Genomic DNA, 115,343 nt, shown 5'->3' with positions numbered 1-115,343 from the left:
TGGGCGCCCCCGCGCACGCTGCGCCAGTACCCCTCGGCCGCCGAGGTCGACGCCCTGCCCGTGCCGCCTCCCGGCGAGTGGCTGTACGCGTGGGCCTGGGAGGACGAGGCGGCGGGCCGGGTCCGCGCCCGGGCGTTCCCCGGACCCGACGACGGCATCGAGGAGGACGAGGCCACGGGCGCGGCTGCCCTCCTCCTCACCGACCGGCTGGCCCGGGCGCTCAACATCACCCAGGGCACCGGCTCGCAGATCCTCACGGCACCGCAGCCGGACGGCTGGGTGGAGGTGGGCGGCCGGGTACTCCTGGAGAGGTGAGCGCGCCGGGGCGGGTCGCCGGCGCCGCCCTACGGCAGCGTCAGGATGTCCGCCCCGGTGGCCGTGACCACCAGCGTGTGCTCGAACTGGGCCGTGCGTCTGCGGTCCTTCGTGACGACCGTCCAGCCGTCGTCCCACATGTCGTAGTCGTGCGTGCCGAGCGTGAGCATGGGCTCGATCGTGAAGGTCATGCCGGGCTGCATCACGGTGGTCGCGTGCGGGCTGTCGTAGTGCGGGACGATCAGCCCGGAGTGGAACGACGTGTTGATGCCGTGCCCGGTGAAGTCCCGTACGACGCCGTACCCGAACCGCTTCGCGTACGACTCGATGACCCGCCCGATGATGTTGATCTGGCGGCCGGGCCTGACCGCCTTGATCGCGCGGTTCAGCGACTCCCGGGTCCGCTCGACGAGCAGCCGGCTCTCCTCGTCCACGTCGCCGACGAGATAGGTGGCGTTGTTGTCGCCGTGCACCCCGCCGATGTACGCGGTCACGTCCAGGTTCACGATGTCGCCGTCCCGCAGGACCGTCGAGTCCGGGATGCCGTGGCAGATGACCTCGTTGACGGACGTGCACAGCGACTTGGGGTAGCCGCGGTAGCCGAGCGTGGAGGGGTAGGCGCCGTGGTCGCACATGTACTCGTGCGCGACGCGGTCCAGTTCGTCCGTCGTCACCCCGGGTGCGATCAGCTCGGCGGCCGCGGCCATCGCCCGCGCCGCGATCCGGCCGGCGGTCCGCATCGCCTCGACGGTCTCGGGCGTCTGCACCTCCGGTCCGGTGTACGGAGCGGGCGCGGGCTTGCCCACGTATTCGGGGCGCCTGATGTTTCCGGGCACGGAACGGGTGGGAGAGAGCTCCCCTGGTACGAGCAGCGACTGGCCAGACATGTCGGCGAGTCTATCCAGCGTCTTTCGGGGGACGATGTTCCCGACGGAAGGAGCCCATGTCATGGCCCTGTTCAAGAAGCGCACGGTCGCCAAACCCGGCGAGTGGTTCTACTGCCTCCAGCACAAGAAGGTCGAAGAGGGACCCGAGTGCCCGGCCAAGGACCGCTTCGGCCCGTACGCCACCCGCACCGAGGCCCAGCACGCGATGGACACCGCCCGCGAACGCAACCTCGAATGGGAGAACGACCCCAAGTGGCACGACGCCACGGCGCGGGACGCGGACGAGGACGGGAGCTGAGGACGGGAGCGGGCTACGGGAGCTGACGGGGGGCGGCCGACCACTTCCGGGAGTCCCGCGCTACCAGCGGGCCGGCGGCGGGGACGTCAGCCGGTCGGCCAGGCGGGAGAGCCGGTCGCGGAAGCGGCGGCGGCCCCGCGGGGCGGGGAGCGCGTTCTCCCCGGCGGCGGCGCTCACCAGGTGCTGCACCGTGTCCAGGTCGAGGTCCGGCTCCGCCGGGACCGCGAGCGCCTCGTGGGCCAGCGCCTGAAGGTCGCGGTCGCCGGTGTCGAGGGCCAGCACCGTCGCCCCGGCCCGCCGGGCGTCGTGGACCCGCTCCAGCAGCACCTCACCCGGCGCCGACGGGGACACCACGAGCAGGGTCTCCCCGCGCCGGGCCGCCTCCAGGCGGCCCAGGCCCACCGCCAGATGCGCCGGGTCCGAGGGCCGCGCCCCGTGCCGGACGAGCGTCGGCGACAGCTCCGGCGTCCCCGACCACGCCGCCTCGTCGACCAGATGCGCCGCCAGGTGCCACGGCTCGTACTCCGCCGTGCCCACCAGCAGCAGCCCGCCCCCGTACGACACGACCGACCCCCGCAGCGCGCCCGCGAAACGCCGCGTCGCCCCCAGCCACTCGGTCCCGGTGAGCACTTCGCGCAGCAGCGCGACCCGTACGGCGTCCATGCGCCCGCATCCTGCCGCACCCGGCCGCCCGCCGGGCCGGATTCCACCCGAATTCGCCCGTGCGGGGACCCCGCCGGGACAGGGGACCCCTGCCGAGGCGGGGACCCCCACCGCCACCCTCTCCACCCCCGGCCCGCCCTCGCCCCACCGGCGGGCGCCGCGCACGTAAAGTCGGCGCCATGACCAACAACTCCGCACAGGCACCCGCCGACGCCGCTCCCGCCAAGGCCCCGGCCAAGGACCCCTGGGACCTTCCTGACGTGTCCGGGCTCGTCGTCGGCGTGCTCGGCGGCACCGGGCCGCAGGGCAAGGGCCTCGCGTACCGGCTCGCCAGGGCAGGCCAGAAGGTGATCCTCGGTTCGCGTGCCGCGGACCGCGCGCGGACCGCCGCAGAGGAACTCGGACACGGCGTCGAGGGCACCGGCAACGCCGAGTGCGCCCGGCGCAGCGACATCGTGATCGTCGCCGTCCCCTGGGAGGGCCACGGCACGACCCTCGAAGCCCTGCGCGAGGACCTGGCCGGAAAGCTCGTCGTCGACTGCGTCAACCCGCTCGGCTTCGACAAGAAGGGCGCCTACGCGCTCAAGCCCGAGGAGGGCAGCGCCGCCGAGCAGGCCGCCGCCCTGCTGCCCGGCTCGCGGGTCACCGCCGCCTTCCACCACCTCTCCGCCGTACTCCTCCAGGACCCGGAGACCGACGAGATCGACACCGACGTCATGGTGCTCGGCGAGGAGCGGGCCGACGTGGAGACCGTGCAGGCGCTCGCGGGACGCATCCCCGGAATGCGCGGCATCTTCGCCGGCCGGCTGCGCAACGCCCACCAGGTCGAGTCGCTCGTCGCCAACCTGATCTCCGTGAACCGCCGCTACAAGGCCCACGCGGGCCTGCGGCTGACCGACGTGTAGGCGGCGGGACACGAGGAGGCCGGGGGGTGCGGGCGGCGCCCGCGCCGTGGGGGACACTGGGGGCACGCAGTGTCCCCCGACAGGAGCCCATCGCCATGCCCCGCCTCGCCGTGTACGCCCTCGCCGTCTGCCTCCTCGCCGTCGCCGCCGCCGTCGTCTCGTTCGTCCAGGGCAGCGTGCTGATGGGAGTCGTCTGGGTGCTGCTCGCGGGACTCTCGTCCAACATGACCTGGTACTACGCGCGCCGCGGCCGGACCCAGGGCACCCCGTCCGCCTGAGCCCGCCGCCCCGGCCGCCCGAGCGGCGCGGCCGGGACCGCCTACTGCCAGAAGCGGTACAGGTCCTGGCCCCGGTACGTCTCGTACGGGGCGACGCCCAGACCCCGCAGGACCGTGTCGATCACGTCGAAGAACACGCCGTTCACCGACGGGATCCACAGCACCGCGAAGACGAGCAGCAGACCGAACGGCGCCAGCGGCTCCACCTGGCGCCTGACCCCGTACGACAGCCAGGGCTCGATGATCCCGTAGCCGTCGAGGCCCGGCACCGGCAGGAAGTTCAGCAGGGCGGCCGTCACCTGGAGCAGCGCCAGGAACGCCAGCGCGTACCGGAAGGCGCCCGGTGTGCCGTCCAGGGCGTCCAGCCAGAACGGGGCCGTGCACGCCACCGCGAACAGCACGTTCGTCAGCGGGCCCGCCGCCGAGATCAGGCTGTGCCGCCAGCGGCCCCGGATGCGGCCCCGCTCGATGAACACGGCGCCGCCCGGCAGACCGATCCCGCCCATGATCACGAAGATCACCGGCAGCACGATGCTCAGCAGCGCGTGCGTGTACCGCAGCGGGTTGAGCGTCAGATAGCCCTTCTCGCCGACCGAGAGGTCACCGCTGTGCAGCGCCGTGCGGGCGTGCGCGTACTCGTGCAGGCACAGGGAGACCACCCAGGCGCCCGTCACGAACAGGAAGACGGCCACGCCCGGCTGCTCGGCGAAGCCCGTCCACACCGCCCAGCCCGTCACCGCCGTCACGGCCACGATGCCGAGGAAGACGGGACTGATCCTCCGGTCGCCGCGGCGGAAGGCGGTGGTGGTCATGGGGCTCCCTGGGCTGTGGCTCATGAGGTGGCACTGCCCGGCCTCACCGGGCTTCATGTCGAAAACGTCTCGCGGCCGCCCCCCGGTTCCGGAGAGGGTGGACCGGCTTCCCCGCCCCGGACCGGCCCGCTCGCCGGGGTCCGTCGCGGAGGCGCCCTGACACCACCGGACCGCCACCGGCAAGAATGGACCCCGTGCGCTACCGCATCCTAGGCACCACCCAGGCACTCCGCCCCGACGGCACCCCCGTCCCCGTCGGCGGGGCCCGGCTGCGCGCCCTGCTGACCGTGCTCGCGCTGCACACCGGCCGGACGGTGCCCGCCGCGCTCCTGGTCGACGGGGTCTGGGACGGCGACCCGCCCGCCGACGCGACCGGAGCGCTCCAGGCGCTCGTGGGCCGGCTGCGCAGGGCGCTCGGCCCCGAAGCCGTGGACTCGGCCGACGGCGGCTACCGCCTCGCCGCGCCCGCCGACGCCGTCGACCTGCACCGCTTCGAGCGGCTCGCCGACGAGGGGCTGCGCGCGTTCGCCGACGGCGACCCCGCGAAGGCGGCCGTCGTCCTCGACGACGCGCTCGCCCTCTGGCACGGACCCGCCCTCGCCGACCTCCCGGACCGCGCCGCCGAGTCCGCCCGCTGGGAGACCCGCCGGCTGGACGTGCGCCGCGCCCGCCTCACCGCCGCCCTCGCCCTGGGCCGCGCCGAGCAGGCCCTGCCCGAGCTCACCGCCCTGTGCGACGGCCACCCCCTCGACGAACCCCTCCAGGCCCTGCGCCTGCGCGCCCTGCGCGACACCGGCCGCTTCGCCGAAGCCCTGGCCGCCTACGACTCCGTACGGCACCTCCTGGCCGACCGCCTCGGCTCCGACCCCGGACCGGAGCTTCGCGCCCTGCACACGGAGCTGCTCAGCCCCGCCGGGTGTCCGGCCCCGGGTCCGGGCGCCGAGCCCGCGCCGCCCCCCGGCCCACCGCCCGCGCCCCCGGCCCACGGCAACCTCCGCGCCCGCCTCACCTCCTTCGTCGGACGCGAGAGCGACATCGGCGCCATCCGCGACGACCTGCGCACCGCCCGCCTCGTCACCCTGCTCGGGCCCGGCGGCGCCGGGAAGACCAGGCTGTCGCAGGAGGCGGGGGAGACCGTCGCCGAGCTGATGCCCGGCGGGGTGTGGCTGGCGGAGCTCGCCCCGGTCGACGACCCCGGGACCGTGCCCGAGGCGGTGCTCACCGCGCTCGGCGCCCGCGAGACCGTCCTGCGCGGCGCCGGCGCGGAGGAGCTGCGGGCCGCCGCCGACCGCCACGACGACCCCCTCGCCCGCCTCGTCGAGCACTGCGGCAGACGCCGGATGCTGATCGTCCTCGACAACTGCGAGCACGTCGTGGACGCCGCCGCCCGCCTCGCCGAGCACCTGCTGGAGCACTGCCCCGGCCTGACCGTGCTCGCCACCAGCCGCGAACCCCTGGGAGTGCCCGGGGAGTTGCTGCGCCCCGTGGAACCGCTGCCGGAGCCCGTCGCACTGCGGCTGTTCGCCGACCGGGGAGCGTCGGCGCGACCCGGTTTCCGCATCGACGCCGACGAGGAGACCGCCGCGGCCGCCGCCGAGATCTGCCGGCGCCTCGACGGACTGCCGCTCGCCATCGAACTGGCCGCCGCCCGGCTGCGGATGCTCACCGCGCGCCAGATCGCCGACCGGCTCGACGACCGCTTCCGGCTGCTCACCTCGGGCAGCCGCACCGTCCTGCCGCGCCAGCAGACCCTGCGGGCCGTCGTCGACTGGTCCTGGGACCTGCTCGACGAGGACGAACGCGCCACCCTGGAGCGGCTGTCGGTCTTCGCGGGCGGCTGCGACCTGGCCGCCGCCGAGTCCGTGTGCGGTCCGGCCGCGCTGGAGACCCTCGGCTCGCTCGTCGACAAGTCCCTCGTGGTGGCGGCCCCCTCGGCCGGCGGCGCGATGCGCTACCGGCTCCTGGAGACCGTCGCCGAGTACGCCGCCGAGCGGCTCGACGCGTCCGGCCGGCGTGCCGCCACCGAGCGCGCCCACCTCACGTACTACCGCGAACTCGCCCGCACCACCGACCCCGAACTGCGCGGCGCCGGGCAGCGGACCGCCCTCGAACGGCTGGAGCGCGAGTACGAGAACCTGCGCACCGCGCTGCGCCGCGCCGTCGTCGCACGCGACGAGCAGGAGGCGCTCTGCCTGGTCCTGTCGCTGTTCTGGTACTGGCAGACCCGCGACCAGCGCGTCGAGGCCCGCGTCTGGTCCCAGGAGGTCATGGCGCTCGGCCCCGACCCGTTCACGCCGCCCGCCCGGCCGGCCGAGCCGCTGTACGAGAGCTGCACGGACGCGCCGCCGCCGATGCGCCCCGAGATCCTCCAGGAGGCCCGGCGCGGTGTGCATCTCATCCACGTCGCCTGCATGGACATGGACCTGGCCGCCTGGGAGAGGCCCGAGGCGAAGGAGAAGCTGCGGGTCATCACCGAGACCTACCGGCCGGGGCAGCCGCAGACCTGCCGGCACCCCGGCGGCCTCTGGTTCTACGCGGTCCTGCTGACCGGCGACATCGACAGGACGCGGACCGTCGTCGACGCGACGGTCCGCACCTGCCGCGAACTCGGCTACACATGGGAGCTCGCCGCCGCGCTCCAGATGCGCGCCAACATCCTCGCCAACCGCGCCGACTGGGCCGGTGACGCCGCCCAGGACGCCGACGAGGCGCTGGCCATCTTCACCGGCCTCGGCGACGCCTGGGGAGCGGCCGAGGCCCTGTCCGCGCGCGGGGAGGCCCACGAACGCCTGGGCGAGTACACGAGCGCCGCCGACGACTACCGGGAGGCGATGACGTACGCCGAGCGGCTCGGCGCCCGGGCCCAGACGGCGGTGCTCGGCGCCCGTCTCGGCAGTGTGCTCATCGATTCGGGCGAGACCGAGCGGGGCGAGCGGATGCTGCGGGAGGTCCTGGCGGAGGGCCGGAGCACGCCCAACGAGGCGCTGCCCGCCTCCCGGCTGTTCCTCGCGGGCTGGCTCGGGCGCAGCGGCCGGATCGCCGAGGCGCGCGAGCAGATGCGCCTGCTGCGGGAGGACTTCGAGGCCGTCACCTTCGTGGTGTTCGACGGGTTCGTCATCGGCGTCGAGGCCTGGCTGGACGCGGTCGACGGGAAGTACGCCGACTCCTTGGAGAAGGTGCGGCTGGCGATGGAACGGTCCCAGGAGCCGCTGTCGCGGATGATCGCGCCGCAGATGACCTCCACCCACCTGGCCACCGCGGCGGTCGCCCTGGCGGGTCTGGACGGCGGCCGGTACGCCCGCGACGCGGCCCGCTGCGTCGGCGCGGCGGACGCCCTGCTGCCCCCGGAGCACGTCACCGGCCCGACGGAGGCGGAGCTGCGGACGAGGGCCGAGGCGGAGGTGCGGGCCGTGCTGGACGACGCGGCGTACGAGGCCGCGTACGCCGAGGGCGGCGGCCTCTCCTTCGAGGAGGCCGCCGCCCTGGTGCGACGCGGACCGGGGGGCTCGGACGCCCAGGGCGCCGAGGGGGCCGGGTGAACGTCAGGCCTTCTTGCGGAACTTGTGGATCGCCAGCGGCGCCATCACCAGCGTGATCAGCGCCGACCAGCCGAGGGTCAGCCACAGGTCGTGCGCGACGGGGCCGCCGATCATCAGGCCGCGCGACGCGTCCGCGAGGGCGGACAGCGGGTTGTAGTCGGTGAAGGCCTGCAGCCAGCCCGGCATGGACTGCGTCGGAGCGAAGATCGACGAACCGAACTGCAGGGGCATCAGCACCAGGAATCCCATCGCCTGGACGGACTGGGCGTTCTTCATCGAGACGCCGAGCACCAGGAAGATCCACATCAGGGACGAGGCGAAGACGACGGTCAGCCCGACGGCCGCGAGCAGCCCGCCCCAGTTCGTGATGTCGAAGCCGACGAGGACACCCACGATGATGAGGATCGACGTCGCGATGACCATCCGCATCAGCTCCACCGCGATCTTCGCGAAGAGCACGGAGCCCTGGCCGATCGGCAGGGTCCTGAAGCGGTCCATGACACCGGTCTGGAAGTCCTGGTTGAAGCCGGTGCCGACGGCGGTGGCGAGGTTCATCCCCGTCATCGCCATCAGACCGGGCACCACGTACTGCACGTACTGGTCCTGGCCGCCGCCCAGCGACTGGCCGATGGAGCCGCCGAAGACGTACACGAACAGCAGGGTGAAGATGACCGGCATCAGGACGGCGTCGAACATCGACTCCGGGTCCTGGCGGATCCACAGCAGATTGCGGCGGACGAGCGCCCCGATGTGCCGGGCGTGGGCGCGGGCGCCGATGCGGCCGTCGGCCTTGGTCTCGGCGCGGGGGGCGTCGATGACGGCGGTGCTCATACGGAGACCTCCTCGTGGGCGCGGTCCGGGGTCTCCTGCGGGGTGCTGGCCTTGTGGCCGGTGAGGGACAGGAACACCTCGTCCAGACTGGGCAGTTCGGTGGTGATGGAGCCGATGGTGATGCCCCGGGCGACGACCGCGCCGACCACGGCGGTCAGCTGTTCGTCGCTGAGCACCGGGACCAGTACGGTGCCGGTCTCGACGTCCACGGTCGACGTGGCGAGGCCGGTGAGGCCGAGCTCGTCGAGCATCGCGGCCAGCGGGCGCAGCTCCAGCGGGTCGAGCGGGCGGACCCGCAGCGTGCGGCCGCCGACCCTCGCCTTGAGCTCGTCGATCCGGCCGCCGGCGATGACCTTGCCGCGGTCTATGACGGTCAGTTCGGAGGCGAGCTGCTCGGCCTCCTCCATGTACTGGGTGGTCAGCAGCACGGTCACGCCGTCGCCGACCATCCGCTTGACCTCGCGCCACACCTCGTTGCGGGTGCGCGGGTCGAGACCGGTCGTCGGCTCGTCCAGGTACAGCACGGCCGGGCTGCCGATCATGGACGCGGCGAGGTCGAGCCTGCGCCGCATACCGCCGGAGTACGTCGACGCCGGGCGCTTGGCGGCCTCGCTGAGCGAGAAGCGCTCCAGGAGCTCGTCGGCACGCCGGCGGGCCTCCTTGCGGGACAGGTCCAGCAGCCGCCCGATCATGTACAGGTTCTCCCAGCCGGGGAGCTTCTCGTCCACGGAGGCGTACTGGCCGGTGAGGCCGATCACGCGGCGCAGCTGCCGGGGCTGCTTCAGGACGTCGTAGCCGGCGACGAAGGCGGAGCCGGCGTCGGGCCTGATGAGGGTGGACAGGACACGTACGAGGGTGGTCTTGCCGGCGCCGTTCGGGCCGAGTACACCGAGGACGGTGCCTTCGCGGACGTCCAGGTCCACGCCGTCCAGTGCCTTGGTCTCGCCGTAGTGCTTGACCAGCCCCCGCACGGTGACGGCGCTGGCGCCGCTGCCGGGGTTCTTGTCGATTCGCGTCATGCCCTCAAGGTGTCATCCGCCACCGACAGACCACCGACAGCGCAGGCCGGTCACCGGTACGTCGCCGACGGATCGCCGACGGACCGCCGACGGATCGCCGACAGGGAGGCTCCCCGCCCCGGGAAATGAGGCAACCCGCCGACGGGGGAAGATCGGCGGGTTGCCCGTGGTACCGCAGTGGCTCGGTGGCGCGCCCCCGCACGGCCGGCGGGGGCGGCGCCTCACGCGTGCGGGGCGTCAGTGCACGGAGTGCTCCTCCTGGGGAAACGTTCCGCCGACGACGTCCTCGGCGAACGCCTTCGCCGCGTCCCCGATGACGCCCCGCAGGTCCGCGTACTGCTTGACGAAGCGAGGCATCTTGCCCCCGGTGAGTCCCAGCATGTCGGTCCACACGAGCACCTGGGCGTCCGTCTCGGCACCCGCGCCGATCCCGACGGTCGGGATGTGCAGCACCCGGGTGACCTCGGCGGCGAGCTCCGCCGGGACCAGTTCGAGCACCACGGCGAACGCGCCGGCGTCCTGCACGGCCTTGGCGTCCCGCAGCATCTGCTGGGCGGCCTCCTCGCCCCGGCCCTGCACCCGGTAGCCCATCGCGTTCACGGACTGCGGGGTCAGGCCGATGTGCGCCATGACCGGGATGCCGGACTCGACGAGCAGCTCGATCTGCCGGTGCGAGCGCTCACCGCCCTCCAGCTTCACCGCGCCGACGCCGGCCTCCTTGACCAGCCGGGTGGCCGAGCGCAGCGCCTGCACCGGGCCCTCCTGGTAGGACCCGAAGGGGAGGTCGGCGACGATCAGGGCGCGCGAGGTGCCCCGTACGACGGCCGCCGAGAGCATCGCCATCTCGTCGAGGGTGACGGGCACGGTGGTGTCGTACCCCAGGTGGCAGTTGCCGGCCGAGTCGCCGACGAGCATGACCGGAATCCCGGCCTCGTCGAAGACGGACGCGGTCATCGCGTCGTAGGCGGTGAGCATGGGCCACTTCTCGCCGCGCTCCTTGGCGGTGGCGAGGTCGCGCACCGTGACGCGGCGGGACCCCTTGCCCCCGTAGAGCGTCCTGCCTCCGTCGGCGGGCTTCGGCGCACCGGTGTCGGGCTGCTTCTGGGCAGCGGAAGGCTGCGTCATCGCAACGGCTCCTTCTGTCATCTCGAGGCGCCCTGACGGCGTCCCCGGATCCCCTCCATGGTGGCACCCGCGAGCCCGCGACGGCTAGGGGCTGTCCGGCGGATCACGTCGCAGTGAATCAGCGGTGCCTGATCACCCCCCGTGTATGCGGCACGGTCCGCCGGACAGCCCCTGGACCGGGAGAAGGGACATGGCTCTCAACCCGGCTTCCGCTCTCCGCGTCCTGCCTCATGCGCGCCGGATCGTAAGTTCTGCGTAAAGTCTCGACAAGTCTTTACGATACGAGACGGTGTCGTATCGAATACCCCCTAGGCTCGTTCCCATGACTACTCCTGCTGACCCAGCTCCTCCCGCCGAGCGGCGGGTGCCCGAGGCGGTGCACCGGCGCCGCTGGGCGATCCTCGGCGCGCTCATGCTCAGCCTGCTGATCGTGGTGCTCGACAACTCGATCCTGAACGTGGCGATCAAGACGATCTCCACGCCTGAGCCCACCGGCCTCGGCGCCACCCAGAGCGAGCTGGAGTGGGCCATCAACGCCTACACGCTCGTCTTCGCCGGCCTGCTGTTCACCGCGGGCCTCCTCGGCGACCGGGTCGGCCGCAAGAAGGTGCTGCTCATCGGCCTCGCCGTCTTCGGTGTCGGGTCGGCGCTCGCCGCGGAGTCCGGCTCCCCCGTGCAGCTCATCGCGTTCCGCGCGGTGATGGGCCTGGGCGCCGCCTTCGTGATGCCCGCGACGCTCGCCGTCCTGATGAACGTCTTCGAGCGCGACGAGCAGCCCAAGGCCATCGGCATCTGGGCGGGGGGCGTCGGCCTGGCCATCGCCATCGGCCCGATCACCGGCGGCGTGCTCCTCGACCACTTCTGGTGGGGCTCCGTCTTCCTGGTCAACGTGCCCATCGTGGTGATCGCCCTCGCCCTGATGGTCTGGCTCGTCCCGGACTCGCGCGACCCGAACCCCGGCCGCATCGACCCGATCGGCGTGGTCATGTCGGTCATCGGCCTCGTGCTGCTCGTCTACGGCATCATCAAGGGCGGCCAGCTCGCCGACTTCACCGACGTCACGGTCCTGTCCACGAGCGGCGCCGGCCTCCTCGTCCTCGTCGCCTTCGTCGTGCACGAGAAGCGCAGCGACCACCCGTCGATCGACGTCACGTACTTCAAGAACAAGGTCTTCTCGGCGGCCATCGGCGCCATCGCGCTGGTCTTCTTCGCGCTGATGGGCGTCACCTTCTTCTCCGTCTTCTACACCCAGAGCGTCCGGGGCTACACGCCGCTGGAGACCGGCCTGCTGATGCTGCCGCTGGCCGCCGCCCAGCTCATCTTCGCGCCGCGCGCCCGGCTGGTCGTCGACCGCTTCGGCTACAAGGCCACGACCACCGGCGGCATGGCGATACTCGCTCTGATGCTCGCCGCGTTCGCGGGCCTCGAGGCGGACACCCCGATCTGGATCCTGGAGGTGCTCTTCTTCCTCATGGGCACGGGCATGGCCCACATCATGACGCCGACCAGCGTCGTGATCATGCAGGCGCTGCCCCGCGAGAAGGCGGGCTCCGCCTCCGCGCTCAGCAACACCTTCCGGCAGGTCGGCGGTGCCCTCGGCATCGCGGTCCTCGGCTCCGTGCTGTCCACGGCGTACCGCAACGGCATCGAGGACAAGCTGCCGCCCGCCGCCCGGCACGAGGCGGGCGAGTCCATCGAGGCGACGCTCGGCTTCGCCGCCAAGCTCGGCGCCCGCGGTGACGCCCTCGTCGGTCCCGCCAACGACGCCTTCCTGCACGCCATGCACGTCACGGCGTTCTGGGGAGCGGGCGTCGCGGCGATCGGCGCGGTGATCGTCGCCGTGTTCCTGCCCGGCCGGACCCCGGCGCCCGAGCGGGAGCCGAAGGACACCGAGCTGGTGTCGGCCGACCACTGAGGACGGCGGGGGCGCCGGAATCGCACCCGGCGCCCCGCACACCCGCCGGACCAGGGAGAATCGGCGCACCAGACGAAGGGACGGAATCGACGTGAGCCCCGCGGATCACCAGCACGGGCGGACGGGCACCGCACGGGGCCGACCCCGCAGCGAGGCCGTGGAACGCTGCATCCTCGAAGGCGTGATGAAACTCCTGGAGGACGGTGTGCCGCTGGGGGAGATCTCCATCGAGCGGGTCGCGAGGACCGCCGGCGTCGGCAAGGCGACCATCTACCGCCGCTGGAGGGGCAAGGAGGAACTCTTCGTCGACGTCCTGCGCACCGCCGAACCCGTCGACCCGGAACTCCCGGGCACCTCCGTGCGCGACGACCTCGTCGTCCTGCTCGAGGCGCTGCGTCAGCGCAGCCTGGCCAACCGCTCGTCGGCGATCCTCCACAACGTCTACGCCCAGATGAAGAGCAGCCCGAGGATCTGGGCCGCCTACCACGCGACGGTCATCGAGCCGCGCCGCCGCACGGCCTACGAGGTGCTGCGCCGCGGGCAGCGCGACGGCGAACTCCGCACGGACATCGACGTGGAACTGATGAACGACCTCATCGTGGGCCCCATGCTCGTGCGTTCCGTGATGCGCCCCGACGCCGACCTCCCCGACGGCCTCGCGGAACGGATCGTCGACGCGGTACTGGAAGGCGCCCGCCCGCCCCGCTAGGCCCCCTGCGCCGCACCCCGGTCCGGCCCGATCCGGACGGACGACGGGTCCGTACGTTCCGTCAGGAGACCGCCGCGCCAGGCGAAACAATGTGCGCGTTTCGTCACAGGAGCCGCGCTCGGGACCCCCGTCCGGAACTCCGGACGGCCGGTTCGTCGTCCTGGTGCCCGTACGGCCGCCCGGGGCGGCAGGATCGGCGCCGTTCATCCCCTAGGGTCGTAGACCGGGGGACGGGACGGTGTGCACGGCAAGTTGTGAGGCGACGTATGGCGCAGGCGTATGTGACGGAGACGGGCAGCGGCGGCTCGGGGCCCGAGCGCCGGGGAGCCCGGTTCCTGCGCCTGCTCGACGGCTGGAGGGGCGACCGCCGCGTCTGGCGGCGCGGACTGGTGCTCGCCGCGATCGCCGTGCTCCTCGCCCTGGTGATGCTGCTGCACGCGTCGGTGCCCAACCGGATCGGCAACCTCGGCAGCCTCACCGAGACGTTCCTGCCCTGGCTGGGCGTGCTGATCCCGGTGCTGCTGGTCCTCGCGCTGGTCCGGAGGTCGGCGACCGCGCTGATCGCGGTGCTGCTGCCCGCGACCGTCTGGCTGACCCTGTTCGGCGGGCTGCTCGTCGACCGGACCGGCTCCGGCGGCGACCTGACCGTCGCCACCCACAACGTCAACGCGGACAACCCGGACCCGTCCGGCACGGCCCGCGACGTCGCCGCGTCCGGCGCGGACGTGCTGGCCCTGGAGGAACTGACCCAGAGCGCCGTCCCGGTGTACGAGAAGGCCCTGGCGCCGACGTACAGGTACCACTCGGTGCAGGGCACCGTGGGCCTGTGGAGCAAGTACCCGCTCAGCGACGCGGAGCCCGTGAACATCCGGCTGGGCTGGACCCGCGCCATGCGGGCCACGGTGACCACGCCAGAGGGGCGGATCGGGGTCTTCGTCGCGCACCTGCCCTCGGTGCGCGTGAAGCTGGAGGCCGGCTTCACGGCCCGCCAGCGGGACAAGAGCGCCGACGCGCTGGGCGAGGCCATCGCCGGGGACGTGATGCAGAAGGTCGTCCTGCTCGGCGACCTGAACGGCACGATGAACGACCGGGCGCTCAACGCGGTGACCGCGCAGATGCGCTCCACGCAGGGCGCGGCGGGCAGCGGCTTCGGTTTCAGCTGGCCGGCGTCGTTCCCGATGGCGCGGATCGACCAGATCATGGTCCGGGGCGTGGAGCCGGTCACCTCGTGGACCCTGCCCGAGACGGGCAGCGACCACCTGCCGATCGCGGCGCGCGTGAAGCTGGACGAAACCGGCTCGTAACCCCCTGTCTCCCGGACCGGGAAATACTGGACCGGCGCGCATTTGTTCCGTGGCTGAACAAAGCGTTACCCTCAGCCGCACAGGCTGTCCGCCGCGCCGCCCCGACATCCGGAAGGTCCCTCCTCCCATGCCCCTGGCCCTGCTCGCCCTCGCCGTGGGTGCCTTCGGCATCGGTACCACCGAGTTCGTGATGATGGGACTGCTGCCCGACGTCGCCGACGACCTGCGCGTCCCGATCCCCACCGCGGGCCACCTGGTCTCGGCGTACGCGCTCGGCGTGGTGATCGGCGCCCCGCTGCTCGCCGCGGCCACGGCGAGGATGTCCCGCCGCAAGGTCCTGATCGCCCTGATGGTCCTCTTCGTCGCGGGCAACGCGCTCTCCGCGCTCGCCCCCGACCACCACTGGCTGATGGCGGCGCGCTTCCTGAGCGGTCTGCCGCACGGCGCCTTCTTCGGCGTCGGAGCGGTCGTCGCCACCACCCTGGCGGCCGACGGACGCAAGGCCCGCTCCGTCTCCCTGATGTTCCTCGGCCTGACCGTCGCCAACATCGCGGGCGTGCCCGTGGCCACGCTCATGGGCCAGCACCTGGGCTGGCGCGCCACCTTCCTCGGCGTCAGCGCGATCGGCCTCGTGGCCATCGCCTCGCTGGCGCTGCTCGTCCCGCGCGATCACACGCACGCCCCGTCCACCGGACTGCGCGGCGAGCTGGCCGCGCTGCGCTCCCTGCCCGTGTGGCTGGCGCTGGGCACCACGGTCGCGGGCTTCGGGGCGCTGTTCTCGGCGTACAGCTACATCACGCCGATGCTCACGGACTCCGCCGGATACGCCGACGCCAGCGTCACCCTGCTGCTGGCGCTGTTCGGGGTCGGCGCGACCGCCGGCAACCTGCTGGGCGGCCGCCTCGCCGACCACTCGCTGCGCGGCACCCTCTTCGGCGGCCTCACCGCGCTGGTGGCCGTGCTCGCCCTCTTCCCGGTCCTCATGGGCGCCCAGTGGAGTGCGGCCGTCGCGGTCACCCTGCTGGGTACGGCGGCGTTCGTGACCGGGTCCCCGCTGCAGCTGATGGTCATGGAGAAGGCGTCGGCGGCACCGTCGCTGGCGTCCTCCGCGAACCAGGCCGCGTTCAACCTCGCGAACGCGGGCGGTGCCTGGATCGGCGGCGTCGCGCTCGCGGCGGGCTTCGGCACGACCTCGCCCGCGGTCGCGGGAGCGGGCCTGGGCGTCCTGGGGCTGTTCGTCGCGGCGACGGCGTACGCGGTGGACCGGCGGCGGGCGACGGCGTCGCCGGGCCGGCTGGTCGCGGCGTACCGCCCGCGGCGGGAGGCGGCGCGCCGGTGACCCGCCGGAGGCGTTTCGCGGGTGCCCCGGCCCCCGCGTGGCCGAATGGACGTGCCCGGCGCGCTTTTCGGCCACGCGGGCCCTGTGTGTGATCCGTCCGACGTAGGATCTCGGACACGACGGTCCCGGCCTCGCACGCCGGGGAGCGGACCTGCCGGGAAGCGGGAAGCCGCCGGACGGATCGGACGACGACCCGGGCCGGAGGCTCTGGACTCCGGGCCGGGGCGCACGTCGGGATCAGCGCGACCGACCGTCCACACCGCCCCTCCGCATCCCTAGGACTCGACATGGGTTCCGTCAACAAGCCCGGCCCCACGGCCCGCTCGGCACGCGTGGAGGAGATGCGCCGCGCCGAGCAGGCCCGCGAGCGACGCAACCGGCTCGTGGTCATCGCCTCCTCCGTGGCGGTCGTGGCCGCGCTCGTCGTCGGCGGCACCTTCCTGGTCACCTCGCGGTCCGACAGCGACGCCTCGGCCGCCGACGCGGACGGCAAGAGCGGTGACTCGGGGCACTGGGTCACCGGCGCGGACGGCGTGCGGACCTGGTCCGGGAAACTGAGCCGCAACCACGTCAGCAAGGCCGTGGCCTACCCGATGGAGCCGCCCGTGGGCGGCGACCACAACCCGGTCTGGATGAACTGCAACGGCGACGTCTACACCAAGGCCGTCAGCAACATGAACGCCGTGCACTCGCTCGAACACGGCGCCGTCTGGGTGACGTACAACAGTGACGCCCCGGACGCCGACGTGAAGGCCCTCGCGGCGAAGGTCAGGAAGACGCCGTACACGCTGATGAGCCCCGTCGAGGACCAGAAGGACCCGATCATGCTCAGCGCGTGGGGCAAGCAGCGCACGGTGACCGGCGCGAGCGACCCGGCCGTCGACGCGTTCCTCTCCGCGTACGTACAGGGCAAGCAGACCCCGGAGCCGGGAGCCGCCTGCACCAACGGCCGTCCCGAATGAGCCCGGTGAAGAAGGAGAGGGCGGGCCGCGGGAAGCTCGCGGGCTGGATCGCCGGGGCCGCGGCCACCGTGCTCGTCGCCGCCGGAGCGCTCACCTACGCGGCCGCCGACGGTGACGGCTCCGGCGCGAGCACGCCCGCGACGGACTCCGCGGACGCCGGATTCGCGCGGGACATGGCGGTCCACCACCAGCAGGCCGTCGAGATGTCGTACATCGTGCGCGACCGCACGAAGGACGAGGACGTACGCCGTCTCGCCTACGACATCGCGCAGACGCAGGCCAACCAGCGCGGCATGCTGCTGGGCTGGCTCGACCTGTGGGAGCTGCCCAAGGTGTCGGCCGATCCGCCGATGACCTGGATGGGCATGGGGGACATGCCGCCGGGCGAGGACGGCGCGCTGATGCCGGGCATGGCCACCAACGCCCAGATGAAGAAGCTGAACACCCTCAGCGGCAGGAAGGCGGAGGTGCTCTACCTCCGGCTGATGACCGACCACCACCGGGGCGGCGTCCACATGGCCGAGGGATGTGTGGAGAAGTGCACGGTCGGCGCCGAACGCCGGCTGGCCCGCGGCATGGTGGCGTCGCAGCGGTCCGAGATCGACCTGATGGCGGGGATGCTCAAGGAGCGGGGGGCGTCGGCGGACCCCCGGTGAGCGCGCCCGGCCGGGTGACGGGGGCGGCGCGTGTCGCGACGGCTGCCGGACGGTGCCCGGGAGTCGGGCTTATGCCTCAAATCCCTTTCTTGTACGGTTCCTTGGGCTCTTCTTGGCCCGGCCATTCCCCTGGCATGAACGGTTCATCGCAAGAGTGACCCCCATCGTGTGATCCACTCCCGTCCGCCCATCGGCGGACGGAAGCCGTGGAGCACCGACCACCACACGCGACGAACCGCATCGCAGGGGGCTATATGAGATCCAACCGCGCCACAGTGCGCGCCGGAGTGAGCATGGCAGCGACACTGCCGCTGCTCGCCGGCGCGCTGGCGCTCGGCATACCCGCGGCCCACGCCGCGGGCGACCCGGGCCGGGACACGCTCGCGGGCACCAAGCCCGCGTGGGCCACGTCCACGGCGGACAAGGGGGCCACGAACAACGGCTCCCGGGTGTCCGCGCGGGTCTATCTCGCGGGCCGGGACGCCGCCGGTCTGAGCGCGTACGCCAAGGCCGTCTCCGACCCGGAGTCCGCCTCGTACGGGAAGTACCTCGACGCCGGGCAGGCTCAGGCCCGCTTCGGCGCCACCAGGGCGCAGGTCGCCGCGGTGACCGGCTGGCTGAAGTCGGCGGGCCTCGAAGTCACCGGCACCACCCGGCACTACATCTCGGTCACCGGTGACGTCGCCGACGCCGAGAAGGCCTTCGGGACCCAGCTGCACAACTACGCCAAGGGCGGCAAGACCTACCGGGCGCCCGCCGGCACCGCCTCCGCGCCCGCCGGTCTCGACGGCGCCGTCCTGACCGTCACCGGCCTGGACAACGCCCCGCACAAGGCGAGCCACCACGACGAACTGCCGCCGCCGGACGCCGTGTTCCACAACTCCGGGCCGTTCTCCTCGTACTACGGCTCGAAGACCGCCTCCTCGCTGCCCAAGGCCTACGGACAGAAGATCCCGTACGCCGTCAAGGGCTACACCGGCAAGCAGCTGCGCGCGGCGTACGGCGCGGGCAAGGCGGACGGCAAGGGCGTCACCGTCGCCATCACCGACGCCTACGCCTCGCCGACCATCGCCGAGGACGCCGCCGAGTACGCCAAGCGCAACGGCGACGCCCGCTACCGCACCGGTCAGCTGAGCCAGGTGCTGCCGGGCGTGTACACGAAGACCGAGGAGTGCGGGGCGGCCGGCTGGTACGGCGAGGAGACCCTCGACGTCGAGGCCGTGCACGCGGTCGCGCCGAGGGCGGACATCGTCTACGTCGGTGCCTCCTCCTGCTACGACAACGACCTGCTCGACTCGCTCAACAAGGTCGTCGACGGCCATCTCGCCGACATCGTCTCCAACTCGTGGGGCGACATCGAGGCCAACGAGACCCCGGACATCGCGGCCGCCTACGACCAGGTGTTCAAGCTCGGCGCGATCGAGGGCATCGGCTTCTACTTCTCCTCCGGCGACAACGGCGACGAGGTCGCCAACACCGGCACGAAGCAGGTCGACACCCCGGCCAACTCCGCCTGGGTGACGGCGGTCGGCGGTACCTCGCTGGCGGTCGGCAAGCACAACACGTACCAGTGGGAGACCGGCTGGGGCACCGAGCGCGCCGTCCTCTCGGACGACGGCAGGAGCTGGACGGACTTCCCGGGCGCGTACACCTCCGGCGCGGGCGGCGGCACCAGCCGGACCGTGACCCAGCCGTACTACCAGCGCGGCGTGGTCCCGAACTCGCTCGCCAGGGCGAACGGCACGGCGCCGATGCGCACCGTCCCGGACATCGCGGCCATCGCCGACCCGAACACCGGCTTCCTCGTCGGGCAGACGCAGACCTTCCCGGACGGGACGCAGCGGTACGACGAGTACCGGATCGGCGGCACCTCGCTCGCCGCGCCGGTCATCGCCGGCATCCAGGCGCTCGCCCAGCAGGAGCGCGGCCGCGCGATCGGTTTCGCCAACCCGGCGATCTACGACCGCTACGACCGGCACGGGTCGAAGGCCTACCACGACGTCACCGACCGGCCCACCGGACGTGACCTCGCGGTGGCGCGCGTCGACTTCGCCAACGCCTACGACGCGGCCGACGGCCTGGTGACCTCGGTCCGCAGCCTCGGCAAGGACAGCTCGCTGAAGGCCGTACGCGGCTACGACGACGTCACCGGGGTGGGCTCGCCCGCGGCCGGATACGTCAAGTCGTACCGCCGCTGACGACCACAGCCGCTGTCGCGGTCACGGTGACCCGGCGCCCGTCCTCCGTCCTCCCGACGGAGGACGGGCGCCTCCGTGCGTGGGTGCGTGCGTGCCCGGAGTCCCCCGGAGGCGTGGACGGGGCCCCGGAGGCGTGGACGGGGGTCCCGGGGTCGCGGGCGTGGTCCCGGGGTGCGGGCGGGCCGTGCGGCGTACGGAACCACCGGTTCGTGACGCGCCCGCAGGACATCGTGTCGCACTGACGATTACACTGGGCCGCGTGCCTCAACTACGCCTCGCCCTGAATCAGATCGACTCGACCGTCGGCGATCTCGCCCAGAACGCCGAGGCGATCGTCCGCTGGACCCGGCACTCCGCCGAACAGGGAGCGCACCTCGTCGCGTTCCCCGAGATGGTGCTGACCGGGTACCCCGTCGAGGACCTGGCCCTGCGGTCGTCCTTCGTCGAGGCCTCCCGGCAGGCGCTGCGCGCGCTGGCAGCGCGGCTCGCCGACGAGGGCCACGGCGACCTGCCGGTGATCGTCGGCTACCTCGACCGTTCCGAGACCGACCAGCCGAAGTACGGACAGCCCGCCGGCGCCCCGCGCAACGCGGGCGCCGTGCTGTACCGCGGCGAGGTGGTGCTCCGGTTCGCCAAGCACCACCTGCCGAACTACGGCGTCTTCGACGAGTTCCGCTACTTCGTCCCCGGCGACACCATGCCGGTGCTGCGCGTGCACGGCGTCGACGTCGCCCTCGCCATCTGCGAGGACCTCTGGCAGGACGGGGGCCGCGTCCCGGCCGCCCGGTCCGCCGGGGCCGGACTGCTCGTCTCCATCAACGCCTCCCCGTACGAGCGCGAGAAGGACGACACCCGCCTGGAGCTGGTCCGCAAGCGGGCCCAGGAGGCCGGCTGCACCACCGCCTACCTCGCCATGATCGGCGGACAGGACGAGCTGGTCTTCGACGGCGACTCGATCGTCGTCGACCGTGAGGGCGAAGTCGTCGCGCGTGCGCCGCAGTTCGCGGAGGGATGTGTCGTCCTCGACCTGGACCTGCCCGCCGCCGCGGCGGAGCCCGTCACCGGCCTCGTCGACGACGGGCTGCGCATCGAGCGGGTCGTCCTCTCCGAGGACCCGCTGCCCGCGTACGAGCCCGAGCTCGCCGGGGGGTACGCCCAGCGGCTCGACGACGACGAGGAGATCTACTCCGCGCTGGTGGTCGGACTGCGGGCGTACGCCGCGAAGAACGGGTTCCGGTCCGTGCTCATCGGCCTGTCCGGCGGCATCGACTCCGCCCTCGTCGCGGCGATCGCGTGCGACGCGCTGGGCGCCCAGAACGTGTACGGCGTGTCGATGCCCTCCAAGTACTCCTCCGGGCACTCGAAGGACGACGCGGCCGAGCTGGCCCGGCGCACCGGGCTGAACTTCCGTACGGTCGCGATCGAGCCGATGTTCGACGCGTACATGGGGTCGCTCGGGCTGACCGGGCTGGCCGAGGAGAACCTCCAGTCGCGGCTGCGCGGCACGATGCTGATGGCCGTCTCCAACCAGGAGGGGCACATCGTGCTGGCGCCGGGCAACAAGTCCGAGCTGGCGGTGGGCTACTCGACGCTGTACGGGGACTCGGTGGGGGCGTACGGGCCCATCAAGGACGTGTACAAGACGCTGGTGTTCCGGCTCGCCGAGTGGCGCAACCGGGCGGCGGCCGAGCGGGGGCAGACGCCGCCGATCCCGGAGAGCTCGATCACCAAGCCGCCGAGCGCGGAGCTCCGCCCCGGCCAGGTCGACACGGACTCCCTGCCGGACTATCCGGTGCTCGACGCGATCCTGGAGATGTACGTCGACCGGGACCAGGGCGCCGACGCGATCGTGGCGGCCGGGTTCGAGCGGGAGCTGGTCGTGAAGACGCTGCGGATGGTCGACACGGCGGAGTACAAGCGGCGGCAGTATCCGCCGGGCACGAAGATCTCCGCGAAGGGCTTCGGCAAGGACCGGCGGCTGCCGATCACGAACCGGTGGCGCGAGCGGTCCTGATCCCACCGGGGCGCGCCCCGGCGCGGGGAGCCGCGGACACGGGCGGGGTGCCCCTGGCGCGGGGAGCCGCGGACACGGGCGGGACGGAATCGGGCACCGACAAAAGTTGAATGGTGGATGCGTATTATCTACCCTTCCCCTATGCGGCTGCTGCGATCGACCGACCTCGCCCTGCGTGTCCTGATGCGGCTCTCCGTCACGGGGGACTCGACGCCCACGACGCGCGAGGTCGCCGCCGGTGTCGAGGTGCCGTACACGCACGCCGCGAAGGTCGTCGCCGAGCTGCAGCACATGGGGCTGCTCGACGCCCGGCGGGGCCGGGGCGGCGGTCTCACGCTCACCGAGAAGGGGCGTGCCGTGTCGGTCGGCGCGGTGGTCCGCGCCTTCGAGGGGGACGTGGAGGCGGGCCCGGACGTCGTCGACTGCGACGGCAAGGGCGCCGGCACCCCGCCCTGCCCCCTGCGCACCGGCTGCGGTCTGCGGGGAGCACTGAGGCGGGCCCAGGAGGCCTTCTACGCCTCACTGGACCCGCTGAAACTGTCGGACGTCACCGCCTCGCCGACGGAACCACTGCTCCTGTCGATCTCCCGCCGCCCCTGACGGGCCGGCCGGCCCGTCAGGGGCGGCGGGAGAATCTCAGCCCTGCTGGGCGAGCCAGAGGTCGGGGCCGAACACCTCGTAGTGGATGTCGGCGGCGGCCACGCCCTTGCCGAGCAGCTGGCCGCGGACCGCGCGCATGAAGGGGAGCGGTCCGCACAGGTACGCGCGCGTGCCCGGGGGGACCACCACGCCGGACAGGTCGGCGTGCCCCGTGCGGTCGGCCGGGTGGCCCGGCTCCGGGTTCTCGTACCAGAAATGGACCTCCGCGTCCGGCAGCTTGGACGCGTACGCCTCGTGGTCGGAGCGCATCGCGTGCTCGGCGGGGGAGCGGTCGGCGTGCACGACGGTGACGGGCGCCTTGTGCCCGGCGAGCGCGAGCTGCTCCAGCATGGCGATCATCGGGGTCACGCCGATGCCGGCGGAGGCGAGGAGCACGGGGCCGTCCACGTCCTCGAGCACCAGGTCCCCGTACGGGGCGGAGAGCCGCAGCGTGTCGCCGGTCCGCACGTGCGCGTGCAGGTGGTTGGAGACCTCGCCGTCGGGCGTCGCGTCGCCGAGGACCCGCTTGACGGTGATCCGGCGCACGGGGGAGCCGGGAGCGCTGGAGAGGCTGTACTGGCGTATCTGGCGGGCGCCGTCCGGGAGCGTCACCTGGACGGAGACGTACTGGCCGGGGCGGAAGCCCGGCGCGGGGGTGCCGTCGGCGGGGCGCAGCTCGAAGGAGACGACGTCGGCGGTCTCCTCGGCGCGGTCGACGACCTTCCACTCGCGCCATTCGCCGGCGGCCGCGGTCTCCTCGTAGAGCCGCTTCTCGATGGCGATGAGCGCGTTGGCCATCAGCCAGTAGACCTCGTCCCAGGCGGCGGCGACCTCGGGGGTGACCGCGTCCCCGAGGACGGCGACGATGGCGGCGAAGAGGTGCTCGTGCACGATCGGGTACTGCTCGGGGGTGATGCCGAGGGAGGCGTGCTTGTGCGCGATGCGGCTGAGCATCACGTCGGGCCGGCTGTCCGGGTGCTCGACGAGGTGGGTCGCGAAGGCGGCGATGGAACCGGCCAGGGCCTGCCGCTGGGTGCCGGCGGCCTGGTTGCCGCGGTTGAAGAGGTCGCGGAGCAGCTCCGGGTGGGCTTCGAACAGCCCGGCGTAGAAGCGCTCGGTGATCTCGCCGATGGCCGCGCCGACGACGGGGAGGGTGGCGCGCACGGTCGCGGCGCTCTGTTCGGACAGCATCAGGACTCCTCAAAGCCGGGACGGTGGCCGGGGGTTGGTGGCCCGCCGCCGTTGTCTGGTCGGCACGCTAATAAAACTTGCATCTGAGATGCAAATTAAGAGTCGGCCGGGTGTTCGGTTCTGGCCAATGACGCCGATGCCTCTGAGCAGGCACTATGGGCAGGAGACGGTGAAGGGTGCCGTGAGCAGTGCCACACCCGGCGCCCGGGCTAGGCCCGGCCCGGGACCGGGCGGTGTCCGTCCCGGGGCCGGGCGGCCGGCGACGTGATCAAGGTCGGCAACGCACATGAAATGGTGTTGTGGTGTGATGCTCGGGAGCCCTGACCCTCCCGCGCGGGAGCAGGTGGCCTGACCAGCAAGGATGGGTGGAAGCTGACAATGGACAAGCAGCAGGAGTTCGTGCTCCGGACACTGGAGGAGCGCGACATCCGGTTCGTTCGCCTGTGGTTCACCGACGTGCTCGGCTTCCTCAAGTCGGTGGCCGTCGCCCCGGCCGAACTGGAACAGGCCTTCGACGAGGGCATCGGCTTCGACGGCTCGGCGATCGAGGGCTTCGCCCGGGTCTACGAGTCCGACATGATCGCCAAGCCGGACCCGTCCACCTTCCAGGTGCTGCCGTGGCGCGCCGAGGCCCCCGGCACCGCGCGGATGTTCTGCGACATCCTCATGCCGGACGGCTCCCCGTCCTTCGCGGACCCGCGCTACGTCCTGAAGCGGGCCCTCGCCAAGACCTCCGACCTCGGCTTCACCTTCTACACCCACCCCGAGATCGAGTTCTTCCTGCTGAAGAACCGCCCGCTGGACGGATCACGCCCCACCCCCGCGGACAACTCCGGCTACTTCGACCACACCCCGCAGAACGTCGGCCAGGACTTCCGCCGCCAGGCGATCACCATGCTGGAGTCGATGGGCATCTCGGTGGAGTTCAGCCACCACGAGGGCGCGCCGGGCCAGCAGGAGATCGACCTGCGCTACGCGGACGCGCTCTCCACGGCGGACAACATCATGACGTTCCGCCTGATCATGAAGCAGGTGGCGCTGGAGCAGGGCGTGCAGGCGACGTTCATGCCGAAGCCGTTCTCGGAGTACCCCGGCTCCGGCATGCACACCCACCTCTCCCTCTTCGAGGGCGACCGCAACGCGTTCTACGAGTCCGGCTCCGAGTACCAGCTCTCCAAGGTCGGCCGCTCCTTCATCGCCGGCCTGCTGCGGCACGCCGCCGAGATCTCCGCGGTCACCAACCAGTGGGTCAACAGCTACAAGCGCATCTGGGGCGGCACCGAGCGCACGGCCGGCGCCGGCGGCGAGGCCCCCTCGTACATCTGCTGGGGCCACAACAACCGCTCCGCCCTCGTCCGCGTCCCCATGTACAAGCCCGGCAAGACCGGCTCGGCCCGCGTCGAGGTCCGCTCCCTCGACTCCGGAGCCAACCCCTACCTGGCCTACGCCCTGCTCCTCGCCGCCGGCCTGAAGGGCATCGAGGAGGGCTACGAGCTCCCGCCGGGCGCCGAGGACGACGTCTGGGCCCTCTCCGACGCCGAGCGCCGCGCCCTCGGCATCGAACCCCTCCCGCAGAACCTCGGCGAGGCCCTCACCCTGATGGAACGCAGCGACCTGGCCGCCGAAACCCTCGGCGAACACGTCTTCGACTTCTTCCTCCGCAACAAGAAGAGCGAGTGGGAGGAGTACCGCTCCGAGGTCACCGCCTTCGAGCTGCGGAAGAACCTGCCGGTGCTGTAGCCGAGCAGCCCCACGCCCACGGGCCCCGGTGCCGGGCAGACCCGCGCCGTCCCGCTCTTCCCCGGCCGGGGAGAGCGGGCCGGGTGGGCGCCGCGCTCTCCTGGATCCGGGCGCCGGCCCGGCGGCTACAGGTCGTGGGGGAGGAGGCGGAACGCTCTGTGGCGTCACGCCACTGTCGCGGGGAGGGGAAGGGGTATGGAGTGGGTGTCGGGGACGGTGGGTTCGTTATCGGCCGAAGCGGTGGCAGCCATCGCGGCCGTCGTGGCGCTGGGTGTGTCCGCGTTGTCCATGCTCTACCTGGCCAGGCAGACGAAAGCGGCTGCCGAGCAGGCGAAGATCAGCAACGCGGTGGCCGCCGTCTCGGCCAACGACATGGTGCTCCGCTCCCTGCGTGAGGTGCACACGTTGATGCTGCAGCACCCCGGCTCACGCAGGTGCTTCTACGACAGCATGCCTCTGCCCACGGAGACGGGCCGGCGTGACGCGATCGTCACCATCGCCGAACTGCTCGCTGATGTGCTGACCAGTGGCATACACGTCCACCGAAACATTCCCGGCAGTGCCAGCGCGGAGGCGTGGGAGGACTACTGCCGGAGCGTTCTGGTGAGCAGCCCGGTCCTGCGGGACCTGGTACGCACGCACTCCGCATGGTGGCCGTACCTTTCCGCGCTGCTTCCGGTGAACCAGCCAGGGCCCGCGGCGTGCTGACGGCCGCGGCGACGGGCAGACCTGCGTCACCTCCGCACCTCTTCCGCCCTCTGCTACCGGGCGTCAGTTCGACTGGCACCACTCGGACAGCGACACCCCGATCAACCCGGACAAGTAACCGGCGGCCCGTCCCCGCCACGGCGTGACCGCCCCGGCCGCGGTCGCGCCGTGGCCGGTCGCCGTCCGCGGCACCGCGCGGCCCGCGCACCGCACTCCCGCTAGGCTCTGGGCCAGGACGACCTTGATCCGACAGGAGGCCGGGGATGACGGCGCCGGGGCGCAGGAGCAGTACCTTCACTCGGCTGCTGCGGCACGGTTTCACGGACCCGTCGGCCTCCGAGCGGCTGCTGGAGAGCATCGATCTGGCGCCCATAAGGTCGGATCCGGTGCTGCTGGAGGCGCTGGGCCGGACCGCCGACCCGGATCTGGCGCTGCTCGGGCTCGTCCGGCTCGTCGAGGCGCAGGACGGGCCGGCGGCGCGGCGGGAGCTGCTCGACACCCTGATCGCGGCGAAGCCCCTGCGGGACCGGCTGCTGGGGGTGTTGGGGGCCTCGGAGGCGCTCGCCGACCATCTCGCCCGGCATCCCGGCGACTGGCAGGCGCTGGTCACCTACGAGGCGCGGGACCTGCACCCCGGAGTGGGGGAGTTCGAGCGGGAACTGGCCGAGGCGACCGACACGGACGCGCTGCGCGTCGGCTACCGGCGCTGTCTGCTGTCCATCGCCGCGCGGGACGTGTGCGGCACCATAGACGTCGCCCAGACCGCCGCCGAGCTGGCCGACCTCGCGACCGCCACCCTGCGCGCCGCGCTCGCCATCGCCTCGGCCGCCGCCCCCACCGACGCCGCGCTGTGCCGGCTCGCCGTCGTCGCGATGGGCAAGTGCGGCGGCCACGAGCTGAACTACGTCTCCGACGTGGACGTGATCTTCGTCGCGGAGGCCGCGGACGGCGCCGAGGAGGCCAAGGCGCTCCAGGCCGCCACCCGGCTCGCCTCGCACATGATGCGGACCTGCTCCGAGACGACCGTCGAGGGCACCATCTGGCCCGTCGACGCCAACCTGCGCCCCGAGGGCCGCAACGGACCCCTCGTACGCACCCTCAGCAGCCACCTCGCCTACTACCAGCGGTGGGCCAAGACCTGGGAGTTCCAGGCGCTGCTCAAGGCCCGGCCGGTCGCCGGGGACCTCGCCCTCGGCGAGGAGTACGTCGCCACCCTCGCCCCGCTCGTCTGGCACGCCGCCGAGCGGGAGAACTTCGTCGCCGACGTGCAGAAGATGCGCCGCCGCGTCGTCGCGAACATCCCCGCCGCCGAGATCGAGCGCGAGCTGAAGCTCGGCCCCGGCGGACTGCGCGACGTCGAGTTCGCCGTCCAGCTCCTCCAACTGGTGCACGGGCGCGCCGACACCACGCTGCGCAGCGGCAGCACCCTCGACGCGCTCAGGGCGCTCGCCGCCGGCGGGTACGTGGGCCGTGTGGACGCCGTCCAGCTCGACGAGGCCTACCGGTTCCTGCGGTCCATGGAGCACCGCATACAGCTCCACCGGCTGCGCCGCACCCACCTCGTCCCCGAGGGCGACGCCGACCTGCGGCGCATCGGACGCTCGCTCGGGCTGCGCACCGACCCGATCACCGACCTGAACCGGGAGTGGCGGCGCCACGCCTCCGTCGTACGGCGGCTGCACGAGAAGCTGTTCTACCGGCCGCTGCTGGACGCCGTCGCCCAGCTCGCGCCCGGCGAGACCCGGCTGCGGGCCGACGCCGCCCGGGAACGGCTCGTCGCGCTCGGCTACGCGGACCCCGCCGCCGCCCTGCGGCACCTGGAGGCGCTGGCGTCCGGCGTCACCCGCAAGGCGGCGATCCAGCGGACCCTGCTGCCCGTGCTGCTCGGCTGGTTCGCGGACTCCGCCGACCCGGACGCCGGGCTGCTCGGCTTCCGCAAGGTCTCGGACGCGCTCGGCAAGACCCCCTGGTACCTGCGGCTGCTGAGGGACGAGGGCGCCGCCGCCGAGAACCTCGCGCGGGTGCTGTCGGCGGGACGGCTCGCGCCCGACCTGCTCATGCGCGCCCCGGAAGCCGTCGCGCTGCTCGGCGACGGCGACGGGGGAGGACTCGAACCCCGCGGCCGCGCCCAGCTGGAGCAGGAGATCCTCGCCGCCGTCGGGCGGGCCTCCGGCGCGGAGCAGGCCGTCGCCGCCGCGCGCGGCGTCCGGCGGCGCGAGCTGTTCCGTACCGCCGCCGCCGACATCGTCGCGTCCTACGGCACCGAGGAGACGCCCGCCGAGGCCGACCAGGGCGCCCTCGTGGACCGGGTCGGCGGCGCGATCTCCGACCTCACGGCCGCGACCATCGCCGGGACCCTGCGCGCGGTCGTCCGCGAGGGCTGGGGCGATCTGCTGCCCACCCGGTTCGCGGTCATCGGCATGGGACGCTTCGGCGGCCACGAACCGGCCTACGGTTCCGACGCCGACGTGCTGTTCGTCCACGAACCGCGGGAGGGCGTGGACGAGCAGGAGGCCGGGCGCGCCGCGAACGCCGTCGTCTCCGAGATGCGGCGGCTGCTGCAGCTCCCCAGCGCCGACCCGCCGCTGATCGTCGACGCCGACCTGCGCCCCGAGGGCAAGTCGGGGCCCCTCGCACGGACCCTGAAGTCGTACGAGGCGTACTACCGGCGCTGGTCGCTGGTCTGGGAGTCGCAGGCGCTGCTGCGCGCCGAGGTCGTGGCCGGGGACGCCGGCCTGGGCGAGCGCTTCCTCGCCCTGATCGATCCGCTGCGCTATCCCAGCCGGGGCCTCGACGAGGACGCGGTGCGGGAGATCCGGCGCCTGAAGGCCCGGATGGAGTCCGAGCGGCTGCCGCGCGGAGCCGACCCCACGCTGCACACCAAGCTCGGCCGCGGCGGTCTGTCCGACGTCGAGTGGACGGTGCAGCTGACGCAGTTGCGGCACGGCTGGTCGCAGCCCGCGCTGCGGACCACCCGGACCCGCGAGGCGCTGGCCGCGGCGGCCGCCGCCGGGCTGATCCCGGCCGAGGAGACGGCGGTGCTGGACGAGGCGTGGGTCCTCGCCTCCCGCGTCCGCAACGCCGTGATGCTGGTGCGGGGCAGGGCCGGGGACACCTTCCCCTCGGACCCGCGCGAGCTGGCGGCCGTGGGCCGCTACCTCGGGTACGGGCCGGGCCACGTCGGCGACATGCTCGACGACTACCGGCGCATCACCCGGCGGGCCAGGGGCGTCATGGAGGAGCTGTTCTACGGCGGATAGGGGACGCCGCGTGGACGGGCGCGTGCCGGCCGGCCGCCGGCACACGCCCGGAAAAAGGCCGGAACCGGCCCTATGCCTGGGTGGGCAGCAGCGGCCGGCGCCGGTCCTCGGGCGGAGCGGGCGCCGGGACCGTGCGCGGCAGGGCGTACGGCAGCGCGCCGTACCAGACGCGGGCGACCAGGAATCCGAAGGCGAGGCAGGCCATGCCGCCGACCGCGTCGAGCCAGAAGTGGTTGGCGGTGGCGACGATGACGACCAGGGTGGCCGCGGGGTAGAGCAGGCCGAGCACCCGCACCCACGGTGTGGCGGCCAGCGCCCAGATCGTGAGGCCGCACCACAGCGACCAGCCGATGTGCATGGACGGCATCGCCGCGTACTGGTTCGACATGCTCTTCAGGTCACCGGAGGCCATCGAACCCCAGGTCTGGTGGACCAGCACCGTGTCGATGAACCCGCCCCGCATGAGGCGCGGCGGGGCCAGCGGGAAGAAGTAGTACCCGACCAGGGCGACCGCGGTGGTCGCGAAGAGCGTCAGCCGGGTCGCCGCGTAACGGCCGGGGTGACTGCGGTAGAGCCACATCAGGACACCCAGCGTCACCACGAAGTGCAAGGTCGCGTAGTAGTAGTTCATACCGACGATCAGCCAAGTCACCGAGTTGACGGTGTGATTGACGGACTCCTCCACGGCGATGCCGAGATGGTGCTCGGCCCGCCACAGCCAGTCGGTGTTGCGCAGGGCCTGCGTCCGCTGCTCCGGGACGGCGTTGCGGATCAGCGAGTACGTCCAGTAACTCACCCCGATCAGCAGGATCTCGAACCAGAGACGCGGCCGGCGCGGGGTGCGCCACCGGCGCGTGAGCCCCTGCCCCGGGGACCGCGCGGCCGGGAGTGAGCCGGTCTGTTCCCGGGTTTCCGGTGTCGTCACGGTTGTCTCACCCATAGGCGCAGAGTCTGCCAGAAAAGGGCCCTTTCACCGATCATCCCCCAGTCGGGTTCCGGCCGCACACCCTCCTGCCCACGGCCACCCGTGACACCCGGTTCATCCTCCCCGGGGATGAGTACCCGTACCGGTTCCGTCTACGACCGCCGCGCGCACGCACTCAGGCGCGCGCACGCTCCCCGGGGGCCGAGGCGGTCGAACCCCGCACCACCAGCTCCGGCATGAACACGAACTCGCTGTGCGGCGCCGGGGTCCCGCCGATCTCCTCCAGCAGCGTCCGCACCGCGGCCTGCCCCATCGCCGGGACCGGCTTGCGGACCGTCGTCAGCGGCGGGTCGGTGAACGCGATCAGCGGCGAGTCGTCGAAGCCGACGACCGACATGTCCGTGGGAACCTCCAGGCCCCGCTGGCGCGCCGCCCGTATCGCGCCGAGCGCCATCATGTCGCTCGCGCACACCACCGCCGTGCAGCCGCGTTCCATCAGCGCGGTGGCCGCCGCCTGGCCGCCCTCCAGCGTGTACAGCGAGTGCTGCACCAGTCGCTGTTCGATGTCCTCGGGGGCCAGCCCCAGCTGGTCCTGCACCGAGCGCACGAACCCCTCGATCTTGCGCTGAACGGGCACGAACCGCTTCGGGCCGAGCGCCAGACCGATGCTCGTGTGGCCGAGCGAGACGAGGTGGGTGACCGCGAGCGCCATGGCCGCGCGGTCGTCGGGGGAGATGAACGGCGCCTGCACCTTCGGAGAGAAGCCGTCCACGAGCACGAACGGGACGCCCTGCGCCCGCAGCTGCTCGTAGCGCTGCATGTCCGCGGAGGTGTCCGCGTGCAGGCCCGAGACGAAGATGATGCCGGCGACCCCGCGGTCCACCAGCATCTCCGTCAGCTCGTCCTCGGTGGAGCCGCCCGGGGTCTGGGTCGCGAGGACCGGCGTGTAGCCCTGGCGGGTCAGCGCCTGCCCGATGACCTGCGCCAGAGCGGGGAATATGGGGTTCTCCAGCTCGGGGGTTATCAGGCCCACCAGGCCCTCGCTGCGCTGTCGCAGGCGCACCGGGCGCTCGTAGCCCAGCACGTCGAGAGCGGCCAGGACGGACTGGCGGGTGGTCGCTGCGACGCCCGGCTTCCCGTTCAGGACGCGGCTGACAGTCGCCTCACTGACCCCCGCCTGGGCTGCGATGTCGGCAAGCCGTGTGGTCACAGGGTTGGACTGTACCGGTCGGGCACCCCGTTGCCCACCGACCGGACGCCTCGTGCGGGCGGCTGCACGGCCCGTTCCGGGCTGCTGCGTCATCGCGCTCCCTCGTGTTCTGGTCGGGGTCCCGAGCGTCCGCCGCGGGTACGTGGTCGGCGTCCCCGGGGTGTGCCGCGGGACCCGGTCGGTGTCCCCGGCGGCCACCGCGGGGAGGGGTGCCTCCGCGCGGTACTGACGGGAGATGATTCCCGTAGCGCGGGCGGATGGCAAGAGCTTGCAGAGTCTTGCACAAGCCCGTCCGCGCCCGTGGATCGGCCTCGTACCGGGGGCGACGGGTGTCCCGGGTCACGTCACGGGCGGGTAACTCTCGTGAGTCCTTGCACTTTTTTGCTGCAAGGTCTTTCGCAACTCTTTCCACGCTGTTACGTTCACGTCGCCCGGCGGCGGCAACGGCGCGGCCGGCAAGGGGAGCGGGCGGGACCGCCCCCTCGGGCTTTCACCCTCAAGGAGATCTCATGCGGCGTGGCATAGCGGCCACCGCGCTGGTGGCGTCCCTCGCCCTCGCGGCGACGGCCTGCGGCGGCAGTGACAGCGGCAGTGACAAGTCGGACGGCCCCATCACTCTGACCTGGTGGGACACGTCCAACGCCACCAATGAGGCGCCGACGTACAAGGCTCTGGTCAAGGACTTCGAGGCCGCCAACAAGAACATCAAGGTCAAGTACGTCAACGTGCCCTTCGATCAGGCGCAGAACAAGTTCGACACCGCGGCCGGTGCCAGCGGTGCCCCGGACGTCCTGCGCTCCGAGGTCGGCTGGACCCCGGCCTTCGCCAAGAAGGGCTTCTTCCTGCCGCTCGACGGCACCGAGGCGCTCGCCGAGCAGGACAAGTTCAAGTCCAACCTCGTCGAGCAGGCCAAGTACGAGGGCAAGACGTACGGTGTGCCGCTGGTCACCGACACGCTGGCCCTCGTCTACAACAAGGCCCTGTTCGAGAAGGCCGGTGTCACCGAGGCGCCCAAGAGCTGGGACGACCTGAAGGCCGCCGCCGCCAAGGTCAAGAAGAAGACCGGCGTGGACGGCTACTGGGGCTCCACCCAGGCCTACTACGCCCAGTCGTTCCTCTACGGCGAGGGCACCGACACCGTCGACGCCGACGCCAAGAAGATCACCGTCAAGTCGGACGCCGCGGTCAAGGCCTACACGACCTGGAACAGCCTGTTCGACGGCAAGGGTCTGCACAAGGCCGACGTCACCGCCGACGCCTACGCCCACATCCAGGACGCCTTCGTCAACGGCAAGGTCGCCTCGATCATCCAGGGTCCCTGGGAGATCACGAACTTCTACAAGGGCTCGGCGTTCAAGGACAAGGCCAACCTCGGCATCGCCACCGTCCCGGCCGGCTCCACCGGCAAGGCGGGCGCCCCGACCGGCGGCCACAACCTCTCCGTGTACGCCGGCTCGGACAAGGCGCACCAGCAGGCGGCGCTGAAGTTCGTGAAGTTCATGACCTCGGCGAAGTCCCAGGAGACGATCGCCCTGAAGAACTCCACGCTGCCGACCCGCGACGACGCCTACACCGACAAGGTCAAGGCCGACCCGGGCATCGCCGGCTACCAGACGGTGCTCTCCGCGGCCCAGCCGCGGCCCGCGCTGCCCGAGTACAGCTCGCTGTGGGGGCCGCTCGACACCGAGCTGCCCAAGATCGCCGGTGGCAAGGTGTCGCTGGACAAGGGCCTGAGCAACGCGGAGACCGCGATCGCCAAGCTGGTCCCCGACTTCGGCAAGTGACCCCGGACGGCCGCCGGATCCTCCCGACCGGGGGAAGGATCCGGCGGCCGCCGGCCCCACGCCCGTCCCTGATCCCCCGTGGCCTCCCAGCGATCCTCCAGTGATCTTCCAGAAGGTGTCGAACCATGACAGTCGCCATCGACCGAGCGACCGGCAAGCGGCACGGTGACAGCGAGCCCCGGCCCGGCCCGGCTCAGCGCCTGAAGCGCTCGTACCAGAAGTACTGGTACGCGTACGCGATGATCACCCCGGTCGTCGTCGTCCTCGGCGTCCTGGTGCTCTATCCGCTGGCACGGGGCATCTACCTGACGCTGACGGACGCCAACAGCCTCAACTCGGCCCGCACCATCGGCGTCAACCACATCGACGCCACCTACAGCTTCGTCGGCCTCGACAACTACGCCGACATCCTGTGGGGGCCGACGGCCTACGACCGGTTCTGGTCGCACTTCATCTGGACGATCGTGTGGACGGCGCTGTGCGTCACGCTCCACTACTGCATCGGCCTCGGCCTCGCCCTGCTGCTCAACCAGAAGCTGCGCGGCCGCACCCTCTACCGGCTGATCCTGGTCCTGCCGTGGGCGGTGCCCACCTTCGTCACCGTCTTCGGCTGGCGCTTCATGCTCGCCGACGGCGGCGTCATCAACACCCTGCTCGACGCCGTGCACCTGCCCTCGCCGCTCTGGCTGGAGGACACCTTCTGGCAGCGGTTCGCCGCGATCATGGTCAACACCTGGTGCGGTGTGCCGTTCATGATGGTCTCGCTGCTCGGCGGCCTCCAGTCCATCGACTCCACGCTGTACGAGGCGGCCGAGATGGACGGCGCGAGCGCCTGGCAGCGCTTCCGGCACGTCACCCTGCCCGGTCTGCGCACGGTCAGCTCCACCGTGGTCCTGCTCGGCGTGATCTGGACCTTCAACCAGTTCGCCGTCATCTTCCTGCTCTTCGGCAAGACCGCCCCCGACGCGCAGATCCTCGTCACCTGGGCCTACCAGCTGGGCTTCGGGCAGCAGCCGCGCGACTACGCGCAGTCCGCCGCGTACGGCGTACTGCTCCTCTCCATCCTGATCGTCTTCACCTCCGTCTACCGCCGCTGGCTCGCCCGTAACGAGCAGCAGCTCGCCGCCTGAGGCAGGAGTCCCATGAGCACCATGACCCTCGACACCTCCACCGCGGCGACGGACAAGACCTCCGAGGACGCCCCGCCGCGCGGGAGCCGGCGGCGCGGGGAGACCAGCCGCGCCGCGGCGCTCACCTCGCACGGCGTCCTGACCGTCGCGAGCCTCGTCGCCCTGTTCCCGATCGCCTGGCTGGTCTTCCTGTCCCTCGGACCGGACAAGGACGACTATCTGCACCCCGGGCGCATCTGGGGCAAGATGACGCTCGACAACTACTCGTTCGTCCTCCAGCACACCAGGTTCTTCGACTGGATGTGGAGCACGCTCGCCGTCTCGCTCGGCACCACCGTCATCGGTGTCCTGGTCGCCGCCACCACCGGCTACGCCGTCTCCCGGATGCGCTTCCCCGGCTACAAGAAGTTCATGTGGGTCCTGCTGGTCACCCAGATGTTCCCGGTGGCCGTGCTGATGGTGCCGATGTACGAGATCCTCTCGGAACTCCAGCTCATCGACAACTACTTCGGCCTCGTCCTCGTCTACTGCTCGACCGCCGTGCCGTACTGCGCCTGGCTGCTCAAGGGCTACTTCGACACCATCCCGTTCGAGATCGACGAGGCGGGACGCGTCGACGGGCTCAGCCCCTTCGGCACCTTCGCCCGGCTGATCCTGCCGCTCGCCAAGCCGGGCCTGGCGGTCGCCGCCTTCTACAGCTTCATCACCGCGTTCGGCGAGGTCGCGTTCGCCTCCACGTTCATGCTGTCCGACACGAAGTACACCTTCGCCGTCGGTCTGCAGAGCTTCGTCAGCGAGCACGACGCGCAGCGCAACCTGATGGCCGCCACCGCGGTGCTGGTCGCCATTCCGGTGTCCGCCTTCTTCTATCTTGTCCAGAAGAACCTGGTGGCCGGCCTCACCGCGGGCGGCACGAAGGGCTAGGGGGTGTCTGACACATGCGCGCGGCGTCGCGGCGCCCGGCACGCACGCTCGCGGCGTTGCCGAAACGCCCACGTGGCTCCGCCACGAGGACGCTCCGGCGCCTTGCGATCGCACGCACCGGACACCGCTCCTTCTCCCACGCGCATGTGTCAGACACCCCCACACCCCCGGCCCTCGTACGACCCGGCCCGACACACTCCCGCGCGCGCTCGCCGCGCGCGCGGGTGGCGGCCGCGGTGTGCATCCGACCCCGCCCACACCGCGGCCGCCTGATCACCGGCTTCCCCCCGCACCACGACCCCGGCACGCACGGCGGACCGGCCCACGACGACCGGCACGCCGGACAACCCGGCAGCACCACGCCTTCGACCGACCGCACCACGACGACCCGGATTCCGCCCCCGCGCTCGGCTTCGCTCGAACGGGGGGTACCCCCATCGCATCAAGGACGCCATGAGCCAGCACTCCGCCGACCCGGCCCCGACCTCCGCGCTCGCCACCGTCGCCGCCCACCGCGACTGGTGGCGCGACGCGGTGATCTACCAGGTCTATCCGCGCAGCTTCGCCGACAGCAACGGCGACGGCATGGGCGACCTGGAGGGCGTACGTTCCCGACTTCCCTATCTGCGCGACCTCGGCGTCGACGCCGTGTGGCTGAGCCCCTTCTACGCCTCGCCGCAGGCCGACGCCGGATACGACGTGGCGGACTACCGCGCCGTCGACCCGATGTTCGGCACCCTGCTGGACGCCGACGCCCTGATCCGCGACGCCCACGGGCTGGGCCTGCGCATCATCGTCGACCTGGTACCCAACCACTCCTCCGACCAGCACGAGTGGTTCAAGCGCGCGCTCGCCGAGGGCCCCGGCTCCCCGGTGCGCGAGCGGTACCACTTCCGCCCCGGCAAGGGCACGGACGGCGAACTGCCGCCCAACGACTGGGAGTCCATCTTCGGCGGCCCCGCCTGGACCCGGGTCACCGAACCGGACGGCACCCCCGGAGAGTGGTATCTGCACCTCTTCGCCCCCGAGCAGCCGGACTTCAACTGGCAGCACCCGGCGGTCGGCGACGAGTTCCGCTCGATCCTGCGCTTCTGGCTCGACATCGGCGTCGACGGCTTCCGTATCGACGTCGCCCACGGGCTGGTCAAGGCCGACGGACTGCCCGACCTCGGCTCCCACGAACAGCTGAAACTGCTGGGCAACGATGTCATGCCGTTCTTCGACCAGGACGGCGTGCACGACATCTACCGCCAGTGGCGCACCATCCTCGACGAGTACGCCGGGGAGCGCATCTTCGTCGCCGAGGCGTGGACGCCGACCATCGAGCGGACCGCGAACTACGTGCGCCCCGACGAGCTGCACCAGGCCTTCAACTTCCAGTACCTGAGCACCCACTGGGACGCGGCCGAGCTGCGCTCCGTCGTCGACCGCACCCTGGACGCGATGCGCCCCGTCGGCGCCCCCGCCACCTGGGTGCTGTCCAACCACGACGTCACCCGGCACGCCACCCGCTTCGCCAACGAGGCGGGCCTGGGCACCCAGATCCGCACCGCCGGCGACCGGGAGCTGGGGCTGCGCCGGGCCCGCGCCGCGACGCTGCTGATGCTGGCGCTGCCCGGCTCCGCCTACGTCTACCAGGGCGAGGAGCTCGGTCTGCCGGACGTCGTGGAGCTGCCGGACGAGGTGCGCCAGGACCCGTCGTTCTTCCGGGCGGCGGGCCAGGACGGCTTCCGCGACGGCTGCCGGGTCCCGATCCCGTGGACCCGCGCCGGCGAGTCGTACGGCTTCGGCAGCGGCGGCAGCTGGCTGCCGCAGCCCGTCTCCTGGGCCGAGCTGAGCGTCGAGGCGCAGACCGGAGTGGAGGGCTCCACGCTGGAGCTGTACCGCTCGGCGCTCGCCGTCCGGCGTGAGCGCGACGACCTCGGCGCGGGTGACGCGGTCGAGTGGCTGAAGGCTCCCGAGGGTGTCCTCGCCTTCCGCCGCGGCGAGTTCGTCTGCACCGCCAACACCGGGAGCGAGGCGGTGACCGTCCCGGCGCACGGGCGGGTGCTGATCGCCAGCGGCGAGGTGACCGTCACCCAGGACGGCGAGGCGAAGCTGCCCGCGGACACGACCGTGTGGTGGGCCGCCTGACGGACGGCCGGCAGGCCCTGTAGGACGCGGCAGCGGTGCTCCGGACCCCGGTGGGTCCGGAGCACCGCTGTGTCGTTCTCCGGACAAAGCGCTGAAAGTTCTTACGACGTCTTGCTGAAAGCGGATCGCAGGCGATACGTTCCCGCACACGCCCGACTGGTTCATCGGGCAACTTCCGTCCCGCCGGGCACGGTTCGACGCCCGGCCCGGCCTCCCCACGGCTCGATCCCCCCACCGCACAAGGATGTGCAGGAGAAGACATGGCCAGGAAAAGACTGGCCGCCTCGTTCGCCCTCGCGGCGGGCCTGGCGGCCTCGGTGATCCTTCCGCCCACGACGGCGGCGGCCTCACCGCCCGGCACCAAGGACGTCACCGCCGTCCTCTTCGAGTGGAAGTTCGACTCTGTCGCCAGGGAATGCACCAGCACCCTGGGCCCGGCCGGTTACGGCTACGTCCAGGTGTCTCCCCCCGAGGAGCACATACAGGGCTCCCAGTGGTGGACCTCGTACCAGCCCGTGAGCTACCGGATAGCCGGACGGCTCGGGGACGCCACCGCCTTCAGGAACATGATCAGCACCTGCCACGCGGCGGGCGTGAAGGTCGTCGTCGACACGGTGATCAACCACATGTCCGCCGGTTCCGGCACGGGCACCGGCGGCTCCTCGTACACGAAGTACGACTACCCGGGCCTGTACTCGTCGTACGACATGGACGACTGCACGGCCACCGTCAGCAACTACGGCGACCGCTTCAACGTCCAGAGCTGCGAGCTCGTCGGCCTCGCCGACCTGGACACCGGCGAGGAGTACGTCCGCAAGACCGTCGCCGGGTACCTCAACACCCTGATCGGCTACGGCGCCGACGGCTTCCGCATCGACGGGGCCAAGCACATACCCGCCGCCGACCTCGCGAACATCAAGTCCCGGCTGACCAACCCGTCCGCGTACTGGAAGCAGGAGGTCATCTACGGCTCCGGCGAGGCCGTCCAGCCCACCGAGTACACGGGCAACGGCGACGTGCAGGAGTTCCGGTACGCCTACGACCTCAAGCGGGTCTTCAAGAACGAGAACCTCGCCTACCTCAAGAACTACGGCGAGGGCTGGGGCTACATGAACAGCTCCGTCGCGGGCGTCTTCGTCGACAACCACGACACCGAGCGCAACGGCTCCACCCTCAGCTACAAGGACGGCGCCGACTACACCCTGGCCAGCGTGTTCATGCTGGCCTGGCCCTACGGGGCGCCGGACATCAACTCCGGCTACGAGTTCTCCGACACGAACGCCGGGCCGCCGAACGGCGGGACGGTGAACGCCTGCTGGCAGGACGGCTGGAAGTGCCAGCACGCCTGGCCGGAGATCAAGTCGATGGTCGCCTTCCGCAACGCCACCCGCGGGCAGGCGGTCACGAACTGGTGGGACAACGGCGCGGACGCCATCGCGTTCGGCAGGGGCGCCAAGGGCTTCGTGGCCATCAACCACGAGTCCTCCTCCCTGACCCGCACCTACCAGACCTCCCTGGCCGCCGGCACCTACTGCGACGTCCAGAGCGGCAGGCCCGTCACCGTCGACGGCTCCGGACGGCTCACGGCGACGCTCGGGTCGAACACCGCGCTGGCGCTGTACGCGGGCAAGTCCGGCTGCTGAACCAGCCCCCCACGGGGCCCCGGCCCACCGCCGCGCGCGGTGGGCCGGAGGCGTGCCCGCCCGCACGGAGCGGCGACGCCGAATCGGCGTTGAAAGTTCTTCCTGTGGGTTGCATGACTCTTGCTGTAAACCTTGCGTAAGGGTTACGGTCACGCCGGTCGTCCGGCACACCCGCTGTGCCCGGCGTCGGGGTCGGTACCAAATGAGCCGTAATCGCAAGGAGTTCACGCCTGTGATACCGAGATGGCCGGCGCCCTGGGCGCGCCGATCCACACAGCGCCGACGGGTCGCGGCTGTCGCCGTGGCCGCTCTCGCGGCAGCGTTCGTCCAGCCCCTCGCGGCGCGCGCGGACGCCCCGCCCCCGCCTCCGTCGGACGCGAGCCTCGCCGCGGCGCCCGCCCGGCACGACGACACCCGGGAGCAGTTCTACTTCGTCATGCCGGACCGTTTCGCCAACGGCGACACGGCCAACGACAGGGGCGGTCTGACCGGCTCGCGCCTCGCCACCGGCTACGACCCCACCGACAAGGGCTTCTACCAGGGCGGCGACCTGAAGGGCCTGACGAAGAGGCTCGACTACATCAAGGGCCTCGGCACCACCGCCATCTGGATGGCGCCGATCTTCAAGAACCAGCCCGTCCAGGGAACCGGCAAGGACGCCTCCGCCGGCTACCACGGCTACTGGATCACCGACTTCACCAAGGTCGACCCGCACTTCGGCACCGACAAGGACCTCGAGACCCTCATCTCCAAGGCGCATGCCAAGGGCATGAAGGTCTTCTTCGACGTCATCACCAACCACACGGCCGACGTCGTCGACTACGAGGAGAAGTCCTACGGCTACCTCTCCAAGGGCGCCTTCCCGTATCTGACGAAGGACGGCGAGCCCTTCGACGACGCGGACTACGCCGACGGCACCCGGAGCTTCCCGCGGACCGACGGCGACTCCTTCCCCCGGACACCGGTCGTGCCGGCCGCGAAGAAGGGGGCCAAGACCCCGTCGTGGCTCAACGACCCGGCGATGTACCACAACCGCGGCGACTCCACGTACGCCGGTGAGTCGACCACGTACGGGGACTTCTCCGGTCTCGACGACCTGTGGACCGAGCGTCCCGAGGTCGTACGGGGCATGGAGAAGATCTACGAGAAGTGGGTGAAGGACTTCCGTATCGACGGCTTCCGGATCGACACCGTGAAGCACGTGAACATGGAGTTCTGGACCCAGTGGGCCACCGCCCTCGACGCGTACGCGAAGAAGCGCGGCCGCGACGACTTCTTCATGTTCGGCGAGGTCTACTCCGCCGACACGTCGGTCACCTCCCCGTACGTCACCCGGGGCCGCCTCGACTCCACGCTGGACTTCCCCTTCCAGGACGCGGCGCGCGCGTACGCCTCCCAGGGCGGCAGCGCCGAGAAGCTGGCCTCGGTCTTCGGCGACGACTACAAGTACACGACCGACAAGGCCAACGCCTACGAGCAGGTCACCTTCCTCGGCAACCACGACATGGGCCGCATCGGGTACTTCCTGAAGCAGGACAACCCGAAGGCGACCGACGCCGAACTGCTGAGGAAGGACAAGCTCGCCAACGAGCTGATGTTCCTCAGCCGCGGCAACCCCGTCGTCTACTACGGCGACGAGCAGGGCTTCACCGGCGCCGGCGGTGACAAGGACGCCCGCCAGACGATGTTCGCCTCGAAGGTCGCCGACTACCTCGACGACGACGAACTCGGCACCGACCGCACCCACGCGAGCGACGCCTACGACACGAGCGCACCGCTCTACGAGCAGATCAGCGCTCTCGCCGAACTCCGTGCGGCCAACCCGGCGCTCACCGACGGAGTCCAGACCGAGCGGTACGCGGCCGACGGCGCCGGTGTCTACGCCTTCTCCCGCACGGACGCCGGGCGCGGCACCGAGTACGTGGTCGCCGTGAACAACGCCGACGAGGCCAAGAAGGCGACGTTCGCGACCGGTTCGGCCGGGATGACGTTCCGCGGGATCCACGGCACCGACGACTCCGTCACGAGCGACGCCGACAAGAAGATCACCGTCACCGTCCCCGCCGGCTCCGCCATCGTCCTCAAGGCGGCCGGCCCGCTCGCCGCGCCCGCCACCGAGCCGACGCTCACCCTGAAGGGCCCCGACGCCGGGGCCACCGGCACGGTGGAGCTGAGCGCCGACGTCGACGGAGGCCGGCTCGACCGCGTCGTGTTCGCCGCCCAGGTCGGCGACGGCAAGTGGCGCACCCTCGGCTCCGCCGACCACGCCCCCTACAAGGTCACCCAGACCATCGGCGAGGACGTGCCCGCCGGCACCGCCCTGCGCTACAAGGCCGTCGTCGTCGACTCGGCCGGGCACACGGCGTCCACCACCGCGGCGTCCACCACCGGCATCCCGCCCGCCGAGGAGATCCCCACCGCCTCCTCCCGCGACTACGCGGTCGTCCACTACAAGCGCGCCGACGACGACTACACCGACTGGCGCCTCTACGCCTGGGGCGACCTCGCCGACGGTGAGGCGACGACCTGGCCCGCCGGACACGACTTCACCGGCCGGGACGCCTACGGGGCCTTCGCCTACGTGAAGCTGAAGCCCAGCGCGTCGAACGTCGGCTACCTCGTCATCGACAAGGACGGCGACAAGGACGTCTCCGCCGACCGCACGATCGACGTGACGAAGACCGGCGAGATCTGGATCGAGCAGGGCAATGAGGCCGCCGCGACCGAGCGGCCCGACTACCCCGCGCAGGACAAGGGCAAGGCCGTCCTGCACTACCACCGCGCCGACGGCGACTACACCGGCTGGGGCCTGCACACCTGGACCGGCGCCGCGAACCCCACGGACTGGACCAAGCCCCTGGACCCGGTGCGCACCGACGCCTACGGCGCCGTCTTCGAGGTGCCGCTCGCCGAGGGGGCCACCAGCCTCAGCTACATCCTCCACAAGGGCGACGAGAAGGACCAGTCCGCCGACCAGTCGCTCGACCTGACGGCCAACGGCCACGAGGTATGGCTGCTGGCCGGCCAGGAGAAGTACCTGCTCCCGCAGCCCGCGGGCAGCGCCGCCGCCCTCGACCCGAGCGCCGCCAAGGCCGTCTGGATCGACCGGGACACGGTCGCCTGGAACGGCGGCGACGCCGCCGCCTCCACCCAGCTCCTGTACTCCCGCGACGGCTCCATCAAGGTCAAGGACGGGGCCCTGACCAGCGACGACGAGCGCTGGCTGCGGCTGTCGAAGACCGCGCTCACCGACGCCCAGAAGAAGCGGTTCCCGCACCTGAAGGACTACACCGCCTGGTCCGTCGACCCGCGCGACCGCGACCGGGTGCGCACCGCCCTGCGCGGCCAGCTCGTCGCCACCCAGCGCGCCGCTGGGGGCACCTCCCAGGCATTCGGCTCTGGGGGAGGCGCGGTGCTCGCCGCGACCGGCGTGCAGGTGGCCGGCGTCCTGGACGGCCTGTACGACGCCACCGGCGCCCGCCTCGGCCCGGTGTTCTCCCACGGCAGGCCGACCCTGTCGGTGTGGGCGCCCACCGCGCGCGAGGTGAGCCTGGAACTCTACGGCCGGACCGTTCCCATGAAGCGGAACGACACCACCGGCGTCTGGTCCGTCACCGGCGGGAAATCCTGGTCGGGCAAGCCCTACCGGTACGCCGTGACGGTGTGGGCGCCGACGGCCGAAAAGATCGTCACCAACAAGGTCACCGACCCCTACTCGGTGGCCCTGACCACGGACTCCGAGCGCAGCCTCGTCGTCGACCTCGCCGACCGGTCCCTCGCCCCGAGCGGCTGGTCGTCCCTGAGGAAGCCGAAGGCCGTACCGCTGAAGGACGCCCAGATCCAGGAGCTGCACATCCGCGACTTCTCCGTCGCGGACCCGACCACGAAGGCGAAGGACCGGGGCACCTACCTGGCGTTCACCGACAGGAACAGCGACGGCAGCAAGCACCTGCGGGAACTCGCCGCGTCCGGCACCTCGTACGTGCACCTGCTGCCCGCGTTCGACATCGCCACCATCCCCGAGAGGAAGGCCGACCAGGCCACCCCCGACTGCGACCTGGCCTCCTACGCCGCCGACTCCGACAAGCAGCAGGCGTGCGTGGCGAAGGCCGCGGCGAAGGACGCCTACAACTGGGGCTACGACCCGTACCACTACACGGTGCCCGAGGGCTCCTACGCCACCGACCCGGACGGCACCGAGCGCACGGTCGAGTTCCGGAAGATGGTCAAGTCCCTCAACGAGGACGGCCTGCGCGTCGTCATGGACGTCGTCTACAACCACACCGCGGCCGCGGCCGCGGGCCAGGCCAGGACCTCCGTCCTCGACAAGGTGGTGCCCGGCTACTACCAGCGGCTCCTCGCCGACGGCTCCGTGGCCAACTCCACCTGCTGCGCCAACACGGCCACCGAGAACGCCATGATGGGCAAGCTCGTCGTGGACTCGGTGGTCACCTGGGCCAAGGAGTACAAGGTCGACGGCTTCCGCTTCGACCTCATGGGGCACCAGCCCAAGGCCAACATCCTCGCCGTCCGCGCGGCGCTCGACGCCCTCACGCTCAAGAAGGACGGCGTCGACGGCAAGAAGATCATCCTGTACGGCGAGGGCTGGAACTTCGGTGAGGTCGCCGACGACGCCCGCTTCGTCCAGGCCACCCAGAAGAACATGGCCGGGACCGGCGTCGCCACCTTCTCCGACCGGGCCCGCGACGCGGTGCGCGGCGGCAGCCCCTTCGACTCCGACCCCGGCGTCCAGGGCTTCGCCTCCGGCCTCTACACCGACCCGAACACCTCCGGGGCCAACGGCAGCCGGGCCGAGCAGAAGGCCCGCCTGCTGCACTACCAGGACCTCATCAAGGTCGGCCTGACCGGCAACCTCGCCGCCTACCGCTTCACCGGCTCCGACGGCAAGGAGGTCAAGGGCGCCGAGGTCGACTACAACGGGGCACCGGCCGGTTACGCGGACGCCCCCGGCGACGCCCTCGCCTACTCCGACGCCCACGACAACGAGTCGCTGTACGACGCCCTCACCTACAAGCTCCCCAAGGGCACCTCGGCGGACGACCGGGCCCGGATGCAGGTCCTCGCCATGGCGACGGCCACCCTCTCGCAGGGCCCCTCGCTGTCGCAGGCCGGCTCCGACCTGCTGCGCTCGAAGTCACTGGACCGCAACAGCTTCGACAGCGGCGACTGGTTCAACGCCATCCACTGGGACTGCGCGGCGGGCAACGGCTTCGGCCGCGGTCTGCCCATGGCCGCCGACAACGAGTCCAAGTGGCCCTACGCCACCGGACTGCTGACCTCGGTGAAGGTCGGCTGCGAGCAGATCGACGGGGCCTCGGCCGCCTACCGGGACCTGCTGAGGATCCGTACGACCGAGAGCGGCTTCCGGCTCGGCACGGAGGGGCGGGTCCAGTCCGAGCTCTCCTTCCCGCTCTCCGGGAAGGACGAGACGCCCGGCGTGATCACGATGGAGCTCGGCGACCTCGTCGTCGTCTTCAACGCGACCCCGGCCCGGCACGACCAGCGGATCGACGCGCTGGCCGGAAAGGAGTACGCGCTGCACCCGGTGCAGGCCGGGGGCGCCGACCCGGTCGTCAGGTCCTCGTCGTACACGGCGAAGTCCGGCACCTTCACCGTTCCGGGTCGGACCGTGGCCGTCTTCTCCCGGACCACGCGATAGGGCATTAAGTTGGTGGGGCAGACCGTGATCCGCGGTCTGCCCCACTTCTGTGCACCGGAGGGCTGTCGGATGGACGGCGACCACCGGCGGGCGGAGGCCACCGTGATGGTGGTCGACGACACGGAGGCCGGCCGGCACGCGATGATCGCCGTGCTCCGCCGCGCCGGCCACCACGACGTCCCCGCCGCCGACGCCGACGAGGCACTGGCGGAACTGGACGTCCGCACGCGCGCGGGCACCCTCCCCGACGTGGTGCTCGCCGCCGCCGGACTGCCCGGCACGAACGGCTTCGAACTGTGCCGCAGGATCAAGGCGCTGCCGGGCGCGGGCGCCGTGTCCGTCGTCCTGTTCTCCGCCGCCGACGACTCCCGCGACCGCCGGCACGCTCTGGACGCCGGTGCCGACACCTGCCTCGCGGTGCCCGCCGAGCCCGGGGAGATCCGGGCGGTGGTCGCCGCGGCGGCACGCGGCGCCAGGGCCCGCACGGGCACCGAGGCGCTCGTACAGCGGCTGACCCTGCTGTCCGAGACCATCGTCTCCGTGCAGACGGCGCGCCGCCTGGGGCAGCTCGCCGACTCCGCGGCCGAGGGCACCTCCCGGCTCACCGGCGTCCCCGCCGCCGTCTTCGTGCTCGGCACCGACGGCGACCTGTACTGCGGGACGTCCCGGCAGCTGCCCCGCGCCGCGCTCCTCGACCCGGACACCAGACAGAGCGTCGCCCGGCTGGTCCGGCAGCTCATGGCCGGGCACACCGGGGCGCGCAGCAGCGTCGTGCCCGCACCGCTGTGGCCGCACGGCGTGTTCGGCTCCGACGCGCACGACGACGTGCGGCTCGTCCTGGCCCGGGCGCAGGCGGGCAAGTCCACGGTGTGCCTTGCGACGCCCCTCGGCCCCGGCCACCGGCCGGAGCCGGAGACCGAGGCGCTGGTCGCCCGGCTCGCCCAGGCCACCTCCCTGGCCGCGGAACCCCTCTTCATGTACCAGGCGGAGCGCCATGTCGCGCTGACCCTGCAGCACAGCTTCCTGCCCCAGCCCCACCGGCTGCCCGAACTGCCCGGCGCCGACGTCGTCGTCCGCTACGTACCCGCCTCCCGGCAGACGGAGATCGGCGGCGACTTCTACGCGGCCCTGCCCACCTCGGAGGGCATCCTCACCGCGGTCGGCGACGTGGTCGGACACTCGCTGGAGGCGGCGACCGTCATGGTCGAGATCCGGCACGCCCTGCGCGCCTACTGCATCGAGGACGGCGACCCCGCCGTACTGGCCCGGCGGCTCGACCGGATGCTGCGCCACTACCACCCCGACGTCACGGCCACGGTCTGTCTGGTCCTCGTCGAGCCGGCCACCGGACGCACCCGGATCGCCAACGCCGGCCACATCCCGCCGCTCGTCGTCCGGGACGGGGGCAGCGCCGAGTACGTGAAGGTGACGGGGCCGCTGCTCGGCGTGGGGCTCGACCACCCGCCGCCCACGGAGATCGCGCTCGACCCCGCCGACCGGCTGCTGCTGGTGACCGACGGGCTCATAGAGACGCGGGGCACGGACCTCGCGGTCTCCATGGAGCGGCTGCGCGTCGCCGCCGCGGACGCCCCCGCCGGCACGGCGGCCCTCTGCGACACGCTCCTCGACTGCTTCGGACACGAGGGGGAGGACGACATCGCCCTGCTGGCCCTGCGGCTGACGGACGACCTGACCCCCGGTGGCGAAGCCCCTTAGGGTGATCAGGACTTCACCGAACAGGAGTGCTCATGCCGCAGATCACCGTCGACTTCTCCGCGCCGCTCGACGACGCCTTCGACCGGCGGGGTTTCGCCCTCGCGCTGCACGACCAGGTGGTGGAGATCGCCGCCGCCGGGATCGGGGCGTGCAAGACGCGCTTCCGCCGCACCGAGGACCCCGTCGTCGGCCACGAGGCGGGCGGACATGCCATCGTGCACATCGCGTTCGACCTGCTGCCCGGCCGGACGGACGAGACCAAGGCGAGACTGACCGAGACCGCGCTGGAACTGCTGCGGACCCATCTGAAGCCGGTCGAGGGCGTGACCGTGCACGGCTCCGCTGAGGTACGTGACCTCGACGCGTCCTACCGCAAGTTCTGACGCGGGTGCGGGATCCGGCCGGCCGGGGGCGCGCGGGCTACGGGAGCAGTGACGTTCCTGCGCCGGGCGTTCCCGCGGCGGGCGTTCCCGCGGCGGGCGGCCCGGCCGGGGGCGAGGCCAGGGCGAACAGCTTGCCGACGAGGTCCGTGAAGGGCCCCCCGGCGGGCTCGTCCCGCAGCATGTGCCGCAGCAGCGCGCCCATCTCCTCGTCGTTCGCCGCGCTGACCGCCGCCAGCGCCGCGAAGTCGTGCACCAGCTGCGCCTCCAGCTCGGCGCGCGGGATCCGCCGCCCGTCCAGCCAGATCAGCGCCGTCGACTCGGCGAGCGAGATCCACGAGCGGATCACCAACTCCAGGCGGGCGGGCGGCTCCTCGACCCGGAGATGCGCGAGCATCTCGACGTACGCGGCCTGCCGCACCGCGTCGATCATCGCGTTGGTCGTCGAGGAACCCACCGCGGGACCGCCGCGCATCAGCGCGGAGAAACCCGGCCCGTGCTCGTCGACGAAGTCGAAGTACCGGTGCATGACCCGGACCAGACGCGCTCCGAGCGGCCCCTCGTGCGGTTCCTTGAAGCGGCTCGCGAGATCGTCCGCCGCGCGCTGCAACGCGGCCTCGTAGAGACTGATTTTGCCCGGGAAGTAGTGGTAGACCAGCGGGCGCGAGATACCCGCGGCCGACGCTATCTCGTCGATGGAGACCTCGTCGGGCGAACGGCGGCTGAACAGGTCGAGGGCGACACCGATCAGCTGCTGCCGGCGCTCCTCGACACCCATCCTGCGGCGTACCCCGGTTGTCATACGAACACCTTACCGATCGGATCCGGCCGCGAGAGGGTCCTCAGTCGCGCCGTCCCAGCCCGTCCACCCGGGTCCCGTCCGTCAGGGCGCCCTTCAGCCGCGCCCGCGCGCCCTGCTTGGTCCGTACGGCCAGGAGACCGCCCCGGGCCGTCCCCTCGGCCCCGCCCGTCGCGCCGATCGACGCCGTGTCCTTGTCGCCCGCCGCGAGCAGGTACCAGCCACCCGCCTGTGACTTCCACAGCACGCCCGCGAGGACGTGCGGATCGCGCGCACCGCACGCGGGGGAGTTCTCGGCCTTCGCGGCGACCGCCCCGTACGGCTGTCCGGGCGTGTGGAACTGGGCGAGCACGCGCGGCCCGCCGCCGCGCCAGGTGTCCGCGCGGGTGCACACCCAGTCGGCGGTGCCGCTCGCGTCGGGCAGGGGCTGCCGCGCGAACCGCCAGGCGTTCACCGACCGCACACCCTGGGTGCGCACGGCGGCCAGCGAGCAGGCGAGCGGCGACCAGATCCCGCTCCCGGCGTCGCCGGCCGCCTCCCGGGGGCGCCCGGGCCGTCCCGCGGTGAGGTGCGCGGGGACCAGCTCGCCCAGGTCGGTCATCAGCCGCCGGGTGCCGGTGTGGTCGGTCAGCTCCAGCACGTTCCACGAGCGGCAGGCCCCGGCCCGCTCCACCGGGCCGGCCAGCGGATCGGCGACGCCGTCCGCGGTGACCGCGAGGCCCACCGGCGGGGACGACGGCTTCAGCAGATCCCGCTCGGCGGCCTCGCGCACCCAGGGCGCCGTCAGATAGCGGACGTCGCCGTCGGCCCGGTCCAGGACCACGGCGCCCGACTCGGCGCCGCTCGCACCGTCGACGCGCGCGAAGTCCAGGGCGGCGCCGCCCGTCCCGTCCTCCGGCTCGGCGTAGCGGACGATGCGCAGACCGTCGTGGAACAGCACCACGCGCGCGCCGTCGACCTCGCCCGCGTACAGCAGCTGCGGCGGGCCCGGGGGTGCGCCGGACGCGGTGCCGGGCGTCGCCGACACCCGCACCGACTCGCCGGGCCGCGCCCACACCGCGAGCGCGCGGCGCAGCAGTGGCCTGTTTCCGGCCAGGTTCCCGCGCGCGGGCCACACGGAGAAGTCGGTGCGCGCGGACGAACGCCACGCGGTCGCCGGGACCTTCGTCAGCCTGCCCGGGTCGAGCGCGGCCTCGGCCGCCGGGTTGCGCGCGTACGGCGGTGTGGCGGCGCCGTCCGGGGCCCAGCCGTCCCCGGGCACGACGAGCAGCGCGCCGCAGACGACGGCGGCCGCGGCGGCGGCCAGCGCGGCCCGCGTGTGCTGTCTGCGCCGCATCAGGTCGGTGGGCCGGGCGTGCAGCGAACAGGGGTCGAACTCGGGGGAGGAGAGCAGGTCGCCCCGCACGGGCACACCGGCGGCCTCCGCGAGCGCGGCCGCCGCGTCCCGGACACCCGCCGCCTCCAGCGCCGCGCGCACGTCCGCATCGGACAGCTTCTCCAGGCCGCGCAGCACACAGGCGGCGCGGGCCGGACCGGACAGCGCGGACAGCCGCTGGTCCAGCGCCAGTTCGTCGGCGCCTCCCGAGCGGGGGAAGAGCCTGAGACCCCACACCCGGGGGAGCAGCACGGGCAGCTGGGAGCGCTTGGGCCAGGCCGCGCGCCGCAGCGGCAGGCCCGCCTCCAGGGCGGTGCGCAGGACCCGCAGGCGTACGTAGGCGTAGCCGGGGTCGGTGGCACGGCCGCCGGCGGTCTGCTGGGCGGGAACGGCCGGGGCGTCGCCGGACGGTGTGCGGCCCCGGGGCAGCGCGCGCTGGGTGAGCGCGTGCGCGGTCAGGACGCGCCGGTTGCGGCCGAGGCTCGGCGGCAGCACCAGATAGGCGAGCCGGACGAGCCTCGGGTAGTGCTCGACGAGCGCGGCCTCGGCCTGTTCCAGCGAGGCCGTGGGCGGTGAATCCGGACCGGGGCGCGGGGCGACATCCTGTGACTGCACGTTCAGCAGAACGAGCGAACCGCCGTACGGTCACCCCGTCGCCCGTCAAGGGGAGCCCTGCGAACGGGAGTTGACCGCCCCGGCCGCCCGACCCGGGCCGCCTCCGCCCGCCTAGACCCGGCCGCCTCCGCCCGCCTGCCCCGGCTGCTCCGGTTCGACCAGCAGCCGGGCGTAGTTGGCCATGGAGCGCTGGTAGCGGGGGAGGTGCGGGGCGAGCGCCCCGATGACGAGGGCGAGCCCCTCGCGCTCGCGGCCCAGGTCGGCCAGGCACAGGGCGAGACAGGCGCGGACGGCGTCGGACAACTCGTCCGGCGGGAGCACGAGTTCGGGTGTGAGCAGGGCGACGCCCTGCTCGGCCTGCCCGGTGTTGCGCAGCGAGCTGGCCAGCTGGATCGCGGTGCGCCGGCGGCGGTAGCCGTCGAGCCCGCGTGCCAGAGCCTCCCGGTACAGCGGCACCGCCCGGTCCGAGTGGCCCGTCGAGTCCCAGGCGCAGGCCTGCTCGAAGAACCCCACGGGGCTGTCCGCGGGCAGTTCGGCGACGAGCGCGTCGATCACCGCCCGGAACGCGGCCGCGTCCTCCTCCGCGTAGTCGTCGAAACCGGCCCAGGCGGCCGCCACCCGCTCTTCCCACTCTGCCCAGTCGTTGTCCACGAGCCCCACCTTCGCACAGGTGTGCTCGTGAAGGCCCGCGCCCGCGCTCCTACGCCAGCCGGCAGCCGCTGAACTCGACCGTGCCGCGCGCCCCGCCACCGCCGTTCGCGGCGCTCATGAACAGGCCTACGTCCTGGACGTCCGCCGCGCCCGGCACCGGCACCGTCGCCACCGTCCGCCAGGTCGCCCCGTCGTCCGTGGAGCAGGCGCCGGTGAAGGAGCCGCCGGACCGGGTGAGCCGCAGCAGCACCGGCGCCTTGACGCCGGTGATCCGCTTGTACGTGTCGAGGGTGCCGTCGCCGTTCGTGTCGTACGAGAGCACGACGCCGTTGGCCGGGGTCACCGCCAGGTCGAGGAAGCCGGGCGAGCCGGGCGTGGCCAGGCTGTCGCGGGCGATGATCCCGGCACGCGCCCAGGGACCGGTGGCCGCCTGGGCGTCCACCCGGACGGTCACCGACACACCGTCCGTCAGCGCGCCCTCGCGGTGCAGGCAGCCGAACTCCGCCGTGCCCTTCCACAGGTCGGCGCCCGCCCCGTCGATGGCGAACCGGTCGTCCAGCTGTCCGAAGACGGCCGTGTTGTTCGTGTACGCCGCCCAGCCCTCCGCGAGCGGCCCCGCCTCGAACAGCGTGCCGCTCGACTCGCCGCGCACCCGCTCCTCGCCCCGCGGCCCGTACCGCGCGGTCAGCGTGTACGGCAGAGGCCGCAGCGGGCGGTCCAGCGGTTCCCGGGGCGCGCTCGCCCGCCAGCGGACGGTGCCCGAGCCCCCGGCCGCGACGCGCGGCAGCGAGGCCGCTGTCTCGGGCTCGGCGTCGATGCCGGTGAGCTCGAAATCGACGCGGCCGGTGTCCCGCAGGCCGTTGACGTTGGTGAAGACGGCCTCCACGCGCGCGTGCCCGCCCGGCGGGAAGGCGGCCGGAACGGCGCTGACCGCGAGGGAGCCCTGGTAGGGGGCCCGCGCCAGCGTGTCGCGGACCCGCGCGGCCGTCCGGTACGCGTCGCCCACCGGTCGCAGCGGATAGTCCTTCCGCTCCCGGGTCCACGGCTCCTCGAACGCGAACCAGTCGACGTCCGCGGGCGCGGTGCCGGTGGCGAGCGCGTCCTCCAGGGCGTCGAGCCACTTCTGCCAGCGCGGCACGTAGAAGTCGGCCATCAGGCCGTGCCACTCGCGGTTGCCGTACTCGTGCAGCTTGCCCGGATCGGAGGTGGCCCGCCCGCCCCAGACGGTCACGAGCGTCTTCGCGGTCCGCTCGAACTCGGCCCGCTCGGCGTCGTTCGTGGCCGTCCGCCGCGCGTCCTCGATCCACGGGCCCAGCAGGAACGCCGGATGCGTGCCGGTGACGTCGTCGGACAGCCGCATCAGCCGCAGCCACAGCGTCGCCAGCGTCCCGAACGTCTCCCGGTCCCCGCGCTCGTAGGCGGCCCGCAGCTGCGGCAGGTACTGGCGGCTGCGGTGCGCCAGCGCCTGCCGGGCCACGTCCACCAGGTCGTACCGGTAGGCCGCGCTGCCCCGCAGGTGCCCGGCGGTGGAGAGCAGCCCCGCCAGCGCCGCGTCGAAACGGCCCGGGTCGTAGGTGAGGGCACGCGGGGCGTACTCGGCGGCGCGGTCCGCGGCGAGGTCGGGCCGGGCGCAGAACAGCGAGTCGTGCGGGTCGCTGCGCTCGGCGGCGTGCTGCTGGTAGGCGGTGTCGTGCAGCGCCCGCCAGGCGGCGCGCGCGTGCCGATCCCGGCCGCCGTAGCGGAACCCGGCGTACGCGGAGAACCACGCGGCCCGGTCGATCCGCCGCTCGGTCCACGCCAGCTCGGAGAACAGCTCGAAGGCGGCCGGGTCCCGGTCGGTGGCCTCGGGCAGGTAGGCGGTCCCGGCGAGCGCGCTGTCCGGCTTGTCCCGCCAGGCGAAGAACTTGTCGTTCCAGATGTGCGCGCGGGCGCCGATCGTGGTGCGTCCGCCGAAGTTGGGGATCGTGCCGAACGCGTACGGGGTGCCGCCCCAGTCCTTCTCCCGGTCGGTGACGCTCGTGTAGCGGTCGGAGACGCCGTCGACGATCAGCATCCGCTTCCGGTCGATCGCGTCGAGGAGCTCGGGCAGCGGGTTGGCCTCCCAGCCGAGGATCACCCAGGTCGCGCCCGGACGGGCGGCCTGGAGGGCCTTCTCGACGCCGCGGGCGGCGTCCGGCACGGGCACGTCACCGGCGGTGCCGCCCTCGTGCAGCAGGTCCATCTTGAAGTGGGCGGCCGGCCCGAAGACGTCCTGCTGATGGCCGTAGAAGGCCTCGGCGACCTCCGCGAAGGCCGCCGTGCGGGGATCCAGCCAGTCGGGGCGTCCGAAACCGTGCCAGGTGCCCTGCGGCACGACGTGCGCGTCGCCGCCGTTGCGGTCCACGAACCCCTTGGGCACGTGCCCGTAGTAGCCCGGCAGCACGGGCGCCATGCCCAGCTCCCGCAGCCGGCCGGTGATGCGGCGGCCCAGCGCGGCGCGCTCGGCGATCAGCTCGGCGGAGAGCGGTCCCCCGTAACCGGACAGGTTCTGCAGCAGCCACCACGGCTGGTGCGAGGGCGCCGGCAGCCAGGCCCGCGCCTCGTCGTCCGTGTACCCGAAGTCCTTCAGGACCCGGTGGTAGACGGCCTCCGTGCCCGCGATGACCATGACCTCGTTGCAGCCGTGCAGGGCCAGCAGGTCGATCTGCCGCTCCCAGTACGCCCAGCCGGCGTACGGGGCCGTGTAGCCGTCGTTGGTGTCGTTGAGCGCGAACCGGTGGGGGAGGGCGGTGGATCTCTCCAGGGGACGCGCGGGCGCGGGCAGGCGGCGCGGCAGGTCTCTCTGGTCGCCGTTCCACGCGAGGTGCGCGCCGCACACGTACTTCAGATACCAGTGGACGCCGGTGAGCAGGGTCGCCGGGCTCGTCCCGGACACCTGGACGCGGCCGGTGGAGCCGGTGACGCGGAACCGGTCGCCGGGGCCCTTCACCGGCTCCAGCCGGAACTGGCCGGCGTGATCGGGCAGCAGCCGGTTGAGCGCTGAGCGCGCCGGAGCCGTATCGAAGGCGGGGCCCTCGCCGGGGCTCTCGGCGGCGTGGGCCGGGACCGTCACCCCGAGGGTGGTCCCGAGGCCGATGGCACCGGCCGTGCCCAGCACCGTGCGTCGCGACGGATAGGTCATCTGTGTGCCCCCTGTGTCGACAGGTGCGGCACGCTAACGGGGCGGCCGTCCGTGCTCAACGGTGGAGACGGAGCTGGCGAGTTCGTGTCGCCGCGAGGGACCGGAGGTACGTATGGGACGGACACGCGAGAGGTTCGCGGCCGGCGCGGCGGTGGCCCTGCTGACGCTGACGGGCTGCGGCGCGGGAAGCGACGGCAACGGTGCCACGGCCACGGTGCCGCGGATGGCGACGGGGAGCCTGGAGCACCTGGCCGGTGAGGTGGGCTGCGCCCCGGACATCCAGACGGACGCCGACGAGATCCGGCAGGCCATCTGCGGGAACGAGGACGGCCGGTTCGTCCTCGCGACGTGCGCCACCGACCGCGGTCAGCGCGAGTGGCTCAACGAGGCCAAGGACTACGGCGGTTTCTACCTCGTCGGGCGCAAGTGGGTCGCGGTCGGCGCCTCGAAGGTGGTGACGGCGCTGCGCGGCCGGCTCGGCGGGACCATGGAGGAGGGGACCTCGCACCACTCGGGGAGCAGTGGCGGTGGGGGGCACGAGGCGCACTCCGGTACCGGGGGCTGACCGCGCGGGTTCCGGGGTCCTCCCGCGCGGGGCGGGAGGACCGGGCGGGAATGGACGAGGCGGGAAAGGCGGGGGCCGGCGGTGGGAATCCACCGCCGGCCCCCGCTCACGCTCACCGGGTCACTTGCAGCGCTTGCCGGTGTTGATGCAGTTGACCATCCGGTTCATCAAGTCCTCGTCGAAGACGTTGATGAAGTCGTCGTGGTCGGTGATCGGCTTGTGCAACTGCTCGGGGAATCCGTCGACGGCGTAGGCGTTGGTCACCTGGCCGTTCTCGACGGTCGGCGTCTGCACGTCGTAGACGAGTCGCATCGTCAGCTGAGGAATCGCCTTGAAGCCGTTCGCGCAGTTGCCGCGCGCGTCGGCGAACGCCATGTGCGTACGGTGGTTGGCGCTGTCGATGTTCTGACCGTCCCAGCAGCTCTGGAATTTGAAGGACCGCACCACGTTGCTGCCGTCGGGGCAGATCGGGTACTTGTCCGTCAGCTGCCGGTTCTCGAATCCGGTGCAGCTCCAGTGCGCGTTGGCGTTCCCCGGGCCGTTGACGAAGGCCTTGGCGTCACCGGTGATGATGCGCAGGAACCGCGGCATCGCGACGACCTTGCCGCGGGGGTTGCCGACGAACTTGATCTGGGCCTGCTGGGCCTGGAGGATCTTGCCGACGTTCCCCTCCTTGCCGCCGCCGTCGTTGTTCGCGTCGAAGTCGCTCGACCCGTCCTGCTGGCGCACCACCGGCCAGAAGTACGTGGACTTGTCGCCCTGGTCGGCGCAGGTGGTCTCGGCGGCCGCGAACGTGTCGTTGTTCGCGAAGGCGTCGTTCGACTGGTTGCCCACGTAGTCGTGCAGGTGGTGGGCGCCGTTCGTGACGCCGGGCGCCGCGATCACGTTGTCGGTGTTGAACTTCTTGTTCTCGTTCACACCGCACGAGGTGGTGAACGTGCCGGAGGAACCGCCGCGCCGGGTACGGACCTTCTGGACGTTCGGCTGGACGGTCGTGATGTCGACGAAGTCGTCGGCCACGGGGCCGTTCCCGGCCTGACCGCCGTTGCCCTGGTTCTGGCCGCCGTTGTCCTGACCGCCGTCGTTTTGGCCCTGGTCCTGGCCGCCGTTCTGACCACCGTCCTGGCCGTCGCCGTTCTGACCGTCCTGACCGCCCTGGCCGTCCGTGGGCTGCGGGTCGGCGGGGCGTCCGGTACAGCCGGCCAGACCGTCCAGGTAGCTCGGAGCGGTGCCGCCGACCCGCCTGAAGTCGATCTTGATACGGCCGATCACCGCGGTCCGCTTGTCCTTCAGCGGTCCGAGGATGGAGTTCTGGACGAAGCTCGCGTCCTGGGCCGCGTCCCGGCGCGTCGAGGCGAGCCGGGCGTAGGCCTCGGTGATCTGCTTGTCCAGGGTCGCCAGCTCCCGGGCGACGCCCGAACGCGCCTTCCACGGGACTCTGGTCAGTTTCTGGCCGATGTCGGGGCAGTCGATGGTGGCCACCTGGGCGGCGGCCGCCTTCGTGTTGTTCTGCGCCGAGTCCTCCTCGTGTGCCGAGGCGTAGAAATTGGCCCAGATCAGCCCGCCCCCACCGAGCGCAAGGGCCGCCGATGCGGCTATGGCCCTGTTGGCCAGCGACGAACGGCGTTTTCTTGTGTTGCGTCCCATGGAACTCCTCTGACTTCCTTGCGGGGCAGTGAGGCGCCCGACAGGAGTGAAGCGGCTCCCATGCATACGGACGTGACGCGTGGGGCGTTCACAAACCCCGGAAGAATCCGAGGAGTTGGCAGGACCGATTCCGCGGAAACGGCCTCGGACCGCGCATTCCCGCTGGTGCCGGTCCTGCCTTCCGGCACTTCTTGAATTCCGTTCAGAATCCGGATCAGCGTCCGTGGTCCAGATAGGCGAGCACCGCGAGCACGCGGCGGTTGTCGTCGTCCGAGACCTCGAGTCCGAGTTTCGCGAAGATGTTGGACGTGTGCTTGGCGATCGCCCGCTCCGTGACCACCAGCCCCGCAGCGATCGCCGCGTTCGAGCGCCCCTGGGCCATGAGTTCGAGCACCTCGATCTCGCGCGGCGTCAGCCGTCCCAGGGGCCGGTCGTCGGCCGCGCGCCGCGACAGCAACTGCTGGATCACCTGCGGGTCCATCGCCGTACCCCCCGACGCCACCCTCCGTACGGCGTCGATGAACTGGTCGGCGTCGAACACCCGGTCCTTGAGCAGATAGCCGACCCCGCCCGCGCCGTCGGCCAGCAGTTCCCGCGCGTACAACTGCTCCACGTGCTGGGACAGGACCAGCACCGGCAGCCCGGTCCTGCGGCGGCGGGCCTCCAGCGCGCACTGCAGCCCCTCGTCGGTGTGCGAGGGCGGCAGCCGTACGTCGACGACCGCGACGTCCGGATCCAGCTCGGCCAGTGCCTTGGTGAGTTCGGGACCGCTCTCGACGGCCGCGGCGATCTCGAAGCCGTACGCCTCCAGCATGCGCACCAGCCCGTCGCGCAGCAGGAAGAGGTCTTCGGCCAGCACAACTCGCAAGGGAACTCCAGGTCACCGTGGTGGGGCCGCCCCGAGAGCGCCGACGGCCAGGACACCGTCGAATCTACCCAGTGGGCGGCCCGCCCCGGACCCGGAGCCCGCCATTTCCCCGACCACTCGGCCGGCCGGCCCCTGGGCCCGTCGGCCCGTCGACCTGTCAGCCCGTCAGCCCGTCGGTCTCTCCGGCCGTGCGGCCGACGTCAGTCCGTGCGGCCGGCGCCGAGCACGGAGCGGGTCAGCCGGAAGTGGGCGGCCAGCAGACGCGGGGCGGACGCGCACGCGGCGACGAGGAGGACGGCGCCCAGGGCCGCCGCGCCGAGGGCGGAGGCCTGCCCGGAGACCGGCACGAAGCCGTACCAGTACCCGATGCCGGTGCCGTCCGTGAAGACCCGCCACAGCCCGAGCGCCAGCGCGAACCCGTCGAACGGGTAGAGGAGCAGCGCGGCGGGCAGCAGCGCGGTGACGAAGCCCACGGTCATGTCGACCGGCAGCCAGCCGAGGTCCCGCCAGGTCGCCGGGTCGCCCAGCAGCCGGAAGCAGCGTTCCCACGGGTTGGCGCCGGCCGGGACCGTCCGGTACACGGACCGGACGCGCACCCCGCACCACCGGTCGGCGAGCTCCCGCCGCCGGTCCGCCCACGCCCGCACCCCGGCCAGGACCCAGGGCGTCGTCACGATCCCCACGCCGATCGGCACGAGCGCGATGGACACGGCGGACAGCACGAACAGGACGGCGGACCCGGTGATCGCGACGACGGCGAGGCCCAGGGAACGCGCCCCGGTCACCACGAGCTCCCGCGCCCGTGCCGCCGCCACCGGCCGCACGCCGGCCCCCGGCGCGGCGGACGCCACCGGCGGCACGGGAGGTGCCCCGGTGCGCGGGACCTCGCGCACCCCGGTACGGGTCTGGTCGCTCATCGTGCTGCTCGTCGTCGTCTCCATGCCCTCAGTCTCACCGCGCGCGTCCGCCCGGTCACTGGGCCGGACCCCCGGGTCAGGGGTGGTGTCAGGTGCACCCGCCCGAGCGGACGCGGCACCTCACGGACCCGGGCGCCCCGCACCTCACAGCCCCAGCACCTCGGCCTCGAGAGCCGGGTCGAGGCCGGAGGCCGGCCGGTCGGGGCGCTGCGGGGCGAGCCCGCCGACGCTCCGCAGCCACTCCCAGGTGTCGGCCACCGTCTCGGCGACGGGACGGCAGCGCAGGCCCTCCCGCACCGCCCGGGAGACGTCCATGCAGTGCACCGCGTCGTGCAGCTCGCTGTCCGGAGGCGTCCACACGGGCAGCTGCGTCCACGGCTCGATCCCGGCGTCGAGCACCACCTGGGGGTCGGTCCAGCGCGGCCGGGCCACCGAACCGGTGACACGGACGCACGCGTCGAGCAGGTCCCCCATCGTCGAGATCCCCTGCGGGCCGACGACGTTGTACGCCCCGCTCGTCCCCCGCTCCGCCGCCCCGAGGATCCACTCGGCGAGGTCGCGGACGTCCACGTACTGGATCGGGAGACCGTGCGGCCCCGGCGCGAGGACCGGGCCGCCGCGGGCCATCCGGGTCAGCCACCAGGGCAGCCGCCCGATGTTCTCGTACGGGCCGAGGATCAGGCCCGACCGCACGAGCAGCGAGCGGTCGGCGCCGAAGGCCGAGACGGCGGCCAGCTCCCCGCCGCGCTTGTCGCGCGCGTAGTCGGTCTGCTCCGCGTCCGCCGACGCCCCCTCCACGACCGGCGCCTCCTCAGTGAAACCGGCCGCCCGCGGCCACGCGTACACCGAGCAGCTCGACACGTACACATGGTGGCGGACCCGGCCGGCGAGCAGCCGCGCCGCGTCCCGCACGGCCCGCGGCGCTCCCGACCAGGTGTCGACGACGACGTCCCACTCGCCCTCGGCGAGCGCCGCGAGCCCGTCGGGAGCGGTGCGGTCGCCGAGCAGCACCCGCGCCCCGGACGGGGGTTCGTGCCGCCCCCGGTGGAAGACGGTCACGTCCCAGCCGCGGCCGAGCGCCGCCTCGACGACGGCACGCCCCACGAACTCCGTACCGCCCAGCATCAGAAGTCTCATGCGTCGATCGTGCACGCGGCGCCCGCCGGACGGAACGCGGATCTGCTGACAGAAGACCGGGGAACCGGACCGTGGCGGGCGCCGCCGCCGTCAGGTGCCCGTCACCGGCGTGTACTTGTAGCCGACCCGCCGCACCGTCTGGATCGCCCCGCGGTGCCGGGTGCCCAGTTTGCGGCGCAGCCGGGCGACATGGACGTCGACGGTCCGCCCGTCGCCGATGTGCCCGTAGCCCCAGACCGTGGTGACCAGCTGGTCGCGGGTGTGCACCCGGTGGGGGTGCGCGACCAGGTGCGCGAGCAGTTCGAACTCCAGATACGTGAGGTCCAGCGGCCGGCCGTCGACCTCGGCGGTGCGCCGCACGGGGTCGACGCGCACGAGCGGCCCCTCACCGGCGCCGTCGTCACGGACGGGGGCGGGGGCGGGGACAGCGGCGGAAGCGGGTACGGAGACGTCGGCGTCGGCGCCGGCGGTGAGAGGAGGGTGCGGGTGCTGGTCGGCGGGGACGAGGACCAGGTAGCCGATCACCGGCGGCCGGCCGGGCAGCACCGGCAGGGCGTGCGGGGGAGCGGGCAGCCAGGTGGTGCCGGGCGGCAGCAGACCGGCGGCGTCCACCGGCTCGTCCCGGTCGACGGCGCGCAGCCGGTGACGTACGGGACCCCGGGACGGGGCGGGCGGTGTGGCCGGGGTGGAGAGGGCACGGGTGTTCGCCATGGGAAGTCAGCTCTTTCACGCGGGAGTCGTCGGTGACCCCGAAGGCCGCGAGCCCGTGGGCGGGGGCGGTCGGGGGACGTACGTCGTGCGCGCCGGCGGAGGGCCGGGGAAGGGCTCGGGCCCGAAAGGGCCTAGAGGACCGGCGCGTTCGTCGCGCGGCAACACACCCGGTCGAAGTCGTGGTGCTGACGGGAGGGCCAGAACGGCTCAAGGTCGTGACGACCCGTCGCGGGGTTCCTCTGGAGGCCGGCCATGCTCCCATTGAAGCAGAAGCCGCCGGGGCGCAGCAGCCTCAGCCGCCGCCTTCTCGTCTGCTGATACGACGACGCCTCTCTCGACGAGCCGTCTCGCGACGAGCCGTCCGTCGTCCAGCCGTCCGTCGTCCAGCCGTCCGGCGTCGGGCCGCTTGCCGGCGGGGCGGCGCGACGAGGGAGGGCGCCCACCGGACCGGTGGGCGCCCTCCCTCGTCGCGTACGGCTGCGTGCCGCCGGGTCAGACCTGGCCGGCCTTCTCCAGGGCGGCGCAGCAGGTGTCGACGAGCAGCCGGGTCACCACGTACGGGTCGACGTTGGCGTTCGGGCGGCGGTCCTCGATGTAGCCCTTGCCGTCCTTCTCCACCTGCCACGGGATGCGGACGGAGGCGCCGCGGTCCGAGACGCCGTAGCTGTACTCGTTCCACGGAGCGGTCTCGTGCAGACCCGTCAGACGGTCGTCGATGCCCGCGCCGTAGTTCTTGACGTGGTCCATCGGCTTCGAGCCCTCGCCCAGCGACTCGCACGCGGTGATGATCGCGTCGTAGCCCTCGCGCATCGCCCTCGTCGAGAAGTTGGTGTGCGCGCCGGCGCCGTTCCAGTCGCCCTTCACCGGCTTGGGGTCCAGGGTCGCGGAGACCTCGAAGTCCTCGGCGGTGCGGTACAGCAGCCAGCGGGCCACCCACAGCTGGTCCGAGACCTCCAGCGGGGCGAGCGGACCGACCTGGAACTCCCACTGGCCGGGCATGACCTCGGCGTTGATGCCGGAGATGCCCAGACCCGCCTTGAGGCAGTTGTCCAGGTGCGCCTCGACGACGTCGCGGCCGAAGATCTCGTCGGCGCCGACACCGCAGTAGTAACCGCCCTGCGCGGCCGGGAAGCCGCCCTCGGGGAAGCCGAGCGGACGGGAGCCCTTGAAGAACGTGTACTCCTGCTCGATGCCGAAGACCGGCTCCTGCGCGCCGAACCGCTCCTCCACCTCGGCCAGCGCGGCACGCGTGTTGGACTCGTGCGGGGTCAGGTCGATGTCGAGGACCTCGCACAGGACGAGGATGTCGTCGCCGCCGCGGATCGGGTCGGGGCAGCTGAAGACCGGCTTGAGCACCCGGTCCGAGGAGTGCCCCTTGGCCTGGTTGGTGGAGGACCCGTCGAAGCCCCAGATCGGCAGTTCGGCGACCGTGGCCCGCTTGTCGGAGTCCCCGAAAATCTTGGTCTTCGAACGGAGCTTGGCCGTCGGCTCGGTGCCGTCGATCCAGATGTACTCAGCCTTGAAGCTCACGGGACACATCCTTCGGGTGGGTCGCTGGGCGCACTGCGGGTGCTCACTGCGGGGGCTGGCGGCGCTACGGCACTGGGGCGTCGCGGTGATGCCCATGAGCGTGTCAACAGGCGGTTTCCCGGTCATTGCCCGCGTGTGAACCCCGTGTTACCCGCGCCGTCCGTGCCCGATGTCACACGAAGTGAGCCGGGAACCGCCGACACGCGCGCGTGTGCGCGGAAGGGCCTCTCGTTTCCCTCCCCTGCTCGTAGGCCACGACCCTGTCGCTGACGTGCTGCAGGAGGCCAGAAGTGATCTTCGTGAGCTCAGCCTCGCCGGAGGCGGAGCCGTCGGCCCACTGGCCGCCGGCGAACACCACGGAGCGGACGGTCATCAGCTGGAGGACGCCGGGGGAGCCGGGCGGCACCGTCGGCAGCCCCGCCTCGGGGGGCGGGTCGAGGGCGACCACCTGGTAGGTCACCGGGTCCGTGACTCCTCTCCCGGCTGAGGCCGGGGGCTTCTCGCTATGCCGGTTTGGCGTCGCGACGGACCAGCCCGGCCCGTAGAACGTTGATGGCTCCCACTGTGTCGGCGTGCGCGTGGTGGCCGCAGGCAACGCAGTGGAACTTTTCCTGTGTGGGCCGGTTCTCCTTGGCGGTGTGCCCGCATTCGGGGCAGGTGCGGGAGGTGTTGCGGGGGTTCACGGCGATCACTTCTCGTCCGGCGCTTTCAGCCTTGGCATGCAGGATCGTCAGGAACACCCCCCATCCGGCGTCGTTGACCGACGTGTTGAGCCCGGCCTTCGCGGCGGCCCCGTTGGGCAGGAACGCGCCCGGCTGATCGGGGTCGGGTTTCGGTGCGGGGGCCTTGCTCATGTTGCGGATCTTGAGGTCTTCGTGCGCGATGAAGTCGTGTGCGCGCAGGAGACCGAGGGCGGTTTTGTGTGCGTGGTCGAGGCGCCGGCGCCGCACCGTGCCGTGCAGTCGGGCGACCTTGTCCACCGCGCGCTGGTGGTTGGCGGTGCGGTCCTTGGCCTTGCATCGTGGGAACCGGGACAGGGCCTGCTGCGCGGCTTCGAGTTTCGCGGCGGCCTTGCGCCCGTGGCGCGGGTTGGGGACGAAATCGCCGTTCGAGTCGGCGAGGAAGTTCGCGATGCCCAGATCGATCCCGGCCACGGATCCGGTCGCGGGCAGCGGTTTAGGCTGGTCCTGTTCGGCGGTCAGCACGACGAACCACTTGCGGCCCTCGCGCTTGACCGAGACGGTCTTGATGTGGCCGGCCACGGCGCGGTGCTGGTTGACCTTCACATGCCCGACGCCCTGGAAGCGGACGCGGGTGGTCGGGTCGTGCGGGGTGGAGTCCCACCGGCAGCCGTCCCCGTCCCTGGGGAAGTCCACCGTGTCGAACCAGCTCACCCCGCGGAAACGCGGATAGCCGGGCGTGTCACCGGACTTGATCCGGCGGAAGAACGCGGCGAACGCCTTGTCGAGACGGCGCAAGGTGGCCTGCTGCGAACTGAACGACCAGCGGCCCTGACACTCCGGGTCGAACGCCCGGATCTCCTTGAGCTGCGCCGACTGGCCGCCGTACTTGACGGTGGTCTTGGAGACGTGCTGGTAGGCGTCGCGGCGTTCCTGCAAAGCCCCGTTGTAGAGGGAGCAGTGATCCCGCAGCATCTCGGACAGCGCCCGCTCCTGGCGGACGGTGGGCCGCAGGAGGAACTTGTACGCACGGATCATCCAGCCCACCCCCTCCGGTCGGGTTCACCTGATCCTACTACACTTGGCGTATGTCACCGCGCTGGGAGCCAGACCCCGATATCCGACGAGGAAATCATGTCATCTTCAACCTCCACGCACACTTGGTGTTCGTCACGAAGTACCGGCGGGAGATCTTCAACGACGAGATGCTGACGCGCTGCGAGGAGATCATGCGGGACGTGTGCGAGAGCTTCGGCGCGGAGTTGCGGGAGTTCAACGGCGAGGGCGATCACGTCCACCTACTCGTGCACTACCCGCCGAAAATCGCCCTGTCCAAGCTCGTCAACAGCCTCAAGGGCGTCAGCTCCCGATACCTGCGTGCGGAGTACACCGGCCGGATCAACCCGATCGCGACGGGATCCGTGTTCTGGTCCCCGTCCTACTTCGCCGGGTCCTGCGGCGGCGCCCCCCTGAGCATCATCAAGGACTACATCGAGAGACAGAAGCGGCCAGCCTGACCCTCACCCCGAAGAGCAGAGATCTCCGGCACTGCGGAGACGCTCGGGGCGGGCGTGGCGGAGCCGGACGCGCCGTTCGCGTCCGACAGCGCGGAGGCCGAGGCGGCCGACGGGGAGGGCGCGGACGCCGTGCCGCCGTCGTCGTCCCCGCCGCCCGCGTACAGGACGGCTCCCGCGGCGACGGCCGCGACCAGGACGGCACCCGCCGCGCTCCCGGCCGCGATCCGCGTTCTGCGTCTCCGCCGGATCCGCTCCCGCTCCTGAGTCCACTGCCCGAACGGGTCGGGCACCTGTCCCGCCGGGCCGGGCGCACCGTACGGCATTCCTTGATCATTGAGGGTCACGGCGGCGGAGGGTAGCAGGGCGGGACCCCGGAAAGCCCGCGACCGGACGAACAGCCCCTACCGGGACAGAGCGTCGCGGACCGCCTCCTCCGTGCGGGCCACCACGGCACTTCCGTCGTCCGCGGTGATGATGGGCCGCTGGATCAGCGAGGGGTGCTCGGCGAGCGCCCGCACCCACCGGTCGCGCGAACCGGCGTCCCTGGGCCACTCCTCGAGGCCGAGCTCCGCGGCGGCGGGCTCCTTGGTGCGGGTGATGTCCCAGGGCTCCAGACCGAGACGCTCCAGCACGTCCCGGATCTCGTCCTCGCCGGGCACGTCCTCCAGGTAGTGGCGCACCGTGTATGCGGCGCCTTCCTCGTCCAGCAGTCCGAGGGCGCCGCGGCACTTCGAACAGGCCGGGTTGATCCAGATCTCCATGGCGCACACGGTACGCGCCGACGGTGCCCGCAGTGGCGGGCGGCGGTCGGGCGAGGCCCCCGGCGGGGGAGGGGGACGACCGGCTGTGTTCGATTTTCTGTCACCTCACCCGCCTCATCCGAATCGCATGTGACAGCAGCTCAAAAACCGCTCTGTGCTGGGACTTTCATGACGTGTCCGGGTTCCCCGGTTGTCAGTGGCGGGCAGTAGACTGATAGCAGTGTTCGAGGGATTCGCCGGGGGGTCCGGACGGTTCCCTGACCGCGACAGGAGGATGCCCGTGCCCGCTGCCGCACTGAAGCCGAAGCCCACCCGGTCCACGACCGGGAGGCCCGCCCTGCTCGACCTGCCGTACGAGCCCGTGCGCAAGCGTCCGCTGCCCGCGGGCCGCCCGCGCGAGTGGTACGTCACGCACAACCGCCGCCTCAAGGCCATGCGCCTGGCCATCGCCCTGCTCGACTCCGGTGTCTACGCGCCCGGCCAGGCGGGGAACGAGAGGATCCACGCCGCCGCGCGGCTCATCGGCGTGCACCCGCCGTCGGACACCACCTGCCACATGGTCCGTGCCCTGATGCGCTACTGCCGCTGACCGCGTCACGGAACGCCGGGTGCCCCGCGCGGGGCACCCGGCGTCGCCGTCACCGCGTCCTACCGGGCCGTCAGTTCCCGCTCCAGCGGCGTCCGGAAGCGCGGCACCACCCGGGTCGGCCCGAGCCACGACCGCAGCCGGTCCGCCTCCGCCGCGATCGCCGCCGACGCCTCGGCGCCCACCCCGTCGGCGTCCAGCAGCCGCCACTCGATCTCCCCGTCGGCCCGCTGGGCCCAGCCGCCGACCACCCGGCCGTCCCACCACACCGTCGGCCCGACGTTCCCGCTCCCGTCGAAGAGCGCGGGCCGCAGCGACGGCGCGAGGTACCAGTCACGCGCCTGCCAGCCCATCGCCGTCGGATCGAGCCCGGGAAGCAACGCGGCCCACGGCTCCACCGGCCCGTCGACCGGGTCCGGATCGTCGGCCGTCACGTACCCGCTCTCCCCGCCGTCGAGGGACACGGCCACCGCGCCGATCGCCGCCAGCGCCCGCCGTACGTCCGTGACCCGCCACCCCGTCCACCACTTCAGGTCTGCCTCGGTCGCCGGCCCGCACGCCGCGAGCCAGCGCCGCAGCAGCTCCGCCTGCGCCCCGGCGGCCGGCAGTTCGGGGTGCGGCGGGGCGACGGCCCAGCGGAACTGGCTCGACGTCCACGAGCCCAGCGGACGCCCCCGCACCACCCGCCCCTCGACGCCCAGCACCCGCATCAGCCGGGACGACACGGTCTGCGGGCTCTCGTAGCTCTTGCCCGCCCCGTACGTGAACCGCTCCCGCAACCGGGGCTCGTCCCGGACGAGGTCGGTCGTCGTGGCCTGCCCGCGCCGGGCGAGGGCGGCGAGCGCCGACGCCTCGACCTCCGCGAGCCACGCCTCGGTCAGCCGCCCGCCGCTGCCGGTGACCAGGTCCTTGACCAGTCCGGCGCGGGCCTTCGCGGCGAGGGCGGCACCGGTGGAGGCGTGCACCACGGCGGCCAGCTCGGTGGGGAACACGAACACGGTGTGCCGCATCCCGTGCATCCGGACCAGCGTCCGGTCCTCGTACAGCGCGCGCTCCACCTCCGCGACGGTCGTCCCGGCATCGGCGAGCCGCGCGCCCACCGCCAGGTACACCGTCGACGGATCGGTGCCGTGCAGTGCGACCAGCGAACGGGCGACGTCCTCCGGGCCCGCCGCCCGCGCCGTTCCCGCGAGCCGCTGACGCAGCGCGAGTCTGGCCCGCCGCTCCGCCACCCCGATGTGCCGCCGTGCCGTCCCGCCCGTGCCTCCCACATGACCTCCGTCCCGCCGGGCCCGTACGCGCCCGTGCCGTCCTGCCGCGTCCCGGCCATCCTCGCGGACGTACGTCCGGGGATCACGGGTTCGGCCTTTTCGGGACTACGGTGCTGCGCCCGGGACCACGGTCCTGCGCCCGGGACTACGGTCCTGCGCCCGGGACCACGGGCCCGGTGCGCCGGGAGCACGCGTCGCTCCCGGGATCACAGTCCCGGAGCGCCCCAGATCGGGAACCATCGGCCGAGGTCCTGCTCGATCCTCAGTTCCTCGCCGAGCGCGGCCCTGACCTGGAGTTCGAGCGCGCTGTCCCGCCGCTGCCCCGTGCCGCCGGCCACCGGGGCGAAGGGGTAGAAGGTCCCGCGCTTGTACAGGTAGACGAGCCCGAGCCGCCGCCCGTCCCCGGCGCCACGGTCGCGAGCGTCGTGGAAGCCGACCACGGAGCAGAGCAGCTGCGGTCCGAAGCCGCTGCCCTCCAGGGTGCTGTTGACCGCGTGCAGGTCGCTCACCAGCGCCGGAAGGGCGTCGGGCGTCCGCCGGGAGACGAGCCACGAGTACCCGTACTCGTCCCGGACCGGCTCGACCGGCGGGCCGCCCCCGCGCGCGGTGTCCGCGTCGAGCAGGGCCCGCACCTCCTCGTACACCTCGGTGAACGCCGCGCCCTCGGCGGTCGCGCAGCAGACCGCGCCGGTGCCGGTCGGCGTCAGCCCGACGGCGGCCTCCAGCGTCACCGCCGCCGACGGCAGCCCGAAGAGCCGGTCGAGGTCGGGCGCCACGGGTCGCGTACGGCCGAGCAGCGTGTCCCAGAACCCCATGCTCAGCCCGCCTCCCCGGGCGCAGGCGCCTCACCCAGCTCGGCGGAGATGCGGCCCAGCTGGTCGAGCCGCTGCTCCAGCGTCGGGTGGGTGGACAGGAACCGCCGCAGACCGGGCGCGGCCGTCGCACCCAGGGCGGGCGTGAAGTAGAAGGCGTTGAAGGCCTGCGCCGTCCGCAGGTCCTTCGTGGGGATCCGGGCGATGTCCCCGGTGAGCTTCGTCAGCGCCGACGCGAGCGCCGAGGGCCGTCCGGTGAGCGTGGCGGCCGCCCGGTCGGCGGCCAGCTCCCGGTACCGGGACAGCGCCCGGATGAGTACGAAACTGATCGCGTACACGGCGGCGGAGACGGCCATGACGAGCATGAACACGGCCATCGTGTTCTGGTCCTTCCTGCCGCGCCCGCCGAAGAGCTGCGAGTAGAACGCGAACCGGACGATCAGCCCCGCGATCACCCCGAGGAACGAGGCCACGGTGATCACCGCGACGTCCTTGTGCGCCACGTGCGACAGCTCGTGCGCGAGGACCCCCTCCAGTTCGTCCGGCTCCAGCCGGCGCAGCAGGCCCTCCGTCACGCACACCACGGCGTGATCCGGGTTCCGCCCGGTCGCGAACGCGTTCGGCATGTCCAGGGCGGAGACCGCGACCAGCGGTTTCGGCATGTCGGCGACCGCGCACAGCCGGTCGACCACCCCGTGCAGCCGCGGGTACTCCTCGCGCTCCACGAGCCGCCCGTGCATCGCGTACAGCGCGATCCGGTCGGAGAACCAGTACTGCGCCCCCAGCAGTGCCACCGCGATCACCACGACCAGCACCCAGGACTTCAGCAACACGATCAACGCGGCCATGAAGGCCACGTACAACAGCCCGAGCAGGAACAGCGTGACCGTCATCCGCACGGTCAGGCGCCGGTCGCTCCGGAAGCGGCTTCGCATCTCGTACCACCCCGCACCTGCGACGAAGGCCCCCGTCCCACCCCCATTGTGCTCCGGACGGCGGGGTTCGGGGACGACCGGACGACCGGTGTTCCGGGGCGGCGGCGTTCCCGGACGGACGGCGGCGTCCCCGGAACACGCCGGAGCCCCGGCACCGTCCCCGGACGGTGCCGGGGCTCCGGCGTCGGTGAGCGGACGCCTCGAAGACGCCGGGCTCCCTAGAGGTCGAAGTAGAGCTCGAACTCGTGCGGGTGGGGGCGGAGCTGGATCGGGGCGATCTCGTTGGTTCGCTTGTAGTCGATCCAGGTCTCGATCAGGTCGGAGGTGAAGACACCGCCGGCCTGGAGGTACTCGTTGTCCTGCTCCAGGGCGTCGAGGACGGCCGGCAGCGAGGTCGGGACCTGGGCGACGCCCGCGTGCTCCTCGGGGGCGAGCTCGTAGAGGTCCTTGTCGATCGGCTCGGCCGGCTCGATCTTGTTCTTGACGCCGTCGAGACCCGCGAGGAGCAGCGCCGAGAACGCCAGGTACGGGTTGGAGGACGGGTCCGGGGCGCGGAACTCGACGCGCTTGGCCTTCGGGTTCGAGCCGGTGATCGGGATGCGCATGGCCGCGGAGCGGTTGCGCTGCGAGTACACCAGGTTGACCGGGGCCTCGAAGCCGGGGACCAGGCGGTGGTACGAGTTCACCGTCGGGTTGGTGAAGGCGAGGAGGGAGGGGGCGTGCTTGAGGATGCCGCCGATGTAGTAGCGGGCGGTGTCCGACAGGCCGGCGTAGCCCTGCTCGTCGTAGAACAGCGGGTCGCCACCGGTCCACAGGGACTGGTGGACGTGCATGCCCGAGCCGTTGTCACCGAAGATCGGCTTCGGCATGAAGGTCGCGGTCTTGCCGTTGCGCCAGGCGACGTTCTTCACGATGTACTTGAAGAGCATCAGGTCGTCGGCCGCGGCGAGCAGCGTGTTGAACTTGTAGTTGATCTCGGCCTGGCCGGCGGTGCCCACCTCGTGGTGCTGGCGCTCGACCTGCAGGCCGGCGGCGTCCAGCTCCAGGGAGATCTCCGCGCGCAGGTCGGCGAAGTGGTCGACCGGCGGGGCCGGGAAGTAACCGCCCTTGTAGCGGACCTTGTACCCGCGGTTGCCCTCCAGGGCGCCCGTGTTCCAGGCACCGGCCTCGGAGTCGATCTCGTAGACCGAGCGGTTCGCGGTGGTCTCGAAGCGGACCGAGTCGAACACGTAGAACTCGGCCTCGGGGCCGAAGTACGCGGTGTCGGCGATGCCCGTGGAGGTCAGGTAGGCCTCCGCCTTCTTCGCCACGTTGCGCGGGTCGCGGGAGTACTGCTCGCCCGTGATCGGGTCGTGGATGAAGAAGTTGATGTTGACCGTCTTGTCGCGGCGGAAGGGGTCGACGCGCGCGGTGGACAGGTCGGCGCGGAGCGCCATGTCGGACTCGTGGATGGCCTGGAAGCCGCGGATGGAGGAGCCGTCGAACGCGAGCTCCTCGGTCGGGTCGAAGACCGAGGCCGGCACCGTGAAGTGCTGCATCACGCCCGGCAGGTCGCAGAAGCGGACGTCGATGAACTTGACGTCCTCGTCCGCGATGAACTTCTTGGCCTCGTCGGCGTTCTGGAACATCCAGCTCCTCCTACTCCCGCTCACTGCTGACCGGGGTGGTAGTTCGTTCGTGCGGCCAGTGCGGTGGCACACGCTCGTCCCGACCCTAAGGAAGGGGCGTTTCTCCAGCATGACCCATTTGTTTCGTGGAAGTTAACCGGGCGGGGTGCCGGCGGGGTGCCCAGACCCGGTCGGCCAACGTGCCGGGGCCCCGTGGACGGCGGATCGCGGGACCCGCCCGGCCCCGTACGAAACGGGTCGCAGTACCGTGGAGCGGTGGACAACAGGCAAGCAATCGGATCGTGGCTCTCCGGGCCCCGCGCGGCCGCGGAAGAGGCGGGCGCGGACTTCGGCTACCGGGGCGAGCAGCTCGGTCTGCCGGAACAGGGACCGGGCTCCCTCGCCCGTCCGGGCCGCCGCCTCGGCGCCCTCGCCGTCGACTGGGCCCTGTGCACGCTGATCGCATACGAGCTGATCACCGATGGTTACGGCCAGGCGACGGGGAACTGGGCGCTGCTCCTCTTCTTCGCCCTCGGGGTGCTGACCGTCGGCACGGTCGGCTTCACCCCGGGCAAGCGGCTGTTCGGGCTGCGGGTCGTCTCCGAGAACGGCGGCGCGGCGAACCCGCTGCGGGTCCTGCTGCGCACGGCCCTGCTGTGCGTCGCGCTGCCCGCGCTGATCTGGGACCGCGACGGCCGCGGCCTGCACGACCGTCTCGCCCGCACCGTCGAGGTGCGCGGCTGACGTTCCCGCCGCACGGCGCCGACGAACCTCCGCACGCCGGACGACGGGCCGCCGCACGGCGCTCATGACGAAGGGGGCGCCCGGAACCGACCGGTTCCGGGCGCCCCCTCCACGTACATGTAGGAGCGGCGGGCTCGCGGGCCTACCGCCCGCGCGGCATCCGCATGCCCTTGGGCATCGGGCCCTTCGGCAGCGGCATGTTCTTCATCAGGTCGCCCATCGCGCGCAGCCGGTCGTTGGTCGCGGTGACCTGCGGGCCGGTGAGGACGCGCGGGAACTTCAGGAGCGTCGTACGGAGCTTCTTCAGCTCCACCTGACCCTCGCCGTTGCCCACGAGCACGTCGTGCACCGGGACGTCCGAGACGATCCGCGCCATCTTGCGCTTCTCCGCGGCCAGCAGGCTCTTCACCCGGTTCGGGTTGCCCTCGGCGACCAGCACGATCCCGGCCTTGCCGACGGCCCGGTGCACCACGTCCTGGCTGCGGTTCATCGCCACCGCCGGAGTCGTCGTCCAGCCGCGGCCGATGTTGTCGAGCACCGCCGCCGCAGCGCCCGGCTGTCCCTCCATCTGCCCGAACGCGGCACGCTCGGCCCTGCGCCCGAAAACGATCGCCGTCGCGAGGAAGGCGAGCAGAAGGCCGAGAATGCCGAGATAGACCGGGTGGCCGATCAAGAAGCCGATCGCGAGGAAGACACCAAGGGTGACGATTCCGACAGCCGCGAGTACAAGACCGATCCTGGGATCGGCCTTGCGGGTCATCTTGTAAGTCAGGGCGATCTGCTTGAGTCGCCCGGGGTTCGCAGCGTCCGCTGCGGTTTCCTTCCTCGCCATGGGACCGAGTCTACGTGGCCCGCCGGGCGCCGACGACGGCAGTGCCGCGCGCACCCGTCCGGGGGAGGGCCGGGCCGGCCGGCGCGGCGGTCACGACAGCAGCGCGGGCCGTCCGGTCTCCTCCAGGACGCGCTGCGCCTCGAACCGGTCCTTGGCCCGGCGGCGGTCCTCCAGGACGGAGGTCCAGGCGTTGCGTCGGGCGGTGCGCTGGCCGCCGCTCAGGAGCAGCGACTCGACGGCGCGCAGTGCGTCGGTGAACGACGGAATCGCGGTGGCGTGGACGGGCGCGGCCTGCATGGCGGAGGTCCCCCTCGGGAGCGGACTGGGATGAGCGTGCACGTGGCGTGAGAACAGGCTCACTGATTGGTGTTACCAGGGCGTGACCGGGCGGTCAAACGCGGGTGAAGCCCGGATGCGCACGTGCGAACGCCGACGCGGCCCCGACGAACGCCCCCATCAGCGGGGACGGTCGGGACCGCGTCGTCTCGGCCATTACTCGGCAGTAGCCTCTTGTGCGCAGATTCACACGCGCTCGGAGGCCGTGGGGGCGGCCGCCATGGGCCGGATGCCCGGCCCGAGCCCCCGGCGGGTGCTCAGACGGCCTGGGAGGCGGCCTGGAGCGGGGCGTCCGTCCCGCGCGACTCCATGGCCATCCGGTACAGCCGTCCGGCCCGGTACGAGGAGCGGACCAGCGGGCCCGACATGACGCCGGAGAAGCCGATCTGCTCGGCCTCCTCCTTCAGCTCCACGAACTCCTGCGGCTTCACCCAGCGCTCCACCGGGTGGTGGCGCACCGAGGGCCGCAGGTACTGCGTGATGGTGACCAGCTCGCAGCCGGCCTCGTGCAGCTGCCGCAGGGCCTCGCTGATCTCCTCGCGGGTCTCGCCCATGCCGAGGATCAGGTTCGACTTGGTGACCAGGCCGTAGTCGCGGGCGTCGGTGATCACCTTGAGCGAGCGCTCGTAGCGGAAGCCGGGGCGGATCCGCTTGAAGATGCGGGGGACCGTCTCGACATTGTGCGCGAAGACCTCGGGACGCGAGGAGAAGACCTCGGCCAGCTGCTCGGGGACGGCGTTGAAGTCGGGGGCGAGCAGCTCGACCTTGGTGCGGCCGTCCGCGCGGTCCGCGGTCTGCGCGTGGATCTGGCGGACCGTCTCCGCGTACAGCCAGGCGCCGCCGTCCTCCAGGTCGTCGCGGGCGACGCCGGTGATGGTGGCGTAGTTCAGGTCCATGGTGACCACGGACTCGCCGACGCGGCGCGGCTCGTCACGGTCCAGCGCCTCGGGCCTGCCGGTGTCGATCTGGCAGAAGTCGCAGCGCCGGGTGCACTGGTCGCCGCCGATGAGGAAGGTGGCCTCGCGGTCCTCCCAGCACTCGTAGATGTTGGGACAGCCGGCCTCCTGGCAGACCGTGTGCAGGCCCTCGCTCTTCACGAGGTTCTGCATCTTCGTGTACTCGGGACCCATTTTCGCCCGGGTCTTGATCCACTCGGGCTTGCGCTCGATGGGGGTCTGGCTGTTGCGGACCTCCAGGCGCAGCATCTTGCGTCCGTCGGGTGCGACTGCGGACACGTCCGGCTCCCTACAGCTTCGATTCGTCGGCGTACACCAGCGTACGCCTGTGCGGATGCGGGCTCTTCCCGTGGGCGGCCTTCGAGAGCGGGGACGCCCCGGCACTCAGGCGCCGGACGGGGCGGCGATCTCCCTGGGCTTCAGGTCGGCGTTCTCCAGGACGTCCCGCAGGTGCTTCTCGGCCACCGGGAGAACCTCGGCGATGCTGATGTCGCGGCCCAGCTCGTAGGCGAGAGAGGTCACGCCCGCGTCACGGATGCCGCAGGGAATGATCTTGTCGAAGCTCGAGGTGTCGGGGTTCACGTTGAGCGCGAAGCCGTGCATGGTGACGCCCTTGGCCACCCGGATGCCCACGGCGCAGATCTTGCGGTCCTCGCGGCGCTGGCCGGCGTTCGAGGGCGCGTACTCGGGGCCGTTAAGCCGGGGGTCGAACTCGTCGTCGGTGAGCCGGGGGTCGAAGTCGAGGGAGAGTCCGCCGAGCGCGGGCCGCCGCTCGAGGGGGTCGCCCAGGACCCAGACGCCGGCCCGGCCCTCGACCCGCGAGGTCTCGACGCCGAACTCGGCGCAGACGCCGATCATCGCGTCCTCCAGGCGCCGCAGGTGCGCGACCACGTCCACCGGGCGGGGCAGCTTCTGGATCGGGTAGCCGACGAGCTGGCCCGGACCGTGCCAGGTGATCTTCCCGCCGCGGTCCACGTCCACCACCGGGGTGCCGTCCAGCGGGCGCTCCTCGGGTGCGGTGCGCCGGCCCGCGGTGTACACCGGCGGGTGCTCCAGCAGCAGACAGGTGTCCGGGAGCTCGTCGGCGAAGCGGGCGGCGTGCACCCGGCGCTGCTCGTCCCAGGCCTCCTGGTACTCGACCGCCTCCGTACCGAACCCCATTCGGACGAACCGGAACTCACCCACGGCAAGCGCCTCCTCCACGTTCACGCTGCGTCTTTCGCGCCTCCGCCACTGTACGCGCGGCGGAAAAGCGTCAGCTCCGGGGCCAATCCTCACACGATCGGATGAATGCATGCCGAAAGGTGCGATCAGGTGTTTACAGAGGGCTACGTTCGCCCCGTTCACAAGGCCAAAAGGGCTGCTCACAGGCAAGCCGGGTCGCCGCGCGGCTCCGAGGCCGCCGGGGGACCCGTAGGCAGGAGACCGCACCGCAGATGACGGAACGACCCGCGCAGCGCACCCCCAACCGACAGCTCGCCGCGCTCATCGCAGAAGCGGGGTTCTCCAACGCCGGTCTCGCCCGTCGCGTGGACCAGCTCGGCCTCGAACACGGCCTCGATCTCAGATACGACAAGACGTCGGTCACCCGCTGGCTGCGCGGCCAGCAGCCCCGGGGCACCACGCCCGCCCTGATCGCCGAGGTCTTCACCCGCAGGCTCGGCCGCCGGCTCTCCGCGCAGGACCTCGGGCTGGACGCGTGCGCCCCGGTCTACGCGGGCCTGGAGTTCGCCGCCACGCCCGAGGAGGCCGTGGACATCGTCAGCGGCCTGTGGCGCAAGGACTCCGGCAGCCACGCGGAGCTGCGCAAGATCGCCTTCACCCCGGCCGGACTCGTGGTGCCCAGCCGGGACTGGCTGATCGGCCGGGCCGACGACCGGGTGGGCCGCGGCGACCCGGCCCCGGCGGGCGCCCGGCGCGTCCCCGCCCAGGCGCGGCCCGTCGCCCGCCTCCCGCTGCTCCCCGCCGGCCCGGCAGCGCCCCCGGTCCCCGGCAGGCGCGCCCGGACGGAGCGCGGCCCCGGCCAGAAGGTCACCGGTGGCGACATCGCCGCGCTGCGCTCCGTGGGCGAGCTGTTCCGCGCCCTCGACCACGCCTACGGCGGCGGGCACGCCCGGCAGGCCCTCGTGCGCTACCTGGAGCACGAGGCCGAGCCGATGCTGCGCGGCGTCTACGGCGAGCAGACCGGCCGCCGGCTGTTCGCCGCGGCCGCCGACCTGACCCGGCTCGCCGGCTGGACCTCGTACGACATCGGCGCGCACGGACTGGCCCAGCGGTACTTCGTGCAGGCGCTGCGGCTCTCGCAGGCGGCCGGCGACCGGGCGTACGGGGCGTACGTGCTGGTGACGATGAGCAGGCAGGCCGTCTACCTCGGCCACGGGCGGGAGGCCGTCCAGCTCGCCCGGGTCGCCCAGCAGGGCGTCGGCTCGGCGGCGCCGCCCGTCGTGCAGGCGCTGCTGCACTCGGCGGAGGCGCGCGGGCACGGCCTGCTCGGGGAGGTTCGGGCGTGCACGGCCTCGATGGCGCGGGCCGAGCGCGCGCTGGAGACGGCCCGGCCCGGGGACGACGTCCCGCACTGGGTGCGCTTCTTCGACGAGGCACAGCTCGCCGACGAGTTCGGGCACTGCCACCGCGACCTCCAGCAGTACCGGGCCGCCGCCCAGCACGCCGAGAGATCCCTGCAGCTGCGGCCCCACGGGTACGCGCGCAGCAGGCTCTTCTGCCGCATGGTGCTGGCCGTGGCGCGGCTCGGGCTCGGGGAGCTCGACCTCGCCTGCCAGCTGGCCGCGGAGTCGGCCGGACAGGCCCTGGAGATGCGGTCGGTCCGGGCGGTCGAGTACGTGCGCGACTTCGAGCGCCGGCTGGAGCCGTACCGGGACGCCGCGCCCGCCCGGGGCTACCGGGAGCGGGTCGCGGCGCTGGGGTGACCCCCGGGTCCCGCCGTCAGGCGGCCGTCCCGAGGGTCTTCGGCAAGGGGGCGCGGCGGACGCCCAGATCGGCGAGGAGGGCGTGGGCGGCCCTGCGGCCCGAGTGCAGGGCGCCCTGGACGGTGCTGGTGTCCCGGTGGTCACCGCAGACGTACAGGCCCGCCAGGATGCGTACGGGGCGGCGCAGGTCGTGCGGGGCGGGCATCGCCGGGACCGCCTCGGGGTCGTGGTGGACCGCGAGGAGCTCCCAGCGGCTCGTCGGCGTCCCGTAGAGGTGGGCCAGCTGGGCGCGGACGGCGGCGTCCAGCCGGCCCGCGTCCGGGGCGGCGCCCAGCACCGTCGACGAGACGAGGGACCGGCCCGCGGGCGCCCGCGTCGGATCGACCTCGCTGATGACCGCGGTGTGGTTCACCGGCCCCGTGCGGTCGGCGTCGAGGAGCAGGGCGGGCTCCCTCAACGGCGGTTCGTCGGTGGTGTGGTGCAGAACCGTCACCGGGTGGAAGCCCGGTACGCGCAGCCCCGGCAGCAACTCGGCGGCGGCGCGCGCCCCGGTCGCCAGCAGGACCGCCCGGCACCGGAGTTCGCCGTGCTCGCGGGTGGTCACCGAGGTGGTGGAGACGGCGGTGACCCGGACGCCGGTGTGGACGGTGCCCGGCGGGAGACCGGCCGCGAGGAGTTCGGGCAGCGCGTCCGAGCCGCCCTCGGGCAGACACAGACGGCCCGTCATGAAGGCGTGCAGCGCCAGGTCGGCGCAGCGGCTGGACGTCCCCGGCGAGGGATCGCACAGGAGCGCGGCGACCAGCGGGCGCAGGAAGCCCTCGACCGTACGCGCCGGGAGACCGCGGACGGACGGGGCCCGGCCGGCCGGGACGTCCGGGCCGGCCATGAGGCGGCCCGGCGGGGCGGCGGCGATCCGGGCGAGGGCGGCGTTCAGCCGGGCCCGGTCGGCGGAGGTGCCGAGCGGGCCGGGGCGGTGGGCGGCGCCGTCGGTCTCCGCCGGCCTGGGGCGGCGCGCGGCGCGCTGGGCGAGCTGGGGACGAGGGGCGCTCGCCAGGGCGCGTACGACGGTGAGTGCGCCCCTGGCGCGCCGGGGGGCGACCGGCTCGCCCGCCCGGTGGTGCACGCCGTCGGCGCACAGCAGGACACCCGGGGAGAACGGCCGCAGCACGAGGGCGTCCAGGCCCGGTGTGCTCCGCAGCCCGGGATACGCGGTGGACAGCAGCCGGCCCGCCCGGTCCAGCCGGAAGCCGTCCACCTTCTCCGTCGACATGCGCCCGCCGACACCGGAGGCGGCCTCCAGTACGACGGTGGTGAGACCCGCCCTGGTCAGATGGTGGGCGGCGGCGAGCCCGGCGGCCCCGGCGCCCACGACGACGACGTCCGCGGCGGTCGTATCCCCCGCGATTTCCGTGACGCCCGTGACGCCGGTGGCTTCCGTGATCCCTGGGACGTCCGTGACGTCTGTGACCCCACCGGCGTCCGTGACGTCGGTGACGGCTGCGGTGTCCGCTTGGCGTGCGTGCTCCGGCACGTGCCCCTCCTCGAGGTTGCGCGGCTGCTGGGGACGTCATGCCCCCAACAGGCCTCAGGAATACCCGAGTTCGGGGCGACCGTAGGGGGCGCGACGGCGTGGGAACGTCGCGCGAGGGGCTCACACGGGGGCGCCCCGACGCACTTTGCCGGTCAGCCCAGTGCCGCCCGCAGCGCGTCGTCGATGCCGGGGAACGCGAACGCGAACCCGGAGTCGAGGAGCCGGGCGGGCAGCACCCGCTGACTGCCCAGGATGTCGCCGGACATCTCGCCCAGCGCGAGACGCAGCAGCGGAGCGGGCGCCGTGAACAGGGTGGGCCGGTGCAGCACCCGCCCCATCGCCTCGGTCACCTCCCGGTTGGTGCGCGGCTCGGGCGCCGTCAGGTTCACGGGACCCGACAGCGTCCCGGTGTCGAGGAGGTGCCGGAGCGCGGCGACCTCGTCGTGCAGCGCGATGAAGCTCCAGTACTGCCGGCCGTCCCCGAGACGGCCGCCGAGACCGGCCCTGAACAGCGGGAACAGCTTCCCCCACGCCCCGCCGCCGCGGGCCACCACCAGCCCCGTACGGGCCAGCACGGTACGGACACCGGCCTCACGGGCAGGCTCCGTCGCCTCCTCCCACTCCACGCAGACCCCCGGCAGGAAGCCGTCGCCGGGCGGCGCCGACTCGTCCACGGCACGGTCGCCCGTGTCGCCGTAGAAGCCGATCGCGCTGCCGTTGACGAAGACCCGCGGGGGCGTGTCGAGGGCGGCGACGGCCTCGGCGAGCGTCACCGTGCCGTCCACCCGGCTCAGCCGGATCCGCTCCTTGTACGCGTCCGTCCAGGGCCGGGAGGCGATCCCGGCGCCCGCGAGGTTGACCACCGCGGCGCAGCCGGCGAGCCCGGCCGCGTCGATCCGCCGCTGAGCCGGATCCCAGCGGACCTCGCCCGGACCGCGCGGCGGCCTGCGCACCAGCCGCACCACCTCGTGACCGTCCGCGGTCAGTGAGCGGGCCAGCGCCGAGCCGATCAGACCGGACGCGCCGGCGATCGCGACGCGGGAACCCGGTGCGAGCCGTGAGTCGTTCATGCGCCCATCCTGCCCGCAGGACCCGGAAAAATCGCGAACGGCGCCCGGTGACCCCGTCGTACAGTGATCCGCATGCCCGTACCGCACATACGCCTCGCGACCGCCGACGACGAGGAGGCGCTCGGCCGCCTCGACCGCGCCACCTGGTCCCCGCTGCACGCGGTCCAGCCGCGCCCCCGGCAGCCGTACGACCTCTTCTTCAGCGGGAGCTGCGGACCCCGGGACCACCTGGTCGCCGAGCTCGGCGGGGAGATCGTCGGATACCTCCGGCTGGGTTTCCCCACCCCGCTCGCCTGCAACACCCACGTCCGGCAGATCCAGGGCCTCGCCGTCGCCGACGCGGCGCGCGGCGCGGGGGTGGGGCGGGCGCTGCTGCGCGCCGCGCAGGACGAGGCCCGGCGGCTGGGCGCCCGGCGGATCTCGCTGCGCGTCCTCGGCCACAACACCCCGGCGCGCACGCTGTACGAGTCCGAGGGGTTCGTCGTCGACGGCGTGCTGCCCGAGGAGTTCCTGCTGGACGGCCGCTACGTCGACGACATCCTGATGGGCCGCTTCCTCTGACCCGGCGGGCCGGGCTCAGCCGGTGACGAGGCGGCCCGTGTCCACCGGCGTCGTGGACAGGGCCGCGCGCCGGGCGTCGCCCGCCACCTCGTCCGCCGTCAGGGCGTACCCCGTCTCGTCGTCCGTGGTGGAACGGGCGAAGACGACGCCGTACACCTCCCCGCCGGTGGTGAGCAGCGGCCCGCCGGAGTTGCCGGGGCGGACGGTGGAACGGATGGCGTAGATGTCGCGGGTGACGACCTGGGTGTTGTAGATGTTGCGCCCCGTCGCCCGGATGCGCTGCGCCACGGTGGCCGCCTGCAGGTCCAGGCCGCCGTCCTGCGGATAGCCGGCGACGACGGCGGAGTCGCCCCGGGAGGCGTCGCCGTCGAAGCGCAGCACCGGGGCGCGCAGGTCCGGCACGTACAGGACGGCGACGTCCTTGCGCGGGTCGAAGAACACCACGGTCGCCTCGTACACGCGTCCCACACCGCCGACGCGCACGGTGGGCTCGTCGATGCCGGCCACCACATGGGCGTTGGTCATCACGTGCCGGGTGCTGTAGACGAAGCCGCTGCCCTCGCGCCCCTCACTGCCCGCGGTGCCCTCGACCTTGACGGTGCTCAGCCTGGCCGCGTTCGCCGCGGCCGGGGTGACGCTGTCCCCCGACGGCCTGGCGACGCCCGTGGCGGGCTCGCTCTCGAACGGGTTGAACACCTGGGGGAAACCGGCCTCGGCGAGCTCCGAGGTGGCCCGCGAGAACCACGCCGGCGTGGTGTCCGGCATCGCGTCCTGCACCGCGCCCAGCAGCGCCGAGTCGCGGATCGAGCGGGTGACCGGCGGGGACGAGGACGTGCCGACGACGCTCGCCGCCACCCAGGCCACCAGCAGCACGGCGACCGTGTTCGCCGCGGCCCCGCCCGCCCCGTCCGCCACCCGCAGCGCCCCGCGGTCCAGCTCGCGGCGCAGCCGCAGCCCGAGGCGGCCCGCCAGCTCGTGCCCGATCCCGGCGGGCACCAGCAGCGTCAGCACCGCCGTCACCGTCGCCGCCGACGTGCCCGCCGTCACCAGGTCCATCACCCACGGCAGCGCCCAGACGCCGAGCGTGGCACCGCCCACGAAACCGGCCAGGGAGACGCAGCCGGCGACCAGCCCGCGCCGGTAGCCGGACGCCGCGTAGCCGAGGATCACCAGCAGCAACAGGAGGTCCAGCAGGTCCACGGAGCGGCTCCCTCTTTCTCGGGTCCCCGGTCACGCGCGGGCCCTTTGATACGCGCCGTGCGGGCTCACTGATCAGTCCGTGTCCGCGCGGGCCGCGCGCACGCCCGCGTGGACCTGTAAGAACGTGTCCCACCGGCCCGATGGTTCCACCGGCCGGCCCAGCTCGCCTCGCGGCGCGCGCGCGTCGGGGTGAGGGTGGGCGCATGCGTGTCTTCCGGAGAGGGCGAGGGCCGCGCATACCCCGGGCCGCCTGGGTGGCGCTCGGATGTGTGCCCGCGCTGATCGCCGTCGTGGCGCTCGTGCTGTGCGCGGTCGACGTGGGCGGTGCGCGGGAGAAGGCCGGCCCGCCGGTCGCCGCGCGGCCCGCCGTCGCCCACTCGGCGCCCCGGCCGCAGATCGTGCCGAGGTCCCGCTGGGCGGACGGGAGCATGCCGGACCAGCCGCCCGCCCGCTACGACGACCGGGTCGTCGCCGTCTTCGTGCACCACACGGACTCCCCGAACGGCTACGACTGCGCAGACACCCCCGTCATCATCCGCCGTCTGTACGAGGGCCAGGTCGGCGCCCGGCACTGGGACGACATCGGCTACAACTTCCTGGTCGACCGCTGCGGCACCGTCTACGAGGGCCGCGCGGGCGGCACCGGCCGGGCCGTCACCGGCGCCCACACTCAGGGCTTCAACCACCGCACCGCCGGCATCGCGGCCATCGGCACGTTCACGGCGGGCGCGGCCGTCCCGCGGGCGATGACCGACGCGATCGCCGCCGTGGCCGCCTGGAAGCTCGGTCTCTCGGACATCGACCCGCGCGCCGGCGTACGCCTCGTCTCCAGCAACAGCCTCAGCCGCTACCCGAAGGGCGCGGTCGCGACCCTGCCCGCGATCGCGGGCCACAACGCGGCGTTCAGCACGAGCTGCCCGGGCGCGGCCCTGACCGCCCGCCTCCCCGAGATCCGGGAACGGGCCGCCCGCCTGCAGGGCAGGCCGCCGTCCTGAGCCCCGGCACCCGCCGGGGCGGCCTCAGGACCTGAAGCGGTCCCACAGTTTCGGGTAGCGCTCGGCGAGCACCGCCTCGTCCTCGAAGTCGAGCGGGGTGCCCTCGGGTTCGGGGCCGGGGGCGGGGACGCCCAGGTCGGGGGCGACGACACCGGTGAGCTGTTCGAAGGCCTCGTCCGCCGCGTAGCCCAGTTCCTCGCCGTCGCCGTCCAGGTCCTCGTCGAAGTCGGGGAGCAGGTCGGCGAGCGAGTCCGGGTCGTGCACGGCGCCCTCGAAGACCTCCCGGCCCTGGCCGATCAGCCAGCACCGGAAGAAGTCGAACGCGTCGTCGCTCGCCCCGTCCAGCAGCACCCAGGCCGCTCCCCACAGGTCCCACCGGTACGCGCGGTTGTAGCGGGCCTCGAAGTGACGGGCGAAGTCGACCACCGATTCGGGGTCGAGCCCGCTGAGCCGTTCGACCAGCAGATCCGCGTGCTCCTCGGGGTCGCCCTCCGCGGCCTCGCGGGTCGTGTCCACCAGCTCCCAGAACTCCGTCTCGTCCATCACGGGTCCAGCATCGGGCCTCGGCGGGAGGGACGCACGCGGAGTACGGCAGATTGTTATCAGCGCACGTGCCGACGGAAAGTCCGGGCAGGGGGGCGGTACGCCGAAGGACGTGGCGGAACGCCGAAGGGCGCGGCGGCCGGAGCCACCGCGCCCCACCGGTGCGTGAACGACGGGCCTACAGGCCGTAGCGCTCGCGCGCCTCCTTCACCGCCGAGGCCGGGACCTCGCCGCGGCGGGCGAGCTGGGCCAGGGCCGCGACGACGATCGACTGCGCGTCGACGCCGAAGTGACGACGGGCCGCCTCACGGGTGTCGGACAGGCCGAAGCCGTCCGCGCCGAGCGAGGCCCAGTCCTGCTCGACCCACTGCGCGATCTGGTCCGGGACCTGGCGCATGTAGTCGGAGACCGCGAGCACCGGGCCCTCGGCGCCCTGGAGCGCCTGGCGGACGAACGGCACCCGCTCCTCGCCCCGCAGCAGCGCCGCGTCCGCGTCCATGGCGTCGCGCCGCAGCTCGGTCCAGGACGTCGCGGACCACACGTCGGCGGCCACGCCCCACTCCTCGGCGAGCAGCTTCTGGGCCTGGAGCGTCCAGTGGATGGCCGTACCGGAGCCGAGCAGCTGGATGCGCGCCGCGTCGGCCGCGGGCGACAGCCCCGCCGTCTCCGCCGTGTTGAAGCGGTACAGGCCCTTGACGATGCCCTCGTCGATGCCGGGGACGGCCGGCTTGGCGGGCTGCGGCACCGGCTCGTTGTAGACCGTCAGGTAGTAGAAGACGTTCGGGTCCTCGTCCGGCGCGGCCTCGCCGAACATGCGGCGCAGACCGTCCTTGACGATGACGCCGATCTCGTACGCGAACGCCGGGTCGTACGTCATCGCCGCCGGGTTCGTCGCGGCGATCGCCGGCGAGTGACCGTCGGCGTGCTGCAGGCCCTCGCCCGTCAGCGTCGTCCGGCCGGCCGTGGCGCCGACGAGGAAGCCGCGGGCCAGCTGGTCGCCGGCCTGCCACATCTGGTCGCCGGTGCGCTGCCAGCCGAACATCGAGTAGTAGATGTAGAACGGGATCATCGTCTCGCCGTGCGTCGCGTACGACGTCGAGGCGGCGATGAACTCGGCCATGGCACCGGCCTCGGTGATGCCCTCGTTGAAGATCTGCCCGTTCGTGGCTTCCTTGTAGTACATCAGCTGGTCGCGGTCGACCGGCTCGTACGTCTGTCCCTTGGGCGAGTAGATGCCCAGGGACGGGAAGAGGCTCTCCATGCCGAAGGTGCGCGCCTCGTCGGGGACGATCGGCACCCAGCGCTTTCCGGTCTCCTTGTCGCGGACCAGGTCCTTGACCAGGCGGACGAACGCCATGGTGGTGGCCACGTTCTGGGTGCCGGAGCCCTTGTCGAACGCGGCGAACGCCTTGTCGGCCGGCTGCGGGAGCGGCGCGACCGGGTGCAGACGGCGGGCCGGGGCCGGGCCGCCGAGGGCGGCGCGGCGCTCCTGGAGGTAGCGGACCTCGGGGGAGTCGGCGCCCGGGTGGCCGTAGGGCACCTGGCCGTCGACGAACTGCGCGTCGGAGACCGGGAGGCCGAGACGGTCCCGCATCGCCTTGAACTCGTCCACCGTCAGCTTCTTCATCTGGTGGTTGGCGTTCTTCGACGCGAAGCCCTCGCCGAGGGTGTGGCCCTTGACGGTCTGGGCCAGGATCACGGTCGGCGCGCCCTTGTGCTCCACGGCCGCCCGGTACGCGGCGTAGACCTTGCGGGCCTCGTGGCCGCCGCGCGAGAGGTGGAAGCACTCGAGGATCTTGTCGTCGCTCAGCAGCTTCGCCATCTCGGCGAGTGCCGGGTCCTTGCCGAAGAAGTCCTCGCGGATGTAGGCGGCGTCGCGCGTCTGGTACGTCTGCACCTGCGCGTCCGGTACCTCGCGCAGACGGCGGACCAGCGCGCCCGTGGTGTCGAGCTGGAACAGCTCGTCCCAGGCGGTGCCCCATAGGGACTTGATCACGTTCCAGCCGGCGCCGCGGAAGAGGGCCTCCAGCTCCTGAACGATCTTGAAGTTGGCGCGCACCGGACCGTCGAGGCGCTGCAGGTTGCAGTTGATGACGAAGGTCAGGTTGTCCAGGCCCTCGCGGGAGGCGAGGGTGAGCGCGGTGGTGGACTCCGGCTCGTCCATCTCGCCGTCACCGAGGAACGCCCACACGTGGGAGTTCGACAGGTCCTTGATGCCGCGGCTGGTCAGGTAGCGGTTGAACCGCGCCTGGTAGATCGCGGAGATCGGGCCGAGGCCCATCGACACCGTCGGGAACTCCCACAGCCAGGGCAGCCGGCGCGGGTGCGGGTACGAGGGCAGGCCGTTGCCGCCGGCCTCGCGGCGGAAGTTGTCCAGCTGCTGCTCGGAGAGCCGGCCGTCGAGGAAGGCGCGGGCGTAGATGCCCGGGGAGGCGTGGCCCTGGATGTACAGCTGGTCGCCGGAGCCGTCGCCCTCCTTGCCCTGGAAGAAGTGGTTGAAGCCGGTCTCGTACAGCCAGGCGGCGGAGGCGAACGTGGCGATGTGGCCGCCGACGCCGTGCTTGCTGCCCCGGGTCACCATGGCGGCCGCGTTCCAGCGGTTCCACGCGGTGATCCGGCGCTCCATCTCCTCGTCACCGTCGACGGCCGGTTCGGCCGCGGTGGGGATGGTGTTGACGTAGTCCGTCTCGAGCAGCTTGGGCAGCGCCAGGCCGGCGCCCTCGGCGCGCTCCAGCGTGCGCCGCATCAGGTATGCGGCCCGGTGCGGCCCGGCCGCCTGGGTGACGGCGTCCAGGGAGGCCTGCCATTCGGCGGTCTCCTCCGGGTCCCGGTCGGGGAGCTGGTCGAGCGCGCTCGGCTGGATTGCGGTGGGGTCGGTCATTGCGCCGCCTTCCGGAGTCGAAGGGGGTGCCCGTGAAGGGGGTTCCTTCGACGGTCTCCCTCAGCGGTAAGGGGTGGGGGTTGCCCTTGGTCTTTGGCAGGACAGGGCGGCGGGCTCCGGTGCTGTGACACCGTGCGGCTTCCGCCGCGTGGCCCGCCGATGACTGTAACTCCCTGATCGATGATCGATCAAAGGATTGTTGGCCAAAACCTCTTCATATCGAGAAAGTCGGCACGCGGTGCCTCCGGGCCAGGCACGCGGTGCCTCGATTTCGAAGGATTTTCCGAAGGTTTCCGCAGGTGAGCGCCGGTGCGCTCCGTTGTGCCGACCGCCCCGCGCGCGGCGCTTCCGCCTCCGCCGGGCTCGCTCAGGGCCGCGGCGCGCAGCCCAGGACGTGTGCCTTCACGAGGTCGGCGATCAGCGGGTCGCGGCTCCGGAAGGCGTTCACGAGCGCCTCGTGCTCCTCCGCGTACGACTGCTGGACGGTGCCCAGCCAGCGGATCGACAGCGCCGTGAAGACCTCGATGCCCAGGCCCTCCCAGGTGTGCAGGAGGACGGAGTTGTCCGCGGCGCGCACCAGCTCGCGGTGGAAGGCGACCGTGTGCCGCACCTGCCCGGTGCCGTCGGCCAGCCGGTCGGCCTCGTACAGCGCGGCGACGTGCGGCTCCAGCGCCGAGCAGTCCCCGGCGAGCCGCTCGGCGGCCAGCTCCGCCGCGATGGCCTCGAGACCGGCGCGTACGGGGTAGCTCTCCTCCAGGTCCGCCGCGGTCAGGTTGCGGACCCTGACCCCCTTGTTGGGGGCCGACTCGATCAGCCTCAGCGACTCCAGCTCGCGCAGCGCTTCGCGCACCGGCGTCTGGCTGACCTCCAGCTCGGTGGCGATCCGGCGCTCCACGATCCGTTCGCCCGGCTTCCAGCGCCCGCTCACGATCCCCTCCACGATGTGCTCGCGGATCTGTTCGCGCAGCGAGTGGACGACGGGCGCGGTCATGAGGGCTCCTTAGCGGGGGCGGGACCCAGGGACGTTGACTTCTAGACAATACGGCCGTGACGCCGCCGCACAGGGGCGCACAGCGGCCCTTTCACGCAGGTGAGACGAGACTTACACGGCCCGCAACGGACGACGCCCCCGTCCGGGGGTCCGGACGGGGGCATCGCACTGGCGTGTGCCGGGGACTACAGGCCGAGCTCGACCTCGAACTCGCCGGCCTCCAGGATCGCCTTGACCGCGGTCAGGTAGCGGGCGGCGTCGGCGCCGTCCACCAGACGGTGGTCGTAGGAGAGCGTCAGGTACGTCATGTCGCGGACGCCGATGACCGTGCCCTCCTCCGTCTCGATGACGGCCGGACGCTTGACCGTGGCACCGATGCCCAGGATCGCGACCTGGTTCGGCGGCACGATGATCGTGTCGAAGAGCGCGCCGCGCGAGCCGGTGTTGGAGATCGTGAACGTCGCGCCGGACAGCTCGTCCGGGGTGATCTTGTTCGCCCGGACCTTGCCCGCCAGGTCGGCGGTGGCCTTGGCGATGCCGGCGATGTTCAGACCGCCCGCGCCCTTGATGACCGGGGTCATCAGACCCTTCTCGGAGTCAACGGCGATGCCGATGTCCTCCGAGTCGAAGTACGTGATGGTCCCCTCGGCCTCGTTGATCCGGGCGTTGATGACCGGGTGGGCCTTCAGCGCCTGGGCCGCCGCCTTCACGAAGAACGGCATCGGGGAGAGCTTGACGCCCTCACGGGCCGCGAAGGAGTCCTTCGCCTGCGCGCGGAGCTTCATCAGGCGGGTGATGTCGACCTCGACGACCGAGGACAGCTGGGCCTGCTCGTGCAGGGCCTTCACCATGTTGTCGCCGATGACCTTGCGGATGCGCGGCATCTTCACGGTCTGGCCGCGGAGGGGGGAGACCTCCAGGGCCGGCGCCTTCTTCGCGGCGGACGGCGCGGCGGACGGAGCCGGCGCGGCGGCCTTCGCGGCCTCGGCGGCGGCGACGACGTCCTGCTTGCGGATACGGCCGCCGACGCCGGTGCCCTTGACGGAGCCCAGGTCGACGCCGTTCTCGGCGGCGAGCTTGCGCACCAGCGGGGTCACGTACGCGCCCTCGTCACCGGAGACCGCGGCGGACGCCGGGGCGGCGGCCGGGGCGGGAGCCGGAACCGGGGCGGAGGGGACCGGCTCGGGAGCCGGGGCCGTCTGCTGCTGCGGAGCCGGGGCCGTGGGGGCCTGCGGCGCCGGGGCGGCCGGGGCGGGAGCCGGAGCGGCGGGAGCCGGGGCGGGAGCGGCCGGGGCGGCGGCCGGAGCCGGAGCCGGAGCGGCGGGCGCCGCGGGGGCGGCCTGGGCCGGGGCGGCACCGGGAGCGCCGATGACGGCCAGCTTGGCGCCGACCTCGGCGGTCTCGTCCTCGCCGACCGTGATCTCCAGGAGCACACCGGAGGTGGGCGCCGGGATCTCGGTGTCGACCTTGTCGGTGGAGACCTCGAGCAGCGGCTCGTCGGCCTCGACGCTGTCGCCGACCTCCTTGAGCCAGCGGGTGACGGTGCCCTCGGTGACGCTCTCGCCGAGCGCCGGGAGGACCACGTCGGTGCCCTCGGCCGAGCCGGCGCCGGAGGCGGCCTCGGCGGTCGGGGCGGGAGCCGGAGCGGCCACGTCGGTGGACGGCGTGGTCTCGGGCGCGGGCGCCGGGGCGGCCTGGGGGGCGGGCTCGGCGGCCGGGGCGGGAGCCTCGGCGGCGGGCGCGCCCGTGCCGTCGTCGATGACGGCCAGCTCGGCGCCGACCTCGACGGTCTCGTCCTCGGCGACCTTGATGGAGGAGAGGACACCGGCGGCGGGGGAGGGGATCTCGGTGTCGACCTTGTCGGTCGACACCTCGAGCAGAGGCTCGTCGGCCTCGACGCGCTCGCCCTCGGCCTTCAGCCAGCGGGTGACAGTGCCCTCGGTGACGCTCTCGCCGAGCGCCGGAAGGGTTACGGAAACCGCCATGGTTTCTGTTGCTCCTTATGTGGGGTCTCCCCCTGCTCGAGCGCTGTCGAGAGCTCGGGGAAGGTGCGGAAGTCTGTGGTCGTACGCCCGCGTGCGACGCGGTGACGGGCCGGCACGGGCCGCGCGGGCCCGTGGCCGGATCAGTCGTGCGAGTGCAGCGGCTTGCCCGCGAGGGCCAGGTGGGCCTCGCCGAGCGCCTCGTTCTGCGTCGGGTGGGCGTGGACGAGCTGGGCGACCTCGGCGGGCAGCGCCTCCCAGTTGTAGATGAGCTGGGCTTCGCCGACCTGCTCGCCCATACGGTCGCCGACCATGTGGACGCCGACCACGGCACCGTCCTTGACCTGGACGAGCTTGATCTCGCCCGCGGTCTTGAGGATCTTGCTCTTGCCGTTGCCCGCGAGGTTGTACTTCAGAGCGACGACCTTGTCCGCACCGTAGATCTCCTTGGCCTTGGCCTCGGTGATGCCCACGGAGGCGACCTCGGGGTGGCAGTACGTCACCCGGGGCACGCCGTCGTAGTCGATCGGGACGGCCCGCAGACCGGCCAGACGCTCCGCCACCAGGATGCCCTCGGCGAAGCCGACGTGCGCGAGCTGGAGCGTGGGGACGAGGTCGCCGACGGCCGAGACGGTCGGGACGTTCGTCCGCATGTACTCGTCGACCAGGACGTAACCGCGGTCCATCGCGATGCCCTGCTCCTCGTAGCCGAGACCGGCCGAGACCGGGCCGCGGCCGACGGCGACGAGCAGGACCTCGGCCTCGAACTCCTTGCCGTCGGCCAGCGTGACCTTCACACCGTTCTGGGTGTACTCGGCCTTCTGGAAGAACGTGCCGAGGTTGAACTTGATGCCGCGCTTGCGGAAGGCGCGCTCAAGAAGCTTGGAGCTGTTCTCGTCCTCGACCGGGACGAGGTGCTTGAGGCCCTCGATCACCGTGACCTCGGAACCGAAGGACTTCCACGCGGAGGCGAACTCGACGCCGATGACGCCGCCGCCGAGCACGATCGCGGACTGCGGGACGCGGTCCAGGACCAGCGCGTGGTCGGAGGAGATGATGCGGTTGCCGTCGATCTCCAGGCCCGGCAGCGACTTCGGCACGGAGCCGGTCGCGAGGAGCACGTGGCGGCCCTGGACGCGCTGTCCGTTCACGTCCACGGAGGTCGGGGAGGAGAGACGGCCCTCACCCTCGATGTAGGTCACCTTGCGGGAGGCGACCAGACCCTGCAGACCCTTGTAGAGGCCCGCGATCACGTCGTCCTTGTACTTGTGGACGCCCGCGATGTCGATGCCCTCGAAGGTGGCCTTGACACCGAACTGCTCGCTCTCGCGAGCCTGGTCGGCGATCTCACCGGCGTGCAGCAGAGCCTTCGTGGGGATGCAGCCGTTGTGCAGGCAGGTGCCGCCGAGCTTGTTCTTCTCGATCAGGGCGACGTCCAGACCAAGCTGCGCCCCGCGCAGCGCCGCGGCGTAACCGCCGCTACCGCCGCCGAGGATCACTAGGTCGAAAACGGTGCTGGCGTCGTTCGCCACGTCACGTCCTCCATGCATGTGCGCCGTAGCCGGGTCATGCGCCCCTTCGGGACGTGACCGATCGGTCGGCTGGTGTCCGGCCGCTCTTTCTTCGGCCCTGTGGTGGGGGCCCTGTCCTGCCGAGAACCCATCTTCGCACTTGTCGGCGGGCCACGGGACGCCGGGCCGGTGTGTGAGATGTCCCATGCCCGCGCGACGGGCGTACGGCCCCGGGCTCGCCCGGGGCCGTACGCGGCGCGTGGGTTCCCCCGTGCGGGGGCCGGCCGGGCGTCAGCCCAGGTCGCCCGCCGCGGTCAGCTCGGCCAGCCGGACCAGGGTGCGGACCGCGGAACCGGTGCCGCCCTTGGGGGTGTAGCCGAAGGGGCCCTGCTCGTTGAAGGCCGGGCCCGCGATGTCGAGGTGCGCCCAGGTGATGCCCTCGCCGATGAACTCCCGCAGGAAGAGGCCGGCCACCAGGCCGCCGCCCATCCGCTCGCCCATGTTGGCGATGTCGGCGGTGGGGGAGTCCATGCCCTTGCGCAGGTGCTCGGGCAGCGGCATCGGCCAGGACTCCTCGCCGACCTCCTCGGCGGCCTCCACGATCGCGCCGCGGAAGGCGTCGTCGTTGGCCATGACACCGAAGATGCGGTTGCCCAGCGCGAGGACCATGGCGCCGGTCAGCGTCGCCACGTCGACGATCGCGTCCGGCTTCTCCTCGGAGGCCCTCCACAGCGCGTCGGCGAGGACGAGGCGGCCCTCGGCGTCGGTGTTGAGGACCTCGACGGTCTTGCCGCTGTACATGCGCAGCACGTCACCCGGCCGGGTGGCGGAGCCGGAGGGCATGTTCTCGGCCAGCGCGAGCCAGCCGGTGACGTTGACCTCCAGGCCCAGACGGGCGGCGGCGACGACCGCGGCGAACACGGCGGCGGCACCGCTCATGTCGCACTTCATCGTCTCGTTGTGCCCGGCCGGCTTCAGCGAGATGCCGCCCGAGTCGTACGTGATGCCCTTGCCGACGAGGGCGAGGGTCTTGTCCGCCTTGGAGCTCGTGTACGAGAGCCTGACCAGGCGGGGGGCGGCGGCCGAACCGGCGCCGACGCCGAGGATGCCGCCGTAGCCGCCCTTCTCCAGCGCCTTCTCGTCGAGCACCTGCACCTTGATGCCGTGCTCCTTGGCCGCCGCCTGCGCGACGGCCGCGAAGGCGGCCGGGGTCAGGTCGTTCGGCGGGGTGTTGATGAGGTCGCGGGCGCGGTTGAGCTCCTCCGCCACGGCGACGGCGCGCTCGACGGCCGCCTTGTACGCCTTGTCGCGGGGCTTGCCGCCGAGCAGCACGGCCTCGGCGAGCGGGGCCTTGCCGTTCTTCGCGTTCTTCCCGCCGCTCCTGGCGGTCTCCTTGTACGCGTCGAAGGAGTACGCGCCGAGCAGCGCGCCCTCGCCGACGGCGCCCGCGTCGGCGGCGTCCTGGGCCGGCAGGGCGAAGGCGGCCTTCTTGGCGCCGGCGAGCGCGCGGGCCGCGGCACCGGCCGCGCGGCGCAGGATCTCGGCGTCGAACGTCTCGTCCTTCTCCGGGACCGCTCCCAGGCCGACGGCCAGCACGACCGGCGCCTTGAAGCCGGACGGAGCCGGCAGCTTCGTCACCTCGCCCTCGGCGCCGGCGGCACCCAGGGTCTCCAGGATGCCGGCGAGCCCGCCGTCGTACGCCTGGTCCACGGCCTCGGCGCCCGGGGCGACGACCGGCCCCTTGGCGCCCTTCGCGACACCGACGACGATCGCGTCGGCCCGCAGGCCGGACACTGCGGCGGTGCTGAGAGTGAGAGCAGTCACGGTGGTGAAATCTCGCTTCCGTTGAGTTGCTGTGGTCGGAGGGATGGGCCGACCGGCCCGGAGCGCGCCCCGAGGAGCGAACCCGGAGGGCAGCCTAGATCGGAGCGGAACGGCGGCCGGGACCGGGCCGGAGAAGTACCGGGGACGAGCCTACGCGCGAGGCGGCCTCCCGCCCGGCCACGCGGTCCGGCGCACCGGCCGGAAGGGGGCGCGGGGCGGACGCCGGGAACCCGACGGGGCCCGTGCGCGGGTACGGGCACGGGCCCCTGCCGGTGCCGGGAGCGGCCCCTTCGCCGGTACGCCGGAAGGGATGAGGCCCGTGCGGGCGCTCGCCGGGCCCGATGGTCAGAAGGTGTGACCGGGAGGCACGGACACGGGAGCGGCCGGCGCCACGGCGGCGGGCGCCGCGACCCCGAGGCCCGACACCGCGGTCCGGGCCAGCCGGTCGGCCAGCGAGCGGCGGCCCGGCGAGAGCACCGGCAGCGCGTTGAGGCAGAAGAGCGCGACCGCGACGGCCCACACGAGCACCGAGAGGACGAACTCGCCCTCGACCAGCAGGACGCAGGCCAGCGCGTAGACGGCGACGTCGGCCGTCGTGGTCACCGCGGCCCGCAGCGCCGTACGGTGCCGGACGCCCGGGCCGGCGGGGCCGACCCGCAGGCCCAGCAGCGCCTTGCCGAGGGTCCGTCCGGTGAGGGCCAGCGCGGCCCACTGGTAGAGGAAGGCGGCCGCCACCAGCAGGGCGAACGCCTCCTCCACGTACAGCACCGACTTGTCCCACAGCGCGATCCCGAAGCCCTCGGAGGCGTCCACGAGGTCGCCGCGGGAGGTGAGCAGGTCGAAGCCGCCCCGGGTCGTCAGCTCGGGGATGTCCGTGACGAGCGCGGATATCCGGTGGAAGGTGAGCACGGCGAGCCCGGACGCCGCCGCCAGCACCAGTGCGAAGTCGATGAGCCAGGCCGCGAAGCGGCGGGATTTCAACACAGGAGTCCCCCGATCTGATCCTCTGTCCGTCCGAGCGGTCAGATTAGTGGCCGGGGCGGCACCGGGCGCCGGATCGCCCGCGTTCGTTTCAGCCCGGTGACACAAGGCCGCTGCCCGGCGACACGAGCGGTCCCGGGCCCCGGTGGGAGACGGGTCCGGCCCGGTGGGAGAAGGCCCCGGTGACGGCGGTACTCGGCGTGACGGCGGTACTCAGCCCAGGGACAGCACGACGAGCGCCGCCGTCGCCGCCGTCTCCGCGACGCCGCCGAAGACGTCGCCCGTCACCCCGCCGAAGCGGCGCACGCAGTGCCGCAGCAGGAGCTCGGCGGCGGCGCAGGCCACCGCGACGGCCACCGCGCAGCGCACGGCGTCGTACCCCCCGGTCAGCACCCCCGCGCCCGCCGCGGCGGCGGCGACGACTGCCGCCGCCGCCAGTGCGCCGCGCACCGGCACCGTGCCCGCGACCGCCGCGCCCAGCCCCTCCGGCCGGGCCGGGGGCACGCCCGCGCGGGCGGCCAGGGTGAGCGCGAGACGGGCGGCAGTCGCCGCGACGGCCGCCGCGAGCGCGCCGCGCGCCCACGAGCCCCCGTACGCCTGGAAGAGGGCCGCGACCTGGGCGAACAGGACCAGCAGCAGGGTGATGACGCCGAAGGGGCCGATGTCCGACTGCTTCATGATCCGCAACGCGTCCTCGGCGGGTCTGCCGCTGCCGAGTCCGTCCGCGGTGTCCGCGAGCCCGTCCAGATGCAGACCGCGGGTGAGCGCGGCCGGGACGGCGACGGACGCCACGGCGGCGAGCAGCGGACCCGCGCCCAGCCACAGCAGCAGCACGCCGGGCACGGCGGCGCAGACGCCGACGGCGAGCCCGGCCAGGGGGGCGCAGACCATTCCGGCGCGCGCGGCGGCGCGGTCCCAGCGGGTCACCTCGACGGGGAACACGGTGAGGGTGCCGAAGGCGAAGCGGAGGCCGTCGGGGAGCGGGGTCTTGGACACCGGCGCAGGCTACCCGGCGGGCGCCCGGGCGCCGGAGGCGGCCGCGGCCAGGACGTCTAAAGTGCACATATGGGACATTGGCTGTACCGGAACATCCTCGAACCGGGCAAGCTGCCACTGCTGCTCGCGCTCGCCTCGTTCGTGGTGACGTTCCTGGCCACCCGCGTCGTCGTCCGGCTCATCCGCGCCGGCAAGGGTCCCTTCGGCAACGTCAGGACGGGCGGCCTGCACATCCACCACGTCGTGCCCGGGGTGGTCCTCACGGTGGTCGGCGGGTTCGGCGCGGTGGCCACCGGCCGGCACGGCTTCGGGGCGGGGCTGTCCGCCGTGCTCTTCGGCATGGGCGCCGGTCTTGTGCTCGACGAGTTCGCGCTGATCCTGCACCTCGACGACGTGTACTGGAGCGAGGAGGGGCGCAAGAGCGTCGAGGTCGTGATCCTGACGGCCGCCCTCGTCGGCCTGATGCTCATCGGCTTCGCCCCGTTCGGCGTGAACGAGCTCACCGACCAGGAGGTGAGCAACCGCGGGGGCGCCATCGTCTCCGTCGTCCTGAACTTCCTCCTCGCGCTGCTCGCCCTCAGCAAGGGCAAGGCCCGGGTGGCGGTCCTCGGCGTGATCGTCCCGCTCGTCGCCCTCGTCGGCGCGATCCGGCTGGCCCGCCCGGACTCGCCGTACGCCAGGCACCTCTACGGACGGCGGCCGCGCGCCCGCGCGAAGGCACGGCTGCGCGCCTTCCACCACGACCGGCGCTGGGCGGGGCCACGGCGCCGGTTCCAGGACTGGATCGGCGGCACGCCGGACCCCGATCCCGAGCCCGCCCGGCTCACGGGGCGGGGACCCCACTGACACAGCGCTCGCGGGCGGGGCCGTCGGCGCCCGGCTCCCCGCCGCCCGGGCCCCCTCCGGACGGCGGCCGGGACCGGTGGGACTCCAGATGCCTGCGGTGCAGCCACTTCGGCAGCCCCGGAGCCTCCAGGAAACCCTCCGCGCGCGCCGAGGCGAGAGCGATGCGCGGCAGGTCCGCGCTCTTCTCGAAGAGCAGGAACCGCGGCTCCCAGATCGGCCGGTACTTGGCGTTGGCGCGGTACAGCGACTCGATCTGCCACCAGCGGGAGAAGAAGGTGAGCAGGGAGCGCCACAGCCGCAGCACCGGACCCGCGCCCAGCCGGGCGCCCCGTTCGAACACGGAACGGAACATCGCGAAGTTCAGCGAGACCTGGCCGATCCCGATCTCCGCGGCGCGCCGCAGCAGTTCGATCACCATGAACTCCACGAGCCCGTTCTCGCAGTCCCGGTCACGGCGCATCAGGTCGAGGGAGAGCCCGTGCGGCCCCCACGGCACGAAGGAGAGCAGCGCCCGCAGCGCGCCGTCGGCGTCCGTGCACTCGAGCATCACGCACTGCCCGTCCGCCGGGTCGCCGAGCCGGCCGAGGGCCATCGAGAACCCGCGCTCGGTCGCCCCGTCGCGCCAGTCGTCGGCCCGCCGCAGGAGGTAGGCCATCTCGTCGGCGGGGATGTCGGCGTGCCGCCGGACCCGCACCGTGTACCCGGCGCGGCCCACCCGGTTGTAGGCCTGGCGGACGGTGCGCATGGCCCGCCCCTCCAGGGTGAACTCGGCGATCTCCACGACGGCCTCGTCGCCGAGTTCCAGGGCGTCCAGTCCGTGCCGGGCGTAGACCGTGCCCGCCTCCTCGCTCGCCCCCATCACCGCGGGGATCCAGCCGTGCGCGCGGGCCTCTGCCAGCCACGGCTCGATGGCCCCGGGCCACGCCTCGAGATCGCCGATGGGGTCTCCGGAGGCGAGCGACACCCCGCCCACCACCCGGTAGGCCACCGCGGCCTTGCCGGTCGGCGACCAGACGACGCTCTTCTCCCGGCGCAGCGCGAAGTAGCCGAGCGAGTCGCGCTCGCCGTCGCGGTCGAGCAGCGCCCGCAGCCGCCGCTCGTCGTCCTCGGTGAGGGGGTCGACCGCGCGCCGGGACCGGAAGGCCGCGTACAGCACGGCGAGCAGCAGCAGCGTGCTCATCACGTTGACGGCGACGTCGGCCCAGTTCGGCGTGGTGATGCCCGGGAAGTGCGCGTCGTCGGCGGCGACGGAGACGAGGCGCAGGGTGCCGTAGCGCCAGCGGTCGGCGAAGGTGGAGCGGGCCGCGTCCGGGTCGTGGTTGGTCGCGGTCACCAGGAGGGCGGCGAGCAGGGAGGAGACCAGCAGCCCGCCGAGCGCGACGGCCGCGGCGAGCCTCGGGTTCGACCGGTCGCCCTTGGCGTAGAACGCGCTGCGCCCGACGGCGAGGGAGCCGACGAACGCCGTGGTGAGGACGAGGGAGACCCAGTTCTGCGGGTGGCGGCGGATCTCGGGGAAGGCCATCGAGAACGCGAACAGCAGCAGGAACAGCCCGCTGAGCACCAGGTTGAGGATCCACGCGGCCCGCTTGCGCCTGCGCATCGTGATCGCCAGGAACATCGTGAAGGCGCCCGAGGCGAAGCCCGCCGTGAGCAGGTACGGCGTGAAGTAGTTCTCGATGTTGTGCCGGCGCAGGTCCTGCCCGAGGGACACCCACACCGCGCTCAGGAAGTTGACGAACGCGACGGCGCGCAGGTACCAGACGGCGAACGCGGCGGCCCGCGGTGCGGCTCCGGTACCGCTGCGCTCCCGCCCCGGAGCGAGTCGGACATCTCCCATGAACCGGGATCATATGGGGCGCCGTCGCTCGGGAGCGGAACGAATCCCCGCGCAGCGGCTCGGGGGCGTACGGCGGGTGCGGTGCCTCTCCCGCCGCGCGGGCGCCGTGGAGGCACGGGGGTGGGAGGCGCCGGCCCGGCACCTCGGGCGCCCGGCCGGCCCGGGCGCTCCGCCGGACCCGGGCCGCGGCGTTCGCCGTGACGGCTTCGCCGGGCCTGGTCGGCCCGGGCCTCGCGGCGGCCCGGCCCGACGCGGCCCCGGTGCCTCAGCCGTTCCCGGCCACGGGAGGCGCCTGCGCGGCGTCCCCGGCCTCCGCGATCGCCGTGTCCGCCGTGTCCGCCGCGTCCCCGTCGTCCTCGGCGGTCTCCTCGGCCTTCGCCTCCTCGGCGTCGTCCGGTGCCACCGGCAGCTCCGCCGCGAGGGCCGCGGCCGCCTGGACCATGGGCAGCGCCAGGAGCGCCCCGGTGCCCTCGCCGACCGTGACTCCGTGGTCGAGCAGCGGTTCCAGCGCCATCCGGTCCAGCGCCTTCGCCTGCGCCGGCTCACCGCCGGCCTGCCCCGCGAGCCACCAGTCCGGCGCCCGGAACGCGACCCGCTGCCCGACCAGGGCGCAGGCGGCCGACACGACGCCGTCGAGGACGACCGGCATCTTCCGCACCGCGCTCTGCAGCAGGAACCCGGTCGTCGCCGCGAGGTCGGCCCCGCCGACCGTCGCGAGCAGCTGGAGCTGGTCACCGAGGACCGGCCGGGCCCGGCGCAGCGCGTCCCGTACGGCGGCGCACTTGCGCATCCAGGCGAGGTCGTCGATGGCCTGCCCGCCCCGCCCCGTGACCACGGACGCGTCGGTCCCGCAGAGCGCGGCGACCAGCACGGCCGCCGCCGTCGTCCCGCCGACGCTCAGGTCGCCGAGCACCACCAGGTCCGTACCGGAGTCCGCCTCCTCGTCCGCGACGGCCATGCCCGCCCGGAACGCCGCCTCCGCCTCGTCGGGAGTCAGCGCGTCCTCGATGTCGATACGCCCCGATCCGCGCCGCACCCGGTGGCGCACGACCTCGTCGGGCAGGCTCGCCGGGTCGCAGTCCAGCGCCATGTCGACCACACGCACCGGCACGCCGAGGCGCCGGGCGAGGACCGACGCCGGACTGCCGCCCTCCAGGATGGTCCGCACCAGCCGCTCGGCGCTGCCCGCGGGGCGCGCCGACACGCCGAGGGCGGCAATCCCGTGGTCGCCCGCGAAGAGCACCAGCCGGGGGCGCTCGATCGCCCGGACCGGCACGGCGGACTGCGCCCCGGCCAGCCACTCACCCAGTTCGTCGAGCCGGCCCAGCGACCCGGGCGGCACGATCTGGCGCTCCCGGCGGGCCTCGGCGTCGCGGCGCACACCACCGTCGGGGCGCTCGATCAGATCGGAGAAGTCGTCGAGATTAAGCGAGCTCATTCGCCGAACAGTACCGGCAGCGATCGAACACGGCCGCGCCACGTCGTTGCGCCCGCGAGCACCATCCCATACGTTCCGTTTGCCTCGGATTGTCATATCCCGCGACCCCCGGCCCGCCGACCGCCCCGCCGCCGTTCTCAGGAGCGCCCATGCCCCCCACACCGCAGGCGAGCCCCGAGGAGCACGCCCTGTCCGGCGCACCCGCCCCGGACGCCGCGCCGCCCCCGCACGGGACGCCCCGGGACGACTGCCCCTGGTGCGGTTCCCGGTGGCTGCGCACCCGGCTGCGCCGGCGCGGGCCGGTCCCGTCCCGCGTCGACGCCTGCCGCGAGTGCGGGCACGCCTTCCGCAACCCGGCGCCCGCCGCCGCGACACCGGACGCGGACCGCCGGCGTCCAGGCCCGGAGCCCGCCGAACGGCTGCCCGGCGCCCCCGGCGGGCGCGGGCGCGCGCTGGCCGCCGCCCGCGTCATGCTGCGCCACGCCGAACCGGAGAGCTGGCTCGACGTCGGCACCGGGTACGGGCACTTCCCGGCCGTCGCCAAGGAGGTCCACCCGTACACGGCGTTCGACGGCCTCGACGCCACCCGGCGCGTCGAGCGGGCCCGTGCCGCGGGACGGATCGAGGAGGCGCACCTCGGCGCCCTCACCGACCCGGGCGTCGCCGCCCGGCTGCGCGGGCGCTACGACGTCGTCAGCATGATCCACCACCTGGAGCGCACCGCCGACCCGCGCGCGGAACTGCGCGCCGCGCTCACCGCCCTGCGCCCCGGCGGCCATCTGATCGTCGAGGCGCCGGACCCGGACTGCGCGTACGGCACGCTGCTCGGCCGCTGGTGGGTGACCTACCGCAGACCGCGGCACCTGCACCTGCTGCCGCTGGACAACCTGGTGTGCGAACTCGACTCCCTGGGCTGCGAGGTGGTCGACGAGGACCGCGCGGCACCCCATGTCCCGTACGACCTGACGGGCGCCGTGACCCTCGCCTTCGGCCGGTCCCTGCCCGCCGTGCCCCTGCTGGCCGCCGCGCTGGCAGCGGACCACGCCCTCGCGCCCCTGGTGCGGGGCACCTGCTTCTCCAACGCCTACCGGATCGTCGCCCGCGGCCCGGACCGCTGACGGGCACTCACCCCGCCGGCCGCCCGGCGCCGTTCACCGCAGGGTCAGCGCCTGCCCCGCCACGACCAGCAGGACGTGCTCGCACTCCGCCGCCAGCGCCGCGTTGAGGCGTCCCAGTTCGTCGCGGTAGCGGCGGCCGGACGCCGTGGCCGGGACGATGCCCGAACCGACCTCGTTCGAGACGGCGACGATCGTGCGGCGGGTCCGGCGCACGGCGGCCGTCAGCTCCTCGACGCGGGCCCGCAGCGCGCGTTCCCCGCCGCCCGACCACTCGGCGTCGTCCCACGCGTTCACCGAGTCCATCGCGTCCGTGAGCCACAGCGACAGACAGTCGACGAGCAGCGGCGGCCCGTCCTCCTCCAGGAGCGGGACCAGGTCGCAGGTCTCGCGGGTGCGCCAGGACCCCGGGCGCCGCTCCCGGTGGGCGTGCACCCGGGCCGCCCACTCGGTGTCCCCGCCGCGGGCGCCGCCCGTGGCCACGTACAGCACGTCCGGGAAGCCCTCCAGACGCCGCTCCGCCTCCACCGACTTGCCGGACCGGGCCCCGCCGAGCACCAGGGTCCGTCGCGGCACGTCCGGTACGTCCTCGTAGACGCCGACGATCAGCGTCGTGCCGTCCGGCACCGCCCGCGCCCCGGCGGCCGCGAGCCGGCGCCGCAGTTCGTGGCCCGGCGGCACGTCGTGGCCGAGGTGTGCCGCGATCACGTCGGTCGTCGGGCCCACGGCGCCCACGGCACGCAGCCGCGCCAGTGCGTCGGGCCGCCCGACGACGTCGGCGACCAGCATGTCGTACGCCCGTGCCGTCTCCTCGAGGCCCGCGGGCGCCGCGCCCGGCGGCAAGTACAGCAGCCGCTGCCCGTCGGGGCCCGTCACCGCGTACCCGGTGCCCGGCGCGTCCATCGGCACGGCCCGGACCCGGTGCCCCGTCAGCAGCGCCAGCTCCCGCCCGTCGGGGACCCGGGCGGGCTGCGGGAGCCCCGCGGGCACCTCGACGGCCGGCCCGTCGTGCGGGTGGGAGAGCAGCACCTGCCGCACCCCGCCGAGCGGGCGGCCGGCGCGGGCGGCGGCGAACGCCGCGCCGGGCGTGAGGTCGAGCAGCAGCGTGCCGTCCACCAGCAGCGCGGTCGCCGCCCGCGCGTGCGCACCGAGCGCGGCGGTGCAGGCCGCGCAGGGACAGTCGGGACGGGGGAGGCCGTCAGGGGCGCCGGTGCCGAGCAGAGTCAGTTCCACGCAGCCGATCTTCCCGTGTCCACCCGGGTCTTGCGCGTCCGGCTAGGCTTTCGAAGCCGGAGAGGGATCTTGTCCTCCTCCCGCACGCACTGTGTTCACACCCTTGGAGGCGTACATGGCGGCATGGACGTGGCGGTTCGAGAAGACCGACGGGGCGGAGGTGCAGCCCGCGGTGCAGCCGGAGGAGTTCACCACGCAGGGGGACGCGGAGTCCTGGATCGGCGAGCACTGGAAGGACCTTCTCGAAGGGGGCGCGGACCAGGTCCGGCTGTTCGAGGACACCACGGAGATCTACGGGCCGATGAGCCTGCACGCCGAGGAGGCGTGAGCGGTCCCCGTGCGTCGTCCGGCCGTCGGGGCCCGTCCCCGGCGGCCGGCGCCGTGTGCGGACGCCCGTACTCGACGGCCGGCGCCGTGTGCGGGGCCTGAGAACCGTCCGTCTCAGCCGCGCACGCCGCACAGGTGCAGCAGCGCCGCCACCCGGCGGTAGGGATCGGTGCGCCCCGCCCGTTCCTCCGCGGCGAGGAGGTTCTCCGCGTCCTCGGCGCTCTCCGTAAGCGTCGCCCCGTCCGGCGCGGTGTCCGTGAAGACCCGCACCCCGTACCAGGTGTGCAGCGGCGCGCCGATCCCCGCCAGCGTCGCCGTCAGCGTCGCCAGCCGGTCGGCGCGGACGTCGAGCCCCAGCCGGTTGCGGTACTGGACCGTGTCGAAGCCGCCGAGCGCGCCCGCCCAGTCCCCGGACAGCCCGGCCCGCATGGCCAGCGCGTCGCCGTTCCGTACGAGCAGCGAGAGCAGCCCGCCGGGGGCGAGCATCCGGGCGAGGCCCGCGAGCAGGGCGTCGGGCTCCTCCACGTACATCAGGACCCCGTGGCAGAGGACCACGTCGAAGCTGCCGGGCAGGAAGTGCACGCCGGTGTCCCGGCCGTCACCCTCGATGAGGCGCACCCGGCCCCTGATGCCCTCGGGCTCGGCGGCCAGCGCCTCACGGGCCACGGAGAGCATCCGCGCGTCCTGCTCGACACCGGTGACCTCGTGCCCGGCGCGCGCCAGCCGCAGCGCCTGGGTGCCCTGGCCCATACCGACGTCCAGCACCCGCAGCCGCCGGCCGACCGGAAAGCGTCCCGCTATCTGCTCGTCGAGCTGCCGGGCGACCAGCTCCTGCCGTACGGCGTCACGCAGACCGCCGATCCCGCGCAGCCAGGCCTTCGCGGCCCCCCCGGAGAAAGATGTCGTGCTCAGGGCCGCTCTCCGCGCTTGACCTGCGGCTTCGGCAGCCGGAGTCGACGCATCTGGAGGGTGCGCATGAGCCCGTAGGCGACCGCGCCCTTCCTGGACTGGTCGGGGAAGCGCGCGTTCAGCGCCTTCTTGATGCGGAACGCGAGGAGGATCGAGTCGAGCACGATCAGCACGATCACGATCAGCCACAGCAGCAGCGCGATGTTCTGCAGCGAGCCCACCCGGACCATGCTCAGCACCAGGATGATCACCGCCAGCGGCAGGAAGAACTCGGCGACGCAGAACCGGGAGTCCACGAAGTCGCGGACGAACTTGCGCACCGGTCCCTTGTCACGGGCGGGCAGATACCGCTCGTCACCGCTGGCCAGCGCCTGGCGCTGACGCTCCATCTGGGCACGGCGATCGTCACGCTGACGCTTGGCGGCCTCCTTGCGCGACGTCGGCGTGTTGGCGACGCTGCGACGCTGGGTCTGGGCCTCACTGCGCTTGGGCGTGGGGCGGCCCTTGGGGGCCTGCGGATCACGGGGCTGCTTGGAGTCGGTCACCTGCGCCTTGGCGGCGGGGGCCTTCTCTTCCTTGGCACGGCTACGGAACACAAAACCCAAGGGTACGGGGTGCCGGAGCATGGACGTCCGCCGAGTGGGGAACGATCCGGCAACACCCCGCGTCCTTAGGGGGACAGAGGGGACGTTGCGCGCGGTTCACCCGGAGGAACGGCGGAAAATGTCGCGGAAGGGCAGGGTGACCCCGAGAGCCGCCTACTCCCTGGGCCGGACCGGTGCCCCGCGCACTCGTCCTTGGGGATGAGCGCATCCGTCCCCGAACAGTGCGGTAATGGATGTGGACCCCGTACCGTGGGTCGTGTTGCAGTCGCTGGAGCTGGAAGTCGTAGAAGGGGGCGCGCGAAGCCCATGAGCGGTGTCATGAAGCGTATGGGGATGATCTTCCGCGCGAAGGCGAACAAGGCCCTTGACCGGGCCGAGGACCCGCGCGAAACCCTCGATTACTCCTACCAGAAGCAGCTGGAGCTGCTGCAGAAGGTGCGCCGCGGCGTCGCCGACGTGGCGACCTCCCGCAAGCGGCTGGAGCTGCAGCTCAACCAGCTCCAGTCCCAGTCGTCGAAGCTGGAGGACCAGGGCCGCAAGGCGCTCGCGCTCGGCCGCGAGGACCTGGCCCGCGAGGCGCTGTCCCGCCGCGCCGCGCTCCAGCAGCAGGTCACCGACCTGGAGACGCAGCACCAGACGCTGCAGGGCGAGGAGGAGAAGCTCACTCTCGCGGCCCAGCGGCTCCAGGCCAAGGTCGACGCCTTCCGTACGAAGAAGGAGACCATCAAGGCCACCTACACCGCCGCCCAGGCGCAGACCCGCATCGGGGAGGCGTTCTCCGGCATCTCCGAGGAGATGGGCGACGTGGGCATGGCCATCCAGCGGGCCGAGGACAAGACCGCCCAGCTCCAGGCGCGCGCCGGCGCGATCGACGAGCTGCTCGCCTCCGGTGCCCTCGACGACCAGTCCGGCATGGCCAAGGACGACATCCAGGCCGAGCTTGACCGGCTCTCCGGTGGTACGGATGTAGAGCTGGAGCTGCAGCGGATGAAGGCGGAGCTCGCCGGAGGTCCGTCGTCGCAGCAGCAGGCGATCGAGGGCGGTACGGGCCAGGGGCAGCAGTCGCAGCAGCCGCAGGACACCCCGCGCTTCGACAAGCAGTAAGCAGCACGCAGGCACGACGACACCGCTCACGTCCGAGGAGGGCGACATGATCGTACGGATCATGGGGGAGGGGCAGGTGAAGCTGGAGGACACCCACTTCGCCGAACTGAACGAGCTGGACGACCGGCTGCTCGCCGAGATGGAGGGCGGCGACGAGGAGGGCTTCCGCCGCACCCTGCGCGCCCTCCTGGACGAGGTCCGCCGCCGCGGCACCCCGTTGCCCGACGACGCCCTCGAACCCTCGGAGCTCATCCTCCCCTCCCCGGACGCCACCCTGGAGGAGGTCCAGGCCCTGCTGACGGACAACGGCCTGCTGCCGGGCTGACCCCGTCAGGGCCCGACCTGCCTGGCCCGACCCGCCCGGCCCGACCCGCCCGGCCCGTGGGCGGCGCGGGTGGGCACGCTGTGCGCACGTGTGCCTCCGGAGCCGGCACGGGTGGGCACTGGGGGTCCCCCCTGCTCGAAGAGCTTGGGGGAGGCATCCGCACGGCGCCGGCCCGTCACTCCGCCGCCCCCGACGACGCAGGGCATCCAACCCACCGTGACCCCCCTGTCCCGCACCAGACTCCGCCTCCGCGCCCACCCCACCACCCTCGACGCCGTCCTCGCCGTCGCCGTCCTCGCCTGCATCCTGGCCGGCTCCTTCGTCGACCCGCACGGCGACAACGGCCCCACGTGGGGCACCCGCACCCCCGACGCCCTCGGCCTCGTCCTGATGACGCTGGGCGCCGCCGCCCTGGTCATGCGCCGCCGCTTCCCCATGCCGGTCCTCGCCGCGACCGTCGCCGTCTCCCTCCTGGAACTGCTCACCGGCGACCCCCGGGTCCCCGTCGTGATGTGCGCCGTCGTCGCCCTGTACACCGTCGCCTCGGCCACGGACCGGCCCACCACCTGGCGGGTCGGCCTGTTCACGATGACCGTGCTGACCGGCTGCGCGATGCTCGCCGGACCGCTGCCCTGGTACGCGCAGGAGAACCTCGGCATCTTCGCGTGGACGGGCATGGCGGCCGCCGCGGGCGACGCCGTCCGCAGCCGCCGCGCCTTCGTGCACGCCATCAGGGAGCGCGCCGAGCGTGCGGAGCGCACCCGCGAGGAGGAGGCCCGGCGGCGGGTCGCCGAGGAGCGGCTGCGCATCGCCCGCGACCTGCACGACGTCGTCGCCCACCACATCGCCCTGGTCAACGTCCAGGCCGGGGTCGCCGCGCACGTCATGGACAAACGGCCCGACCAGGCCAAGGAGGCCCTCGCCCACGTACGCGAGGCGAGCCGTTCGGCGCTGAACGAGCTGCGCGCCACGGTGGGCCTGCTGAGGCAGTCCGGCGACCCCGAGGCACCCACCGAGCCCGCCCCGGGCCTCGCCCGCCTCGACGAGCTCGCGGACACCTTCCGCAACGCGGGCCTGCCCGTCGAGGTGGCCCGCGCCGACCACGGCACCACACTGCCCGCCGCCGTCGACCTCGCCGCGTACCGCGTCATCCAGGAGGCCCTCACCAACGTGCGCAAGCACGCGGGCTCCGGGGCCCGGGCCGAGGTCAGCGTCGTACGCGTGGGACCGCGGGTCGAGGTCACCGTGCTCGACGACGGACCCGGCCAGGACGGTGAGCCGCAGGAGGGCGGGGGACACGGGCTGCTCGGGATGCGGGAACGGGTCACCGCCCTCGGCGGAAGCTGCACCGCGGGTCCCCGGTACGGCGGCGGATTCCGGGTCCATGCGATCCTTCCCGTCGAGAACCGCACCGCTGTCCGGGGAGAGGCCGTATGACCATCCGCGTCCTGCTCGCCGACGACCAGGCACTGCTGCGCAGCGCGTTCCGGGTGCTCGTCGACTCCGAGCCCGACATGGAGGTCGTGGGAGAGGCGTCCGACGGCGCTCAGGCGGTGCGGCTGGCCCGCGAGGAACGGGCCGACGTGGTGCTCATGGACATCCGGATGCCGGGCACCGACGGCCTCACCGCGACCCGGCTGATCAGCGAGGACCCGGCGCTCGCCCACGTCCGGGTGGTCATGCTGACGACCTTCGAGGTCGACGAGTACGTGGTCCGCTCCCTGCGGGCGGGCGCCTCGGGGTTCCTCGGGAAGGGCTCGGAGCCCGAGGAGCTGCTGAACGCCATCAGGATCGCGGCCGGCGGCGAGGCGCTGCTCTCCCCGGCGGCGACCAAGGGGCTCATCGCGCGGTTCCTGGCGCAGAGGGACGACGAGGGACCCGACCCGGCCCGCTCCGAGCGGCTGGACGCGCTCACCGGCCGGGAACGCGAGGTGCTGGTCCAGGTCGCCGGCGGGCACTCCAACGACGAGATCGCCGATCGGCTGGAGGTCAGCCCGCTCACCGTGAAGACGCACGTCAACCGGGCCATGGCCAAGCTCGGCGCCCGCGACCGGGCACAACTGGTCGTCATCGCCTACGAGTCGGGACTGGTCCGGCCGCGGGTGGAGTGAACCCGGTCCCTCCGAGAGTGGACCGCCCCACACCCGCGTCTACTGCGCCCGCAGTACGCGCGGCACCAGGAACGGCACCTGGGAGCTACGGATCGGCCGTTCCCATGGCCCAGGGTGTCAGCAGGAGCGCTCACCTGTGCGCTCCACCGCTCGGGCACCGTACGCCGTCGGGGCCGGACGCGCCGCCGCGCGCACGCCGCCGGACCACCGGGCCCCATCCGCTCACGCCACAGAAGAGAGACCCGCCACCCATGTCCTGGCTGTCCAGATTCAGCCTCGCGCAACGTGCCCTCATAGGCCTGATGTCGATCATCGCGCTCGTCTTCGGAGCGATCGCGATCCCCCAGCTGAAGCAGCAGCTGCTGCCGACCATCGAACTGCCGATGGTGTCCGTCCTGGCGCCGTACCAGGGCGCGTCCCCCGACGTGGTCGAGAAGCAGGTCGTCGAGCCCATCGAGGACAACCTCGAAGGGGTCGACGGCATCACCGGCGTCACCTCCACGGCCGCCGAGGGCAACGCCGTGATCATGGCGTCCTTCGACTACGGCAACGACACCAAGCAGCTCGTCGCCGACGTCCAGCAGGCCGTCAACCGCGCCCGCGCCCAGCTGCCCGACGCCGTCGACCCGCAGGTCATCGCCGGTTCGACGGACGACATGCCCACCGTGGTCCTGGCCGTCACCTCCGGCCAGGACCAGCAGGCACTGGCGGACCGCCTCGACCGGACCGTCGTCCCCGCGCTGAAGGACATCGACGGCGTCGGCCAGGTCACCGTCGACGGCGTGCGCGACCTCCAGGTCACCGTCACGCCCGACGACAAGAAGATGGCGAAGGCGGGCCTCACCTCCGCCGCTCTCGGCCGCGCCCTGCAGGCCGGCGGCGCGACCGTCCCGGCCGGCTCCTTCGAGGAGGACGGCTCGAACCGCACCGTCCAGGTCGGCGGCGGCTTCACCTCGCTGAAGCAGATCGAGGACCTGATGGTCACCGGCGAGGGCGCCGCGGCGAAGCGGCCCGTACGCCTCGCCGACGTCGCGGAGGTCGAGCAGCGGCAGGCCAGGGCCGACTCCATCACCCGTACCGACGGCCGCCCGAGCCTCGCGGTCGTCGTCACCATGGACCACGACGGCAGCGCGGTCGCCATTTCCGAAGCGGTCGAGGACAAGCTGCCCGCGATGCGCGAGGACCTCGGTTCCGGGTCCGCGATCACGGTCGTCAGCGACCAGGGCCCGGCGGTGTCGAAGGCCATCGACGGACTGACCACCGAGGGCGCGCTGGGGCTCCTCTTCGCCGTCCTCGTCATCCTGGTCTTCCTGGCGTCGCTGCGCTCGACCCTGGTGACGGCCGTGTCGATCCCGCTGTCGGTCGTCCTCGCGCTGATCGTCCTGTGGACCCGCGACCTCTCCCTGAACATGCTGACGCTCGGCGCGCTCACCATCGCCATCGGCCGCGTCGTGGACGACTCGATCGTGGTCCTGGAGAACATCAAGCGCCACCTCGGCTACGGCGAGGAGCGCGAGGAGGCCATCCTCAAGGCGGTCAGGGAGGTCGCCGGGGCGGTCACCGCGTCGACGCTCACCACGGTCGCCGTGTTCCTGCCGATCGGCCTGACCGGCGGCATGGTCGGCTCGCTGTTCGGCTCGTTCTCGCTGACCGTGACGGCGGCGCTGCTCGCGTCGCTGGTGGTCTCGCTGACGGTCGTGCCGGTGCTGTCGTACTGGTTCCTGCGCGCCCCGAAGGGCACCCCGGAGGACGCCGAGGAGGCCCGCCGCAGGGCCGAGGAGAAGGAGGCCGGCAGCCGCCTCCAGCGCTTCTACCTCCCCGTCCTGCGCTTCGCGACCCGGCGCCGCCTCACCAGCCTGGCGATCGCCGTGGTGGTCCTCTTCGGCACGTTCGGCATGGCCGGGCTGCTGAAGACGAACTTCTTCGACCAGGGCGACCAGGAGGTCCTCACCGTCAAGCAGGAGCTGAAGCCGGGCACCGGCCTGGCGGCGACCGACGCCTCGGCCAAGAAGATCGAGAAGATGCTCGGCTCCGTCGACGGAGTGAAGGACTACCAGGTCACGGTCGGTTCCTCCGGCTTCCTGGCCGCCTTCGGCGGCGGCACGGACAGCAACCAGGCCTCGTACCAGGTGATGCTGGAGGACTCGGCGTCCTACGACGACGTCCAGGACCGCATCGAGGAGGGGCTCGGCAGGCTCTCCGGGATCGGCACCACGACCCTCACCGCCGGTGACGGCTTCGGCAGCCAGGACCTGAGCGTCGTCGTGAAGGCGGCCGACGGCGACGTCCTCGCCGAGGCGGCCGAGAAGGTGCGCGACGAGGTGGCGAAGCTCGACGACGTCACCGACGTCACGAGCGACCTCGCGCAGTCCGTGCCGCGGATCTCGGTGAAGGCCAACTCCGAGGCGGCCGCCGCCGGGTTCGACGACGCCTCGCTGGGCGCGGCGGTCGGCCAGGCCGTGCGCGGCACGACGAGCGGCAAGGCGATCCTCGACGACACCGAACGGGACATCGTCATCCGGTCGGCGAAGCCCGCCACGACGCTCCAGGAGCTGCGCCACCTCAGGCTCGGCGCCGTCGAGCTGGGCGACATCGCCACCGTGAAGCTGGTCGACGGACCCGTGGCCATGACCCGCATCGACGGTCAGCGGGCCGCCACCATCACGGCGAAGCCGACCGGCGACAACACCGGCGCGGTCAGCGCGGACCTCACGTCCAGACTGGACGCGCTCAAGCTGCCCGAGGGCGCCACGGCGGAGATCGGCGGCGTCTCGCAGGACCAGGACGACGCGTTCGCGTCCCTGGGCCTGGCGATGCTGGCCGCGATCGCGATCGTGTTCATGCTGCTGGTGGCGACGTTCCGCTCGCTGGTGCAGCCGCTGATCCTGCTCGTCTCCATCCCGTTCGCGGCGACCGGAGCCATCGGGCTGCTCGTCGTCACCGGGACCCCGATGGGCGTCCCGGCGATGATCGGCATGCTGATGCTCATCGGCATCGTGGTGACGAACGCGATCGTGCTGATCGACCTGATCAACCAGTACCGCCGTCAGGGGTACGGAACGGTCGAGGCGGTCGTCGAGGGCGGCCGGCACCGGCTCCGTCCGATCCTGATGACGGCCCTGGCGACGATCTTCGCCCTCCTCCCGATGGCGCTGGGCGTCACCGGAGAGGGCGGCTTCATCGCCCAGCCGCTGGCCGTGGTCGTCATCGGCGGTCTGATCACGTCGACCCTGCTCACCCTGCTGCTGGTCCCGACGCTCTACACGATGGTCGAGATCCGCAAGGAGCGGCGCGCGAAGAAGAAGGCGGCGAAGCGAGCGGCGAAGGCCGGGGACACGCCCGAGCCGTCCGCCGCCTCCGACGTGGCGTCCGGCGAGCCGGACTCCGCGCGGGTCTGACGGGTCCGCACGACCGTCCGTCCCGTACGGGACAGGGGCGCCCCTCCGGGCCGGAGGGGCGCCCCTTCTTCGCGTGCGCACGGAGGCGGCGGCCGCGGGCGGACGGCCGCGGCCGCCGTACCGCAGGTGGCTACGGCAGCGCCAGCATCCGCTCCAGGGCGAGCTTGGCGAACGCCTCCGTCTCCCGGTCGACCTCGATGCGGTTGACCAGGTTGCCCTCGGCCAGCGACTCCAGGGCCCAGACCAGATGGGGCAGGTCGATGCGGTTCATGGTGGAGCAGAAGCAGACCGTCTTGTCGAGGAAGACGATCTCCTTGCCCTCGGGGGCGAAGCGGTTCGCCAGCCGGCGGACCAGGTTCAGCTCCGTGCCGATCGCCCACTTGGAGCCGGCCGGTGCCGCCTCCAGGGCCTTGATGATGTACTCCGTGGACCCGACGTGGTCCGCCGCGGAGACGACCTCGTGCGTGCACTCCGGGTGCACCAGGACGTTGACGCCCGGGATCCGCTCGCGGACGTCGTTGACCGACTCCAGCGAGAAGCGGCCGTGCACCGAGCAGTGTCCGCGCCACAGGATCATCCTGGCGGCGCGCAGCTCGTCCGCGGTGAGGCCGCCGTTCGGCTTGTGCGGGTTGTAGACGACGCAGTCGTCGAGGGACATCCCCATGTCACGCACGGCGGTGTTGCGGCCCAGGTGCTGGTCGGGCAGGAAGAGCACCTTCTCGCCCTGCTCGAAGGCCCACTCCAGGGCGCGCCGCGCGTTGGACGAGGTGCAGATCGTGCCGCCGTGCTTGCCCGTGAACGCCTTGATGTCGGCGGACGAGTTCATGTACGAGACCGGCACCACCTGCTCGACCACGCCGGCCTCGGTCAGCACGTCCCAGCACTCGGCGACCTGCTCGGCCGAGGCCATGTCGGCCATGGAGCAGCCCGCGGCGAGGTCCGGCAGGACGACCTTCTGGTCGTCGGTGGTGAGGATGTCCGCGGACTCGGCCATGAAGTGCACGCCGCAGAAGACGATGTACTCGGCCTCGGGCCGCGCGGCCGCGTCCCGGGCCAGCTTGAAGGAGTCGCCGGTGACGTCGGCGAACTGGATGACCTCGTCGCGCTGGTAGTGGTGGCCCAGCACGAAGACCTTGTCGCCGAGCTTCTCCTTCGCGGCGCGGGCACGCTCGACGAGGTCCGGGTCGGAGGGCGAGGGCAGGTCACCGGGGCACTCGACGCCGCGCTCACTCCTCGGGTCGGCCTCACGGCCGAGCAGCAGCAGGGCGAGGGGCGTCGGCTGTACGTCGAGCTCCTGGGTCTGGGCGGTGGTCACGACACACACCCTTTCTGTTCTGCGGCTCGCTTGGATCACGGGAGCGATCCAGCGGTACGTGCCTTTTCGTCGAATTGACGCTATCTATCATAACCGGTTCACGTCACTTTGACGATGCCCATAGCGTCCATGTGACGTGAATCCCGAAGAAGCGGCCCGGGGCGACCGCGAAGGTGAGCCGGAGCGGCCCCCGGGCAGACGTGGTGTTGTCCACAGGCCGCTGTCCGCGCCGCGACGCGTGTGCGAGCATGAAGGGGAGAAGCGACAGACACGCTCGGCCCGGAATGAATCCGCGGTCCCGCCGGTTGCAACCGTCGGCAAGCAGTCTCCGTACAACCCGGGAGTGAAGCAGATGTCCGTATCGGACGAGAAGACCACGGTGAGCGACGGCATCCTCCTGTCCGACGCCGCCGCCTCCAAGGTCAAGGCCCTGCTCGACCAGGAAGGCCGCGACGATCTGGCGCTGCGCGTCGCCGTTCAGCCCGGGGGCTGCTCCGGCCTGCGGTACCAGCTCTTCTTCGACGAGCGCTCCCTCGACGGTGACGTCGTCAAGGACTTCGGCGGCGTCAAGGTCGTCACCGACCGCATGAGCGCCCCGTACCTGGGCGGCGCGTCCATCGACTTCGTCGACACGATCGAGAAGCAGGGCTTCACGATCGACAACCCGAACGCGACGGGCTCCTGCGCCTGCGGCGACTCCTTCAGCTGAGCCGCGCGCCCGCCCCGGCGGGCACGGGTCCACACGCGCGAAGGCGGCGTCCCCCACCGGGGACGCCGCCTTCGCGCGTGTGGACCGCGAGAGCCGGTCGGCCTACCGCGGCTGCGGTGACTTCGGAAGTGTGGGAGCCGTCGTCCCCTCGGGGACCGGCCCGCCGTCCGTGCCCACCACCGCGCGGCCGCCCAGGGGCGCGTCCAGCTGGACCGTCCGGTGGTAGAACTTCGCGATCAGGATGCAATTGCGGTTCTTCCAGGGCTTCTCGGTCACCGTCACGGTCACGTCGTCCGAGGTCTGCCGCGCCGCCACCGCGTAGTCGGCGCACACCCCGCCCGTGAAGGTCACGGTCAGGGCCTTGCCGTCGGCCGAGTAGCCGTTCACCCGGACGTCGCGGGGTGTGGGCGCCGTCCCCGCGCCGTCGCCCGGCCCGGTCGGCCGGGGGCTCGGTGACTCGACCGGGCCCGAGGGCGGCGCGGGCGAGGTCAGAAACCGCGGGTCGACCGCCGGATGCGTCACCGTGAAGCTCTCCCGGGCCCCGTCCGGCCGGACCTGGAACAGCCACGACGGTACCAGCGCCCGCCCGCCGTCCGTGTAGCGCGCGGCCAGCCCGAACACCGCCTTCTCGACGGTGACCGTCCGGGACGCCGAGGCCCCGGTCGGCGCCTCGCACGGCACCTCGTTCCTGTCCTTCAGCGGTACGGGACTGGCGCAGCCCCCGATGCCCTTGCGGCCCCCGCCCCCGGCCGTTCCGTTCAGCAGCTCCAGCGTCCGTGCGGCGCCGACGACGGGATACGTGTCGCCCTTGACGGGCGCCTTGAGCGTGCCGTTGCCGCTCACCACCCGGCCGTCGGCGCCGACCCGGACCCCGGTGGTCCAGCCGTACGTGGGCAGGCCGCCCACCTCCGGATCGGCGTTCACCACCCGTACCGCGCCCATCAGGCCGCTCGCGTCGATCTTCGCGTCGTCCTGGCCGGCCGCCTTGAGCACGGGTGCGGCGGCCTTCCTCGCGGCCGCCTCGCTCACGGGGGAGCCGCCGGTCCTCCCGCTGCCGCCGCTCCCGCCGCCGCACGTGGCGCCCTTGCAGTCGTCCGTCCCCGGCGCGTACCGGCTGAACGTCCAGGAGCCCGGCGCCTTCACGGTCACCCTGAGGGTGGGGCCGAAGCCGTCCTTGCCGGTCCCGGCCTTCCAGGTGCCCCCGGACCGGGTCGGCGTGCCGTCGACCCCGAGGGCGCGGGCCAGCCGGGTCACCTCGGCCGCGGTGACCTCGCCCTTCGCCCGGTACACGGGCGCGGAGCCGGGACCCTCGGGGAGGTCGCCGCCCGCCCGGTAGACGACGCCGTTCGGGTCGGGCTCGCCGGGTGCGATGCCGTGCGTACCGTCCGGGCCGCCGGTCGCGCTCGCGGCGCTCTCCGTGTACCCGTCCAGGGCGAGCGGCGGGGGCGTGCCCTCGCCGGAACCGGCGCCCGAGCGGCCGGGGACGCCGTCCGAGGCGGTCGCCGCGACGTACGCCCCTCCGCCGCCGGCCACCAGCACCGCGGCCGCGACCGAGGCGACGGCCATCGGGGAGCGCCGGCGGCGCGGCCCGGCCGTGGGCCTGCCCCCGGTGTCCCCGGCGGAATCGGGATCGTGACCGGAACCGGTCGCGTCGTTGTCGGGTCGGTCGGTGTTCACCGCATCGCTCCTTCGCCCCACTGCTGTCCACGGTGAGTGACCCCTTCCCGTACCGGACGGGACACGCGCGGGTCGTACACCGCGTCCCCTCTACGGGGGACGCCGATGGGACGTGGCGGGGGAGCGTGCGGTTCCCTCCGGGCGCCGCGGATGCCTCGGACGGGCGCCCCGGGGGGCGGGCGGCCCGGGCCGCCCGCCCCGCCTCAGTCGCCGTAGTCGGACATCGCGTCGAGCAGGCGCGCGGAGGCGGGATCGACCGTCACCCCGTGCAGACGGGACACCGGCACCGGCGTGGAACCGCTGGTCCGACCGGGTGCGGCCCAGTGCGGGGCCATTCGGGCGGCCTTGCCGCGCAGCTCGGCGATCCCGCCGTCGAAGCCACTGCCGAAGCCGCCGTCGAAACCGCCGTGGAGGCTGCCGTGAAGGCCGCCGCGGCGGCGGCCCTCGGCGGCGCGCGCGGCCTGACCCTGCTCGATGTTCGTCATACCGGCACCGTATGCACCGTGTCTCTCACGAAGAAAGACCTACTATCGGGTAGTTTTGCCCGCTTCAGTGGCGGGCCGGGGCCGGGTAGCGTGAACTGTCAATCCCCTTCCCGCAGGAGCGTGTCCTCGCCGTGCGTATCGCAGTCACCGGCTCCATCGCCACCGACCACCTCATGACCTTCCCCGGCCGCTTCGCCGACCAGCTCGTCGCGGACCAGCTGCACACGGTCTCCCTCTCCTTCCTGGTCGACAACCTCGACGTCCGCCGGGGTGGCGTCGGCGCGAACATCGCCTTCGGCATGGGACAGCTGGGCACCGGGCCCGTCCTCGTCGGCGCCGCGGGCTCCGACTTCGACGAGTACCGTGCCTGGCTGGACCGCCACGGCGTGGACACCGCGTCCGTGCGCATCTCCGAGGTGCTGCACACCGCGCGCTTCGTGTGCACCACGGACGCCGACCACAACCAGATCGGCTCCTTCTACACGGGCGCGATGAGCGAGGCCCGCCTCATCGAGCTCAAGTCCGTCGCCGACCGGGTCGGCGGCCTCGACCTCGTCCTGATCGGCGCCGACGACCCGGAGGCGATGCTGCGCCACACGGAGGAGTGCCGCGCCCGCCGGATCCCCTTCGCCGCCGACTTCTCGCAGCAGATCGCCCGGATGAGCGGCGAGGAGGTCCGGATACTGCTGGAAGGGGCGACCTACCTCTTCTCCAACGAGTACGAGAAGGGGCTCATCGAGTCCAAGACCGGCTGGACGGGCGACGAGATCCTCGCCAAGGTCGGCCACCGGATCACCACCCTCGGTTCGCGCGGCGTCCGGGTCGAGCGCAGCGGCGAGGACCCGATCGAGGTCGGCGTCCCCGAGGAGACGGCCAAGGCCGACCCCACCGGCGTCGGCGACGCCTTCCGCGCCGGGTTCCTGTCCGGGCTCGTCTGGGGCGTCGGCCTGGAGCGGGCCGCCCAGGTCGGCTGCATGCTCGCCACGCTCGTCATCGAGACCGTCGGCACCCAGGAGTACCAGCTGAGCCGCGCCCACTTCATGGACCGCTTCACCAAGGCGTACGGCCACGACGCCGCGGACGAGGTCCGCGTCCACCTGCGCTGACCGGCTCCACGGCCACGGGAGCGCGGGCCACGGGCCCCGCCCGCGCTCCCCGCAGGGCCCGCACGGCCCGCTCCTGACGGCAGACCTCAGGACAGCCGCTTCACCACGAACGCCGTGCCCCGCGCCGCCGGCTCCTCCCCGACGTACTCCTGGCCGCGCATCTCGCACCAGGCCGGGATGTCGAGCCGGGCCGCCTCGTCGTCCGCCAGCACCCGGACCAGGCCGCCGACCGGCACGTCCCCGATGACCTTCGCCAGCTCGATCACGGGCACCGGGCAGAGCATGCCGAGGGCGTCGACGACCCGGCCGCCCGAGGTGGCCGGGGCCGCGGCGCCCGGCGCGGGCGCGCCCAGCTTCTCCCGGACCGCCGAGACCGCGGCCGGAAGGATCTCCAGGAAGCGCTCCACGTCCTCGTCCCGGACGTCGGAGGGGAGGGAGACGCGGACGTTGCCCTCGCTCAGCACGCCCATCGCGCGCAGCACATGGCTGGGCGTCAGGGTGCTGCTGGTGCACGACGAGCCCGAGGAGACCGAGAAACCGGCCCGGTCCAGCTCGTGCAGAAGCGTCTCCCCGTCGACATAGAGACAGGAGAAGGTGACGATGCCGGGCAGCCGGCGCACCGGGTCGCCGACCACCTCCACGTCCGGGACCAGCTCAGGGACCGCCGCCCGGATCCGCTCCGTCAGCGCCCGCAGCCGCACGGCCCGCTCCCCGGCCTCGGCGCGCACGGCCCGCAGTGACGCGGCGGCGGCCACGATCCCCGGAATGTTCTCGAATCCCGCCGCGCGGCCCGACTCCCGCTCGTCCACGGCCCCTTGCGGGGCGAACCGCGTCCCCTTGCGGACGACGAGCAGTCCGACCCCCGGGGGGCCGCCCCACTTGTGGGCGCTCGCGGTCAGCAGGGACCAGTCGCCCTCCACCCGCCCCCACCCCAGGGACTGCGCCGCGTCCACCAGCAGGGGCACCCCGGCCGCACGGCACGCGGCGGCCACCTCCTCCACCGGCTGCTCGGTGCCCACCTCGTGGTTGGCGGACTGGAGGCAGGCCAGCGCCGTGCCGGGACCCAGCGCCCCGGCGAACGCCTCGGTGGCGACCGCGCCGGCGCGTCCCACCGGGACCCGGGTCACCGTCCCGCCCGCCGCCTCATGGGCATCGGCCGAATGGAGCACCGACGAGTGTTCGACGGCTGACACGATCAGGTGGTCTCCCACGCGCCGCCGGCCGGCCAGCGCGCCCGCGATCCCGCAGTGCACGGCGCGGGTGCCGGAGGAGGTGAAGACCAGCTCGTCGGGGCGGCAGCCCACCGCCTCGGCGGCGGTCTCGCGGGCCGCGTCGAGCAGCAGCCGGGCCCGCCGCCCCTCACGGTGCAGACGGGCGGGGTCGGCCCAGCCCTCGTCCAGCGAGGCCTGCAGAGCCTGGCGTGCGACGGGGTGGAGCGGTACGGCGGATGCGGCGTCGAAGTAGGACACACCGCCACGCTAACGCCGCGCTCGGGCCCCGGCCCCGCCGCCCCGGGCCCAGGGGCGGGGCGGAGCGCGCCTCCCGGACCGGGCCGTCGCCGCCCCGGGTCCGAAGGCCCCGTCAGACGGGCCGGTGCGCGGGCCCGTCGGCGTCGTCCGGCACGCCACGGAACCCCTTGTTCCACCCCTTCCGGGTGGCGGACGGCGCGTTGGGCACCCTCCCCGCGCGACCCCAAATAGCGTCCAGTAGGGTTTGGTCCGCATAAACATCCAAACCCCTGCCCGACGCAGGGCGGCGACCGACCAGCGAGTAAGGCCGCAGCCGACCGCGCGGGCGAGACTCTCGGGAAGGCGCTACGTGAGTCCCAACGGCTCCGACCGCTCGCCGCGGCGCCCGATGCGGCGGAAGCTGCTGCAGGCACTGACCGCGGGCCTGGTCCTGGCGACCGCCACCGGTTGCACATACAAGGACTTCCCCCGCCTTGGTATGCCCACCCCGACCACGGAAGAGGCTCCGCGGATCCTCTCCCTGTGGCAGGGGTCCTGGGCGGCCGCGCTCGCCTGTGGCGTGCTGGTGTGGGGCCTGATCCTGTGGAGCGCCATGTTCCACCGGCGCAGCCGCACCAAGGTCGAAGTTCCCCCGCAGACCCGGTACAACATGCCCATCGAGGCGCTGTACACCGTGGTCCCGCTCATCATCGTCTCGGTGCTCTTCTACTTCACCGCGCGCGACGAGTCGAAGCTCCTCGACACCTCCAAGAAGCCCGACGTCACCATCAACGTCGTCGGCTTCCAGTGGAGCTGGGGCTTCAACTACGTCGAGAGCGTGGACGGTTCCACCGGCGACGCGAAGTCCGACAAGAACCTGGACGCGATTCCGGACAGGCTCAAGAAGGACTTCCCGGCGAACGCCGGCGGTGTCTACGACGTCGGCACGCCGGCCTCGAAGAACCCGCAGACGCACAACCCCGGCCCGACCCTCTGGCTTCCCAAGGGCAAGACGGTCCGCTTCGTCCTCACCTCGCGTGACGTCATCCACTCCTTCTGGGTGGTGCCGTTCCTGATGAAGCAGGACGTCATTCCGGGCCACACCAATGCCTTCCAGGTGACCCCCAACAAGGAGGGCACCTTCCTGGGCAAGTGCGCCGAACTCTGCGGCGTCGACCACTCCCGGATGCTCTTCAACGTGAAGGTCGTCTCTCCCGAGCGCTACGAGGCCCACCTCAAGGAGCTCGCGGAGAAGGGCCAGACCGGTTACATCCCGGCCGGCATTGAGCAGACGGGCCACGAGAAGGAGCGGGAGACGAATAACCTGTGAGCATCCTCAACGAACCTCAGGGTGCCGCCGCGGCCGAAGACTCGTACGAGAACGAGCTGCCGGTCCGGCGCAAGCAGCCCGGTAACGTCGTGATCAAGTGGCTCACCACCACGGACCACAAGACGATCGGCACGCTGTATCTGGTCACGTCGTTCGCGTTCTTCTGCATCGGCGGCGTGATGGCGCTG

93 protein-coding genes and 2 pseudogenes (1 of these 95 running past the window's edge) are annotated in these 115,343 nt (G+C 72.7%); 44 read left to right on the top strand and 51 right to left on the bottom strand.

Annotated features, from left to right (window positions below; genetic code table 11):
* Positions 1-315 carry the final stretch of a PhzF family phenazine biosynthesis protein gene (locus tag ACFY93_RS27230; RefSeq protein WP_391363776.1) on the top strand. Its footprint begins 330 nt before the window's first position, so only the last 315 of its 645 coding nucleotides appear in the window; its start codon lies beyond the left edge, outside the window; its stop codon occupies positions 313-315.
* Between the two features lie 29 nt (positions 316-344).
* Here the strand turns inward: ACFY93_RS27230 and map are convergent, their stop codons facing one another.
* Complete coding sequence (map, locus tag ACFY93_RS27225; protein WP_391363774.1) at positions 345-1,202, bottom strand: type I methionyl aminopeptidase; 858 nt, start codon at positions 1,200-1,202, stop codon at positions 345-347.
* Between the two features lie 61 nt (positions 1,203-1,263).
* Here map and ACFY93_RS27220 point away from each other — a divergent pair, with 61 nt between their 5' ends.
* A complete protein-coding gene (locus ACFY93_RS27220) occupies positions 1,264-1,500 on the top strand; it encodes a hypothetical protein (RefSeq protein ID WP_391363771.1) in 237 nt (78 codons plus the stop codon).
* A gap of 60 nt (positions 1,501-1,560) precedes the next feature.
* Here ACFY93_RS27220 and ACFY93_RS27215 read toward each other — a convergent pair whose 3' ends face one another.
* Entirely contained in the window at positions 1,561-2,163 is a 603-nt protein-coding gene (locus ACFY93_RS27215; RefSeq protein WP_391363769.1) for a hypothetical protein, read from the bottom strand.
* A 179-nt stretch (positions 2,164-2,342) separates the two neighbouring features.
* Here ACFY93_RS27215 and npdG point away from each other — a divergent pair, with 179 nt between their 5' ends.
* Positions 2,343-3,068 carry an NADPH-dependent F420 reductase gene (gene npdG / locus ACFY93_RS27210; protein ID WP_391363767.1) on the top strand — a complete coding sequence of 242 codons (726 nt, stop codon included), beginning with the start codon at positions 2,343-2,345 and terminating at the stop codon, positions 3,066-3,068.
* A 95-nt stretch (positions 3,069-3,163) separates the two neighbouring features.
* Positions 3,164-3,346, top strand: a complete 183-nt coding sequence (locus tag ACFY93_RS27205) for a hypothetical protein (protein WP_391363765.1) — start codon at positions 3,164-3,166, stop codon at positions 3,344-3,346.
* A 41-nt stretch (positions 3,347-3,387) separates the two neighbouring features.
* Here the strand turns inward: ACFY93_RS27205 and ACFY93_RS27200 are convergent, their stop codons facing one another.
* Positions 3,388-4,158, bottom strand: a complete 771-nt coding sequence (locus tag ACFY93_RS27200) for a site-2 protease family protein (RefSeq protein ID WP_391363763.1) — start codon at positions 4,156-4,158, stop codon at positions 3,388-3,390.
* Positions 4,159-4,343: 185 nt separating this feature from the next.
* On the opposite strand from ACFY93_RS27200, the gene ACFY93_RS27195 reads away from it, so the two are divergent.
* Positions 4,344-7,697 (top strand): BTAD domain-containing putative transcriptional regulator, encoded by a 3,354-nt coding sequence (locus ACFY93_RS27195; protein ID WP_391363761.1) that lies wholly within the window; start codon positions 4,344-4,346, stop codon positions 7,695-7,697.
* Between the two features lie 3 nt (positions 7,698-7,700).
* Here the strand turns inward: ACFY93_RS27195 and ACFY93_RS27190 are convergent, their stop codons facing one another.
* The 3 genes from ACFY93_RS27190 to panB form a co-directional block, all read right to left on the bottom strand.
* Positions 7,701-8,528, bottom strand: a complete 828-nt coding sequence (locus tag ACFY93_RS27190) for an ABC transporter permease (protein WP_391363759.1) — start codon at positions 8,526-8,528, stop codon at positions 7,701-7,703.
* Positions 8,525-9,547, bottom strand: coding sequence for an ATP-binding cassette domain-containing protein (locus ACFY93_RS27185; protein ID WP_391363757.1), 1,023 nt, complete (start codon positions 9,545-9,547; stop codon positions 8,525-8,527). The genes ACFY93_RS27190 and ACFY93_RS27185 overlap by 4 nt, the downstream gene beginning before the upstream one ends.
* Before the next feature lie 237 nt (positions 9,548-9,784).
* Positions 9,785-10,672: a 3-methyl-2-oxobutanoate hydroxymethyltransferase gene (panB, locus tag ACFY93_RS27180; protein ID WP_391363755.1), complete on the bottom strand. Its 888-nt coding sequence runs from the start codon at positions 10,670-10,672 to the stop codon at positions 9,785-9,787.
* A 322-nt stretch (positions 10,673-10,994) separates the two neighbouring features.
* On the opposite strand from panB, the gene ACFY93_RS27175 reads away from it, so the two are divergent.
* The 9 genes from ACFY93_RS27175 to ACFY93_RS27135 all read left to right on the top strand — a co-directional run bounded on the left by ACFY93_RS27175 (position 10,995) and on the right by ACFY93_RS27135 (position 22,369).
* Entirely contained in the window at positions 10,995-12,587 is a 1,593-nt protein-coding gene (locus ACFY93_RS27175) for a DHA2 family efflux MFS transporter permease subunit (protein WP_391363752.1), read from the top strand.
* Positions 12,588-12,678: 91 nt separating this feature from the next.
* Positions 12,679-13,296: a TetR/AcrR family transcriptional regulator C-terminal ligand-binding domain-containing protein gene (locus tag ACFY93_RS27170; protein WP_391363750.1), complete on the top strand. Its 618-nt coding sequence runs from the start codon at positions 12,679-12,681 to the stop codon at positions 13,294-13,296.
* 266 nt (positions 13,297-13,562) lie between these two features.
* Positions 13,563-14,600: an endonuclease/exonuclease/phosphatase family protein gene (locus ACFY93_RS27165; RefSeq protein ID WP_391363748.1), complete on the top strand. Its 1,038-nt coding sequence runs from the start codon at positions 13,563-13,565 to the stop codon at positions 14,598-14,600.
* A gap of 127 nt (positions 14,601-14,727) precedes the next feature.
* Entirely contained in the window at positions 14,728-15,939 is a 1,212-nt protein-coding gene (locus ACFY93_RS27160; protein ID WP_391363746.1) for an MFS transporter, read from the top strand.
* A 287-nt stretch (positions 15,940-16,226) separates the two neighbouring features.
* A complete protein-coding gene (locus ACFY93_RS27155) occupies positions 16,227-16,901 on the top strand; it encodes a DUF3105 domain-containing protein (protein ID WP_391363744.1) in 675 nt (224 codons plus the stop codon).
* Positions 16,902-16,906: 5 nt separating this feature from the next.
* Positions 16,907-17,557: a DUF305 domain-containing protein gene (locus tag ACFY93_RS27150; protein ID WP_391363743.1), complete on the top strand. Its 651-nt coding sequence runs from the start codon at positions 16,907-16,909 to the stop codon at positions 17,555-17,557.
* Positions 17,558-17,811: 254 nt separating this feature from the next.
* On the top strand, positions 17,812-19,755 hold the full coding sequence (locus ACFY93_RS27145; protein WP_391363741.1) for a protease pro-enzyme activation domain-containing protein: 1,944 nt from the start codon (positions 17,812-17,814) through the stop codon (positions 19,753-19,755).
* A gap of 259 nt (positions 19,756-20,014) precedes the next feature.
* Positions 20,015-21,769, top strand: coding sequence for an NAD+ synthase (locus ACFY93_RS27140; RefSeq protein WP_391363739.1), 1,755 nt, complete (start codon positions 20,015-20,017; stop codon positions 21,767-21,769).
* 141 nt (positions 21,770-21,910) lie between these two features.
* Positions 21,911-22,369: an Rrf2 family transcriptional regulator gene (locus tag ACFY93_RS27135; protein WP_391363737.1), complete on the top strand. Its 459-nt coding sequence runs from the start codon at positions 21,911-21,913 to the stop codon at positions 22,367-22,369.
* A gap of 36 nt (positions 22,370-22,405) precedes the next feature.
* On the opposite strand, the gene ACFY93_RS27130 is transcribed toward ACFY93_RS27135, so the two are convergent.
* The gene (locus tag ACFY93_RS27130) at positions 22,406-23,599 is read right to left on the bottom strand and encodes a globin domain-containing protein (protein ID WP_391363736.1); all 1,194 of its coding nucleotides are present in this window, start codon (positions 23,597-23,599) and stop codon (positions 22,406-22,408) included.
* 378 nt (positions 23,600-23,977) lie between these two features.
* Between ACFY93_RS27130 and glnA (ACFY93_RS27125) the strand changes: the two genes are divergently transcribed.
* The 3 genes from glnA (ACFY93_RS27125) to ACFY93_RS27115 all read left to right on the top strand — a co-directional run bounded on the left by glnA (ACFY93_RS27125) (position 23,978) and on the right by ACFY93_RS27115 (position 29,307).
* Complete coding sequence (gene glnA / locus ACFY93_RS27125; RefSeq protein WP_391363734.1) at positions 23,978-25,339, top strand: type I glutamate--ammonia ligase; 1,362 nt, start codon at positions 23,978-23,980, stop codon at positions 25,337-25,339.
* A 240-nt stretch (positions 25,340-25,579) separates the two neighbouring features.
* Entirely contained in the window at positions 25,580-26,047 is a 468-nt protein-coding gene (locus ACFY93_RS27120) for a hypothetical protein (protein WP_391363732.1), read from the top strand.
* A 263-nt stretch (positions 26,048-26,310) separates the two neighbouring features.
* Positions 26,311-29,307 (top strand): bifunctional [glutamine synthetase] adenylyltransferase/[glutamine synthetase]-adenylyl-L-tyrosine phosphorylase, encoded by a 2,997-nt coding sequence (locus tag ACFY93_RS27115; RefSeq protein ID WP_391363730.1) that lies wholly within the window; start codon positions 26,311-26,313, stop codon positions 29,305-29,307.
* 70 nt (positions 29,308-29,377) lie between these two features.
* On the opposite strand, the gene ACFY93_RS27110 is transcribed toward ACFY93_RS27115, so the two are convergent.
* Both ACFY93_RS27110 and ACFY93_RS27105 read right to left on the bottom strand, forming a co-directional pair.
* On the bottom strand, positions 29,378-30,247 hold the full coding sequence (locus tag ACFY93_RS27110) for a phosphatase PAP2 family protein (RefSeq protein ID WP_391363728.1): 870 nt from the start codon (positions 30,245-30,247) through the stop codon (positions 29,378-29,380).
* A 160-nt stretch (positions 30,248-30,407) separates the two neighbouring features.
* A complete protein-coding gene (locus ACFY93_RS27105) occupies positions 30,408-31,442 on the bottom strand; it encodes a substrate-binding domain-containing protein (protein WP_391363726.1) in 1,035 nt (344 codons plus the stop codon).
* Between the two features lie 509 nt (positions 31,443-31,951).
* On the opposite strand from ACFY93_RS27105, the gene ACFY93_RS27100 reads away from it, so the two are divergent.
* From ACFY93_RS27100 to ACFY93_RS27065, 8 genes are all read left to right on the top strand, one after another.
* Positions 31,952-33,226 (top strand): extracellular solute-binding protein, encoded by a 1,275-nt coding sequence (locus tag ACFY93_RS27100; RefSeq protein ID WP_391363724.1) that lies wholly within the window; start codon positions 31,952-31,954, stop codon positions 33,224-33,226.
* A gap of 125 nt (positions 33,227-33,351) precedes the next feature.
* On the top strand, positions 33,352-34,356 hold the full coding sequence (locus tag ACFY93_RS27095) for an ABC transporter permease subunit (RefSeq protein ID WP_391363722.1): 1,005 nt from the start codon (positions 33,352-33,354) through the stop codon (positions 34,354-34,356).
* Positions 34,357-34,368: 12 nt separating this feature from the next.
* Positions 34,369-35,280, top strand: a complete 912-nt coding sequence (locus ACFY93_RS27090) for an ABC transporter permease subunit (RefSeq protein WP_391363720.1) — start codon at positions 34,369-34,371, stop codon at positions 35,278-35,280.
* 453 nt (positions 35,281-35,733) lie between these two features.
* The gene (locus ACFY93_RS27085; RefSeq protein WP_391363718.1) at positions 35,734-37,413 is read left to right on the top strand and encodes an alpha-amylase family glycosyl hydrolase; all 1,680 of its coding nucleotides are present in this window, start codon (positions 35,734-35,736) and stop codon (positions 37,411-37,413) included.
* 260 nt (positions 37,414-37,673) lie between these two features.
* Positions 37,674-39,056, top strand: a complete 1,383-nt coding sequence (locus ACFY93_RS27080; protein ID WP_391363716.1) for an alpha-amylase family glycosyl hydrolase — start codon at positions 37,674-37,676, stop codon at positions 39,054-39,056.
* 232 nt (positions 39,057-39,288) lie between these two features.
* A complete protein-coding gene (gene pulA / locus ACFY93_RS27075) occupies positions 39,289-44,736 on the top strand; it encodes a pullulanase-type alpha-1,6-glucosidase (protein ID WP_391363714.1) in 5,448 nt (1,815 codons plus the stop codon).
* 69 nt (positions 44,737-44,805) lie between these two features.
* Positions 44,806-46,452 (top strand): SpoIIE family protein phosphatase, encoded by a 1,647-nt coding sequence (locus ACFY93_RS27070; protein ID WP_391363712.1) that lies wholly within the window; start codon positions 44,806-44,808, stop codon positions 46,450-46,452.
* Positions 46,453-46,484: 32 nt separating this feature from the next.
* Positions 46,485-46,835, top strand: a complete 351-nt coding sequence (locus ACFY93_RS27065; RefSeq protein WP_391363711.1) for a 5-carboxymethyl-2-hydroxymuconate Delta-isomerase — start codon at positions 46,485-46,487, stop codon at positions 46,833-46,835.
* A gap of 37 nt (positions 46,836-46,872) precedes the next feature.
* Here the strand turns inward: ACFY93_RS27065 and ACFY93_RS27060 are convergent, their stop codons facing one another.
* From ACFY93_RS27060 to ACFY93_RS27045, 4 genes are all read right to left on the bottom strand, one after another.
* A complete protein-coding gene (locus tag ACFY93_RS27060; protein ID WP_391363709.1) occupies positions 46,873-47,634 on the bottom strand; it encodes a TetR family transcriptional regulator in 762 nt (253 codons plus the stop codon).
* 40 nt (positions 47,635-47,674) lie between these two features.
* Positions 47,675-49,621, bottom strand: a complete 1,947-nt coding sequence (locus ACFY93_RS27055) for a hypothetical protein (RefSeq protein ID WP_391363707.1) — start codon at positions 49,619-49,621, stop codon at positions 47,675-47,677.
* A 111-nt stretch (positions 49,622-49,732) separates the two neighbouring features.
* The gene (locus ACFY93_RS27050) at positions 49,733-50,272 is read right to left on the bottom strand and encodes a tetratricopeptide repeat protein (RefSeq protein WP_391363705.1); all 540 of its coding nucleotides are present in this window, start codon (positions 50,270-50,272) and stop codon (positions 49,733-49,735) included.
* 49 nt (positions 50,273-50,321) lie between these two features.
* Complete coding sequence (locus ACFY93_RS27045) at positions 50,322-53,432, bottom strand: alpha-N-acetylglucosaminidase TIM-barrel domain-containing protein (protein ID WP_391363703.1); 3,111 nt, start codon at positions 53,430-53,432, stop codon at positions 50,322-50,324.
* Positions 53,433-53,544: 112 nt separating this feature from the next.
* Here ACFY93_RS27045 and ACFY93_RS27040 point away from each other — a divergent pair, with 112 nt between their 5' ends.
* The gene (locus ACFY93_RS27040; protein WP_391363701.1) at positions 53,545-53,997 is read left to right on the top strand and encodes a hypothetical protein; all 453 of its coding nucleotides are present in this window, start codon (positions 53,545-53,547) and stop codon (positions 53,995-53,997) included.
* A gap of 120 nt (positions 53,998-54,117) precedes the next feature.
* Here the strand turns inward: ACFY93_RS27040 and ACFY93_RS27035 are convergent, their stop codons facing one another.
* The 8 genes and pseudogenes from ACFY93_RS27035 to ACFY93_RS27000 all read right to left on the bottom strand — a co-directional run bounded on the left by ACFY93_RS27035 (position 54,118) and on the right by ACFY93_RS27000 (position 62,525).
* On the bottom strand, positions 54,118-55,644 hold the full coding sequence (locus tag ACFY93_RS27035) for a DUF1996 domain-containing protein (RefSeq protein WP_391363699.1): 1,527 nt from the start codon (positions 55,642-55,644) through the stop codon (positions 54,118-54,120).
* Between the two features lie 214 nt (positions 55,645-55,858).
* A complete protein-coding gene (locus ACFY93_RS27030; protein ID WP_391363697.1) occupies positions 55,859-56,512 on the bottom strand; it encodes a response regulator in 654 nt (217 codons plus the stop codon).
* Positions 56,513-56,721: 209 nt separating this feature from the next.
* A pseudogene (locus tag ACFY93_RS27025) lies at positions 56,722-57,336 on the bottom strand (sensor domain-containing protein); the annotation flags it as partial.
* 237 nt (positions 57,337-57,573) lie between these two features.
* Positions 57,574-58,566, bottom strand: a complete 993-nt coding sequence (locus tag ACFY93_RS27020; protein WP_391363695.1) for an NAD-dependent epimerase/dehydratase family protein — start codon at positions 58,564-58,566, stop codon at positions 57,574-57,576.
* A gap of 90 nt (positions 58,567-58,656) precedes the next feature.
* Positions 58,657-59,277: a winged helix-turn-helix domain-containing protein gene (locus ACFY93_RS27015; protein ID WP_391363693.1), complete on the bottom strand. Its 621-nt coding sequence runs from the start codon at positions 59,275-59,277 to the stop codon at positions 58,657-58,659.
* A gap of 492 nt (positions 59,278-59,769) precedes the next feature.
* Positions 59,770-60,807, bottom strand: a complete 1,038-nt coding sequence (glnII, locus tag ACFY93_RS27010; RefSeq protein ID WP_391363691.1) for a glutamine synthetase — start codon at positions 60,805-60,807, stop codon at positions 59,770-59,772.
* Positions 60,808-60,979: 172 nt separating this feature from the next.
* The gene (locus ACFY93_RS27005; RefSeq protein WP_391363689.1) at positions 60,980-61,267 is read right to left on the bottom strand and encodes a hypothetical protein; all 288 of its coding nucleotides are present in this window, start codon (positions 61,265-61,267) and stop codon (positions 60,980-60,982) included.
* A 43-nt stretch (positions 61,268-61,310) separates the two neighbouring features.
* Positions 61,311-62,525 carry an RNA-guided endonuclease TnpB family protein gene (locus ACFY93_RS27000; RefSeq protein WP_391363687.1) on the bottom strand — a complete coding sequence of 405 codons (1,215 nt, stop codon included), beginning with the start codon at positions 62,523-62,525 and terminating at the stop codon, positions 61,311-61,313.
* Positions 62,526-62,575: 50 nt separating this feature from the next.
* On the opposite strand from ACFY93_RS27000, the gene tnpA reads away from it, so the two are divergent.
* Positions 62,576-63,004 (top strand): IS200/IS605 family transposase, encoded by a 429-nt coding sequence (gene tnpA, locus ACFY93_RS26995; protein ID WP_391363685.1) that lies wholly within the window; start codon positions 62,576-62,578, stop codon positions 63,002-63,004.
* Here the strand turns inward: tnpA and ACFY93_RS26990 are convergent.
* Together ACFY93_RS26990 and ACFY93_RS26985 are read right to left on the bottom strand one after the other, a co-directional pair.
* Positions 62,974-63,327 (bottom strand): hypothetical protein, encoded by a 354-nt coding sequence (locus tag ACFY93_RS26990; protein WP_391363683.1) that lies wholly within the window; start codon positions 63,325-63,327, stop codon positions 62,974-62,976. The two genes, tnpA and ACFY93_RS26990, sit on opposite strands and share 31 nt — an antisense overlap.
* A 78-nt stretch (positions 63,328-63,405) precedes the next feature.
* On the bottom strand, positions 63,406-63,765 hold the full coding sequence (locus tag ACFY93_RS26985; RefSeq protein WP_391363681.1) for an ArsC/Spx/MgsR family protein: 360 nt from the start codon (positions 63,763-63,765) through the stop codon (positions 63,406-63,408).
* Between the two features lie 280 nt (positions 63,766-64,045).
* On the opposite strand from ACFY93_RS26985, the gene ACFY93_RS26980 reads away from it, so the two are divergent.
* Complete coding sequence (locus tag ACFY93_RS26980; RefSeq protein ID WP_391363679.1) at positions 64,046-64,354, top strand: hypothetical protein; 309 nt, start codon at positions 64,046-64,048, stop codon at positions 64,352-64,354.
* A gap of 59 nt (positions 64,355-64,413) precedes the next feature.
* On the opposite strand, the gene ACFY93_RS26975 is transcribed toward ACFY93_RS26980, so the two are convergent.
* From ACFY93_RS26975 to glnA (ACFY93_RS26960), 4 genes are all read right to left on the bottom strand, one after another.
* Positions 64,414-65,622 (bottom strand): DNA glycosylase AlkZ-like family protein, encoded by a 1,209-nt coding sequence (locus tag ACFY93_RS26975; protein ID WP_391363677.1) that lies wholly within the window; start codon positions 65,620-65,622, stop codon positions 64,414-64,416.
* Positions 65,623-65,828: 206 nt separating this feature from the next.
* A complete protein-coding gene (locus ACFY93_RS26970; RefSeq protein WP_391363675.1) occupies positions 65,829-66,437 on the bottom strand; it encodes a hypothetical protein in 609 nt (202 codons plus the stop codon).
* Positions 66,438-66,439: 2 nt separating this feature from the next.
* Positions 66,440-67,369 (bottom strand): zinc metalloprotease HtpX, encoded by a 930-nt coding sequence (gene htpX / locus ACFY93_RS26965; protein ID WP_391363674.1) that lies wholly within the window; start codon positions 67,367-67,369, stop codon positions 66,440-66,442.
* A gap of 218 nt (positions 67,370-67,587) precedes the next feature.
* The gene (glnA, locus tag ACFY93_RS26960; protein WP_391363671.1) at positions 67,588-68,997 is read right to left on the bottom strand and encodes a type I glutamate--ammonia ligase; all 1,410 of its coding nucleotides are present in this window, start codon (positions 68,995-68,997) and stop codon (positions 67,588-67,590) included.
* Positions 68,998-69,252: 255 nt separating this feature from the next.
* On the opposite strand from glnA (ACFY93_RS26960), the gene ACFY93_RS26955 reads away from it, so the two are divergent.
* Complete coding sequence (locus tag ACFY93_RS26955) at positions 69,253-69,720, top strand: RDD family protein (protein WP_391363669.1); 468 nt, start codon at positions 69,253-69,255, stop codon at positions 69,718-69,720.
* A 142-nt stretch (positions 69,721-69,862) separates the two neighbouring features.
* Here the strand turns inward: ACFY93_RS26955 and ACFY93_RS26950 are convergent, their stop codons facing one another.
* The 4 genes from ACFY93_RS26950 to lipB form a co-directional block, all read right to left on the bottom strand.
* The gene (locus ACFY93_RS26950; protein WP_391363667.1) at positions 69,863-70,552 is read right to left on the bottom strand and encodes a DUF4191 family protein; all 690 of its coding nucleotides are present in this window, start codon (positions 70,550-70,552) and stop codon (positions 69,863-69,865) included.
* Positions 70,553-70,642: 90 nt separating this feature from the next.
* Positions 70,643-70,849 carry a hypothetical protein gene (locus ACFY93_RS26945; RefSeq protein ID WP_391363665.1) on the bottom strand — a complete coding sequence of 69 codons (207 nt, stop codon included), beginning with the start codon at positions 70,847-70,849 and terminating at the stop codon, positions 70,643-70,645.
* Positions 70,850-71,145: 296 nt separating this feature from the next.
* Positions 71,146-72,123: a lipoyl synthase gene (lipA, locus tag ACFY93_RS26940; RefSeq protein ID WP_391363663.1), complete on the bottom strand. Its 978-nt coding sequence runs from the start codon at positions 72,121-72,123 to the stop codon at positions 71,146-71,148.
* A gap of 105 nt (positions 72,124-72,228) precedes the next feature.
* A complete protein-coding gene (lipB, locus tag ACFY93_RS26935) occupies positions 72,229-73,029 on the bottom strand; it encodes a lipoyl(octanoyl) transferase LipB (RefSeq protein WP_391363660.1) in 801 nt (266 codons plus the stop codon).
* 251 nt (positions 73,030-73,280) lie between these two features.
* Here lipB and ACFY93_RS26930 point away from each other — a divergent pair, with 251 nt between their 5' ends.
* Positions 73,281-74,771, top strand: coding sequence for a regulator (locus ACFY93_RS26930; RefSeq protein ID WP_391363658.1), 1,491 nt, complete (start codon positions 73,281-73,283; stop codon positions 74,769-74,771).
* Between the two features lie 16 nt (positions 74,772-74,787).
* Here ACFY93_RS26930 and ACFY93_RS26925 read toward each other — a convergent pair whose 3' ends face one another.
* Together ACFY93_RS26925 and ACFY93_RS26920 are read right to left on the bottom strand one after the other, a co-directional pair.
* On the bottom strand, positions 74,788-76,176 hold the full coding sequence (locus ACFY93_RS26925) for an FAD-dependent oxidoreductase (protein ID WP_391363810.1): 1,389 nt from the start codon (positions 76,174-76,176) through the stop codon (positions 74,788-74,790).
* Between the two features lie 278 nt (positions 76,177-76,454).
* Positions 76,455-77,372 (bottom strand): TIGR01777 family oxidoreductase, encoded by a 918-nt coding sequence (locus tag ACFY93_RS26920; protein ID WP_391363656.1) that lies wholly within the window; start codon positions 77,370-77,372, stop codon positions 76,455-76,457.
* Positions 77,373-77,444: 72 nt separating this feature from the next.
* Between ACFY93_RS26920 and ACFY93_RS26915 the strand changes: the two genes are divergently transcribed.
* A complete protein-coding gene (locus ACFY93_RS26915; RefSeq protein WP_391363653.1) occupies positions 77,445-77,933 on the top strand; it encodes a GNAT family N-acetyltransferase in 489 nt (162 codons plus the stop codon).
* 15 nt (positions 77,934-77,948) lie between these two features.
* On the opposite strand, the gene ACFY93_RS26910 is transcribed toward ACFY93_RS26915, so the two are convergent.
* The gene (locus ACFY93_RS26910; RefSeq protein WP_391363651.1) at positions 77,949-79,133 is read right to left on the bottom strand and encodes a MarP family serine protease; all 1,185 of its coding nucleotides are present in this window, start codon (positions 79,131-79,133) and stop codon (positions 77,949-77,951) included.
* 203 nt (positions 79,134-79,336) lie between these two features.
* Here ACFY93_RS26910 and ACFY93_RS26905 point away from each other — a divergent pair, with 203 nt between their 5' ends.
* Positions 79,337-80,128 carry an N-acetylmuramoyl-L-alanine amidase gene (locus tag ACFY93_RS26905; protein WP_391363649.1) on the top strand — a complete coding sequence of 264 codons (792 nt, stop codon included), beginning with the start codon at positions 79,337-79,339 and terminating at the stop codon, positions 80,126-80,128.
* A gap of 24 nt (positions 80,129-80,152) precedes the next feature.
* Here ACFY93_RS26905 and ACFY93_RS26900 read toward each other — a convergent pair whose 3' ends face one another.
* From ACFY93_RS26900 to ACFY93_RS26865, 8 genes are all read right to left on the bottom strand, one after another.
* Complete coding sequence (locus ACFY93_RS26900) at positions 80,153-80,671, bottom strand: DUF4240 domain-containing protein (RefSeq protein ID WP_391363808.1); 519 nt, start codon at positions 80,669-80,671, stop codon at positions 80,153-80,155.
* A gap of 178 nt (positions 80,672-80,849) precedes the next feature.
* Positions 80,850-83,552, bottom strand: coding sequence for a pyruvate dehydrogenase (acetyl-transferring), homodimeric type (aceE, locus tag ACFY93_RS26895; RefSeq protein WP_391363647.1), 2,703 nt, complete (start codon positions 83,550-83,552; stop codon positions 80,850-80,852).
* Positions 83,553-83,919: 367 nt separating this feature from the next.
* A complete protein-coding gene (locus ACFY93_RS26890; protein WP_391363645.1) occupies positions 83,920-84,543 on the bottom strand; it encodes an FCD domain-containing protein in 624 nt (207 codons plus the stop codon).
* A 185-nt stretch (positions 84,544-84,728) separates the two neighbouring features.
* Positions 84,729-86,528, bottom strand: a complete 1,800-nt coding sequence (gene sucB / locus ACFY93_RS26885; protein ID WP_391363643.1) for a 2-oxoglutarate dehydrogenase, E2 component, dihydrolipoamide succinyltransferase — start codon at positions 86,526-86,528, stop codon at positions 84,729-84,731.
* Positions 86,529-86,668: 140 nt separating this feature from the next.
* On the bottom strand, positions 86,669-88,057 hold the full coding sequence (gene lpdA / locus ACFY93_RS26880; protein ID WP_391363641.1) for a dihydrolipoyl dehydrogenase: 1,389 nt from the start codon (positions 88,055-88,057) through the stop codon (positions 86,669-86,671).
* A gap of 270 nt (positions 88,058-88,327) precedes the next feature.
* Positions 88,328-89,860, bottom strand: a complete 1,533-nt coding sequence (locus ACFY93_RS26875) for a leucyl aminopeptidase (protein ID WP_391363639.1) — start codon at positions 89,858-89,860, stop codon at positions 88,328-88,330.
* A 345-nt stretch (positions 89,861-90,205) separates the two neighbouring features.
* Positions 90,206-90,841, bottom strand: coding sequence for an RDD family protein (locus ACFY93_RS26870; RefSeq protein ID WP_391363637.1), 636 nt, complete (start codon positions 90,839-90,841; stop codon positions 90,206-90,208).
* Between the two features lie 213 nt (positions 90,842-91,054).
* Positions 91,055-91,837: an adenosylcobinamide-GDP ribazoletransferase gene (locus ACFY93_RS26865; protein ID WP_391363635.1), complete on the bottom strand. Its 783-nt coding sequence runs from the start codon at positions 91,835-91,837 to the stop codon at positions 91,055-91,057.
* 69 nt (positions 91,838-91,906) lie between these two features.
* On the opposite strand from ACFY93_RS26865, the gene ACFY93_RS26860 reads away from it, so the two are divergent.
* Positions 91,907-92,683, top strand: a complete 777-nt coding sequence (locus ACFY93_RS26860) for a hypothetical protein (protein WP_391363634.1) — start codon at positions 91,907-91,909, stop codon at positions 92,681-92,683.
* Here ACFY93_RS26860 and ACFY93_RS26855 read toward each other — a convergent pair.
* Together ACFY93_RS26855 and cobT are read right to left on the bottom strand one after the other, a co-directional pair.
* A complete protein-coding gene (locus ACFY93_RS26855; protein WP_391363632.1) occupies positions 92,661-94,520 on the bottom strand; it encodes a phosphatidylglycerol lysyltransferase domain-containing protein in 1,860 nt (619 codons plus the stop codon). The two genes, ACFY93_RS26860 and ACFY93_RS26855, sit on opposite strands and share 23 nt — an antisense overlap.
* Positions 94,521-94,785: 265 nt before the next feature.
* Complete coding sequence (gene cobT / locus ACFY93_RS26850; protein ID WP_391363630.1) at positions 94,786-95,958, bottom strand: nicotinate-nucleotide--dimethylbenzimidazole phosphoribosyltransferase; 1,173 nt, start codon at positions 95,956-95,958, stop codon at positions 94,786-94,788.
* Positions 95,959-96,107: 149 nt separating this feature from the next.
* Here cobT and ACFY93_RS26845 point away from each other — a divergent pair, with 149 nt between their 5' ends.
* Positions 96,108-97,076: a methyltransferase domain-containing protein gene (locus tag ACFY93_RS26845; protein ID WP_391363628.1), complete on the top strand. Its 969-nt coding sequence runs from the start codon at positions 96,108-96,110 to the stop codon at positions 97,074-97,076.
* 33 nt (positions 97,077-97,109) lie between these two features.
* On the opposite strand, the gene ACFY93_RS26840 is transcribed toward ACFY93_RS26845, so the two are convergent.
* On the bottom strand, positions 97,110-98,306 hold the full coding sequence (locus ACFY93_RS26840; protein ID WP_391363626.1) for a bifunctional adenosylcobinamide kinase/adenosylcobinamide-phosphate guanylyltransferase: 1,197 nt from the start codon (positions 98,304-98,306) through the stop codon (positions 97,110-97,112).
* 115 nt (positions 98,307-98,421) lie between these two features.
* On the opposite strand from ACFY93_RS26840, the gene ACFY93_RS26835 reads away from it, so the two are divergent.
* Entirely contained in the window at positions 98,422-98,634 is a 213-nt protein-coding gene (locus ACFY93_RS26835; protein WP_391363624.1) for a hypothetical protein, read from the top strand.
* 113 nt (positions 98,635-98,747) lie between these two features.
* Here the strand turns inward: ACFY93_RS26835 and ACFY93_RS26830 are convergent, their stop codons facing one another.
* On the bottom strand, positions 98,748-99,461 hold the full coding sequence (locus tag ACFY93_RS26830) for a methyltransferase domain-containing protein (RefSeq protein ID WP_391363805.1): 714 nt from the start codon (positions 99,459-99,461) through the stop codon (positions 98,748-98,750).
* 80 nt (positions 99,462-99,541) lie between these two features.
* Positions 99,542-100,168: a DUF3043 domain-containing protein gene (locus ACFY93_RS26825; protein ID WP_391363621.1), complete on the bottom strand. Its 627-nt coding sequence runs from the start codon at positions 100,166-100,168 to the stop codon at positions 99,542-99,544.
* A gap of 285 nt (positions 100,169-100,453) precedes the next feature.
* On the opposite strand from ACFY93_RS26825, the gene ACFY93_RS26820 reads away from it, so the two are divergent.
* From ACFY93_RS26820 to ACFY93_RS26800, 5 genes are all read left to right on the top strand, one after another.
* Positions 100,454-101,251, top strand: a complete 798-nt coding sequence (locus ACFY93_RS26820) for a PspA/IM30 family protein (RefSeq protein WP_391363619.1) — start codon at positions 100,454-100,456, stop codon at positions 101,249-101,251.
* A gap of 46 nt (positions 101,252-101,297) precedes the next feature.
* Positions 101,298-101,576, top strand: coding sequence for a hypothetical protein (locus ACFY93_RS26815; RefSeq protein ID WP_391363617.1), 279 nt, complete (start codon positions 101,298-101,300; stop codon positions 101,574-101,576).
* Positions 101,577-101,792: 216 nt separating this feature from the next.
* Positions 101,793-103,013, top strand: a complete 1,221-nt coding sequence (locus tag ACFY93_RS26810) for a histidine kinase (RefSeq protein ID WP_391363615.1) — start codon at positions 101,793-101,795, stop codon at positions 103,011-103,013.
* Positions 103,010-103,687 (top strand): response regulator, encoded by a 678-nt coding sequence (locus ACFY93_RS26805; protein WP_391363613.1) that lies wholly within the window; start codon positions 103,010-103,012, stop codon positions 103,685-103,687. Before ACFY93_RS26810 ends, ACFY93_RS26805 begins: the two co-directional genes overlap by 4 nt.
* 251 nt (positions 103,688-103,938) lie before the next feature.
* Positions 103,939-107,085, top strand: a complete 3,147-nt coding sequence (locus ACFY93_RS26800; protein WP_391363611.1) for an efflux RND transporter permease subunit — start codon at positions 103,939-103,941, stop codon at positions 107,083-107,085.
* A 130-nt stretch (positions 107,086-107,215) separates the two neighbouring features.
* Here the strand turns inward: ACFY93_RS26800 and nadA are convergent, their stop codons facing one another.
* Complete coding sequence (gene nadA, locus ACFY93_RS26795; protein ID WP_391363609.1) at positions 107,216-108,400, bottom strand: quinolinate synthase NadA; 1,185 nt, start codon at positions 108,398-108,400, stop codon at positions 107,216-107,218.
* 352 nt (positions 108,401-108,752) lie between these two features.
* On the opposite strand from nadA, the gene ACFY93_RS26790 reads away from it, so the two are divergent.
* Entirely contained in the window at positions 108,753-109,109 is a 357-nt protein-coding gene (locus ACFY93_RS26790; protein WP_391363803.1) for an iron-sulfur cluster assembly accessory protein, read from the top strand.
* A 102-nt stretch (positions 109,110-109,211) separates the two neighbouring features.
* Here ACFY93_RS26790 and ACFY93_RS26785 read toward each other — a convergent pair whose 3' ends face one another.
* Together ACFY93_RS26785 and ACFY93_RS26780 are read right to left on the bottom strand one after the other, a co-directional pair.
* Complete coding sequence (locus ACFY93_RS26785) at positions 109,212-110,786, bottom strand: hypothetical protein (RefSeq protein WP_391363607.1); 1,575 nt, start codon at positions 110,784-110,786, stop codon at positions 109,212-109,214.
* 203 nt (positions 110,787-110,989) lie between these two features.
* Positions 110,990-111,271 (bottom strand): hypothetical protein, encoded by a 282-nt coding sequence (locus tag ACFY93_RS26780; RefSeq protein WP_391363812.1) that lies wholly within the window; start codon positions 111,269-111,271, stop codon positions 110,990-110,992.
* Positions 111,272-111,402: 131 nt separating this feature from the next.
* Here ACFY93_RS26780 and ACFY93_RS26775 point away from each other — a divergent pair, with 131 nt between their 5' ends.
* A complete protein-coding gene (locus tag ACFY93_RS26775; RefSeq protein ID WP_391363605.1) occupies positions 111,403-112,377 on the top strand; it encodes a PfkB family carbohydrate kinase in 975 nt (324 codons plus the stop codon).
* Positions 112,378-112,463: 86 nt separating this feature from the next.
* Here ACFY93_RS26775 and ACFY93_RS26770 read toward each other — a convergent pair whose 3' ends face one another.
* Complete coding sequence (locus tag ACFY93_RS26770) at positions 112,464-113,846, bottom strand: aminotransferase class V-fold PLP-dependent enzyme (RefSeq protein ID WP_391363603.1); 1,383 nt, start codon at positions 113,844-113,846, stop codon at positions 112,464-112,466.
* 349 nt (positions 113,847-114,195) lie between these two features.
* On the opposite strand from ACFY93_RS26770, the gene coxB reads away from it, so the two are divergent.
* Both coxB and ACFY93_RS26760 read left to right on the top strand, forming a co-directional pair.
* Positions 114,196-115,155: a cytochrome c oxidase subunit II gene (gene coxB, locus ACFY93_RS26765; protein WP_391363601.1), complete on the top strand. Its 960-nt coding sequence runs from the start codon at positions 114,196-114,198 to the stop codon at positions 115,153-115,155.
* A pseudogene (locus ACFY93_RS26760) lies at positions 115,152-115,343 on the top strand (cytochrome ubiquinol oxidase subunit I); the annotation flags it as partial. The gene coxB and the pseudogene ACFY93_RS26760, both read left to right, overlap by 4 nt.

It is taken from the genome of Streptomyces sp. NPDC008313 (assembly GCF_042956125.1).
Classification (GTDB): domain Bacteria; phylum Actinomycetota; class Actinomycetes; order Streptomycetales; family Streptomycetaceae; genus Streptomyces.
Note: the sequence above shows the minus strand (reverse complement) of the source record. Positions and strands in the feature narration are given on the sequence as shown.

What these genes read in the sequence shown, in the direction of transcription:
- map (WP_391363774.1), bottom strand. Translation starts at nt 1,202, where the DNA reads ATGTCTGGCCAGTCGCTGCTCGTACCAGGGGAGCTCTCTCCCACCCGT.
- ACFY93_RS27220 (WP_391363771.1), top strand. Translation starts at nt 1,264, where the DNA reads ATGGCCCTGTTCAAGAAGCGCACGGTCGCCAAACCCGGCGAGTGGTTC.
- ACFY93_RS27215 (WP_391363769.1), bottom strand. Translation starts at nt 2,163, where the DNA reads ATGGACGCCGTACGGGTCGCGCTGCTGCGCGAAGTGCTCACCGGGACC.
- npdG (WP_391363767.1), top strand. Translation starts at nt 2,343, where the DNA reads ATGACCAACAACTCCGCACAGGCACCCGCCGACGCCGCTCCCGCCAAG.
- ACFY93_RS27205 (WP_391363765.1), top strand. Translation starts at nt 3,164, where the DNA reads ATGCCCCGCCTCGCCGTGTACGCCCTCGCCGTCTGCCTCCTCGCCGTC.
- ACFY93_RS27200 (WP_391363763.1), bottom strand. Translation starts at nt 4,158, where the DNA reads ATGACCACCACCGCCTTCCGCCGCGGCGACCGGAGGATCAGTCCCGTC.
- ACFY93_RS27195 (WP_391363761.1), top strand. Translation starts at nt 4,344, where the DNA reads ATGGACCCCGTGCGCTACCGCATCCTAGGCACCACCCAGGCACTCCGC.
- ACFY93_RS27190 (WP_391363759.1), bottom strand. Translation starts at nt 8,528, where the DNA reads ATGAGCACCGCCGTCATCGACGCCCCCCGCGCCGAGACCAAGGCCGAC.
- ACFY93_RS27185 (WP_391363757.1), bottom strand. Translation starts at nt 9,547, where the DNA reads ATGACGCGAATCGACAAGAACCCCGGCAGCGGCGCCAGCGCCGTCACC.
- panB (WP_391363755.1), bottom strand. Translation starts at nt 10,672, where the DNA reads ATGACGCAGCCTTCCGCTGCCCAGAAGCAGCCCGACACCGGTGCGCCG.
- ACFY93_RS27175 (WP_391363752.1), top strand. Translation starts at nt 10,995, where the DNA reads ATGACTACTCCTGCTGACCCAGCTCCTCCCGCCGAGCGGCGGGTGCCC.
- ACFY93_RS27165 (WP_391363748.1), top strand. Translation starts at nt 13,563, where the DNA reads ATGGCGCAGGCGTATGTGACGGAGACGGGCAGCGGCGGCTCGGGGCCC.
- ACFY93_RS27160 (WP_391363746.1), top strand. Translation starts at nt 14,728, where the DNA reads ATGCCCCTGGCCCTGCTCGCCCTCGCCGTGGGTGCCTTCGGCATCGGT.
- ACFY93_RS27155 (WP_391363744.1), top strand. Translation starts at nt 16,227, where the DNA reads ATGGGTTCCGTCAACAAGCCCGGCCCCACGGCCCGCTCGGCACGCGTG.
- ACFY93_RS27145 (WP_391363741.1), top strand. Translation starts at nt 17,812, where the DNA reads ATGAGATCCAACCGCGCCACAGTGCGCGCCGGAGTGAGCATGGCAGCG.
- ACFY93_RS27135 (WP_391363737.1), top strand. Translation starts at nt 21,911, where the DNA reads ATGCGGCTGCTGCGATCGACCGACCTCGCCCTGCGTGTCCTGATGCGG.
- ACFY93_RS27130 (WP_391363736.1), bottom strand. Translation starts at nt 23,599, where the DNA reads ATGCTGTCCGAACAGAGCGCCGCGACCGTGCGCGCCACCCTCCCCGTC.
- glnA (WP_391363734.1), top strand. Translation starts at nt 23,978, where the DNA reads ATGGACAAGCAGCAGGAGTTCGTGCTCCGGACACTGGAGGAGCGCGAC.
- ACFY93_RS27115 (WP_391363730.1), top strand. Translation starts at nt 26,311, where the DNA reads ATGACGGCGCCGGGGCGCAGGAGCAGTACCTTCACTCGGCTGCTGCGG.
- ACFY93_RS27110 (WP_391363728.1), bottom strand. Translation starts at nt 30,247, where the DNA reads ATGGGTGAGACAACCGTGACGACACCGGAAACCCGGGAACAGACCGGC.
- ACFY93_RS27100 (WP_391363724.1), top strand. Translation starts at nt 31,952, where the DNA reads ATGCGGCGTGGCATAGCGGCCACCGCGCTGGTGGCGTCCCTCGCCCTC.
- ACFY93_RS27095 (WP_391363722.1), top strand. Translation starts at nt 33,352, where the DNA reads ATGACAGTCGCCATCGACCGAGCGACCGGCAAGCGGCACGGTGACAGC.
- ACFY93_RS27090 (WP_391363720.1), top strand. Translation starts at nt 34,369, where the DNA reads ATGAGCACCATGACCCTCGACACCTCCACCGCGGCGACGGACAAGACC.
- ACFY93_RS27085 (WP_391363718.1), top strand. Translation starts at nt 35,734, where the DNA reads ATGAGCCAGCACTCCGCCGACCCGGCCCCGACCTCCGCGCTCGCCACC.
- ACFY93_RS27080 (WP_391363716.1), top strand. Translation starts at nt 37,674, where the DNA reads ATGGCCAGGAAAAGACTGGCCGCCTCGTTCGCCCTCGCGGCGGGCCTG.
- ACFY93_RS27070 (WP_391363712.1), top strand. Translation starts at nt 44,806, where the DNA reads ATGGACGGCGACCACCGGCGGGCGGAGGCCACCGTGATGGTGGTCGAC.
- ACFY93_RS27065 (WP_391363711.1), top strand. Translation starts at nt 46,485, where the DNA reads ATGCCGCAGATCACCGTCGACTTCTCCGCGCCGCTCGACGACGCCTTC.
- ACFY93_RS27060 (WP_391363709.1), bottom strand. Translation starts at nt 47,634, where the DNA reads ATGACAACCGGGGTACGCCGCAGGATGGGTGTCGAGGAGCGCCGGCAG.
- ACFY93_RS27045 (WP_391363703.1), bottom strand. Translation starts at nt 53,432, where the DNA reads ATGACCTATCCGTCGCGACGCACGGTGCTGGGCACGGCCGGTGCCATC.
- ACFY93_RS27040 (WP_391363701.1), top strand. Translation starts at nt 53,545, where the DNA reads ATGGGACGGACACGCGAGAGGTTCGCGGCCGGCGCGGCGGTGGCCCTG.
- ACFY93_RS27035 (WP_391363699.1), bottom strand. Translation starts at nt 55,644, where the DNA reads ATGGGACGCAACACAAGAAAACGCCGTTCGTCGCTGGCCAACAGGGCC.
- ACFY93_RS27020 (WP_391363695.1), bottom strand. Translation starts at nt 58,566, where the DNA reads ATGAGACTTCTGATGCTGGGCGGTACGGAGTTCGTGGGGCGTGCCGTC.
- ACFY93_RS27015 (WP_391363693.1), bottom strand. Translation starts at nt 59,277, where the DNA reads ATGGCGAACACCCGTGCCCTCTCCACCCCGGCCACACCGCCCGCCCCG.
- ACFY93_RS27000 (WP_391363687.1), bottom strand. Translation starts at nt 62,525, where the DNA reads ATGATCCGTGCGTACAAGTTCCTCCTGCGGCCCACCGTCCGCCAGGAG.
- tnpA (WP_391363685.1), top strand. Translation starts at nt 62,576, where the DNA reads ATGTCACCGCGCTGGGAGCCAGACCCCGATATCCGACGAGGAAATCAT.
- ACFY93_RS26990 (WP_391363683.1), bottom strand. Translation starts at nt 63,327, where the DNA reads ATGCCGTACGGTGCGCCCGGCCCGGCGGGACAGGTGCCCGACCCGTTC.
- ACFY93_RS26985 (WP_391363681.1), bottom strand. Translation starts at nt 63,765, where the DNA reads ATGGAGATCTGGATCAACCCGGCCTGTTCGAAGTGCCGCGGCGCCCTC.
- ACFY93_RS26970 (WP_391363675.1), bottom strand. Translation starts at nt 66,437, where the DNA reads ATGGGGTTCTGGGACACGCTGCTCGGCCGTACGCGACCCGTGGCGCCC.
- htpX (WP_391363674.1), bottom strand. Translation starts at nt 67,369, where the DNA reads ATGCGAAGCCGCTTCCGGAGCGACCGGCGCCTGACCGTGCGGATGACG.
- glnA (WP_391363671.1), bottom strand. Translation starts at nt 68,997, where the DNA reads ATGTTCCAGAACGCCGACGAGGCCAAGAAGTTCATCGCGGACGAGGAC.
- ACFY93_RS26950 (WP_391363667.1), bottom strand. Translation starts at nt 70,552, where the DNA reads ATGGCGAGGAAGGAAACCGCAGCGGACGCTGCGAACCCCGGGCGACTC.
- ACFY93_RS26945 (WP_391363665.1), bottom strand. Translation starts at nt 70,849, where the DNA reads ATGCAGGCCGCGCCCGTCCACGCCACCGCGATTCCGTCGTTCACCGAC.
- ACFY93_RS26930 (WP_391363658.1), top strand. Translation starts at nt 73,281, where the DNA reads ATGACGGAACGACCCGCGCAGCGCACCCCCAACCGACAGCTCGCCGCG.
- ACFY93_RS26920 (WP_391363656.1), bottom strand. Translation starts at nt 77,372, where the DNA reads ATGAACGACTCACGGCTCGCACCGGGTTCCCGCGTCGCGATCGCCGGC.
- ACFY93_RS26915 (WP_391363653.1), top strand. Translation starts at nt 77,445, where the DNA reads ATGCCCGTACCGCACATACGCCTCGCGACCGCCGACGACGAGGAGGCG.
- ACFY93_RS26905 (WP_391363649.1), top strand. Translation starts at nt 79,337, where the DNA reads ATGCGTGTCTTCCGGAGAGGGCGAGGGCCGCGCATACCCCGGGCCGCC.
- ACFY93_RS26900 (WP_391363808.1), bottom strand. Translation starts at nt 80,671, where the DNA reads ATGGACGAGACGGAGTTCTGGGAGCTGGTGGACACGACCCGCGAGGCC.
- aceE (WP_391363647.1), bottom strand. Translation starts at nt 83,552, where the DNA reads ATGACCGACCCCACCGCAATCCAGCCGAGCGCGCTCGACCAGCTCCCC.
- ACFY93_RS26890 (WP_391363645.1), bottom strand. Translation starts at nt 84,543, where the DNA reads ATGACCGCGCCCGTCGTCCACTCGCTGCGCGAACAGATCCGCGAGCAC.
- sucB (WP_391363643.1), bottom strand. Translation starts at nt 86,528, where the DNA reads ATGGCGGTTTCCGTAACCCTTCCGGCGCTCGGCGAGAGCGTCACCGAG.
- ACFY93_RS26860 (WP_391363634.1), top strand. Translation starts at nt 91,907, where the DNA reads ATGGGACATTGGCTGTACCGGAACATCCTCGAACCGGGCAAGCTGCCA.
- ACFY93_RS26855 (WP_391363632.1), bottom strand. Translation starts at nt 94,520, where the DNA reads ATGGGAGATGTCCGACTCGCTCCGGGGCGGGAGCGCAGCGGTACCGGA.
- cobT (WP_391363630.1), bottom strand. Translation starts at nt 95,958, where the DNA reads ATGAGCTCGCTTAATCTCGACGACTTCTCCGATCTGATCGAGCGCCCC.
- ACFY93_RS26845 (WP_391363628.1), top strand. Translation starts at nt 96,108, where the DNA reads ATGCCCCCCACACCGCAGGCGAGCCCCGAGGAGCACGCCCTGTCCGGC.
- ACFY93_RS26835 (WP_391363624.1), top strand. Translation starts at nt 98,422, where the DNA reads ATGGCGGCATGGACGTGGCGGTTCGAGAAGACCGACGGGGCGGAGGTG.
- ACFY93_RS26825 (WP_391363621.1), bottom strand. Translation starts at nt 100,168, where the DNA reads ATGCTCCGGCACCCCGTACCCTTGGGTTTTGTGTTCCGTAGCCGTGCC.
- ACFY93_RS26820 (WP_391363619.1), top strand. Translation starts at nt 100,454, where the DNA reads ATGAGCGGTGTCATGAAGCGTATGGGGATGATCTTCCGCGCGAAGGCG.
- ACFY93_RS26815 (WP_391363617.1), top strand. Translation starts at nt 101,298, where the DNA reads ATGATCGTACGGATCATGGGGGAGGGGCAGGTGAAGCTGGAGGACACC.
- ACFY93_RS26805 (WP_391363613.1), top strand. Translation starts at nt 103,010, where the DNA reads ATGACCATCCGCGTCCTGCTCGCCGACGACCAGGCACTGCTGCGCAGC.
- ACFY93_RS26800 (WP_391363611.1), top strand. Translation starts at nt 103,939, where the DNA reads ATGTCCTGGCTGTCCAGATTCAGCCTCGCGCAACGTGCCCTCATAGGC.
- ACFY93_RS26790 (WP_391363803.1), top strand. Translation starts at nt 108,753, where the DNA reads ATGTCCGTATCGGACGAGAAGACCACGGTGAGCGACGGCATCCTCCTG.
- ACFY93_RS26780 (WP_391363812.1), bottom strand. Translation starts at nt 111,271, where the DNA reads ATGACGAACATCGAGCAGGGTCAGGCCGCGCGCGCCGCCGAGGGCCGC.